This is a genomic window from Pseudomonas marginalis, assembly GCF_900105325.1.
Lineage (GTDB): Bacteria > Pseudomonadota > Gammaproteobacteria > Pseudomonadales > Pseudomonadaceae > Aquipseudomonas > Aquipseudomonas marginalis.
Genome location: NZ_FNSU01000001.1, coordinates 848,355 through 961,368 on the forward strand (window position 1 = coordinate 848,355; position 113,014 = coordinate 961,368).

Annotated in this window: 110 protein-coding genes and 2 pseudogenes (2 of these 112 only partly in view); 50 read left to right on the forward strand and 62 right to left on the reverse strand. The window is 61.2% G+C overall.

The features are described from left to right. From BLW22_RS04125 to BLW22_RS04150, 6 genes are all read right to left on the reverse strand, one after another. On the reverse strand, positions 1-1,012 hold the 5' end (the start) of the coding sequence (locus tag BLW22_RS04125; RefSeq protein WP_074844275.1) for a penicillin acylase family protein. The gene continues 1,430 nt to the left of window position 1, outside the view; 1,012 of the gene's 2,442 nt are visible here — the first part of the coding sequence; the start codon lies at positions 1,010-1,012; the stop codon falls past the left edge of the window. 142 nt (positions 1,013-1,154) lie between these two features. Beyond that, on the reverse strand, positions 1,155-1,799 hold the full coding sequence (locus BLW22_RS04130; protein WP_074844276.1) for a glutathione S-transferase N-terminal domain-containing protein: 645 nt from the start codon (positions 1,797-1,799) through the stop codon (positions 1,155-1,157). Between the two features lie 171 nt (positions 1,800-1,970). Continuing rightward, on the reverse strand, positions 1,971-2,171 hold the full coding sequence (locus BLW22_RS04135) for an SEC-C metal-binding domain-containing protein (RefSeq protein WP_003189235.1): 201 nt from the start codon (positions 2,169-2,171) through the stop codon (positions 1,971-1,973). Beyond that, positions 2,168-2,650: an LEA/WHy family protein gene (locus tag BLW22_RS04140; RefSeq protein WP_065926435.1), complete on the reverse strand. Its 483-nt coding sequence runs from the start codon at positions 2,648-2,650 to the stop codon at positions 2,168-2,170. The genes BLW22_RS04135 and BLW22_RS04140 overlap by 4 nt, the downstream gene beginning before the upstream one ends. A gap of 19 nt (positions 2,651-2,669) precedes the next feature. After that, positions 2,670-3,140: a YchJ family protein gene (locus BLW22_RS04145; protein ID WP_074844278.1), complete on the reverse strand. Its 471-nt coding sequence runs from the start codon at positions 3,138-3,140 to the stop codon at positions 2,670-2,672. Between the two features lie 4 nt (positions 3,141-3,144). Further along, positions 3,145-3,642, reverse strand: coding sequence for a DUF6231 family protein (locus BLW22_RS04150; protein WP_065926433.1), 498 nt, complete (start codon positions 3,640-3,642; stop codon positions 3,145-3,147). A 191-nt stretch (positions 3,643-3,833) separates the two neighbouring features. Here BLW22_RS04150 and BLW22_RS04155 point away from each other — a divergent pair, with 191 nt between their 5' ends. Beyond that, positions 3,834-4,529 carry a PA1041 family peptidoglycan-binding anchor lipoprotein gene (locus BLW22_RS04155; protein ID WP_027604443.1) on the forward strand — a complete coding sequence of 232 codons (696 nt, stop codon included), beginning with the start codon at positions 3,834-3,836 and terminating at the stop codon, positions 4,527-4,529. A 155-nt stretch (positions 4,530-4,684) separates the two neighbouring features. Beyond that, positions 4,685-5,443, forward strand: a complete 759-nt coding sequence (locus tag BLW22_RS04160) for a collagen-like triple helix repeat-containing protein (RefSeq protein ID WP_065926432.1) — start codon at positions 4,685-4,687, stop codon at positions 5,441-5,443. Positions 5,444-5,530: 87 nt separating this feature from the next. Here BLW22_RS04160 and BLW22_RS04165 read toward each other — a convergent pair whose 3' ends face one another. Further along, on the reverse strand, positions 5,531-5,995 hold the full coding sequence (locus BLW22_RS04165; RefSeq protein WP_065926431.1) for a CopD family protein: 465 nt from the start codon (positions 5,993-5,995) through the stop codon (positions 5,531-5,533). Positions 5,996-6,094: 99 nt separating this feature from the next. On the opposite strand from BLW22_RS04165, the gene dinG reads away from it, so the two are divergent. The 5 genes from dinG (at position 6,095) to pdxH (ending at position 13,848) form a co-directional block, all read left to right on the forward strand. Beyond that, the gene (dinG, locus tag BLW22_RS04170; RefSeq protein WP_027604440.1) at positions 6,095-8,239 is read left to right on the forward strand and encodes an ATP-dependent DNA helicase DinG; all 2,145 of its coding nucleotides are present in this window, start codon (positions 6,095-6,097) and stop codon (positions 8,237-8,239) included. Between the two features lie 98 nt (positions 8,240-8,337). Then, the gene (locus BLW22_RS04175; RefSeq protein WP_065926430.1) at positions 8,338-10,635 is read left to right on the forward strand and encodes a beta-galactosidase; all 2,298 of its coding nucleotides are present in this window, start codon (positions 8,338-8,340) and stop codon (positions 10,633-10,635) included. 82 nt (positions 10,636-10,717) lie between these two features. After that, complete coding sequence (locus BLW22_RS04180) at positions 10,718-11,863, forward strand: serine hydrolase domain-containing protein (protein WP_065926429.1); 1,146 nt, start codon at positions 10,718-10,720, stop codon at positions 11,861-11,863. Between the two features lie 143 nt (positions 11,864-12,006). Further along, on the forward strand, positions 12,007-13,173 hold the full coding sequence (locus BLW22_RS04185; protein WP_074844279.1) for an OmpA family protein: 1,167 nt from the start codon (positions 12,007-12,009) through the stop codon (positions 13,171-13,173). Between the two features lie 27 nt (positions 13,174-13,200). Then, on the forward strand, positions 13,201-13,848 hold the full coding sequence (gene pdxH, locus BLW22_RS04190) for a pyridoxamine 5'-phosphate oxidase (RefSeq protein ID WP_027604436.1): 648 nt from the start codon (positions 13,201-13,203) through the stop codon (positions 13,846-13,848). Between the two features lie 36 nt (positions 13,849-13,884). On the opposite strand, the gene BLW22_RS04195 is transcribed toward pdxH, so the two are convergent. After that, the gene (locus tag BLW22_RS04195; RefSeq protein ID WP_065947319.1) at positions 13,885-14,145 is read right to left on the reverse strand and encodes a hypothetical protein; all 261 of its coding nucleotides are present in this window, start codon (positions 14,143-14,145) and stop codon (positions 13,885-13,887) included. Between the two features lie 157 nt (positions 14,146-14,302). On the opposite strand from BLW22_RS04195, the gene BLW22_RS04200 reads away from it, so the two are divergent. Further along, positions 14,303-14,767, forward strand: coding sequence for an outer membrane lipoprotein (locus BLW22_RS04200; RefSeq protein ID WP_003189251.1), 465 nt, complete (start codon positions 14,303-14,305; stop codon positions 14,765-14,767). A 76-nt stretch (positions 14,768-14,843) separates the two neighbouring features. Here the strand turns inward: BLW22_RS04200 and nhaA are convergent, their stop codons facing one another. After that, positions 14,844-16,019 (reverse strand): Na+/H+ antiporter NhaA, encoded by a 1,176-nt coding sequence (nhaA, locus tag BLW22_RS04205; RefSeq protein WP_065926426.1) that lies wholly within the window; start codon positions 16,017-16,019, stop codon positions 14,844-14,846. A gap of 216 nt (positions 16,020-16,235) precedes the next feature. Between nhaA and BLW22_RS04210 the strand changes: the two genes are divergently transcribed. Next, positions 16,236-17,330 carry a PLP-dependent cysteine synthase family protein gene (locus tag BLW22_RS04210; RefSeq protein WP_074844280.1) on the forward strand — a complete coding sequence of 365 codons (1,095 nt, stop codon included), beginning with the start codon at positions 16,236-16,238 and terminating at the stop codon, positions 17,328-17,330. Between the two features lie 61 nt (positions 17,331-17,391). On the opposite strand, the gene BLW22_RS04215 is transcribed toward BLW22_RS04210, so the two are convergent. From BLW22_RS04215 to BLW22_RS04225, 3 genes are all read right to left on the reverse strand, one after another. Then, entirely contained in the window at positions 17,392-19,005 is a 1,614-nt protein-coding gene (locus tag BLW22_RS04215; RefSeq protein ID WP_074844286.1) for an NAD(P)/FAD-dependent oxidoreductase, read from the reverse strand. 106 nt (positions 19,006-19,111) lie between these two features. After that, positions 19,112-19,783, reverse strand: a complete 672-nt coding sequence (locus BLW22_RS04220; protein ID WP_065926423.1) for a COG3650 family protein — start codon at positions 19,781-19,783, stop codon at positions 19,112-19,114. 96 nt (positions 19,784-19,879) lie between these two features. Next, positions 19,880-20,479 carry a short chain dehydrogenase gene (locus BLW22_RS04225; RefSeq protein WP_065947320.1) on the reverse strand — a complete coding sequence of 200 codons (600 nt, stop codon included), beginning with the start codon at positions 20,477-20,479 and terminating at the stop codon, positions 19,880-19,882. 218 nt (positions 20,480-20,697) lie between these two features. On the opposite strand from BLW22_RS04225, the gene BLW22_RS04230 reads away from it, so the two are divergent. Then, the gene (locus BLW22_RS04230; RefSeq protein WP_065947321.1) at positions 20,698-21,606 is read left to right on the forward strand and encodes a LysR family transcriptional regulator; all 909 of its coding nucleotides are present in this window, start codon (positions 20,698-20,700) and stop codon (positions 21,604-21,606) included. On the opposite strand, the gene BLW22_RS04235 is transcribed toward BLW22_RS04230, so the two are convergent. The 9 genes from BLW22_RS04235 to BLW22_RS04275 form a co-directional block, all read right to left on the reverse strand. Then, complete coding sequence (locus BLW22_RS04235) at positions 21,603-22,088, reverse strand: DoxX family protein (protein ID WP_074844290.1); 486 nt, start codon at positions 22,086-22,088, stop codon at positions 21,603-21,605. The genes BLW22_RS04230 and BLW22_RS04235 overlap by 4 nt on opposite strands. After that, positions 22,085-22,861 carry an HvfC/BufC N-terminal domain-containing protein gene (locus BLW22_RS04240; protein WP_065947323.1) on the reverse strand — a complete coding sequence of 259 codons (777 nt, stop codon included), beginning with the start codon at positions 22,859-22,861 and terminating at the stop codon, positions 22,085-22,087. The genes BLW22_RS04235 and BLW22_RS04240 overlap by 4 nt, the downstream gene beginning before the upstream one ends. Then, positions 22,858-23,736 carry an MNIO family bufferin maturase gene (gene bufB, locus BLW22_RS04245; protein WP_065947324.1) on the reverse strand — a complete coding sequence of 293 codons (879 nt, stop codon included), beginning with the start codon at positions 23,734-23,736 and terminating at the stop codon, positions 22,858-22,860. The genes BLW22_RS04240 and bufB overlap by 4 nt, the downstream gene beginning before the upstream one ends. 22 nt (positions 23,737-23,758) lie before the next feature. Continuing rightward, entirely contained in the window at positions 23,759-24,055 is a 297-nt protein-coding gene (locus BLW22_RS04250) for a BufA1 family periplasmic bufferin-type metallophore (RefSeq protein ID WP_027604425.1), read from the reverse strand. Between the two features lie 175 nt (positions 24,056-24,230). Next, a complete protein-coding gene (locus BLW22_RS04255) occupies positions 24,231-24,932 on the reverse strand; it encodes an ABC transporter ATP-binding protein (protein ID WP_074844291.1) in 702 nt (233 codons plus the stop codon). Position 24,933: 1 nt separating this feature from the next. Further along, positions 24,934-25,701, reverse strand: a complete 768-nt coding sequence (gene livG / locus BLW22_RS04260) for a high-affinity branched-chain amino acid ABC transporter ATP-binding protein LivG (protein WP_027604424.1) — start codon at positions 25,699-25,701, stop codon at positions 24,934-24,936. After that, entirely contained in the window at positions 25,698-26,951 is a 1,254-nt protein-coding gene (locus BLW22_RS04265) for a high-affinity branched-chain amino acid ABC transporter permease LivM (protein ID WP_027604423.1), read from the reverse strand. The genes livG and BLW22_RS04265 overlap by 4 nt, the downstream gene beginning before the upstream one ends. After that, positions 26,948-27,871: a high-affinity branched-chain amino acid ABC transporter permease LivH gene (livH, locus tag BLW22_RS04270; RefSeq protein WP_003172375.1), complete on the reverse strand. Its 924-nt coding sequence runs from the start codon at positions 27,869-27,871 to the stop codon at positions 26,948-26,950. The genes BLW22_RS04265 and livH overlap by 4 nt, the downstream gene beginning before the upstream one ends. A 229-nt stretch (positions 27,872-28,100) precedes the next feature. Next, positions 28,101-29,228 carry a branched-chain amino acid ABC transporter substrate-binding protein gene (locus BLW22_RS04275; RefSeq protein WP_027604422.1) on the reverse strand — a complete coding sequence of 376 codons (1,128 nt, stop codon included), beginning with the start codon at positions 29,226-29,228 and terminating at the stop codon, positions 28,101-28,103. Positions 29,229-29,570: 342 nt separating this feature from the next. On the opposite strand from BLW22_RS04275, the gene BLW22_RS04280 reads away from it, so the two are divergent. Further along, positions 29,571-29,873 carry a DUF2288 domain-containing protein gene (locus BLW22_RS04280; RefSeq protein ID WP_065926417.1) on the forward strand — a complete coding sequence of 101 codons (303 nt, stop codon included), beginning with the start codon at positions 29,571-29,573 and terminating at the stop codon, positions 29,871-29,873. Between the two features lie 246 nt (positions 29,874-30,119). Here the strand turns inward: BLW22_RS04280 and BLW22_RS04285 are convergent, their stop codons facing one another. The 3 genes from BLW22_RS04285 to BLW22_RS04295 form a co-directional block, all read right to left on the reverse strand. Then, a complete protein-coding gene (locus tag BLW22_RS04285; protein WP_074844292.1) occupies positions 30,120-32,297 on the reverse strand; it encodes a hypothetical protein in 2,178 nt (725 codons plus the stop codon). 202 nt (positions 32,298-32,499) lie between these two features. Continuing rightward, the gene (locus BLW22_RS04290) at positions 32,500-34,764 is read right to left on the reverse strand and encodes a putative bifunctional diguanylate cyclase/phosphodiesterase (RefSeq protein ID WP_065926415.1); all 2,265 of its coding nucleotides are present in this window, start codon (positions 34,762-34,764) and stop codon (positions 32,500-32,502) included. Positions 34,765-34,902: 138 nt separating this feature from the next. Beyond that, positions 34,903-35,268, reverse strand: coding sequence for a YkgJ family cysteine cluster protein (locus BLW22_RS04295; RefSeq protein ID WP_027604417.1), 366 nt, complete (start codon positions 35,266-35,268; stop codon positions 34,903-34,905). A gap of 251 nt (positions 35,269-35,519) precedes the next feature. Between BLW22_RS04295 and BLW22_RS04305 the strand changes: the two genes are divergently transcribed. Beyond that, positions 35,520-36,866, forward strand: coding sequence for a spinster family MFS transporter (locus tag BLW22_RS04305; protein WP_065947325.1), 1,347 nt, complete (start codon positions 35,520-35,522; stop codon positions 36,864-36,866). Positions 36,867-37,047: 181 nt separating this feature from the next. On the opposite strand, the gene rapA is transcribed toward BLW22_RS04305, so the two are convergent. Further along, positions 37,048-39,894 carry an RNA polymerase-associated protein RapA gene (gene rapA / locus BLW22_RS04310; protein WP_065926413.1) on the reverse strand — a complete coding sequence of 949 codons (2,847 nt, stop codon included), beginning with the start codon at positions 39,892-39,894 and terminating at the stop codon, positions 37,048-37,050. 218 nt (positions 39,895-40,112) lie between these two features. On the opposite strand from rapA, the gene BLW22_RS04315 reads away from it, so the two are divergent. Beyond that, positions 40,113-40,454, forward strand: coding sequence for an aspartate-semialdehyde dehydrogenase (locus tag BLW22_RS04315; protein WP_065926412.1), 342 nt, complete (start codon positions 40,113-40,115; stop codon positions 40,452-40,454). Here BLW22_RS04315 and BLW22_RS04320 read toward each other — a convergent pair. The 3 genes and pseudogenes from BLW22_RS04320 to BLW22_RS04330 form a co-directional block, all read right to left on the reverse strand. Next, positions 40,451-41,631: pseudogene (locus BLW22_RS04320) on the reverse strand (aminotransferase class V-fold PLP-dependent enzyme). The gene BLW22_RS04315 and the pseudogene BLW22_RS04320 overlap by 4 nt on opposite strands. Then, positions 41,628-42,098, reverse strand: a complete 471-nt coding sequence (locus BLW22_RS04325) for a RidA family protein (RefSeq protein WP_074844295.1) — start codon at positions 42,096-42,098, stop codon at positions 41,628-41,630. The pseudogene BLW22_RS04320 and the gene BLW22_RS04325 overlap by 4 nt, the downstream one beginning before the upstream one ends. Positions 42,099-42,189: 91 nt before the next feature. Further along, a complete protein-coding gene (locus BLW22_RS04330; RefSeq protein WP_074844297.1) occupies positions 42,190-43,062 on the reverse strand; it encodes a LysR substrate-binding domain-containing protein in 873 nt (290 codons plus the stop codon). A 100-nt stretch (positions 43,063-43,162) separates the two neighbouring features. Here BLW22_RS04330 and BLW22_RS34255 point away from each other — a divergent pair, with 100 nt between their 5' ends. Next, on the forward strand, positions 43,163-43,357 hold the full coding sequence (locus tag BLW22_RS34255) for a hypothetical protein (RefSeq protein ID WP_131697188.1): 195 nt from the start codon (positions 43,163-43,165) through the stop codon (positions 43,355-43,357). A 143-nt stretch (positions 43,358-43,500) separates the two neighbouring features. Next, positions 43,501-43,617, forward strand: coding sequence for a cytochrome c oxidase subunit CcoM (gene ccoM / locus BLW22_RS35655; RefSeq protein ID WP_017530457.1), 117 nt, complete (start codon positions 43,501-43,503; stop codon positions 43,615-43,617). A 136-nt stretch (positions 43,618-43,753) separates the two neighbouring features. Here the strand turns inward: ccoM and BLW22_RS04335 are convergent, their stop codons facing one another. Further along, positions 43,754-45,229 (reverse strand): inorganic phosphate transporter, encoded by a 1,476-nt coding sequence (locus BLW22_RS04335; RefSeq protein WP_065928286.1) that lies wholly within the window; start codon positions 45,227-45,229, stop codon positions 43,754-43,756. A 312-nt stretch (positions 45,230-45,541) separates the two neighbouring features. After that, a complete protein-coding gene (locus BLW22_RS04340; protein ID WP_003172389.1) occupies positions 45,542-45,742 on the reverse strand; it encodes a hypothetical protein in 201 nt (66 codons plus the stop codon). A 558-nt stretch (positions 45,743-46,300) separates the two neighbouring features. On the opposite strand from BLW22_RS04340, the gene pcaR reads away from it, so the two are divergent. From pcaR to pcaC, 11 genes are all read left to right on the forward strand, one after another. Then, positions 46,301-47,143 carry a pca regulon transcriptional regulator PcaR gene (gene pcaR / locus BLW22_RS04345; RefSeq protein ID WP_025855315.1) on the forward strand — a complete coding sequence of 281 codons (843 nt, stop codon included), beginning with the start codon at positions 46,301-46,303 and terminating at the stop codon, positions 47,141-47,143. A gap of 145 nt (positions 47,144-47,288) precedes the next feature. Further along, the gene (locus BLW22_RS04350; RefSeq protein WP_074844308.1) at positions 47,289-48,629 is read left to right on the forward strand and encodes a 4-hydroxybenzoate transporter PcaK; all 1,341 of its coding nucleotides are present in this window, start codon (positions 47,289-47,291) and stop codon (positions 48,627-48,629) included. A gap of 146 nt (positions 48,630-48,775) precedes the next feature. Beyond that, a complete protein-coding gene (locus BLW22_RS04355; RefSeq protein ID WP_074844309.1) occupies positions 48,776-49,633 on the forward strand; it encodes a CoA transferase subunit A in 858 nt (285 codons plus the stop codon). Then, a complete protein-coding gene (locus BLW22_RS04360; RefSeq protein ID WP_174244790.1) occupies positions 49,630-50,412 on the forward strand; it encodes a CoA-transferase subunit beta in 783 nt (260 codons plus the stop codon). The genes BLW22_RS04355 and BLW22_RS04360 overlap by 4 nt, the downstream gene beginning before the upstream one ends. Beyond that, positions 50,409-51,611, forward strand: a complete 1,203-nt coding sequence (gene pcaF, locus BLW22_RS04365; RefSeq protein WP_174562732.1) for a 3-oxoadipyl-CoA thiolase — start codon at positions 50,409-50,411, stop codon at positions 51,609-51,611. The genes BLW22_RS04360 and pcaF overlap by 4 nt, the downstream gene beginning before the upstream one ends. Positions 51,612-51,628: 17 nt before the next feature. Beyond that, on the forward strand, positions 51,629-52,333 hold the full coding sequence (pcaH, locus tag BLW22_RS04370) for a protocatechuate 3,4-dioxygenase subunit beta (RefSeq protein ID WP_027604405.1): 705 nt from the start codon (positions 51,629-51,631) through the stop codon (positions 52,331-52,333). 1 nt (position 52,334) lies between these two features. Next, positions 52,335-52,901: a protocatechuate 3,4-dioxygenase subunit alpha gene (pcaG, locus tag BLW22_RS04375; RefSeq protein WP_065928280.1), complete on the forward strand. Its 567-nt coding sequence runs from the start codon at positions 52,335-52,337 to the stop codon at positions 52,899-52,901. A gap of 154 nt (positions 52,902-53,055) precedes the next feature. Then, positions 53,056-54,351 (forward strand): MFS family transporter, encoded by a 1,296-nt coding sequence (locus BLW22_RS04380; RefSeq protein WP_065938827.1) that lies wholly within the window; start codon positions 53,056-53,058, stop codon positions 54,349-54,351. Positions 54,352-54,361: 10 nt separating this feature from the next. Continuing rightward, positions 54,362-55,726: a 3-carboxy-cis,cis-muconate cycloisomerase gene (locus BLW22_RS04385; protein WP_074844314.1), complete on the forward strand. Its 1,365-nt coding sequence runs from the start codon at positions 54,362-54,364 to the stop codon at positions 55,724-55,726. Positions 55,727-55,736: 10 nt separating this feature from the next. Next, entirely contained in the window at positions 55,737-56,528 is a 792-nt protein-coding gene (gene pcaD / locus BLW22_RS04390) for a 3-oxoadipate enol-lactonase (RefSeq protein WP_074844317.1), read from the forward strand. A gap of 270 nt (positions 56,529-56,798) precedes the next feature. Beyond that, positions 56,799-57,197, forward strand: a complete 399-nt coding sequence (gene pcaC / locus BLW22_RS04395) for a 4-carboxymuconolactone decarboxylase (RefSeq protein ID WP_065928295.1) — start codon at positions 56,799-56,801, stop codon at positions 57,195-57,197. 5 nt (positions 57,198-57,202) lie between these two features. On the opposite strand, the gene BLW22_RS04400 is transcribed toward pcaC, so the two are convergent. From BLW22_RS04400 to BLW22_RS04420, 5 genes are all read right to left on the reverse strand, one after another. After that, entirely contained in the window at positions 57,203-58,768 is a 1,566-nt protein-coding gene (locus BLW22_RS04400) for a M91 family zinc metallopeptidase (protein ID WP_083381319.1), read from the reverse strand. Positions 58,769-58,887: 119 nt separating this feature from the next. Beyond that, positions 58,888-59,787, reverse strand: coding sequence for a polysaccharide deacetylase family protein (locus BLW22_RS04405; RefSeq protein ID WP_074844323.1), 900 nt, complete (start codon positions 59,785-59,787; stop codon positions 58,888-58,890). Positions 59,788-59,871: 84 nt separating this feature from the next. Next, a complete protein-coding gene (locus BLW22_RS04410; protein ID WP_065928275.1) occupies positions 59,872-61,122 on the reverse strand; it encodes an OprD family porin in 1,251 nt (416 codons plus the stop codon). Positions 61,123-61,270: 148 nt separating this feature from the next. Next, positions 61,271-62,884 carry a J domain-containing protein gene (locus BLW22_RS04415; RefSeq protein ID WP_065928274.1) on the reverse strand — a complete coding sequence of 538 codons (1,614 nt, stop codon included), beginning with the start codon at positions 62,882-62,884 and terminating at the stop codon, positions 61,271-61,273. Between the two features lie 10 nt (positions 62,885-62,894). Then, a complete protein-coding gene (locus BLW22_RS04420; RefSeq protein WP_074844328.1) occupies positions 62,895-64,592 on the reverse strand; it encodes a molecular chaperone HscC in 1,698 nt (565 codons plus the stop codon). A gap of 342 nt (positions 64,593-64,934) precedes the next feature. Here BLW22_RS04420 and BLW22_RS04425 point away from each other — a divergent pair, with 342 nt between their 5' ends. Next, positions 64,935-65,918, forward strand: a complete 984-nt coding sequence (locus BLW22_RS04425) for a hypothetical protein (protein WP_074844331.1) — start codon at positions 64,935-64,937, stop codon at positions 65,916-65,918. Positions 65,919-66,003: 85 nt separating this feature from the next. On the opposite strand, the gene adeC is transcribed toward BLW22_RS04425, so the two are convergent. The 3 genes from adeC to BLW22_RS04440 are packed head-to-tail and all read right to left on the reverse strand — an operon-like array spanning position 66,004 to position 71,771. Further along, positions 66,004-67,461, reverse strand: a complete 1,458-nt coding sequence (gene adeC / locus BLW22_RS04430) for an AdeC/AdeK/OprM family multidrug efflux complex outer membrane factor (protein ID WP_027604394.1) — start codon at positions 67,459-67,461, stop codon at positions 66,004-66,006. Further along, positions 67,458-70,619: an efflux RND transporter permease subunit gene (locus tag BLW22_RS04435; RefSeq protein WP_065928270.1), complete on the reverse strand. Its 3,162-nt coding sequence runs from the start codon at positions 70,617-70,619 to the stop codon at positions 67,458-67,460. Before BLW22_RS04435 ends, adeC begins: the two co-directional genes overlap by 4 nt. Positions 70,620-70,622: 3 nt before the next feature. Then, a complete protein-coding gene (locus tag BLW22_RS04440) occupies positions 70,623-71,771 on the reverse strand; it encodes an efflux RND transporter periplasmic adaptor subunit (RefSeq protein ID WP_065928269.1) in 1,149 nt (382 codons plus the stop codon). Between the two features lie 285 nt (positions 71,772-72,056). On the opposite strand from BLW22_RS04440, the gene BLW22_RS04445 reads away from it, so the two are divergent. Beyond that, a complete protein-coding gene (locus BLW22_RS04445) occupies positions 72,057-72,689 on the forward strand; it encodes a TetR family transcriptional regulator (RefSeq protein ID WP_027604391.1) in 633 nt (210 codons plus the stop codon). Between the two features lie 295 nt (positions 72,690-72,984). Here the strand turns inward: BLW22_RS04445 and BLW22_RS04450 are convergent, their stop codons facing one another. The 3 genes from BLW22_RS04450 to BLW22_RS04460 are packed head-to-tail and all read right to left on the reverse strand — an operon-like array spanning position 72,985 to position 75,575. Next, positions 72,985-74,040 (reverse strand): alkene reductase, encoded by a 1,056-nt coding sequence (locus BLW22_RS04450; protein ID WP_027604390.1) that lies wholly within the window; start codon positions 74,038-74,040, stop codon positions 72,985-72,987. Between the two features lie 28 nt (positions 74,041-74,068). Beyond that, positions 74,069-75,235: an MFS transporter gene (locus BLW22_RS04455; RefSeq protein WP_074844333.1), complete on the reverse strand. Its 1,167-nt coding sequence runs from the start codon at positions 75,233-75,235 to the stop codon at positions 74,069-74,071. Between the two features lie 13 nt (positions 75,236-75,248). Beyond that, positions 75,249-75,575, reverse strand: coding sequence for an ArsR/SmtB family transcription factor (locus tag BLW22_RS04460; RefSeq protein WP_027604388.1), 327 nt, complete (start codon positions 75,573-75,575; stop codon positions 75,249-75,251). A gap of 154 nt (positions 75,576-75,729) precedes the next feature. Between BLW22_RS04460 and BLW22_RS04465 the strand changes: the two genes are divergently transcribed. Then, a complete protein-coding gene (locus BLW22_RS04465; RefSeq protein WP_074844334.1) occupies positions 75,730-76,314 on the forward strand; it encodes an acyl carrier protein phosphodiesterase in 585 nt (194 codons plus the stop codon). Positions 76,315-76,364: 50 nt separating this feature from the next. On the opposite strand, the gene BLW22_RS04470 is transcribed toward BLW22_RS04465, so the two are convergent. Continuing rightward, positions 76,365-77,156, reverse strand: coding sequence for a lysophospholipid acyltransferase family protein (locus tag BLW22_RS04470; protein ID WP_065928266.1), 792 nt, complete (start codon positions 77,154-77,156; stop codon positions 76,365-76,367). Continuing rightward, on the reverse strand, positions 77,156-77,911 hold the full coding sequence (olsB, locus tag BLW22_RS04475) for an L-ornithine N(alpha)-acyltransferase (RefSeq protein WP_027604385.1): 756 nt from the start codon (positions 77,909-77,911) through the stop codon (positions 77,156-77,158). The genes BLW22_RS04470 and olsB overlap by 1 nt, the downstream gene beginning before the upstream one ends. Positions 77,912-78,095: 184 nt before the next feature. On the opposite strand from olsB, the gene BLW22_RS04480 reads away from it, so the two are divergent. The 4 genes from BLW22_RS04480 to BLW22_RS04495 all read left to right on the forward strand — a co-directional run bounded on the left by BLW22_RS04480 (position 78,096) and on the right by BLW22_RS04495 (position 81,320). After that, entirely contained in the window at positions 78,096-79,169 is a 1,074-nt protein-coding gene (locus BLW22_RS04480; protein ID WP_065928265.1) for a serine hydrolase domain-containing protein, read from the forward strand. Next, positions 79,166-79,480 carry an amidase gene (locus BLW22_RS04485; RefSeq protein ID WP_065928264.1) on the forward strand — a complete coding sequence of 105 codons (315 nt, stop codon included), beginning with the start codon at positions 79,166-79,168 and terminating at the stop codon, positions 79,478-79,480. The genes BLW22_RS04480 and BLW22_RS04485 overlap by 4 nt, the downstream gene beginning before the upstream one ends. A gap of 90 nt (positions 79,481-79,570) precedes the next feature. Continuing rightward, a complete protein-coding gene (locus BLW22_RS04490) occupies positions 79,571-80,161 on the forward strand; it encodes a YceI family protein (RefSeq protein ID WP_065947339.1) in 591 nt (196 codons plus the stop codon). Position 80,162: 1 nt separating this feature from the next. Beyond that, entirely contained in the window at positions 80,163-81,320 is a 1,158-nt protein-coding gene (locus BLW22_RS04495) for a phospholipase D-like domain-containing protein (RefSeq protein ID WP_074844357.1), read from the forward strand. An 83-nt stretch (positions 81,321-81,403) separates the two neighbouring features. Here the strand turns inward: BLW22_RS04495 and bglX are convergent, their stop codons facing one another. Beyond that, positions 81,404-83,695, reverse strand: coding sequence for a beta-glucosidase BglX (bglX, locus tag BLW22_RS04500; protein WP_074844359.1), 2,292 nt, complete (start codon positions 83,693-83,695; stop codon positions 81,404-81,406). 238 nt (positions 83,696-83,933) lie between these two features. Between bglX and BLW22_RS04505 the strand changes: the two genes are divergently transcribed. From BLW22_RS04505 to BLW22_RS04520, 4 genes are all read left to right on the forward strand, one after another. Beyond that, entirely contained in the window at positions 83,934-84,545 is a 612-nt protein-coding gene (locus BLW22_RS04505; RefSeq protein WP_065928260.1) for a LemA family protein, read from the forward strand. Between the two features lie 18 nt (positions 84,546-84,563). Continuing rightward, positions 84,564-85,292: a TPM domain-containing protein gene (locus tag BLW22_RS35575; protein ID WP_065928259.1), complete on the forward strand. Its 729-nt coding sequence runs from the start codon at positions 84,564-84,566 to the stop codon at positions 85,290-85,292. Between the two features lie 28 nt (positions 85,293-85,320). Next, positions 85,321-85,938: a TPM domain-containing protein gene (locus tag BLW22_RS04515; protein ID WP_027604377.1), complete on the forward strand. Its 618-nt coding sequence runs from the start codon at positions 85,321-85,323 to the stop codon at positions 85,936-85,938. 121 nt (positions 85,939-86,059) lie between these two features. After that, positions 86,060-87,277 carry a class I SAM-dependent methyltransferase gene (locus BLW22_RS04520; RefSeq protein WP_065928257.1) on the forward strand — a complete coding sequence of 406 codons (1,218 nt, stop codon included), beginning with the start codon at positions 86,060-86,062 and terminating at the stop codon, positions 87,275-87,277. A gap of 8 nt (positions 87,278-87,285) precedes the next feature. Here the strand turns inward: BLW22_RS04520 and BLW22_RS35205 are convergent. The 7 genes and pseudogenes from BLW22_RS35205 to BLW22_RS04550 all read right to left on the reverse strand — a co-directional run. Further along, a pseudogene (locus tag BLW22_RS35205) lies at positions 87,286-87,375 on the reverse strand (outer membrane lipoprotein carrier protein LolA); the annotation flags it as partial. Next, a complete protein-coding gene (locus BLW22_RS04525) occupies positions 87,356-88,270 on the reverse strand; it encodes a DMT family transporter (protein WP_074844361.1) in 915 nt (304 codons plus the stop codon). The gene BLW22_RS04525 and the pseudogene BLW22_RS35205, both read right to left, overlap by 20 nt. Before the next feature lie 102 nt (positions 88,271-88,372). Continuing rightward, the gene (locus BLW22_RS04530; protein ID WP_074844363.1) at positions 88,373-90,943 is read right to left on the reverse strand and encodes a TonB-dependent receptor; all 2,571 of its coding nucleotides are present in this window, start codon (positions 90,941-90,943) and stop codon (positions 88,373-88,375) included. A 127-nt stretch (positions 90,944-91,070) separates the two neighbouring features. Then, entirely contained in the window at positions 91,071-92,039 is a 969-nt protein-coding gene (locus BLW22_RS04535; RefSeq protein ID WP_065947344.1) for a FecR family protein, read from the reverse strand. After that, positions 92,036-92,575: an RNA polymerase sigma factor gene (locus BLW22_RS04540; protein ID WP_027604372.1), complete on the reverse strand. Its 540-nt coding sequence runs from the start codon at positions 92,573-92,575 to the stop codon at positions 92,036-92,038. Before BLW22_RS04540 ends, BLW22_RS04535 begins: the two co-directional genes overlap by 4 nt. Positions 92,576-92,712: 137 nt before the next feature. Beyond that, entirely contained in the window at positions 92,713-93,585 is an 873-nt protein-coding gene (locus tag BLW22_RS04545) for a dihydrodipicolinate synthase family protein (RefSeq protein WP_065928253.1), read from the reverse strand. A 28-nt stretch (positions 93,586-93,613) separates the two neighbouring features. Continuing rightward, the gene (locus tag BLW22_RS04550; protein WP_065928252.1) at positions 93,614-94,396 is read right to left on the reverse strand and encodes an aldolase; all 783 of its coding nucleotides are present in this window, start codon (positions 94,394-94,396) and stop codon (positions 93,614-93,616) included. Positions 94,397-94,554: 158 nt separating this feature from the next. On the opposite strand from BLW22_RS04550, the gene BLW22_RS04555 reads away from it, so the two are divergent. Then, positions 94,555-95,082, forward strand: coding sequence for a helix-turn-helix domain-containing protein (locus tag BLW22_RS04555; RefSeq protein ID WP_027604369.1), 528 nt, complete (start codon positions 94,555-94,557; stop codon positions 95,080-95,082). A 61-nt stretch (positions 95,083-95,143) separates the two neighbouring features. Here BLW22_RS04555 and BLW22_RS04560 read toward each other — a convergent pair whose 3' ends face one another. Further along, positions 95,144-96,160 carry a DUF4917 family protein gene (locus BLW22_RS04560; RefSeq protein ID WP_074844366.1) on the reverse strand — a complete coding sequence of 339 codons (1,017 nt, stop codon included), beginning with the start codon at positions 96,158-96,160 and terminating at the stop codon, positions 95,144-95,146. Between the two features lie 125 nt (positions 96,161-96,285). Between BLW22_RS04560 and yiaY the strand changes: the two genes are divergently transcribed. Beyond that, a complete protein-coding gene (gene yiaY / locus BLW22_RS04565; RefSeq protein WP_065928250.1) occupies positions 96,286-97,434 on the forward strand; it encodes an L-threonine dehydrogenase in 1,149 nt (382 codons plus the stop codon). On the opposite strand, the gene BLW22_RS04570 is transcribed toward yiaY, so the two are convergent. Beyond that, complete coding sequence (locus tag BLW22_RS04570; protein WP_074844369.1) at positions 97,401-98,588, reverse strand: MFS transporter; 1,188 nt, start codon at positions 98,586-98,588, stop codon at positions 97,401-97,403. The genes yiaY and BLW22_RS04570 overlap by 34 nt on opposite strands. 901 nt (positions 98,589-99,489) lie before the next feature. On the opposite strand from BLW22_RS04570, the gene BLW22_RS04575 reads away from it, so the two are divergent. The 5 genes from BLW22_RS04575 (at position 99,490) to BLW22_RS04595 (ending at position 104,684) form a co-directional block, all read left to right on the forward strand. Further along, entirely contained in the window at positions 99,490-100,164 is a 675-nt protein-coding gene (locus BLW22_RS04575) for an NAD(P)H-binding protein (protein WP_074844372.1), read from the forward strand. Continuing rightward, positions 100,164-101,093, forward strand: coding sequence for a LysR family transcriptional regulator (locus tag BLW22_RS04580; RefSeq protein ID WP_074844375.1), 930 nt, complete (start codon positions 100,164-100,166; stop codon positions 101,091-101,093). Before BLW22_RS04575 ends, BLW22_RS04580 begins: the two co-directional genes overlap by 1 nt. Positions 101,094-101,161: 68 nt before the next feature. Further along, a complete protein-coding gene (locus tag BLW22_RS04585) occupies positions 101,162-102,355 on the forward strand; it encodes a CaiB/BaiF CoA transferase family protein (protein ID WP_065928246.1) in 1,194 nt (397 codons plus the stop codon). Beyond that, the gene (locus BLW22_RS04590; RefSeq protein ID WP_065928245.1) at positions 102,352-103,293 is read left to right on the forward strand and encodes a hydroxymethylglutaryl-CoA lyase; all 942 of its coding nucleotides are present in this window, start codon (positions 102,352-102,354) and stop codon (positions 103,291-103,293) included. Before BLW22_RS04585 ends, BLW22_RS04590 begins: the two co-directional genes overlap by 4 nt. Positions 103,294-103,352: 59 nt before the next feature. Continuing rightward, positions 103,353-104,684 carry an MFS transporter gene (locus BLW22_RS04595; RefSeq protein ID WP_027604361.1) on the forward strand — a complete coding sequence of 444 codons (1,332 nt, stop codon included), beginning with the start codon at positions 103,353-103,355 and terminating at the stop codon, positions 104,682-104,684. Here BLW22_RS04595 and BLW22_RS04600 read toward each other — a convergent pair whose 3' ends face one another. Continuing rightward, complete coding sequence (locus BLW22_RS04600) at positions 104,685-105,173, reverse strand: DMT family transporter (RefSeq protein ID WP_074844378.1); 489 nt, start codon at positions 105,171-105,173, stop codon at positions 104,685-104,687. A gap of 77 nt (positions 105,174-105,250) precedes the next feature. On the opposite strand from BLW22_RS04600, the gene BLW22_RS04605 reads away from it, so the two are divergent. Next, positions 105,251-106,159, forward strand: a complete 909-nt coding sequence (locus BLW22_RS04605; RefSeq protein WP_235865554.1) for a LysR family transcriptional regulator — start codon at positions 105,251-105,253, stop codon at positions 106,157-106,159. A 7-nt stretch (positions 106,160-106,166) separates the two neighbouring features. Here BLW22_RS04605 and BLW22_RS04610 read toward each other — a convergent pair whose 3' ends face one another. After that, positions 106,167-106,451 (reverse strand): type II toxin-antitoxin system RelE/ParE family toxin, encoded by a 285-nt coding sequence (locus BLW22_RS04610; RefSeq protein ID WP_074844384.1) that lies wholly within the window; start codon positions 106,449-106,451, stop codon positions 106,167-106,169. Then, complete coding sequence (locus BLW22_RS04615) at positions 106,441-106,680, reverse strand: CopG family ribbon-helix-helix protein (protein WP_065928241.1); 240 nt, start codon at positions 106,678-106,680, stop codon at positions 106,441-106,443. The genes BLW22_RS04610 and BLW22_RS04615 overlap by 11 nt, the downstream gene beginning before the upstream one ends. 100 nt (positions 106,681-106,780) lie before the next feature. Here BLW22_RS04615 and fos point away from each other — a divergent pair, with 100 nt between their 5' ends. The 3 genes from fos (at position 106,781) to BLW22_RS04630 (ending at position 108,533) form a co-directional block, all read left to right on the forward strand. After that, positions 106,781-107,191, forward strand: a complete 411-nt coding sequence (gene fos, locus BLW22_RS04620; RefSeq protein ID WP_074844387.1) for a fosfomycin resistance glutathione transferase — start codon at positions 106,781-106,783, stop codon at positions 107,189-107,191. 54 nt (positions 107,192-107,245) lie between these two features. Next, positions 107,246-107,887, forward strand: coding sequence for a LysE family translocator (locus BLW22_RS04625; protein WP_027604357.1), 642 nt, complete (start codon positions 107,246-107,248; stop codon positions 107,885-107,887). Positions 107,888-108,005: 118 nt separating this feature from the next. Beyond that, a complete protein-coding gene (locus BLW22_RS04630) occupies positions 108,006-108,533 on the forward strand; it encodes a DUF4142 domain-containing protein (RefSeq protein ID WP_027604356.1) in 528 nt (175 codons plus the stop codon). A gap of 54 nt (positions 108,534-108,587) precedes the next feature. Here the strand turns inward: BLW22_RS04630 and BLW22_RS04635 are convergent, their stop codons facing one another. Further along, complete coding sequence (locus BLW22_RS04635) at positions 108,588-109,013, reverse strand: low affinity iron permease family protein (protein ID WP_027604355.1); 426 nt, start codon at positions 109,011-109,013, stop codon at positions 108,588-108,590. A gap of 175 nt (positions 109,014-109,188) precedes the next feature. Between BLW22_RS04635 and BLW22_RS04640 the strand changes: the two genes are divergently transcribed. Then, a complete protein-coding gene (locus tag BLW22_RS04640; protein ID WP_074844389.1) occupies positions 109,189-109,971 on the forward strand; it encodes a GNAT family N-acetyltransferase in 783 nt (260 codons plus the stop codon). On the opposite strand, the gene BLW22_RS04645 is transcribed toward BLW22_RS04640, so the two are convergent. The 5 genes from BLW22_RS04645 to BLW22_RS04665 form a co-directional block, all read right to left on the reverse strand. Continuing rightward, positions 109,972-110,472 carry a methylated-DNA--[protein]-cysteine S-methyltransferase gene (locus tag BLW22_RS04645; protein WP_065928237.1) on the reverse strand — a complete coding sequence of 167 codons (501 nt, stop codon included), beginning with the start codon at positions 110,470-110,472 and terminating at the stop codon, positions 109,972-109,974. It abuts the gene before it with no gap. A 93-nt stretch (positions 110,473-110,565) separates the two neighbouring features. Further along, a complete protein-coding gene (locus tag BLW22_RS04650; RefSeq protein ID WP_065928236.1) occupies positions 110,566-110,907 on the reverse strand; it encodes a hypothetical protein in 342 nt (113 codons plus the stop codon). An 88-nt stretch (positions 110,908-110,995) separates the two neighbouring features. Further along, entirely contained in the window at positions 110,996-111,406 is a 411-nt protein-coding gene (locus BLW22_RS04655; RefSeq protein WP_074844392.1) for a type II toxin-antitoxin system HicB family antitoxin, read from the reverse strand. Positions 111,407-111,428: 22 nt separating this feature from the next. Next, on the reverse strand, positions 111,429-111,611 hold the full coding sequence (locus BLW22_RS04660; RefSeq protein WP_003189411.1) for a type II toxin-antitoxin system HicA family toxin: 183 nt from the start codon (positions 111,609-111,611) through the stop codon (positions 111,429-111,431). A gap of 164 nt (positions 111,612-111,775) precedes the next feature. Further along, entirely contained in the window at positions 111,776-112,672 is an 897-nt protein-coding gene (locus BLW22_RS04665; protein WP_065928235.1) for a LysR family transcriptional regulator, read from the reverse strand. A gap of 95 nt (positions 112,673-112,767) precedes the next feature. On the opposite strand from BLW22_RS04665, the gene BLW22_RS04670 reads away from it, so the two are divergent. Further along, positions 112,768-113,014: the beginning of an MFS transporter gene (locus BLW22_RS04670; protein WP_074844395.1), read on the forward strand. It continues 917 nt past the right edge of the window; only the first 247 of its 1,164 coding nucleotides appear in the window; its start codon is at positions 112,768-112,770; its stop codon lies off the right edge, out of view.

Consider the following 113,014-nt stretch of genomic DNA (forward strand, 5'->3'; position numbering starts at 1 on the left):
ACAGGTCCTGGGTATCGCCCTTGACCGTGCTCATGCTCCACGCCACGTTGCCGTTGAAACCGGACAACAGGGTCGGCAGGCCGGCAATCGAGGCGCCGACGGCCTGGTATTTCGGTGCGCGAATCTGCACGTAGTTCCACGGCGACGGTGCTTGCGGCTGGGCGGCGAGGTCGCCTGCCAGCAGGCTCTTGCCGCTGCGACTGCGTTGCGGGCCGATGGCCCAGTTGCTCGACGTGGTAACCGCCAGCGAGTTGAGGCTGCTCAATTGCTGGCTGACCGTGTCCAGCCCGGCCAGGCCGGTGATCTGGCTGAGGTTCACGCCCTTGAGTTTCTCGGCTTCGGCCAGGGGGATCGGCTCATCCGGCGCACTCGGTGTCAGCCAGGCGAGTTTGTCCACGCCGACCTTTTGCGCCAGCAGCAACGACGCCAGCTCTTCCTGCAGGTTGGCCGACTCGCTGAAATTCAGCAGGCAGAACAGCAGCGCCGAATCCTCCGGCTTCCAGTACTCAGGCTTGTAGCCGGTCTGGGCCAGATCCGGCGGCAGCTTGTCGCGGTAGCGGAACAGGTAGGCGTTGACGCCACGGGCATACACTTCGAAGAAGCGCTTGAGGCGCGGCGACGAGGCGTTATACAGCTCGCCGGCGCTTTTCTTCAGGTTGACCGCGCGCATGAAGCGGTCCACATCCAGCACCTCAGGGCCGGACATTTCAGCCAGGCGGCCCTGGGCCAGCAGGCGCAGGGTGACCATCTGGGTGATGCGGTCACTGGCGTGCACATAACCCAGGCTGAACAGTGCGTCGTGGAAGGTATTGCTTTCGATCAGCGGCATGCCTTGGGCGTTGCGGCGTATCGAAACATTCTGTGCGAGGCCCTTGATCGGCTGCACGCCGGCCACTGGCGGCAGGGTGTCCTGGGTGCTCTGGAGCTGGCAACCGGCCAGGCTTAATGCACTGGCCACTGCCGCGGCAACGCCGAACCGGGGAAGAAAATGTGAGAGGGCTGGCGAGGCCATGGCAAAGCTCCTGCGGGGGGTAGCGTCAGTAAAGGCGCTACGTTAGTGAGCGCGGTGAAACGACGCAAGCAGGAGTTTGGGTAAACCGTTAGATCTTGAGTCGCATCGCCTCTCTCACCTGTTGACCGCGTACGACTTCAGGTCAGGATTTAGGCGGATTGACCTTTTGGACTAATTCATACGCCCGAACCGTCGCTGGCCGTTCCTTGATGCTATTGAACCAGCGCTGAACGTGTGGGAAATCTTCCAGGCGCTGGCTCTGCCACTTGTGGGAAACGATCCACGGATAGATCGCCATATCGGCAATGCTGTAGTCCTCACCCGCCACGAACGCACGGTCCGCCAAACGGCGGTCCAGCACACTGTATAGACGGGCGGTTTCATCTACGTAGCGCTTGATCGCGTAGGGGATTTTCTCCGGGGCAAACTGGCTGAAATGATGGTTCTGGCCCGCCATCGGCCCGAGACCGCCCATTTGCCAGAACAACCATTGCAGCGCTTCCTGGCGACTGCGCAGGTTTTTTGGAATGAACTGGCCGGTTTTTTCCGCGAGGTACAGTAGGATCGCGCCGGATTCAAACAGCGAAATCGGCGCGCCGCCGTCGCTCGGGTTCTGATCGACGATGGCCGGGATGCGGTTGTTGGGGGCAATCTTCAGGAAGTCTGGCTTGAACTGGTCGCCCTGGCCAATGTTGATCGGGTGCACTTTGTAGGGCAGGCCGGCTTCTTCCAGGAACAGCGATACTTTGTGACCGTTGGGGGTGGTCCAGTAATACAGGTCGATCATGAAGCTCTCCAAAAGTGGTGATGCTTGAGCGAATGCCTGTAGGTATAGGTAAAGGTGGGAGGGGGAAAATTCAATCAAACATTTGCGCCTACCCTTAGACGCTTTCGATTTGGAATGCGATGCAGCTGTGGAAGGGAGCGAACTCCCTCACACAGGGGCCTTCAGAGCGATTTACGCCCCGTGGCACTTCTTGAATTTTTTCTCACTGCCGCACGGGCAAGGATCGTTGCGACCAACGTCCTTCAATGCATTGCGCACCGGCTCCTGGTGAGCGTGGCCGCAGTTCGGGCCGTGGACATGGCCGTGGTCGTGATCATGGTGATCATGATCGTGGTTGCAGTCAGGACCATGGACATGGGGTTGCTGAGTCATCGATGTCGCTCCGGAATAAAATCGCCGGGGATTATCTCGCCATTGTGGTTCACCTGCACGTCATAACCGATGAATAATCCGGTTTTCAGTTCACCCTCCAGACGATACGGCACAGGCTGGTCGGGTTTTTTCAGCATCTGCACCACATCGCGGATCTGCGGCCAGAGGTTGGTGCGCACCGACACCTTGAAAAATGCATGGCCCTTGGGCGGTACCGTCAGCCATTCATTGGACTCGCCTTCGGTGAGCACAAAATCATCCAGGGTGACCTTGTAGATCAGCCCACGCACGGTCAGGTCCGAGTCGTCGCGGTTATCCACGCGAAAGTACAGCTTGAATTTCTGCTCCAGCAGCTTGGCCCGCACCACTTCGACTTTCACCAGGGAAACGTGCGGCGGGGGCGAATCGTCTTCGAACCAGGAGGCGCAACCGGTCATGCCGAAGGTTAACGCCAGCATCAAGCTGCAGATCCGAAGCATGGCGTGAGTCCTGTGGTGGTTAGAGATAGCTGGAACAACACTTCTTGAATTTTTGCCCACTGCCGCAAAGGCACGCATCGTTGCGTCCGGTTTTCACTTCCACCGTGGGGTCGATGAAGTACCAGCGCCCTTCATTCTGTACGAAAGAAGACTGCTCGCGGTGGCTATGTTCGCCAGTGCTGTCATGCCAGCGTGCGGTGAAGGTCACGAAGGCGTGTTCCGGCTGGCCGCCGAACACCTCGGAACTTTCAACTTCCAGGCCGAGCCAGGTGCTCTGGGCGCTCCAGGCGGCGATGGCCTCACGGTCCAGGCCGGCCTGTTGCGCGGGCAACGTGGTTGCGACCAGATAATCCACCAGGCCCAGCACATAGGCGCTGTAGCGTGAACGCATCAGGGCGCTGGCGCAGGGGACCGGGTGCCCGGCGTGATAATGACCGCAGCAGGCATCCAGCAGGTTGCCACTGCCGCAGGGGCAAATGGATGTACTCATCGGGTTACCACCAATACTTTCCGAAGTTTTCCGGGTTGGCCCAGAAACGGGCGTTGAGCCAGTCCGGCACCTGTTTATAGTCAAGCAGATCGTAGGTAAACAGCGTCAGCACCTGCTCGTCGCGCTGGAAACGCTCGCCGGCTTGGAGGGCCAGGGAGAAAAAGTCGGTTTCCTTCCAGCCGCAGGCGCCCAGGTCCACCAGCACCGCAATGCGGCTGGCGTTGAGGTTGCGGATGCCGCCGAGCAAGGTCAGGCCTTGGGGTTTTGGCAGGTACTCGAGGCAATCGACCACCAGCGCCAGGTCAAAACGCTGGGCCGCCAGCGCTTGCGGCAATGGCCCTGGCGCGGCGCAGAACACCTGGGTGTCAGGGTGCGCGTCCTTAAAGGCGTCCAGCGCCGGGAACTGGCTGGCACCCAACAGCAACAGGCGTTTGGGCTGGTGCAGATCGAGCAAGGCGGCCAGCGCTTGCTGGGGAGTACGGGCAGAAATACCAGCGGTCATCAGAGATCCTCACATCAGGACCATAGAGACTAGCGCGGCTGAGCGTGCGGGCCTAGAGCGGGTGGCTGCGAAAAGTCCTACGTGGGCGGCGATCCCCAATGAATACGGGGGCTTGGCGTAGTGGCGCAGTTGAAAAGAGCGGTCTTTACTCCACCCATCGGCCCCCGCCGATCCCCTCAGGAGAAAGTCAGATGAGCATCATGCGGACAGCTCTACCCTTGGTTCTGCTAACCGGAGTATTGACAGGTTGCGCAGGCTTGCAAAAAACCGATTGGCCTACCTGTGCCGCTGTTGGCGGTGTGACCGGTGCGGCGATCGGTGCGACTGAAAGCTCGGCCTACGCAGGCTATGGCGCGTTGCTGGTCGGCGGTATGGCCGGCGCCTATTGCTGGGTGCACGGCGATGGCGACGAAGATGGCGATGGCGTGCCGGACAGCCGCGACAAGTGCCCGGGCACCCCGAAAGGTGTGCAGGTCGACGCCAATGGTTGCCCTCCGGCGCCGCCAGCGGCGGTGGTCGAGGAGGTGGTCGTGGTCAAGGAAGAAACCATCGTGATCCGCGATGTGCACTTCCAGTTCGACTCGGCCAAGTTGACGGCAGCGGATAAAACCAAACTCGACACCATTGCCACGCGCCTGAAACAGGAAGCCCCGAGCGCCCAGCTACGGGTCAGTGGTCACACCGACAGCGTCGGTAAAGACGCCTACAACCAGAAACTCTCGGAAAAACGTGCCCATTCGGTCACCGATTACCTGATCGGCGCCGGGGTGCCCCGCAGTGCCTTTGTGTCTGTCACCGGGGCGGGCGAAAGCCATCCGGTCGCCGACAACAAGACCGCTGAAGGCCGCGCCCTGAACCGCCGTACGGAAATCCAGATCAACCGCTGACAGCCCTTGCCCCTGTGGGATCCACAGGGGCATTGCCGGCCACCCTCGCTTGAACCGCTCCCTCTCAAGTTTTTTGAACCTTCACTGGCAAATCGCCTGTAGAAGTCGTTACTGTGCGTCCAAAGAAAAATTTGAAAACACTCAGGAGCCCCATGATGCGTAAGGTTTTTCTGTTGGCCCTGTTGGTCAGCCCCGTTGCCCTGGCCCAGAGCGTCAGTGTCGAAACGAACTCATTGATGCGCCTTCCCTCCAGCACCAGTGTGTTGCAACTGGAGCGCCTGGACGTGGCGGACTACGGCACGTTGCTGATTCCGGCCACCATCAGCCAGGTCACGGTGGATGAACTGCACCTGGGCCGCGACGCACGCATCGCGATTGTTCCTGGCAATACCGCGCTGCAATTGCAGGTGCGGCATGCGCACCTTGAGCATGGCAGCCAGATCACCTCGCGCGGTGCCCCCGGTACCCATGAAAAACCGGCCAAGGCCGGGCGTGACCTGACCTTGCGCATCAACGCGCTGACGGCTGAAGAACTCTCGGTGGATGCCCGTGGCGGCGCCGGTGCCCAAGGGTATGCCGGGCTGGATGGCGCCAATGGCGTGGATCCTGGGTGTACCTGGGGCTCGGCGGGGCGCGGTTTCAATGGCGATAACGGCGGCGATGGCCTGCCGGGTGGGGCGGGTGCACAGGTTCGCGTGGAATTGCCGAAGGACTTCCCGGCGGAACACATCAAGGTCTGGGTGGATGGCGGTGCTGGCGGTTTGGCCGGTACGGCCGGCAAGCCGGGCAAAGGCGGGGAGTCCAAAGGCTGCCTGGTGTACCGCGCCGATGGTGGCGAGAAGGGCCGCCCAGGGTTGGAAGGGCAGCCGGGGCCAGCTGGGCCTGCGGGTACCGTGACTATTCAGCGGCTCTAAGTTCTAAAGAGCTGCAAGCTGCAAGCTGCAAGCTGCAAGCTGCAAGCTGCAAGCTGCAAGCTTCAAGCTTGCAGCTTGTGGCTGTACTCAAAACATCGGCCGAGCCGATGCAATCGCCACCACCACCAACCCCACGATCAGGTTGATCCCCACCAGCTTGCGAATCTGCCCCAGTGCAGCCGCACCCGCCGGCCAATCCTCAGCCGTCACCGCCGCCTTCAGCTGCGGAAACTTCAGCGCCTGGATGCGGATAAACAACGCCGTCATCACCAGATACAAACCCATCATCACCTGCACATAGCGCGGTGCGCTTTCAAACCCGCTGAACCGTAGGTGCAGCAGGCCGACGCCGCTGATCGGCAAAACCAGCACTGCCACCCATACCCACACGAAAAAACGTTGAAACACATTGGCCCACAGCTTGAGTCGGGCAGGGCCCTCAAGGGCCGCCATAGCGGCGGGGCGCAGGATCATCCAGGCGAAAAACATGCCGCCGACCCAGATCAGGGCGGCCAATACATGCAGGGTGTAAACGAGGCTAAACGCGGTCATTGTGGTACTCCGTTCTGCGCGGGATTAATTAGCGGGGTATGATAGCTGCCGATCCGAACCACTGAAAATTTATCCAGCGTTTTTTGCGCCCGACTATCCATGATCAGCACTGAACTCAAAACCACGATCCAGGGCGCCTACACGCGTTTTCTCGAAGCCAAGAGCTTGAAACCGCGCTACGGCCAACGCCTGATGATCGCCGAAGTGGCCAAGGTCCTCGGGGATATCGACACCGATGACGAAGGCCGCCGCGAAGGTGAGCCCGCCGTCGTGGCCGTCGAAGCCGGCACCGGTACCGGCAAGACCGTGGCCTATAGCCTGGCTGCGATCCCGACCGCGAAGGCCGCCGGCAAGCGCCTGGTGATCGCCACTGCCACTGTCGCCCTGCAGGAGCAGATCGTCTACAAAGACCTGCCCGACCTGATGCGCAACAGCGGCCTGAACTTCACCTTCGCCCTGGCCAAGGGCCGTGGCCGCTACATGTGCCTGTCCAAGCTCGACGTGCTGCTGCAGGAAGGCCACGCGCAAACCGCCACGGCGTCGCTGTTCGAGGAAGAAGGCTTCAAGATCGAAGTGGATGAGGTCAGCCAGAAGCTGTTTACCAGCATGATCGAGAAACTGGCCGGCAATAAATGGGACGGCGACCGCGACAGCTGGCCCACCGCCCTCGAAGATGCCGACTGGGCACGCCTGACCACCGACCACAGCCAGTGCACCAACCGCCATTGCCCCAACTTTGGCCAGTGCGCCTTCTACAAGGCCCGCGAAGGCATGGGCAAGGTCGACGTGATCGTTACCAACCACGATATGGTCCTGGCCGACCTGGCCCTGGGCGGCGGTGCCGTGTTGCCGGACCCGCGTGACACCCTTTACGTGTTCGACGAAGGCCATCACCTGCCCGACAAGGCTATCGGCCACTTCGCCCACTACACGCGCCTGCGCTCCACCGCCGATTGGCTGGAAACCACCGCGAAGAATCTCACCAAATTGCTCGCCCAGCACCCGCTGCCCGGCGATTTGGGCAAGCTGATCGAACAGGTGCCGGAGCTGGCGCGGGAGATCAAGACCCAGCAACAGTTCATGTTCAGCGCCTGCGAACAGGTGGCCGACTTCAAGCCCGGCGAAGATGTGGAAGGCCGTGAGCGCCCGCGCCACCGTTTTGTCGGTGGGATGATCCCCGAGCATATGCGCGAAATGGGCATCGAGCTGAAGAAAGGCTTTTCCCGTCTTACCGACCTGTTCACCCGCCTGACTGACTTGCTCAAGGAAGGCATGGACGGTGAGGTCAACATCGGCATCGCCAGCAACCAGGCCGAGGAATGGTATCCGCTGTTCGGCAGCCTGTTGTCCCGTTCCCAGGGCAACTGGGAGCTGTGGACGGCCTTTACCGTCGAAGACCCCGAAGACAACCCGCCCATGGCCCGCTGGCTGACCCTGTCGGAAAGCGGTGCGTTGTTTGATATCGAGGTCAACGCCAGCCCGATCCTTGCCGCCGAGATGCTACGCCGCAACCTGTGGAACGTGGCGTACGGCTGCCTGGTGACCTCCGCCACGCTGACCGCCCTGGGCACCTTCGACCGCTTCCGCATGCGCGCGGGCTTGCCGAAAAAGGCCGTCACGGCGGTGGTGCCAAGCCCGTTCCATCATGCCGACGCCGGTGTGCTGCGGGTGCCCGATCTCAAGGCCGATCCACGGGATGCGCCGGCGCACACCGCTGCGATCATCCGCGACCTGCCCTCCCTGGTGGAAGGTTCGCGCGGCACCCTGGTGTTGTTCTCGTCGCGCAAACAGATGCAGGACGTGTTCGACGGCCTCGACCGCGACTGGCGCAAGCAGGTGTTTATCCAGGGCAACCTGTCCAAGCAGGAAACCCTGAACAAGCACAAGGCGCGTGTCGATGGCGGGGATTCCAGCGTGCTGTTCGGCCTGGCGAGTTTCGCCGAAGGCGTGGACTTGCCCGGCGCCTACTGCGAACACGTGGTGATCGCCAAGATCCCGTTCTCGGTGCCGGATGATCCGGTCGAGGCCGCATTGGCCGAATGGATCGAAGCGCGGGGCGGTAACCCGTTCATGGAGATCTCGGTGCCGGATGCTTCCTTGAAGCTGGTGCAGGCCTGCGGTCGCTTGCTGCGTACCGAGGAAGACCGGGGCACCATCACCTTGCTCGACCGCCGCCTGGTGACCCAGCGCTACGGCAAGGCGATCCTGAATGCGTTGCCGCCCTTCCGGCGCGAAATTTCTTAAGCCATCGTGGGCGAATTCGCCCACTTCGTGGTCTATCTCACTGCTATCGATTTATGTCATCAGGCTATTTACCGGCCGTTTGGGAGAACCTTGTTCGTATGATTCGCACGCTGCCCGCCCTTTTTGCCCTGCTGTTCACTGCGCCGTTGATGGCCGCGCCCGCGGGGCAACAGACATTGTTCAACTTCGTCCGGCCTGCCGATGTGGTCAAGGTGGCGACCCAGGACGCCAGCCTGCCGCAATACAACGCCGAACAAACCCCCGAAGGCGAGGTGTTGCGTCGCATCACCTTCAACCCGGCCGCCGAGCCGAGCCTGGTGCTCAGCCCACAGGCCGGTGCCTGGGATTGGTCGCAGTCCGGCGCCATGAGCCTGCGTATCCAGAGTGCCATGGACTGGGCGCTGACCCTCTACGTCAAGGTGCAGAGCAGCGATGGCAAGACCCTGGTCAGCCGCATCGACCTGCCGGCCGGCCCCGCCCAGACCTTGCTGGTCCCGCTGCAAGCCAACTCGCCGTTGAGCCAGGGCATGAAGGCCGGCCCGCCGATGCCGATCAGCGTGGATGGCCAGCGCGTGTTGCTGGCCAGCAGCGCCGGCGAGATCGACCGTAGCCAGGTGGTCTCGGTGACCCTGTCGATGATCAAGCCCAACGCCGCGCAAAGCATCCTGCTGGAACGCTTTGGTGTGCAGGACAGCGAGCCGGTGCTGAAGGCGGCCTACAGCGAACTGGTGGATACCTATGGCCAGTCCACCCGCGCGCGCTGGCCGGAAAAGATCAGCAGCGACGAACAGCTCAAGGCGGCCGCGGCAAAGGAGCAAACCCAACTGCAGGGCTGGCTGGCCGCGCGTGATAAATCCGCATTGGACACGTTCGGCGGCTGGAACAAAGGGCCGGCGTTCAAGGCCAGTGGCTTTTTCCGCACCGAAAAGCGTGACGGTCGCTGGTACCTGGTGACTCCGGAAGGCCATCCGTTCTATTCCCTGGGTGTCAATACCGTGGCCCCGGACAACAGCCAGACCTACGTGGCCGGTCGTGAGTGGATGTTCGCGGCGCTGCCAAAGGCCGGTGAACCCTTCGACAAGTACTACGGCAGCGGCGATAACCGCACCGGCAATGGTGCGGGTGAAGGTCGTGGCTTTGCTGCCGGGCGTTGGTACGATTTCTACGGCGCCAACCTGCAGCGTACTTATGGCGGCGAAGGATTTGACCAGAAACGCTGGGTGACCCATACCCTTGATCGCCTGCAAGCCTGGGGTTTCAATACCGTCGGCAACTGGAGCGACGGCGCGTTGGCCACTGCCGATCGTGTGCCGTACACCTTGCCGCTGTCGATCGTCGGCGACTACGCCAGTATCAGCACCGGCACCGACTGGTGGGGCGGCATGCCCGATCCGTTCGATCCGCGTTTCGCCATGGCGACCGAGCGCGCGGTGGCCATTGCCGCCCGCGACCACCGCGACGACCCCTGGCTGATCGGCTTCTTTGCCGATAACGAACTGGCCTGGGCCGGCCCCGGCGATGATCCGAAATCCCGCTACGCCCTGGCCTACGGCACCTTGCGCATGACCACCGACGTACCGGCCAAGCGCGCGTTCCTCAAGCAATTGCGTGACAAGTATCGCAACGAGCAAGGCCTGTCGAAAGCCTGGGGCATCGAGTTGGCGGGGTGGGAGCTGATGGAAGACCCGGGCTTCGAACCGCCGATGCCCAACCCTGAGCACCCGGAAATCGAAGCTGACTTCAAATACTTCCAGAAGACCTTCGCCGATGCCTACTTCAAGACCATCTCCGACTCGCTGAAATGGCACGCACCCAACCAACTGCTGCTGGGCGGGCGTTATGCGGTGAGTACGCCTGAAGCCGTGGCGTCGTGCGCGCAGTATTGCGATGTGCTGAGCTTCAACATGTACACGCTCAAACCCCAGGACGGCTATGACTTTGCCGCGCTGCGCGCCCTGGACAAACCGGTGTTGATCACTGAATTCAACTTCGGCTCTGCGGACCGTGGCCCGTTCTGGGGCGGCGTGACCCAGTTGCCTAGGGAAGAAGAGCGTGGCGTGGCATATGCCAACTTCCTCAAGCAAGCCATGGCCGAGCCTTCCATTGTCGGCGTGCACTGGTTCCAGTACCTGGACCAGCCGGTGACCGGCCGTTTGCTGGACGGTGAAAACGGCCACTTCGGCCTGGTGGGCATCACTGACGTACCGTTCCAGGGGTTCGTCGACAGTGTGCGTAGAAGCAACCTGGCGGCGGTGGATCAACTGGGCAAGGAAGCGGAAAAGGCCAAGGCCGCCAGCACGGTTCATGAAAGCGAAGGCAGCAAACCTGGACGTGAGGGCAAAGGCCCGGGACAGGGCGCCGGACACGCCGGTGGGCATTCGGGAAATGGTCATTGATTCATTGTTGACGGGTTCACAAATCCCACAATGGCTGGAACAATGTCGGCCACTTTTTACGGTGTTTTCCTAGGGGGCTTAGGTGCAGGTTCAGGGTCATTACGAGCTCCAGTTCGAAGCGGTGCGTGAAGCGTTCGCCGCGTTGTTCGATGACCCGCAGGAGCGTGGCGCCGGGCTCTGCATCCAGGTCGGCGGCGAAACCGTCGTTGACCTGTGGGCCGGTACCGCCGACAAGGACGGTACCGAGGCCTGGCACAGCGACACCCTCGTCAACCTGTTTTCCTGCACCAAGACCTTCACCGCTGTCACGGCCCTGCAACTGGTGGCCGAGGGCAAGTTGCAATTGGACGCGCCAGTGGCCAGGTACTGGCCTGAGTTCGCTGCTGCCGGTAAGGAAAACATTACGCTGCGCCAATTGCTCTGCCATCAGGCGGGGTTGCCGGCAATCCGCGAGATGCTGCCCACCGAAGCCTTGTACGACTGGCAATTGATGGTCGACACCCTGGCAGCCGAAGCCCCGTGGTGGACGCCGGGCCAGGGCCATGGCTACGAGGCGATCACCTACGGCTGGCTGGTCGGCGAATTGCTGCGCCGCGCCGATGGGCGTGGGCCGGGTGAGTCCATTGTGGCGCGGGTGGCACGGCCGCTGGGGCTGGACTTCCACGTGGGCCTGGCCGACGAAGAGTTTTATCGTGTTGCACATATAGCGCGCAGCAAAGGCAATATGGGCGATGAAGCCGCGCAGCGTTTACTGCAAGTAATGATGCGCGAGCCCACCGCCATGACGACGCGGGCATTTGCCAACCCGCCGTCTATTCTCACCAGTACTAATAAACCTGAATGGCGACGCATGCAGCAGCCGGCGGCAAATGGTCACGGTAATGCGCGTAGTCTGGCGGGTTTTTATAGTGGTTTGTTGGACGGTAGTTTGTTGGAAGCCGACATGCTCGAAGAATTGACCCGTGAACACAGTATCGGGCCGGATAAAACATTATTGACACAAACCCGCTTCGGGCTGGGCTGCATGTTGGATCAACCACAGTTGCCCAATGCTACATTTGGCCTTGGCGCCCGTGCGTTCGGGCATCCAGGCGCCGGCGGCTCGGTGGGTTTTGCCGATCCTGAGCATGATGTAGCGTTTGGTTTCGTGACTAATACATTGGGGCCTTATGTACTTATGGACCCACGGGCACAGAAGTTGGTCGGAATATTGGCCGGTTGTCTGTAAACCCCTTGCTGTTTCACATTTTTTTGTTACAAAGGCAACTATAAGAAGGCGCTGAACGAAATGATGTAACTTTAATGTTCTGTAAGCGTCTGTTTAACGGGTCATCGAGACCCCCGTTTCTTTTCTCATTTTGTGGATATCTCATGTTATCGAACAAGTCCTTGGCACTGGCGCTTTGCCTCACTATTACCGGTTGCGCACAAACTCCACAAAATGATGCCGAGGGTGGGCATTGGTGGTCATTTGGATCGGATAAGGCCACGACCAAGGACGCAGTGACCCAAACCGACGCCAAGCCGGACGCCAAGCCCGCTGCCGGCGCCAAGCCTGCCGCACCTGTAGCCGCTGCTGCTGCTGCGCCTGTCGCCTCCGCGCCAGCGCCGGCCGCCAAGGCTGACACCGGTTCCAGCTGGTGGCCGTTCTCCTCCAAGAGCGCCGACGAGAAGGCCGCTGATGCCAAGGCTGACCTGAAAGCCGACCTCAAGGCCGCGACCCCGGCTCCAGACGCCGCGCCTGCCGTCGCCAAGACCGACAGCGAAACTCACTGGTGGTGGCCGTTCGAAAGCAAACCCAAGCCATTGGCCAAGGTCGACGTGACCAATGTGCCGATGCCTGACCCGAAAATCACCCAGGCCTGGTTGGACGACTATGAGCCGCGCCTGCGCGCCGCCATCAAGGACAGCAACCTGCAGCTGGAACGTCGCGATAACGTACTCGTGGTGATTGCTCCGGTAGACGGCTCCTACAACCCGAAACGCCCGGCGATGCTGCTGCCGGTTACCCTGGGGCCGTTCACTCGCGTCGCCAAGGCGGTGGAAGCCGATCCAAAAACTGCCGTGCTGGTGCTGGGTCACGTGGATGCCACCGGTACCGCGCCTGCCAGCCAGGCGTTGACCAAGGAACGTGCGCAGTCCATCGCCTCGATCTTCAGCCTCAGCGGCCTGAAACAGGACCGCCTGATGCTGCGTGGCATGGGTGACCTGATGCCACGTGCCGCCAACGACAGCACCCAGGGCCGCGCGCTGAACCGCCGCATGGAAATCATGTTCACCCAGCGCACGACCATGCTGGCGCTGTTGAGCAAGTATCAATCGGGCAAGACCCCGCCTGTAGCCGAAATGGTTGCGGTGCAGAACGTTCCAGCCCCGGCCCCGGCCGCCAAGGCTCCGGCTAAAAAGGCACCCGCAGCTAAAAAGGCTGCTGCCAAGCCAGCGGCTAAAAAAGCCCCGGCCAAGCCCGCTGCGAAGAAACCGGCCCCGGCCAAAGCCAAGGCTGCTGCACCGGCTGCGAATGACCAGGCGAAAAACTGATCCGCTGAACCACAAGGATAAAGCCGCATGACCCAGGCACTGGCCGATATGCGCCGTGACTACACACGGGACGGTTTGAGCGAGGCCCAAGCCCCGAACGAGCCGTTTGCGTTGTTCCACCAGTGGTTTGCCGATGCGGTGAAAACCGAGCAGCCACCGGTGGAAGCCAATGCCATGACCCTGGCTACGGTCGACCAGGACGGTCGCCCGCACTGCCGCATCCTGCTGCTCAAGGGCCTGGATGCGCAGGGCTTTACCTTCTTCACCAACTATCAGAGCGCCAAGGGCGAACAGCTCGCGGCGCGGCCGTTTGCGGCCATGACGTTCTTCTGGCCGACCCTGGAGCGCCAGGTGCGTATTGAAGGAAGGGTGGTCAAGGTCACCCCTGAGGAGTCCGACGCTTATTATCAGGTCCGCCCCCTGGGCAGTCGTTTAGGCGCCTGGGCTTCCCCGCAGAGCCAGGTCATTCGTGACCGTGAAGAACTGCAGGACCTGCTCAAGGCCACCGAACAGCGTTTCAGCGATACCCAGCCCGACTGCCCCGAGCATTGGGGTGGCTATCGCCTGCTGCCGGAGCGCATCGAGTTCTGGCAAGGCCGCGCCAGCCGCCTGCATGACCGCCTGAACTACCGCCTGCAAGGGACCGAATGGACCCGCGAGCGCCTGGCGCCCTGAGCGGCACCTTTCGTCACCCCACTGGAATGATGTCGATCACACCGAAGTCTCTGTTGAAGAGGTTTCGGCTGTGTACTGTTGTGCGGCGTTCGTCAGCCACTGCGGCAACTCGCTTCGCTTGATCTTCGAGATCCGCGCCTGCTCCAGTTGTTGCAGCATAAAGGCACGCTTGTGCAGATCGTCTCCCGCCAGGGACAGTGCCAGGTCGCGGTCTATCCAGCGTCGGATACGCAGGTACAACCAACCATGGAAGTATAGGCCGGCGACGGTAGTGACTACAATGATGAAATAGTCCATGAAGTTCCTGGTTACGATGAGAGTGCTACCGTTGGTCGGTATTTTGGCTACGGGCAGTCTGTACTGAGGCTGAATGAAAGCAATTTCCTGCCGGGCTTGTCGTGACAGGCGTCAAGCTGCAGCGTCTAATGAATACCTGTCCTTTGGAGTTGATGCTATGCGTAAGTCCGTTTTACTGGTTGCCTGCTTTACCACGCTGTCGTTGCTGCTGGGTGGCTGCGCCTCGAGTCTGACCGGCGACTCGTACTCCCGTGACGAAGCGCGTCGTGTACAAACCGTTCGCATGGGCACCATTGAATCCCTGCGTCCGGTAAAAATCGAAGGCACCAAGACCCCAATTGGCGGCGCTGCCGGCGCGGTCATCGGTGGTGTGGGCGGCAGCGCCATCGGCGGTGGCCGTGGCAGTATCGTGACTGCCGTGATCGGCGCCGTTGCCGGCGGCCTGCTGGGCTCGGCCACCGAAGAAGGCCTGACCCGCACCCAGGGCGTGGAAATCACCGTTCGCGAAGACGACGGCAGCATGCGTGCCTACGTGCAAGCCGTGCAGGAAAATGAAATCTTCCGCATCGGTGATCGCGTCCGCATCATGACCGTTGATGGCACCAGCCGCGTTACTCGCTGACCGGTAAGCAGCAGGCAAAAGAAAACCCCAACCGGGTGACCGGTTGGGGTTTTTTATGGGCTGCGTTTCAGTCGGCTCAGGCTTTTTTGCGACTCGCCATCGCCGTCACCACGTACCCGATACACGCCGCAAGTATCGATCCGGTCAGAATCCCCATTCGATCCTCCCCGGCAAACTCGCTGGCACCCGGCACAAACGCCAGGGAGCCGACGAACAGGCTCATGGTGAAGCCGATGCCGCACAGGATCGCCACGCCGAAGACCTGGCCCCAGTTGGCGCCGCTGGGCAGTGCTGCGAGGCCGGTCTTGATGGCCAGCCAGGTGAGGCCGAACACGCCGACGGTCTTGCCGATCAGCAGGCCGGCGGCAATGCCCATCGGCACGTGGTGGGTGAAGCTTTCCAGGCTGACCCCGGTGAGTGACACCCCGGCGTTGGCGAAGGCGAACAGCGGCAGGATGCCGTAGGCCACCCATGGATGCAGGGCGTGTTCCAGTGTAAGCAGCGGCGAGGGCTCGGCATTCCTGGTGCGCATAGGGATGCAGAACGCCAGGGTCACGCCGGCCAGGGTGGCGTGCACGCCGCTCTTGAGTACGCACACCCACAGGATCAGGCCGATGATCAGGTAGGGCCCGAGCTTGATCACGCCCAGGCGGTTCATTGCAATCAAGGCAACCAGGCAGGCGCCCGCGCCGGCCAGGGCCGCACCGGACAGGTCGGCGGAATAGAACACTGCAATAACAATGATCGCGCCCAGGTCGTCGATGATGGCCAGGGTCATCAGGAACAGCTTCAACGACACCGGCACCCGCTTGCCCAGCAGTGCCAGGACGCCCAACGCGAAGGCGATGTCGGTGGCCATCGGGATTGCCCAGCCGGAGAGGGCGGCGGGGTAGTCCTTGTTGATTGCCCAGTAGATCAGCGCCGGCACGACCATGCCGCCGATGGCGGCTGCGCCTGGCAGCACCACTTGCGAAGGCTTGGACAGGTGGCCGTCAAGCAGCTCGCGCTTGACCTCTAGGCCGATCAGCAGGAAGAACAGGGCCATCAGGCCATCGTTGATCCACAGCAGTGCGGGCTTGGCGATTTGCAGCGCGCCAATCTGGGCCACCACCGGCACGTCGAGAAACGCGCCATACAGGTGCGACAACGGAGAGTTGTTGATGATCAGCGCCAAGGCGGCAGCGGCGATCAACAACAGGCCGCTGGCGGCTTCCAGCTGGAAGAAACGGGTAAAAGTGCTACGCAGAGGCAAGGGATGCTCTCCAATCCAGGTTCAATAGGTGGGTACCCTAACCCGTACCGTTAGTTGTTAAAACAAAAGTTATATTCTTATTTGTTATAAGAGATGGTGTAGGGTGGCGTAGCGCCAAAGCCTAGCAATTGTGTGTCCAATTGAGTCGTCACTGTATCTGTGTGCAGTGTAGGAAACATCCTAAGATCGGTGCTGAAATCCTTAGAGTTCTTCCTTATGAGCGACCACCGTCCCTGGGCCCGCGAAGCCATTCGCATCATCGAAGCGGACTTCCAGCGCAGTGCTGACACGCATCTGATTCCGTTACCGCTGCCGGGCCTGCCGGGCATCGAGTTGTACTTCAAGGATGAATCCAGCCACCCCACCGGCAGCCTGAAACATCGGCTGGCCCGTTCGCTGTTCCTGTACGCGCTGTGCAATGGCTGGCTCAAGCCAGGCGCGCCGGTGATTGAAGCATCCAGCGGCTCGACGGCGATTTCCGAAGCGTATTTTGCCCGGCTGCTCGGGCTGCCGTTCATTGCGGTGATGCCCGCCACGACGTCCCAGGAAAAGATCGCGCAGATTGCCTTCTACGGCGGCAAAAGCCATCTGGTACAGGATCCCACGCAGATCTACGCCGAGTCCGAACGCCTGGCCCAGGAAAGCGGCGGTCATTTCATGGATCAGTTCACTTATGCCGAGCGTGCCACCGACTGGCGGGCGAACAACAACATCGCCGAGTCGATCTTCCAGCAGATGCGCTTTGAGCGGCACCCGGAACCGAGCTGGTTGATTTCCAGCCCCGGTACCGGCGGCACCACCGCCACCCTGGGTCGTTATGTGCGTTATCGCCAGCACTGTACCCGCGTGTTGTGTGCCGATGCCGAGCGCTCGGTGTTTTTCGATTTCTACCAGAGCGGTGACGCCAGCCTGCGCCTGGACTGTGGTTCGCGGATCGAAGGCATTGGCCGGCCACGGGTCGAGGCGTCGTTTTTGCCCAAGGTGATTGATGCGATGGTCAAGGTGCCGGATGCGCTGTCGCTGGCGGCCATGCATTACCTGGCTGAGCGCCTGGGGCGGCGAGTCGGCGGTTCCAGCGGGACCAACCTGATTGGCGCATTAATGGCGGCGCAGCAGATGAAAGCGATGGGGGAATCAGGTTCGATCGTGGCGATCTTGTGTGATGGGGGCGAGCGGTATGCAACGACCTATTACGACCAGGCGTGGTTGGCGGGGCAGGGCTATGCGCTCGAGGGGTTGATCGCGGCCGTGGCGGCCAGTGTGGAGCAGGGCGAGCCATTACCCGCCAGCATCCTGCGCGCAAATATCTGATCCGATGCAAACCAAATGTGGGAGGGGGCAAGCCGCCTCCCACATTTAATTTGCGCTGTTCTCAGGCCTCGATGCCGAGCATATCCCGCGCCAACGCCTCGGCAATCCGAATCCCGTCGACACCGGCCGACAGAATCCCACCCGCATACCCAGCGCCTTCACCGGCCGGGAACAGACCTTTCACGTTCAGGCTCTGCATCGATTCGTCACGGGTAATCCGCAGCGGCGACGAGGTGCGCGTCTCGATACCGGTCAACATGGCATCGTGCAGCGAGTAGCCCTTGATCTGCTTCTCGAACGCCGGCAGTGCTTCGCGGATCGCTTCGATGGCGAAGTCCGGCAAGGCCAGGGCCAGGTCACCCAGGGCCACCCCTGGCTTGTAGGACGGTTCCACACTGCCGATCGCCGTGGACGGCTTGCCAGCGATAAAGTCGCCGACCAACTGTGCCGGAGCCTCGTAGTTGCTGCCGCCGAGGATGTAGGCGTGGGACTCCAGGCGCTCCTGCAACTCGATACCCGCCAGCGGGCCGCCTGGGTAATCCACTTCCGGCGTGATGCCGACGACGATGCCGGAGTTGGCATTGCGCTCGTTACGCGAGTACTGGCTCATGCCGTTGGTCACCACACGGTTCGGCTCGGAGGTCGCTGCCACCACGGTGCCACCCGGGCACATGCAGAAGCTGTAGACCGAACGGCCGTTCTTGGCGTGGTGCACCAGCTTGTAGTCGGCGGCGCCCAGCTTCGGGTGCCCGGCATATTTGCCCAGGCGCGCGGCGTCGATCAGCGATTGCGGGTGTTCGATCCGGAACCCCACCGAGAACGGTTTGGCTTCCATGTAGACGCCACGGCCGTGGAGCATGCGGAAGGTGTCGCGGGCGCTGTGGCCGAGGGCCAGGATCACATGCCTGGAGAGGATCTGCTCACCACCGTCGATGACCACGCCATTCAACTGGCCGTCTTCGATCAGCACGTCGGTCACCCGTTGCTCGAAACGCACTTCACCGCCCAGGGCGATGATCTGCTCGCGCATGTTTTCCACCACGCCGGTCAGGCGGAAGGTACCGATGTGGGGTTTGCTGACGTAGAGGATTTCTTCCGGCGCGCCGGCCTTGACGAACTCGTGCAGGACTTTGCGGCCGTGGAATTTCGGGTCCTTGATCTGACTGTAGAGCTTGCCGTCGGAGAAGGTCCCGGCGCCGCCTTCACCGAACTGCACGTTGGACTCGGGGTTGAGCACGCTTTTGCGCCACAGGCCCCAGGTGTCCTTGGTGCGCTGGCGTACTTCCTTGCCGCGTTCGAGGATGATCGGCTTGAAGCCCATCTGCGCCAGCAACAGTCCGGCGAAGATACCGCACGGGCCAAAACCGACGACCACAGGCCGTTCGACCAAGCCTTCCGGGGCCTGGCCCACGACCTTGTAGCTGACGTCCGGCGCGGGGTTGACGTTGCGGTCATCGGCGAACTTGAGCAGCAGGGCGGCCTCACCCTTCACATTGAGGTCGATGGTGTAGATGAAGCACAGCTCCGACGACTTCTTGCGCGCGTCGTAGCTGCGTTTGAACAGGGTGAAATCGAGCAGGTCATCACTGGCGATGCCCAGGCGCTGCACAATGGCAGGCCGCAGGTCTTCTTCGGGATGGTCGATGGGCAGCTTGAGTTCGGTGATTCGTAACATGACGGGATCCGGTAGGCGGCGGACAAAGAGGCCGGCTGTTTTGCAAACCGGCGATTATAAGCCCCAATGGCGGTTTTCCGTCAGGTTAAAACAGCGCAGGGCCGAATCAGTCGTCCCGGGAACCACCAAACGCGGCGCAACCGCGCTGTACCTGGCCGTTGACGCGCAACTCCGCCGTCATGTGTTGCAGGCTGCCGCTGACACTGTCGATGCAGCGCTGGGGCGCGACCCACAGTTCGATGTGCTGGTTGTTGGCTTCGGTCATCAGGTTGAAGCGGCCGTCGCCGATCTGCTCTTCGACATAAGGCACCGCCAGTGGCGGCTGGCCTTCACGCTCGAGCACCATGCCCTTGGCGGTGACGTTCATGGCCCAGGCTGGCTTGTGGCCGTTGGCCCGCAGGGTCATGCGCTTGAAGTCCGGGTCGGTGCAGGCAGAGGTCGAGCGCTCTACGCGATAGAGTTGTTGCAGGTCGACGCTGCCCTGGGTGCCGCTGGCGACGCCCGAGAACTTGCCACGCAAATCGGCAAACAATGCCCCTTGCTGGCCGGCCAGGGACGCCGCTTCCTGCAGGATGCTGGTGCCACTGGTGTCGTTGACGACATAGTTGCGTTTATCGTCGCACGGCTGGAACAGCAGCTTGCTACCTACCGCCGTGAGTTCGCCCTGCATGCGGGTCAACCCGGCGGTAGACGGCTTGGTCGGCTCGTTTTCGAACATCTGGCAAGCGGCGAACACAGGAAGCAAGGCAAACAGGGCGAGGGTACGGGCGGCACGCATGATCGGGTCTCCAGACAAGTGCCGCCACGTTACGCAGGCTGGCGTTGCATCACAACCCCGCAGCCCTGCTTCAGGCAATTCTTACAATGGTTACATTCAGCCAACAATAAATGTCTGGCCGGTCTGTAAGCCTTCCACGCTTTTTGCATAGGCCAATCCCACATCGGCCCCCGGAACCGGTTTATAGCCACGGAAGTACGGTGCGTAGCTGCCCATGGCCTCCACCAGCACGGTCGGGCTCACGGAGTTGATGCGTAGCCCCCGTGGCAATTCGATTGCCGCGGCTTTGATGAACGCGTCGAGTGCGCCATTGACCAGCGCAGCCGAAGCGCCAGTACGGATCGGGTCACGGTTGAGAATGCCACTGGTGAAGGTGAACGACGCGCCGTCGTTGGCATACTCGCGGCCGATCAACAGTAGGTTGACCTGGCCCATCAGCTTGTCACGCAGGCCCAGTTCAAAGTCGCTTTCGCCCATATCCCCCAGCGCCACGAAATTCACGTTGCCTGCAGTGCAGACAAGTGCATCGAATTTGCCGGTCTGCTCGAACAGGTTGCGGATCGAGGTGCTGTCGCTGATATCCACCTGGAAGTCGCCGCTGCTGCGGCCAATGCTGATCACTTCGTGACGCTGGGCCAGTTCGGCCTTGACTGCCGAGCCGACGGTGCCACTGGCGCCAATCAATAGGATTTTCATGGTGCTGTTCCTCTGGGTTTCTCAGGAACTGTAGGAGCGGGCTTGCCCGCGAAAAACGCAAAAGCGCCGCTGTGTACCAGGCTGAGCGCGTTATCGTTGACGATTTTCGCGAGCAAGCTCGCTCCTACAGTAGGGGGGTAGGCATCAAGTCTAGGGTGGCTTTTCAGACGGATAAACGTGCTAATAGGCAACCTTTGGTTTTCAAATGGAAACAGTCCATGAGCGAGATGGATGACCTGGCGGCCTTTGCCGTACTGATTGAAGCCGGCAGTTTTACCGTGGCGGCCGAGCAACTGGGTTGCAGTAAGGGCCAGCTGTCCAAGCGCATCAGCCATTTGGAGGCACAGTTCAGCGTGGTCTTGCTGCACCGCACCACACGCAGGCTCAGCCTGACCGCCGCCGGTGCGGCGCTGTTGCCCCAGGCGCAAGCGCTGGTGGTGCAGGTGGATCGCGCCCGACAGGCATTGGCGCGTCTCAAGGACGATTTGGCCGGGCCTGTGCGTATGACGGTTCCGGTTTCATTAGGGGAAACCTTCTTCGATGGTTTGTTGCTGGAGTTTTCCAAGCAGTATCCACAGGTGCAGATCGAGCTGGAGCTCAACAACAGCTACCGAGACCTGGCGCGAGACGGCTTTGACCTGGGGGTGCGCTCGGGGGCGATTGAAAACGAGCGTCTGGTGGCCAGGCCGCTGCTGGCCTGGCACGAGATGACCTGTGCCAGTCCCGCTTACCTGGAGCAACATGGCGAGCCACTGACCCCTGGGGATCTTGCGGCGCACACCTGTTTACTCAACAGCCACTACAGCGGTCGCGAGGAATGGCTGTATCACCAGCAGCACGAGTTGTTGCGGGTGAGGGTGAGCGGCACCTTTGCCTCCAACCATTACAACTTGCTGAAGAAGGCTGCCCTGGTCGGTGCCGGTATCGCCCGCTTGCCGTCCTACGTGCTGCCGACGGAATTGGCTGACGGCCGATTGTGTTGGCTACTGCGTGATTACCAGACGCGGAGTATGCCGATGTACCTGGTCCATCCTTATCAAGGCGGCCTGCCGAGACGTACCCAAGTATTGGCCGACTACCTGGTGGACTGGTTCAAGCGCAGCGGCGAGGCACTGGATCGGCTTTAACGGTAGCGGCGCGCAATCAGGTGGTCGATGGACAGGCTGCCCGGGCCTTTGGCGACCAACAGCAACAGCAGCGCCATCCAGGTGCCGTGGGTGGGGTAGGCGTCCGGGTACACGAACAACTGAATGACCAGGGTCATGCCGATCAAGGCCAGGGCTGAGAAGCGCGTGGCCAGGCCCACCAGGATCAGCACCGGGAAAAAGTGCTCGGCAAACGCCGCCATGTGCGCGGCGACTTCCGGCGACAGCAACGGCACGCGGTATTCACTGCGAAACAGCGGCAATGTCGAGGCGGCGAGTTTGGGGGTACCGAATTCGAACGTGCCGTTGATCAGGTCAATGGCAAGGCCTTCGACCTTGGTTTGCCCGGACTTCCAGAACACTGCCGCAATGGAGAAGCGCGCAATAAACGCGATCAGGCTGTAAGGGATTTTCTCGAAAAGCGCGATGGCCTGCTTGATCAGACACGAAGCGGAAGTGTTCATGGTGATACCTGTTGTTCTGGGAGCAGATGAGTGAGTGCGTCGTGGTTGATCAGCAGCGTGAGGCATTGGTGCAGGTCGAACTCGGCGCTGGCCTCGAGGGCATTGGCGACGGCCATTTCCAGTGCCGAGCCTTGTTTCAGGCTATTGATAAAGGCGACCGAGCCGCCGTCGATGGCGAAGACCTTGACGCTCAACCCTTGGCGCAACACCAGCGCGCCTTGGGCATGCCAGGGATCGAGAGTGACCAGGGCGCCCTCGGTCTGGTGGGCCGCCCATACCGCAACCACTGCGTAGGCGGAGTTCAATGTGCCAACGCACGGGTGCAGTTGCAGATGCAGCGCCCCCGGCTTCGTGTGGGCTTGCAGTTGCTGCAGAACGGCTTGCGGATCCACCACGGCTGTATCAGCTGCGTGATAAGCGCGAACCCGCAAGCGTTCCAACCGGGCGACATCGGCCAGGTAGGGCACGCTGGCGGCCGGTTCAAAACCTTGGATAAAGTCGGCGAATGTGCCGCCGTACTCGCTGATCAGCGGGCTGGCGGGCGGGGATGCCTGGACGAAAATGCCGGCCATGGCGCGGAAAAATTCATCGCCGACCAATTGCGCCGTTACGGGAAAAGCCGTTGCCAGCACATTGATCAACGAACTGTGAACATTGTTGCGATACACCGCAAAACGACTGGCCGGGTCGGCCCCGTTGCTGCTGAACAGGCCGTCGGGGCAAGGTTGGCCGGGCGCCAGCAAGGCGCTGGAAAAGGCGTCGTGAAGGCTCATGGGTGGACCTGCGATAAGTACCGTTCAGCCTGCTGGGCTTCTGCGCATAGCACGCTGAAGGCCGGTACTTGGTTGTCGCGCTCGATCAGGGTTGCGACCGGGCCCGTCAGCGCGAGCACGTGTTCGTACAGCAGCCACACCGCGTTATCGATGGGCGCGCCGTGGTCATCGATCAGCAGGCGATCGCCCAGGCTGTCGGTGTCTTCGGCGAAGCCGGCCAGATGAATCTCACCCACGGCGCGCAATGGTAGGGCGTGGATGTAGGCCAGAGGGTCGCGCTGGTGGTTGATGCACGACACGTAGACGTTGTTCACGTCCAGCAGCAGGCCGCAGCCGGTGCGGCGGATGATCTCGCTGATGAAGTCGGTCTCGTCCAGGGTCGAGCGCTGGAACTGCAGGTAGGTCGATGGGGTCTCCAGCAGCATCGGCCGCTTGAGGGTGCTCTGTACCTGGTCGACGTGCTCGCACACTCGACTCAAGGTGGTGGCGTCATAAGCCAGGGGCAGCAGGTCGTTGAGGAACACCGGGCCGTGGCTGGACCAGGCCAGGTGTTCCGAAAATGAGTGGGGTTGGTAGCGTTCGATCAGTGCGGCCAAGCGTCCCAGGTGCTCACGGTTGAGCGGGCCTTCGCCACCGATGGACAGGCCCACGCCGTGCAACGACAGGGGGTAACGTTCGCGAATCAACCCCAGGTAGTGATGAAACGGGCCGCCGGCCACCATGTAGTTTTCGGCGTGCACTTCAAAAAAACCGATGTCGGGCGAAGTATCGAGCACTTCATTGAAGTGCTCGTGCTTCAGCCCCAGCCCGGTCCGATAGGGGAGCCCGGGCATCTGAATCGGTGAGACTGCGGGTAGGAGTGAAAGCGTCATCATCCGTACTCAGGCCAGGCAGGGGTCAGGACTTGGCGGTGAAGGCGGCTTCCTGGCCGAAGCCGGTCGGCGAGGTGGAACTTGGGGTTTGGGTGCAGGTGCCGGCCGGGACCAGTTTCCAGGCGTTGGCCTGATCCTTGGTCTTCGAGGTGCCGGCGCAGGACGTGCCGGCACCGGCGGCGCAATCGTTCTTGCCGGCTTCAGCGACGCCGAAGCATTTCTGCATGTCGTCGGCAGCGTGGGCGGTGGTGGTCAGGGCGGACAGGCTCAAGGCCGAACTCAGGGCGAGGACGAGGCTAGCGGCGGACAGTTTGGTGGTCATGGTGGATCTCCAGCAGTAGGTTGAAGAGCAGGCTTGAATGCCTGCTTGCACCACTAGAGGCGGGAGGGGGATGTTCGTTACAAGGTCAGACGAAATAATTTCAAACAATGCAAAAAAATGTGGGAGGGAACTTGCTCCCTCCCACATGAGATCCGGCTTATCCAGCAACCGTCTCTTAGCCGCCCAGGTACGCCTCACGTACCTTCGGATCGGTCAGCAGCTGCTCGCCAGTGCCCTGCATCACCACCCGGCCGTTTTCCAGCACATAGGCACGGTCAGCGATCTTCAGCGCCTGGTTGGCGTTCTGCTCCACGAGGAACACCGTTACACCGTCCTTGCGCAGCTGTTCGATGATGTCGAAGATCTGCTGGATGATGATCGGTGCCAGGCCCAGGGAGGGTTCGTCCAACAGCAACAGCTTGGGCTTGCTCATCAGCGCCCGGCCGATGGCGAGCATTTGCTGCTCGCCGCCGGACATGGTGCCGCCGCGCTGGCTGAAGCGCTCCTTGAGGCGAGGGAACAGGTGCAGCACCTTGTCCATTTGCTCCTGGTAGTCGCCCTTGTCGGTGAAGAACCCGCCCATGGCCAGGTTTTCTTCCACGGTCAGGCGCGAGAATATCCGCCGGCCTTCCGGCACCACGGCAATGCTCTTGCGCATGATGTGCGACGACTGCTGGCCCACCAGCTCTTCACCCATGTAGCGGATGCTGCCGCTGTGGGCCTGCGGCGAGCCGCACAAGGTCATCAGCAAGGTCGACTTGCCGGCGCCGTTGGCGCCGATCAGCGTGACGATCTCACCCTGGCGCACTTCCACGTTGACGCTGTGCAGGGCCTGGATCTTGCCGTAGAAAGTGGAAACGTTTTCGAATTGCAGCATTTTACGCTTCCCCCAGATAGGCTTTGATCACTTCAGGATTGTCACGGATCTGCTCCGGCGTCCCGTCCGCCAGCGGCGTGCCCTGGTTGATCACCACGATATGGTCGGAAATGCTCATGACCAGTTTCATGTCGTGTTCGATCAACAGCACCGTGGCGTTGTTTTCCTCACGCAACACGCCGATCAGCGCCTTGAGGTCTTCGGTTTCCTTGGGGTTCAGGCCGGCGGCCGGTTCGTCGAGCATCAGGATCCGCGGGCGGGTCATCATGCAGCGGGCGATTTCCAGGCGACGTTGCTGACCATAGGCCAGGGTGCCGGCGGGGCGGTTGGCGAACTCGGTGAGGTTGACCTTGTCCAGCCAGTACGCAGCGTACTCCATGGCCTCGCGCTCGCTCTTGCGGAACGCCGGGGTCTTGAACAGGCCCGCAAAGAAGTTGGTGTTCAGGTGACGATGCTGGGCGATCAGCAGGTTCTCGACCGCCGTCATGTCCTTGAACAGCCGTACGTTCTGGAAGGTGCGCACCACGCCCTTGCGGGCGATCTCGTGACCGGCCAGGCCCTGGATCGGCTGGCCGTCCAGCAGGATGCTGCCGCCACTCGGCTTGTAGAAACCGGTGAGGCAGTTGAACACCGTGGTCTTGCCGGCGCCGTTGGGGCCGATCAGAGCAACCACCTGTTTCTCTTTCACGGTCAGGGCGACGCCGTTGACCGCCAGCAAGCCGCCGAAGCGCATGCTCAAGTTTTCGACTTTCAGGATCTCGCGGCTCATTTGCGCAGCTCCATGTGTGGACGTTGCATGGGCAGCAGGCCTTGAGGTCGCCAGATCATCATCAGCACCATCATGGCGCCGAACATCAACATGCGGTATTCGCTGAACTCACGCATCATTTCCGGCAGCAGGATCATCACGATCGCCGCCAGGATCACGCCCAGCTGCGAGCCCATGCCACCCAACACCACGATGGCGAGGATGATCGCCGACTCGATGAAGGTGAACGACTCCGGGGTCACCAGGCCTTGGCGAGCGGCGAAGAAGCTGCCGGCAAAACCGGCGAACGCGGCACCCAGGGTGAAGGCGGAGAGCTTGATGATGGTCGGGTTCAGGCCCAGGGCACGGCAGGCGATTTCATCTTCGCGCAACGCTTCCCAGGCACGGCCGATCGGCATGCGCAGCAAGCGGTTGATCACGAACAGTGCCGCCAGCGCCAGCAACAGCGCCACCAGGTACAGGAACACCACTTTGCTCACCGGGTTGTAGTCGATCCCGAAGTACTCGTGGAACGTCTGCATGCCTTCGGCAGCGGTGCGGTCGAACGACAGCCCGAAGAACGTCGGCTTGGGGATGCTGCTGATGCCGTTGGGGCCACCGGTGATGTCGGTCAGGTTACGCAGGAACAGACGGATGATTTCCCCGAAGCCCAGGGTCACGATGGCCAGGTAGTCACCACGCAGGCGCAATACCGGGAAGCCCAGCAGGAAGCCGAACGTGGCCGCCGCCATGCCGGCCAGCGGCAGGCAGATCCAGAAGCTCCAGCCCAGGTAGTGCGACAGCAGCGCGTAGGTGTAGGCACCCACGGCGTAGAAGCCCACATAACCCAGGTCGAGCAGGCCGGCCAGGCCCACCACGATGTTCAGGCCCAGGCCCAGCAACACGTAGATCAGGATCAGGGTGGCAATGTCGACCGCACCGCGCGAGCCGAAGAATGGCCAGATCAACGCGGCCACGATCAGGCCGATGATGATGTAGCGCTGAGTGCGTGGCAGGGTCAGGAATTGGCTGACCTTGGGCGAGACCAGCGGGCCACGGTTGCGCTTGAACAGGGCGCCGACCTGCTGGGTGAACAGCACGCGCAGGAACATCAGCACCGAACACAGGGCGATGATGGTCAGCGTCACGGGGCCGGTGCCATGCACTTCCAGGTTGATGCCGACAATGCTCAGCTTGAGACCGAGTACCGGGAAGGCCACCGCCCACACCAGCAAGGCGCTGAAAAACGCCGATTTAAGATATCTGCTCATACTTTCTCAACCTCCGGACGGCCCAGGATGCCGGTCGGACGGAACAACAGCACCAGGACCAACAGGCCGAACGCGACGACGTCCTTGTATTGGTCGCCGAAAATATCGGCACCAAACGCTTCGGCCACCCCCAGCACCAGGCCGCCGAGCATCGCGCCCGGGATACTGCCGATGCCGCCCAATACCGCTGCGGTAAAGGCCTTGAGGCCTACCAGGAAACCGGCGTTGGGGTTGATCACGCCGTACTGCATGCTCAGCAGTACCGCCGCGACGGCTGCCAGCGCGGCACCGATCACGAAGGTCAGGGCGATGATGTTGTTGGTATTGATGCCCAACAGGTTGGCCATCTTGATGTCTTCGGCGCAGGCCCGGCAGGCGCGCCCCAGACGGGAGCGGGAGATGAACAGGGTAAGGCCCAGCATGGCCACCAGGGTGACGACGAAGACCAGGATCTGCATGTAGGAAATCAGCACTTCTTCCGCACCGCCCGGACCGAAGGAGAAGCTCCCCGGGATCAGGTTGGGGATGGATTTATCCTTGGAATCCTGGGACAGCAATACGGTGTTCTGCAGGAAAATCGACATGCCGATGGCGGAAATCAGCGGGATCAAACGGTTGCTGCCACGCAAGGGACGGTAGGCAACGCGCTCGATACTGTAGCCATAGGCACTGGTTACGACGATCGACGCCAGGAACGCGGCGGTCATCAACAGCGGCAGGGAGTGGATACCCATCATGGCCAGCCCGGCGAGGGCAATGAAAGCCACGTAGGAACCAATCATGTATACCTCGCCATGGGCGAAGTTGATCATTCCAATGATGCCGTAAACCATTGTGTAGCCAATGGCTATCAAGGCATAGGTGCTGCCAATGGTCAGCCCATTAACCAGCTGTTGGAAAAAATGATAGATCTCAGGCATTACAGCGCTCCTAAAAACCCGATACGCATTTCACTGGTGGAGTCATGTTCCGGCCCCGTGCTGTGTTCTGTGAGCACATTTGCACAAAGCGTTTGCCAGCGAACCGCTGGTGACGGTTTTAAGATTTTCAGGTGAGCCAGCGCCCGGATCGCGGGTGACAGGCCCATAAACCTCGTAAAACAAAGCCCACTGCTCTCACAGTGGGCTTGTTGGACCAGTAACGCCTGGCTTACTGAGGGGAAACTTCGGTTTTTGGTTTGCCGAAGTGCCATTCGTAGACCACGAACTTGAAGTCCTTCAGGTCGCCCTTGGCGTCGAAGCTCAGCTCGCCGGTAGGGGTCTTGAAGGTGCCCGCGTGGATGGCTTCGGCCACTTTTGCGGTGTCTTCGCTCTTGGCGGCCTTGATGCCGCCGGCGATGACTTCAATGGCCGAGTAGGCCGGGAACACGAACGGACCGGTTGGGTCCTGCTTGTTCTTGGCGAACTCTTCAACGATGGCCTTGTTGGCCGGGTCGGTATCGAAGGATTTAGGCAAGGTCACCAGCAGGCCTTCGGAAGCGCCCTGGGCGATTTGCGAAATGGAGTCGTTGCCGACACCTTCCGGACCCATGAACTTGGCGTTCAGGCCTTTTTCCTTGGCTTGGCGCAGGATCAGGCCCAGCTCCGGGTGGTAGCCGCCGTAGTAGACGAAGTCGACGTTGGCTTGCTTGAGCTTCTGGATGATCGAGGAGAAGTCTTTGTCGCCGGCGTTCAGGCCTTCGAAGACGGCAACCTTGGTGCCTTTCTTCTCTAGGGTCTGTTTGACGGCGGTGGCGATGCCTTCGCCGTATTGCTGCTTGTCATGCAGGACGGCAACGATTTTCGGCTTCACGTGGTCGGCGATGTAGTTGCCGGCTGCCGGGCCCTGGGCGCTGTCCAGGCCGATGGTGCGGAAGATCAGCTTGTAGCCACGGGCGGTGATTTCCGGGCTGGTGGCTGCCGGGGTAATCATGATCACGCCTTCGTCTTCATAAATGTCGGACGCTGGCTGAGTGGAGCTGGAGCAGAGGTGACCGACCACGAACTTGACGCCGTCGTTGACCACTTTGTTGGCTACGGCCACGGCTTGTTTAGGATCGCAGGCGTCGTCGTATTCCTTGGCTTCGAGCATCTTGCCGTCGACGCCGCCCTTGGCGTTGATGTCGGCGATGGCCTGCTTGGCACCCATGAATTGCATGTCGCCGTATTGCGTTACAGGACCAGTCTTTGGACCGGCGATGCCGATCTTGATGGTGTCGGCTGCGAACGAATGGCCGGCAACCCCAGCCAGGACCATAGCGGCAAACAGTTTGGAAATCTGCTTAGTAGCCTTATTCATAGTGCTCCACTCTTACTGTTGTATTTTTTATAGTTCTGGCGGCCTTGTGAGCTGCTGAACCGGATCGGATATCTCGGATATCCCCCCGGCAACCGCCTGGCAACTGTACCGGTACAGTGTAGAGCGCCGGTTGATCGCTTGAAAAGCTGGCTGCCGGGGGCAAACCCCGGGGGTGTCGCTTAAATGAAAGAAAAAGACAGAATTGCGGCGGGGGTAATGCCTGACTCTCGCGCATTCCTTGGCTTTCCTGACCCTTTCAATCGATAACGCATTTGCAACTGGGTTTTTCTGCCTGAAGCGTGACGTTATGATTGCGCCGATTTTTTCTTCAGGTGAACTCCCATGACGCAAGAACCTAGCACCCTCTATGCCAAGCTGCTCGGTGAAACCGCCGAAATCTCCTGGAAAGAGCTTGAACCGTTCTTTGCCAAAGGTGCCCTATTGTGGGTCGACCCAAGCCTGGATTTGATCGAAGCCGCCGAGGGAATGGCCGAGGACAATCGCGACAAAGTCGCTGCCTGGCTGGCCGCGGGCAGCCTTGGCGAAGTGTCTGCACCGCGGGCATTGGACCTGGTGGAGCGCGATCCGAGCTTATGGGCGGTGGTGGTTTCCCCGTGGATTCTGATCCAGGAAAGGGCAGGGTAAGAAAAGCCTGCACGAAAAAGGTGCGTGTTTTTCGCGCGAAGAAGTGTGTAGTGGAGTAACCGCTGTCAGCGTGATGGCATCTTGCCGTGGAGAAAGGTCACAGCCAAGGGTGACGTGCACGTCACGGGAACAGTTTCAGGCCGCGCCGAAAGCCTGGGGAATTGTTTCCGGGTGTGCCAATGAGGTGGAATCTGGTCGTCACTGAAAGCGCCATCGCGGGCCTGCCCGCGATGGCATCCCCTCAAGTCAGCCGGTCTTGCCGGTATGGTTGTTCAACGAGATAACCTTGGTCTTGCCGATCCTGTGACGATAAATCTCGCGCAGGTACTTGATCGCCTTCTTCACACAATCCCGTGACAGGCGAATGTCATTGATCGACACGAACTTCTCTTTGTCGTTGATCAACTCGCGGTACTTCTTCTCATACATCGGCTTGATCGCGTACCAGTTGGTATCGAGGATCTTCGCCGGGTTTTCAAACTCGTTGAGCAGCTCGTCGATGCGGTCTTCGTCGAAGTCCTCGTGGATGATGAAATCCAGGATCGAGTTATCCAGGGTGTCGTCGAAGCGGTACGGGTTACGCGCAAAGCAACGCTTGATGAAAGCCACGATCAGCGTCAGGAAGTCATCCGACAGGCACGGGCTCTTGGCGATCAGGGTGGTCAGCGACAGGTTGGCCGACGCGCCGATCACCAGGGCATAGCGCTTGAGGGTGGTGTTGGGGAACAGGCTGTTGAGGTGCGTCTTGAGCCGGTTCAGGTCCATGTAGGACAGCTTGTAGTCCTTGGGCAGCGAGACGATCGACACCACCGACGAGCAGTTCTTGAAGAAGTGCAGGTCATGCAGCGCCGCCGCATCGTAGCCGGAGTTCTTGTATTGCTCCAGGGACGCCTTGTAGCGCTTGGACTCGATCGGCAACAGGCTGATGCCTTCGATGGCCTGGGTGACCTTGTTGAAATGCGGCAGGTCGATGGAGCGGAAGAACAGGTCGTCGATGTTCAGGCGCTGGGGCTCTTTCTCGAAGACTTTGAACTTGTCATTGGACGGCGCCGGGGTTTCCGGTACGACGGATTCGGCGTAGGCAATCGCCACCGGCCCGGCCAGGCTCATGAACAGATCATTTGCGTCCAGGCGGATGGTTTCGCCGATGTCGATGCCGGCGCGACGGAAGTAGTTCTGGTCGTAGTCGGTGGTCACGGCCTGGGCGGTGAGGATGTTGAAGATCTGCTGGGAAATGTACTGGTTGGCGTGTTTTTCCATGGCATTGACGTCAATGTTCTGGATATTGCCGTCATCGCTCTCTTCGGCGTAACGCATGATGTCGTTGGAGATCAGCATCATCGCGTTCCACGGCCGGATACGCCCCTTTACGCTGGCTTCGCTGCTGTCTTCATTGTCGAAGTTGTACGAGAAGTCCCATTCTTCCGACAGGTACTTGCACAGCAGTCGCCCGGCGTTGATGTGCAGCGCCTCGGACATTTCGCTGCGGTGGTCGGAGATGTTCGGCAGCACGCAAATACCGCTGGTGAAGATCGGCTCGAACACGAAGGCGTGACCGCTCTTGCTGTCGTGCTCGTCGGCGGGCTTGGTGTCGAACGTCTTGTTCATGTACGAATGCTGCTGCGCCAGGCCGAATTCCGAGGCCATGCCCGAACCGGTACCGCCGCCGGCGCTGAAGATCGAGAAGTACAGGCGCGACTGGTTGGCCTTGATGCCGCAGGAGTCGATCAGGTACGAGTGGATCATCTTCCAGTCGGGGCTGGAAAAGCGCTGGGTGTCTTTGTTGAGGATGATCTTGGCCAGGTACTGGCCGAGGATCGGCGCGTTACCGGCGCCACCGGCATGGACTTCGGAAAGGTCCATGATTTTCATCTTGCTGTAGTCGCGCAGGAAGCCGCTTTTTTCGCCCTTGCGCGAGAAACGGATACGCCCGGCGATGTCCTTGTCCAGGTCGCCGAGCATCACCAGCGGTTCCACCAGGAACACCGGCTTGCTGGCCTTGCCGCCGCCCAGGCGCAGGTTGTTGCGAATCCACTGGGCCGGGCTGTAACCCTTATCCAAGGATTTGTCTTCGGTGCTGAATTCGTTGAGGTAGAACTTGCGCGCGTTGTACACCAGCTCCGCCACGTCCAGCGCGATGTTCGAACCGCAGCGGCCCAGGCCGATCAGGCACACCGAGGGGAATTCCTGCTCGTTGTGCTGCTCGCTGTCGCCTTCCAGGTGAGGCGGGCGCGGGAACACCATGTCGCGCAGGCCGTCGAGGTTATCGAGGATGCGGTCGGTATTGGTTTCGGTGAAGTACAGGTATTGCTGGGTAGCCAGCGGGCGGGCGGTGCTCAATGACTTTGAACCTGAGGGCTTGTCCGCAGGAGCTGGGAGCAACACATCGGATACCACGGTGGCTGGGTTATTTTTAGAAGTCATTGTGCGCCATGTGCCTGGGAGGATGGCTGAAAAGTATCAAATGGCCATCACGGAATGGGAGTTCGCGACTTTACAGTGCGTCCTTGTCCGGAACGCTCAGGCTGACCCTGTGTGCTCAGGAAAAACCTGGCCGGACTCTGATGAATCGGCCGTTTGTCGGCGATCTTTAGGTAAATGATGGCGAAATGCCAAAGATTCGACGTCAGCGAATTGGCCTGACGATGGAGGTCGATCCGGAGCGGCCTGGGGAGGACTCTTTCGCCGGGCGAGTGTCCTTGGTGCCCGCCACGCTGAATGGGTAGAGCGGATTGCGTATGTCGATATCTTGCATTGCGCCAATTATTTCACTGGCGGCCACCGCCGGGCTCAACAGGTAGCCCTGGACGAAATCACAGCCGTGTTTGAGCAGCAGTTCGAACTGAGCCTGGGTTTCCACTCCCTCGGTCACTACCTGCAGGTGCAGGGTGTGAGCCATGCCGATAATCGCCTGGACGATCTCGATGTCGGCGGTCGACTTGGGAATGTCCTGGATAAACGAGCGATCGATCTTCAGGGTGTTGAGCGGCAGGCGCTTGAGGTAGGCGAGGGAGGAGTAGCCGGTGCCAAAGTCGTCGATGGCCAGCGACACGCCCAGCGCGCGGATTTGCCGCAGCAGGGCCAGGGTGCTGCTGATATTGCCCATCAAGGCATTTTCGGTCACTTCCAGCTCCAGGCGGTTGGCGCTGATCCCGCTGAAGCGCAGCGCATCTTCGATCTCATCCGCCAGCTCATCGCGGGCCAGGTTCAGGGCCGAGCAATTCACTGTCATGGTCAGTTCGGTATAGCCTCGGTCGGAGAGCAGGCTCAAGTCATGACAGGCCTGGCGCAAGACCCAGTGGTCGAGTTCGGCGATCAGCCCGTTGCTTTCGGCAATTCCGATAAACCGGTCTGGGGTCAGCAGCCCGTGTTGCGGATGCTGCCAGCGCACCAAGGCCTCCAGGCGTGTGACTTTGCCCAGCTTCATGTCAAAGATCGGTTGGTAGAACAGTACCAACTGGTTCTGGGCGCGCAGGGCGCTGCGTAGCTCTTCTTCCAATTGCAGTTCGAGGAAGGCACGGGTCTTCAGGTTGGAGCTGAAGAAGTTCAGGCCATTGCGTCCCATGTCCTTGGACTGGTACAGCGCCAGGTCGGCGTTTTTGAGCAGCTCTTCGCAGGTCAGGCCATCCTCGGGAAACAGGCTGATGCCGATGCTGGTGGTCATCACCATACGACGGCCGGCGAGTTCGACCGGGTCCTTCATCTTCTGCATGATGCGCTGGGCCAGGTGTCGCGCTTCGTCGCGGTGGTGAACGCTGATCAGGATGCAGAACTCATCGCCGCCAAACCGTGCGACCACGTCCGCATGGCTGCGCACGGAGCCTTTGATATGGCTGGCGAGAACACTGAGCAACTGATCCCCTGCGTCATGGCCTAGGCTGTCGTTGATGCGTTTGAAGTGATCAATATCGAGGAAAATAACCGCCATCATGCCGTTTGAAGCCGTTTTTTCGGCGATTTTTTCCGCGAAAATCTGATTGAAGCCGCGCCGATTAAGCAGGCCGGTCAGCGCATCGTAATGAGCCACCTGTTGCAGGGAGGCGCGGGCCTGGTCCAGTTCGCTGAGCAGCGCGTTGACCCGACGCAGGTCGCGCTCCTTGTGCTGCAGCTTCTTATCCGCCAGCGCGGCGCTGATGCTGCTGCCGATCACCAGCAGGGTTATCACGGCGACCGACAGGCCCAGTTGGATGGGGTTGTTATCCAGCGCTAATGAGAGGTCGGCCCCCGTGGGGACGATCAGTTGCATGGCGGCCATGCCGGTAAAGTGCATGCTGATAATGCCTGCGCCCAACATCAGGCTGGCGGCGTATTTGAGCAGTTGATGGAAGACGCCGGCACCGGTGCGCAGGTAGCTCGACAGCAACAATGCGGCCAGGCTGGCGCCAATGGCGATGCCCACCGAGGCGAGGAGCAGCCCCGGTTCGAAATACGCCCGGGCCTGGGAACGCATGGCCGACATGCCGACGTAATGCATCAGGGCGATGCCGATGCCCATCCACAGCGATGCCAGCAGGTATTGGTTAAACCGCAGTCTGGTGTGACCGAGGGTTTGCATGGCGAACAACGAGGCGATCAGGGCGATGACCAGCGAGGCGAACGTCATGAGCAGGTCGTAGTGAATCGCGATTGGGGCCTGGAAGGCCAGCATGCTGATGAAATGAGTGGACCAGATACCACCTGCCAGGCAACCGGCACCCAGCCAACGCCAATGGCGGCGAGCGGTAGGGTCTTCGACATGGCCAACCCGTTCGGCCATGTCCAGGGTGCCGAAACCCGCCGCACAGGCGACCAGATAGGCCAGCAGCACCAGAAAAGGGTTATGACTGCAATTGAGTAATAAGTGCCCGTTTGCCGGGAGGTCGGTAAAAAAGTGCAGACCTAGCCATTCCATAGCATGTCCCGTCATAGCGTCACGTCACAGCCTACGGCGATGACCTATGAGGTCGAGTATAGAAGCCTGGCGGGATTTTCCAGCGATAATGGCACTTTGCTCTGAATGATTTTGGCATGCCGTGCATAGCAATTAGTGCTAAGCACTGATGGGCAATTCCAACTCGAACGGGGCTTGTAACGGCGGCAGGCCGAACGCAGCACGGGCAGCGTCGCAATCGACATTCTGCTCGCCCTGGCTCCATGAAGCTTCGAATTCTCGGCAGGGGCTTGAGCGCTGCTCATAAATCGAGCAGCTCGTACCTTTGCCGACTTCGCCTTCAAGGCTGCAGCAGCGCGCGGGCTTCTGGTCGGTGCCGATCATTGCCACGCGGGTCGGGTTGATCTGCACCACCAGGTCATCAGGCACCGTCCCCCCCGAGGAGGCGCACTCACCCCAGAAGAAAGACACACGAAAGTGTGAACAGCAGGCACCGCAACTCAGACACGGACTGGCTTCGGACATGGGCGTCATCGATAAGAAAAGTAGAGTGGGGTACTACTGGAAGGCTCGCCATTCTAATCGGGTCATGGCCGTTGGGAAGGGGGGCAGGCACTTATATTTTTGTCGGCAAAGTCCCGTGTTGTCGGGTGAAATCATGCCCTATCAGCTTTACGAATCATTACAGACAACCACGGCTCGCCTGACTATGTTGCAGGTACCGGGCGGGATGCATCGGGCATCGCAGCTCTCATAACAATAAAAGAGACGGACCCATGCAGAACTCGACCCAAGCGGCGAATGCCTGGCGCATTCTGTTCCTGCTGTTCCTCGCCAACCTGTTCAACTTCTTCGACCGCACCATTCCGGCGATCATCATAGAACCGATCCGCATGGAATGGCACCTGAGCGACTTCCAGCTCGGCATCATCGGTACCGCCTTCACCATCGTTTATGCCATTGCCGGCCTGCCGCTGGGGCGTCTGGCCGATACCGGCTCGCGCAGCAAACTGATGGGCTGGGGCCTGTTCGCGTGGAGCGGGTTGACAGCGGTCAACGGCCTGGTTGGCAGTTTCTGGACGTTTTTGCTGGTGCGCATGGGCATCGGTATCGGTGAAGCCAGCTATGCGCCGGCTGCCAACTCGCTGATTGGCGACCTGTTCCCGGCGCACCGTCGCGCCCGGGCAATGGGGATTTTCATGCTGGGCCTGCCCTTGGGCCTGTTGCTGGCGTTCTTCACCATCGGCTGGATGGTCAAGGCGTTCGACAGCTGGCGCGCGCCGTTCTTTATCGCCGCCGTGCCGGGGCTGATCCTTGCGGTGTTCATGTTCTATATCAAGGAACCCAAGCGCGGCGCCGCCGAAGCCGTACAAGTCTCCCAGGAGCGTGTTGATCGCCCGATTCGCCGCGTGCTTGCCGTGCCGACCTTCCTGTGGCTGGTGCTGGCCGGGTTGTGCTTCAACTTCGCCACCTACGCGTGCAACTCGTTCTTGGTGCCGATGCTGCAACGCTATTTCCTCATGCCATTGCAGGACGCGGCGGTCGCCACCGGCGTCATCGTCGGGTTGACCGGCCTGGTGGGCCTGACCTTGGGGGGCTGGATTGCCGACAAGATCCATCAACGTGTTGCCAATGGCCGACTGCTGTTTGCGGCGTGCAGCCTGATCATCTCCACCGTCACTACAGCCTGGGCCCTGCATGCCGGGCGCATCGAGATCGGCGTGTTTGTGGCGCTGTTCAGTGTGGGCTGGTTGTTTGCGTATAACTTCTACACCTGTGTGTACACGGCGATCCAGGACGTGGTCGAGCCGCGCCTGCGGGCCACGGCGATGGCGTTGTTCTTTGCCGGCTTGTACTTACTGGGCGGAGGCATGGGGCCGATTGTGGTGGGCGGGTTGTCCGATCACTTTGCCCATGCGGCGATGTATGCGGCGGGGGCCGAGCAGATGACCGAGGCTTACAAGGCGGTGGGCTTGCATGACGCCATGTACCTGATTCCGGTGGCGTTGTTCTTGACCATGTTGTTCCTGTTCCAGGCGTCACGCAGTTTTGTGCGTGATGCCAAGCGGATGAAGGAGGGGTTGGTGGCTGTTGAGGTGCCGGCTGGGGCGGCGACGGCTTGAAATTGCGGTGACTCCATCGGGAGCAAGCCCCCTCCCACATTGATCGGTGACCGACATGACAACGCGGTCAACTGTGGGAGGGGGCTTGCCCCCGATGAGGCCCGCAACGCCAACGCTGTTCTCAAGTGAATAAAAAAGGCCCGCATTGCGCGGGCCTCTATTCAACAGGGCAGGGCGGTAATCAACCCGCTACCAACACCCGAATGGCTTCCAGTCGCAGCGCCGCCTTGTCGAGCATGGCCAGGCCTTGCTCGCGTTGGTTGCGCAGGGCGACCAGCTCGCTGTCACGTACGGTCGGGTTGACCGCTTGCAAGGCCGTCAGGCGCGCCAGTTCTTCGTCGGTGTCTGCCGCCAGGCGACGCTTGGCTTCGGCCACACGTTCGGCGTGACGCGGTGTGATCTTCTCTTCACCGGCGTTGATCCGCGGTGTGAGTTGATCGCGCTGGGCCTGCACGAACTTGTTGGCGCTGGCCCGTGGCACGCTTTCCAGCTGGTCGTTCAAGGTTTCGAACGAGACACGGCCAGACAGGTCGTTGCCATTGGCATCCAGCAGGCAGCGCAGCGCCGCCGGCGGCAGGTAGCGGCCCAGTTGCAGTGCGCGCGGCGCGACCACTTCGCTGACGTAGAGCAGTTCCAGCAACACGGTGCCTGGCTTGAGCGCCTTGTTCTTGATCAGCGCCACGGCGGTGTTGCCCATGGAGCCGGACAGCACCAGGTCCATGCCGCCCTGCACCATCGGGTGTTCCCAGGTGATGAACTGCATGTCTTCACGGGACAGCGCCTGGTTACGGTCGTAGGTGATGGTCACACCTTCGTCGTCGCCCAGGGGGAAGCTGGCGTCAAGCATCTTCTCGCTGGGCTTGAGGATCAGCGCGTTTTCCGAATGATCTTCGCTGTCGATGCCAAAGGCGTCGAACAGGGTTTCCATGTAGATCGGCAGGGCGAACTGGTCGTCTTGCTCGAGGATGTCCTCCACCAGCGCATCGCCTTCACCGGCACCGCCGGAGTTGAGTTCCAGCAGGCGGTCGCGGCCGGTGTGCAGTTCCTGCTCCAGGCGCTCGCGCTCGGCACGGGCCTCGTCGATCAGGGCTTGCCACTCGCTGTCGTCGGCGTTTTCCAGCAGCGGCAGCAGGCGCGGGCCGAACTGATGCTGCAAGGCGTTGCCTGTCGGGCAGGTGTTGAGGAACGCGTTCAAGGCTTCGTGGTACCACTGGAACAGGCGCTGTTGCGGGCTGGTTTCCAGGTAGGGCACGTGCAGTTCGATCACATGCTTCTGGCCGATCCGGTCCAGACGGCCGATCCGCTGTTCCAGCAGGTCGGGGTGGGACGGCAGGTCGAACAGCACCAGGTGGTGGGAGAACTGGAAGTTGCGGCCTTCACTGCCGATTTCCGAGCAGATCAGCACCTGGGCGCCGAATTCCTCATCGGCGAAGTAAGCAGCGGCGCGGTCACGCTCGAGGATGTTCATGCCCTCGTGGAATACCGTGGCCGGGATGCCGGAGCGCACGCGCAGGGCGTCTTCCAGGTCCATGGCGGTTTCGGCGTGGGCGCAGATCACCAGGACCTTGGTGCGCTTGAGCATTTTCAACTGGTCGATCAGCCATTCGACGCGCGGGTCGAAGCGCCACCAGCGGTTTTCTTCGTCGATGTCCGGTTGCGACTGGAAGCTGACTTCCGGGTACAGCTCGGCGTGTTCGCCCAGGGGCAACTCGAGGTATTCGTCCGGGTTTGGCAGCGGGTAGGCGTGCAGCTTACGCTCCGGGAAGCCCTGCACGGCGGCACGGGTGTTACGGAACAGCACGCGGCCGGTGCCGTGGCGGTCGAGCAGTTCACGCACCAGGCGCGCACTGGCTTCGGCGTCGCCATCATTGACGGCGGTCAGCAGCGCTTCGCCTTCGTTGCCGAGGAAACCCTGGATAGTCTTGTGCGCGGCAGGCGACAGGCGGCCCTTGTCGAGCAGCTCCTGCACGGCTTCGGCCACCGGGCGATAGTTCTCGCTTTCGGCACGGAAGGCGTGCAGGTCGTGGAAACGGTTCGGGTCCAGCAGGCGCAGGCGCGCGAAGTGGCTGTCCTGGCCCAGCTGTTCCGGAGTGGCGGTGAGCAGCAGCACGCCCGGGATGACCTCGGCCAGTTGTTCGACCAGGCTGTATTCCGGGCTGGCTTTGTCTTCATGCCAGACCAGGTGGTGGGCTTCGTCGACCACCATCAGGTCCCAGCCGGCGGCGAACAGTGCGTCCTGGGCCTTCTCATCGTCCACCAGCCACTCCAGCGCGACCAGGGCCAGCTGGGTGTCTTCGAACGGGTTGGCGGCATCGCTTTCGATAAAGCGTTCTTCATCGAACAGCGCCACTTGCAGGTTGAAGCGGCGGCGCATTTCCACCAGCCACTGGTGCTGCAGGTTTTCCGGTACCAGGATCAGTACGCGGTTGGCGCGGCCCGACAGCAGTTGGCGATGAATCACCAGGCCCGCTTCGATGGTCTTGCCCAGGCCCACTTCGTCCGCCAGCAAGACCCGTGGTGCGATACGGTCAGCGACTTCACGGGCGATATGCAATTGGTGGGCAATAGGTTGCGCACGCACGCCACCCAGGCCCCACAGCGAGGATTGCAATTGGCGGCTGGTGTGTTCGAGGGTGTGATAGCGCAGCGAGAACCAGGCCAGCGGGTCGATCTGCCCGGCGAACAGACGGTCGCTGGCCAGGCGGAACTGGATAAAGTTGGAGAGCTGGGTTTCCGGCAGGGTGACCTGCTCGTTCTGCCCATTGAGGCCGTGGTAGACCAGCAGGCCGTCGACGTCGTCGACTTCCTGCACGGTCATTTTCCAGCCTTCGAAATGGGTGATGGAGTCACCCGGCGAGAACCTCACACGGGTGAGGGGCGCATTCCGTAGCGCATACTGGCGGGTGTCGCCAGTGGCCGGATAGAGCACGGTCAACAAGCGGCCGTCCTGTGCCAGAACGGTGCCTAACCCCAGCTCTGCTTCGCTGTCACTAATCCAGCGTTGCCCCGGTTGATACTGCTGCGCCATGCTGCCTGACTCCCGCCGTGAAAAAGCCGACTATGTTAACGGAACAAGGCCCCACGCCCAAGGACTCTGACAAAAACTACTCCGTTTGGGCGGCCGGGTGAGCACGCAATCGACGGGTGGAGGGCACTTGTGAGTGTCGACTGGGTCACAGGTTGGCGAACCTGCGCTCAAGTCGTCGCGCGGCCCGCCGACAGCCTGCTGACAGGAGAACAACTATCATGCTTCCACCTATGCTGCCCGTCAGCGTCGTACCGGTTACGTCGCAACTCGACCCGGTCCGCCAGAAACCCGATATTCCGCCCGTGGTCCCTGTGCAAGCGGGCTCCAACGAAAGCACCATCGACCTGAAAAAGGGCGATGCCGAGCAGTCGACTTTTTTGCTGCGCGAGGAACAACGCCGCCAGCAGGAACAGCAGAAACGCCGGCGCGAAGCCGATGAGGACCCGGATCAGCACTTGGCGATCCCGGGCGACCTGCTCAATGCCGACAACACCGTACCGGTTGTGCCGCTGATCGAAGACGCGCCGCGCCAGGGCTTGTGGGTGGACGTCGAGGTTTAGCCCCGCAGTTCCCGCAGTGCTGTCATCAGCAATTCGATGTCGTGATCGTTGTTGAGCGGGCTGACGGAGATCCGCGCAATGCTGGTCAGGCCCCGGGCCTGCATATCCAACGGGGTGTAGGCCACACCGTTGGCGCCGATGTTGATCCGCTTCAATCCCAATTGCCGTTTGAGTTCGAAGGCGTCCCAGCCGGTGAGGTTGAAGGCGATCAAGCCCGATTGAAGCGTGCCCAGGTCATGCAGGGAAATACCTGGAATCCCGCGCAATGCTTCGCGGATTCGCCTGCTGGTGTGCGTGACCTTTTCCCACACACGCTCGATCCCCAGCTGATTCATCTCCTGCAGTGCATTGCCCAGGCCTGCCAACAGGGCAAAGGACACCTCGCTGGTCTCAAAGCGCCGGGCGTCGTTGCGCAGGTCGAAACCGTCGGCGCTCCAGGGGCGGAAAACACGTCGCGCTGGGCGGGGTTCAAGTGCGGGAGGAAATCCGGCCGCACATACAGCAGCGCCGTGCCCCGTGGCCCGCGCAGGTGCTTGCGCCCGGCCGCCTTGAGCACATCGCACTGCAACGCCTGCACATCCACCGGCACCTGGCCGACGGCTTGGCCGGCATCGATAAAGTAGGCGATGGCATGACGCCTGGCCACTTCGCCGATGGCCTGGGCGGGGTTGATCAGGCCGCCGTTGGCGGGGAGCCAGGTGAGGTCGATGAGCTTTACGCTTGAATCGAGCATGGCTTCCAACGCCACGGGGCACACCGCGCCGGTGGCATCGCAGGGGATGACGTCCACCCGCGCGCCGGCTTGCACCGCCAACTGCATGCTCGCCAGGTTGCCGCCCCATTCGTGGCGTCCTACCAGAATGCGGTCGCCCGGCTGCCACGGGCCCAAGGCCTGGAACGCCATGCTCCAGGCGGTCGAGCCGCTGCTGGCAAAGGCAATCGATGGGATGGGCGCGTTGAGCAACTGCGCGGCAGCGCGGCGAGCTTTCTCCACCAGCACGGCACCCTGTTCGCCGGCTTCCATCGGGCCGTCGCGGGCTTCGCGTTGCAGTTGGCCGATGATGGCATCGAGGGTCGCCTGGCTCGGCAAGGAGGCGCCGGCAGGGTTGAAGTGCACGGTGCCCGACTGGCAGCCGGGAGTGCCATCGCGCAGGTGTTGGACCTCAAGCGGGCTCACGGCTGCAACTCGAAAATCCCGTCAACCTCCACCGCCACGCCGGCCGGCAGGCTGCAAACACCCACTGCCGTACGCACATGCCGGCCCTTTTCGCCGAGGGCATTCACCAGCAGGTTGGACGCACCATTGGCCACGGCGCCCTGGCGCTGGAAGTCGCTGCTGCTGGCGATAAACACCCCCAGGCGCAGGACGCGCACCAGACGCGACAGGTCATCGCCCAGGGCATCGCTCAATTGCGCGAGCAAGCCCAGTGCAGCCAGTTCCGCGGCCTGGCCACCTTCTTCCTCGCTGAGGGATTCACCCAGGCGGCCCACGTAGGCAGGCTTGCCGTCTATCAGTGGGATTTGTCCGGAGATAAACAGCTGGTTCTGGCTGACCACATGGTTGATGTAGTTGGCAATCGGCTGGCTGGGTGATGGCAGCGTCAGGCCGAGGGCTTGCACGCGGTGGCGGAGGGAGTCGCTCATGGTGAATCCTCTGGGGTCAGGAGGTTTCAGCATGTGGGGCAGGGGGGAGTGTCGACAAACGGATAGATCTCATTCGACGTATCGAAATAACTCACGTGTCGCGGCAGATGTCCTTCAACCACTCGCTGAAACACCGCGCGGCGTCGCTGGCAGGGCCTTGCGCTGCAATCAACCAGTAGCCTATTTGACTGTGATAGGGCGGCCAATCGAAGGCTTCTACCAGGCTGCCATCATCCAGCCTGCGTTGTATCAAGCGATGACGGCCCATGGCAATGCCCTGGCCGGCCACTGCGGCTTCGACCACGATGTTGTAGTCGTGGAGCATGACGCGCGGGTGGTGCTTGAGGTCGACTTGATAATGCCCAGACCAGTCCGTCCACTCAAAAGGCCGGTGCGAAGTGGCCATCAACAGCGCACCGTTGTGCACTTGGCTGGCCTTGAACGCCGGGCTGCACACCGGTGAGATCACTTCCGGCATCAGTCGGGTGGCCTGCACGTCGGGCCAATCGCCTTTGCCGTAGCGAATAGCCAGGTCGACTTCAGCAGCGGCGACGTTGGCCAGTTGAATCGCCGGCAGCAACTCCACCTGAATATGCGGATAGCGGTTGAGAAAACCGGCCAGGCGCGGCGCCAACCACAGGGTGGCGAAAGACGCCAGCAGGCCGACACGTAACACCGTGGCGCTGGGTACCAGCCGTTGGGCGCGGGTTGCGACGGCGATGGCGTCAAGAGCTGGGCGGATTTCAGCGTAATACTGCTGGCCGTCTGCGGTCAGATCGATCGCGCGGGTGCGTCGGATAAACAGCGATTTACCCAGGTGCTGTTCGAGCTTTTGTACCTGATGGCTCAGGGCACTCTGGGTTACCGACAATTCCCGCGCTGCCTTGATAAAGCTCAAGTGCCGGGCCACGGCTTCAAAGGCGCGCAGGGCCAGCAGCGGCGGAAGATCCTTATGCAGTGCCACCTGAATGGGCCTCCTTGAGTGGTTGGAAAGTGCCGATTTTGGGCGTCGGTCGGCCTTTTGTCGCCGGTTGATTTGCCGTCGGGCGCAGGAGTCCGCATTATTGAGCCTTACTCGCCACGACGTAAGCCAAGCCATGAGTGATGACGACAAGCTGATCGACCTGAACGCCGAACGTGCCAAGCGCGTGCATGACCTGAATGACAAGCGCCTGAATGAAGTGCGCCAGGCGTTTGAACAGGCGATGCCTTTAGGCAAAGCCAAGAAAAAATCAAAGAACAAACCCAAAAAGCGTTAAAACGGCCTGCATCTATTGATGCAGGTCAGTTATTACCCTTCTTTACGCCCCGTCGCGGGCGACATTGATCCCCGTCAATTTTTCAATCCGCCTTCTCCATTAACTTAGCCCTATCGCAACAAGGCAAGTGCAGGAGGCCGGTCATGTTTATCGATAATGTGGTATTCGCCGGAGTGCTGACTGTAAGCCTCATGGTGCTGTTTTTTGTAGGGTTTGGATTTTTTATCTGGAAAGACGCGAACAAGCGTAAAAAACCTTAGGTCTTTCCGGGTTACATGAGCACGCAAGGCATTTTGGGCGACTTCGGTCGCCCTTTTTTTTGGGTGTTCATTTCAGGTCCATAAAAAAAGGTGCGGTCCTCACAGAGGCCGCACCTTTTTTGTCAGCGCCTGGCTATCAGTTGCCCAGTGCCTTGGAGGCCAGCCAGAACAAGCCGGCCGAGAGGCCTACGGTCGCAGGCAGGGTCAACACCCAAGCCATCAGGATGGTCTTGACCGTGCCACCTTGCAGGCCGCTCTTGTTGGCGACCATGGTGCCCGCCACGCCGGAAGACAGTACGTGGGTAGTGGAGACCGGCAGGGCGAAGATATTGGCAAAGCCAATCATCGTGGCGGTGGTGATCTGTGCCGACATGCCCTGGGCATAGGTCATGCCCTGCTTGCCGATCTTCTCACCGATCGTCAGTACCACACGCTTCCAGCCCACCATGGTGCCCAGGCCCAGGGCCAGTGCGACCGCGAGGATCACCCAGAACGGCGCGTACTCGGTGGTGGCGGTCAGGTCTTTGCGTAGCTTGTCGAGGTCGGACTTCTCACGCGCATCAAGGCCTGGCAGCTTGCCAACTTTCTTTGCGGTGTCGTCCAGGCACAGCAGGTAGCGGCGAACTTCGATACGTTGATCGGCGTTCAGGGAGTGGTAGTCGGAGACACCTTTCAAGGTGCTGACGAGCGCATTGATGGTGGGCTCGGTCTGCTGCGGGTTGCACTGAAACTTGCCTGGCAGATCGTCTTTCACGCTTTTGCCCAGTGCCAGGAATTCGCCGAGCGTGGCGTTGTTACGCTGGTAGAACTGGCTCAAATGCACGGTAGCGTCGCGAGTGCGCTCGATCTGGTAGGTGGTGCTGCCCAGGTCGAGTACGAACTGCGCCGGCACGATACCGATCAGCACCAGCATGATGAGGCCGATGCCCTTCTGGCCATCGTTGGAACCGTGCACAAAACTCACGGCCATGGCCGAAATCACCAGGACCAGGCGGTTCCAGAACGGCGGGTGCTTCTTGTCGTCGAGCTTGCGGCGCTGGTCCGGGGTCTTGTGCATCTTCGACAACGGGCGCCACCATTTCAGGCCGATCAGCACCAGGGCTGCGACCAGGAAGCCGGCCATCGGCGAGAACACCAGGGACGCGCCGATATCGACGGCCTTCTGCCAGTTCACACCGTCAGCCAGGGGGATGTCGTTGATCAGGGCATTGGCCAGGCCGACACCGAGGATCGAACCGATCAGGGTGTGGGAGCTGGAGGCGGGGATACCGAAGTACCAGGTGCCCAGGTTCCAGGTGATCGCCGCGGCTAACAACGAGAAGACCATCGCCAAGCCATGGCCGGTGTTCACATTGATCAGCAACTCCACGGGCAGCAGGTGCACGATGGCGTAGGCGACACCGACACCACCGAGCAACACGCCGAGGAAGTTGAACACCCCGGAGAAGAACACGGCCAGATGCGGCGGCATGGCTTTGGTATAGATGACTGTGGCCACCGCGTTAGCGGTGTCATGAAAGCCATTGATGAACTCGAAGGCGAGGACAAAGGCCAGGGCGAGCAACAGGCTCACGAGAACCCAAGCATCCAGTCCGCTGAATAAATCGATCATGAAGGTTTTCTGACCCGGTCGTAAGGGGGCGCGATTATGCCAGAAAACCTCGGTAATCGATGCACTAGCTGCTCATCGGTATCAATCTTCATCGAATCGCCATGGGCGAAAGCTGGCGATCCCAGGGTTTTCGGGGCTTTGGCAAGTCTTTGATTTATAAAGCACAGGGCTGAAAGGACAGGGTTTTGTCACCAAATCGTCATGCCTGAAACATTTGTATGAAATTTTACAGACGATGGTGGGATTCAGGTCGGCTGGAGGATGGCTAAATGGCATCGCTGCAGGCAGGGCCCTGGACTCGCTCCGAAGCGCTTATGGCTCTTCGGCCTTGAGTTCCTGTTCAATCTTTTGGATTTCCTGGGCAAATGCCTGGTCGAGCAGGCTGGCTCGCTTGCGCCATGGTTTGCGTTCAGGTTCAGGCTGGGCGGCATAGGTGGTGACTTCCCCGCCGTAAACGTCCTTGTAACGTTGCTCCTGGCGCTCAAGTTCCGCGCGCAGTTCATCTTTCGTCACGTTGTTACCTAATTGAGTTGGGTGTAAGTACATGGCAGTGTTTGGCCTGAATGTCGCCCTCGGGTTGTTCCAACTTGAACCCACGAAGTGTTCAAGTTTGAATGAAAACGGGAGGCCACTGTTGAGCGGTCATTCCAGGCAGGTAGTTGCGATCGTCCATGCACGACCTGTGCATGGTTTGGCGAGTTCCAGCCTCAATATGAAACCGGGCTCTCCTCCGCACAGGATGCATTATAGCGGCGCATTTGAATAACACTATCGGCATAAAGTTAAAAAGCGTCAACTTTGTGTGAGTGTTTTGTTACGTCGACGCGTCAGTATTTGCTGAAATTCTGGCGTCATAAACTCAACAAGGAAACAAGCTATTAAATTAACGGCTTAACATCGCCGGGGACGTGGTTGATAGATCGCCCTCAGGCGTAGCGCTAAATTGCGATAATCGCATGATTGTCCGATAATCGCCCAATGTTGCGGGGCCTGCCTTGTGCATCACGGCCGGCCCGGCTTGTAATAGCAGCCCAATCCCCTGCGGTTGACAATAAGAGAAAGGAACCTGGCATGAACGATCAATTGCGCAACTCTTTCGCGTCAGTGGCGCCGCCGATCGTTGCCTCGCCGGCCAAGCGTATCCAGGCGTTTACCGGTGACCCCGACTTCATGACCTCCCTGGCTCGCGGCCTGGCCGTGGTGCAGGCGTTCCAGGAGCGCAAGCGCCACCTGACCATCGCCCAGATCAGCCACCGCACCGAGATCCCCCGCGCCGCCGTACGCCGTTGCCTGCATACCTTGATCAAGCTCGGCTACGCCACCACCGATGGGCGCACCTATTCATTGCTGCCCAAAGTCCTGACCCTGGGGCATGCCTACCTGTCCTCCACGCCATTGGCGGTATCGGCCCAGCCTTATCTGGACCGTATGAGCGAGCAACTGCACGAAGCCTGCAACATGGCCACCCTCGAAGGCGACGACATCCTCTACATCGCCCGTTCAGCCACCACCCAGCGCCTGATTTCCGTGGACCTGTCGGTGGGCGGACGGTTGCCGGCCTATTGCACCTCCATGGGCCGCATCCTGCTCGCGGCATTGGATGACGCCTCGCTGCAGGACTACCTCGACCATGCCGACCTGCAAACCAAGACCAGCCGCACCCTGACTACCCCTGAAGCCTTGTTCGAATGCCTGCAACAAGTGCGTCAGCAGGGCTGGTGCATTGTCGACCAGGAACTGGAACAGGGCCTGCGCTCCATCGCCGTGCCGGTGTATGACGCGTCCGGCCAGGTGCTGGCGGCGCTCAATGTCAGTACTCACGCTGGACGGGTCAGCCGCAGCGAGCTGGAGCAGCGTTTCCTGCCGAGCATGCTCAGTGCCAGCCGTGAGTTGAGTGCGCAGTTGTTTGCCTAAGGTGTTCGGTGACCGCACAGATCCCCGCTTGATCAATTGACGATGTTTCCCCCGGCTTATTACTGTGCGGCAGCGCTCTTGAGGGCGCCCCAATAATAATGACGGCCCCAGGCCGTTGGCCCGCCATCGGTGTGGAATAAGAATAATGAATCAGCCTTCTGTCGGTACCACCCTGGACGTGCAGTCCTTTATCAACACCCAGCCACTGTCCCGTTACCAGTGGCGCGTGGTGATCCTGTGTTTCCTCATTGTTTTCCTCGATGGCCTCGACACCGCCGCCATGGGCTTTATCGCGCCCGCGCTGTCACAGGACTGGGGCATCGACCGCGCCAGCCTTGGCCCGGTGATGAGCGCTGCGTTGATCGGCATGGTATTCGGCGCCCTGGGTTCCGGACCGCTGGCTGACCGTTTCGGGCGCAAGGTTGTACTGGTGGGCGCGGTGCTGGTGTTTGGTGCGTTCAGCCTGGCCTCGGCCTACAGCAGCAACGTGGACCAATTGCTGGTGCTGCGTTTTCTCACCGGGCTGGGCCTGGGTGCCGGCATGCCGAACGCGACGACCCTGCTCTCCGAATACACCCCTGAACGCCACAAGTCGCTATTGGTGACCAGCATGTTCTGTGGTTTCAACCTGGGCATGGCCGGTGGCGGGTTTATCTCGGCCAAGCTGATCCCGGCGTTCGGCTGGCACGCCTTGTTGATGATCGGCGGCATCCTGCCGTTGATCCTGGTGGTGGTGCTGATGCTGTGGCTGCCGGAGTCGGCGCGTTTCCTGGTGGTGCGCAACCGAGGCACCGACAAGGTGCGCAAAACGCTGTCGCCCATCGAACCCTCTATTGTTGCCCAGGCCACCGCCTTCAGCGTGCCCGAACAAAAAACCGTCAAGGCGCGCAACGTGTTCGCGGTGATTTTCTCGGGCACCTACAGCGTCGGCACCTTGCTGCTGTGGCTGACGTACTTCATGGGCCTGGTGATCGTGTACCTGCTGACCAGTTGGCTGCCGACCCTGATGCGCGACAGCGGCGCCAGCATGGAGCAGGCTGCGTTTATCGGCGCGCTGTTCCAGTTTGGTGGCGTATTGAGTGCCGTCGGCGTGGGATGGGCGATGGACCGGTTCAATCCCCACAAGGTCATCGGCACTTTCTACCTGCTGGCCGGGGTGTTTGCCTACGCGGTCGGGCAGAGCCTGGGCAATATCACCCTATTGGCCACCTTGGTGCTGGTCGCCGGGATGTGCGTCAACGGTGCGCAATCGGCGATGCCGTCCCTGGCCGCGCGCTTCTACCCAACCCAAGGCCGCGCCACCGGCGTGTCGTGGATGCTCGGCATCGGCCGTTTCGGCGCGATCCTCGGCGCGTGGATGGGCGCCACCTTGCTCGGCCTGGGCTGGAACTTCGAGCAGGTGCTCACCGCCCTGGTCATTCCGGCCGCTTTGGCCACAACAGCCGTGGTCATCAAAGGCATGGTCAGCCATGCGGATGCGACCTGAGATCAATCGATAGCCTGCCAACAATCCGTTCGATAATCGAACGCTGAGTCGATTATCGGATTGTTTGGCCGATTTCCCCGGCTTAATCTTCAAGCACTTCGGCGCCACCTCAGCGCCTTTTCGATCCACACCGGGAGCCCAACCCCATGGCTGAAATTCTTGCGCTGCGTGACGCGGTGAAGCAATTCGTGAACGACGGCGACACTGTCGCACTGGAAGGCTTCACCCATCTGATCCCTACGGCAGCGGGTCATGAAATCATTCGTCAGGGCAAGAAAGACCTGACGCTGGTGCGTATGACGCCTGACCTGATCTACGACCAGTTGATCGGTGCCGGGTGTGCGCGCAAGCTGATTTTCTCCTGGGGCGGTAACCCGGGTGTAGGTTCCCTGCATCGCCTGCGTGACGCGGTCGAGAAGCAATGGCCGCAACCGTTGGAAATCGAAGAACACAGCCACGCCGACCTGGCCAATGCCTACGTCGCCGGCGCATCGGGCCTGCCGTTCGCGGTGCTGCGCGCCTACGCGGGTTCCGACTTGCCCAAGGTCAACCCGCTGATCAAAAGCGTGACCTGCCCGTTCACCGGTGAAGTGCTGGCTGCGGTGCCGTCGGTACGCCCGGACATCACCGTGATCCACGCGCAAAAGGCCGACCGCAAGGGCAATGTGCTGCTCTGGGGCATTCTCGGTGTGCAGAAGGAAGCGGCGCTGGCGGCCAAGCGTTGCATCGTCACCGTCGAGGAGATCGTCGATGACTTGAACGCACCGATGAACAGCTGTGTATTGCCGACCTGGGCTCTGACCGCCGTTTGCCACGTACCCGGCGGCGCGCATCCGTCCTACGCCCACGGCTACAACGAGCGTGACAATCGCTTCTACCAGGCGTGGGACCCCATCGCCCGCGACCGTGGGACCTTTACCGCCTGGATCGACGAATACATCCACGGCACTGCCGATTTCAGTGAATTCCAGGCCAAGCTGGCCACCGCGCAGGAGGCCAAGTGATGGCTTACTCGACCAACGAAATGATGACCGTCGCCGCTGCGCGCCGCCTCAAGAACGGCTCCGTGTGCTTCGTTGGCATCGGCCTGCCCTCGAAAGCGGCCAACCTGGCGCGCCTGACCTCGTCGCCCGACGTGGTGCTGATCTACGAGTCCGGCCCGATTGGCGCCAAGCCTTCGGTACTGCCGCTGTCCATCGGTGATGGCGAGTTGGCGGAAACCGCTGACACCGTGGTGCCCACCGGTGAAATCTTCCGCTACTGGTTGCAAGGCGGGCGCATTGACGTCGGCTTTCTCGGCGCGGCCCAGGTCGACCGCTTCGGCAACATCAACACCACCGTGGTCGGTGACTATCACCAGCCCAAAGTACGCCTGCCGGGTGCCGGTGGCGCGCCGGAGATCGCCGGTTCTGCCAAGAGCGTGTTGATCATCCTCAAGCAGTCGTCCCGTTCGTTCGTGGACAAGCTGGACTTCATCACCTCCGTCGGTCACGGCGAAGGCGGCGATTCACGCAAACGCCTGGGCCTGCCGGGCGCCGGTCCTGTCGGAATTATTACCGACCTGTGCATCATGGAGCCGGAAGAGGGCACCCATGAGTTCGTCGTCACCGCGCTGCACCCCGGCGTGACCCGCGAGCAAGTGGTGGCCGCGACCGGTTGGGCGGTTCGCTTTGCCGACCACGTGAGCGCCACTGCCGAACCGACCGAGGTCGAGCTGACCGCCCTGCGTGACCTCGAAGCCCGCACGGCCGCCGCCCACGGCCAAGCACCCGGAGAAGCCTGATGCGTGACGTATTTATCTGCGATGCCATCCGCACGCCCATCGGCCGTTTCGGCGGTGGCCTGGCCACGGTGCGTGCCGACGACTTGGCCGCGCTGCCGATCAAGGCGTTGATGGAACGCAACCCGTCGGTGGACTGGAGTGCGGTGGACGAGGTGTTCCTGGGCTGCGCCAACCAGGCCGGCGAAGACAACCGTAACGTTGCACGCATGGCGCTGTTGTTGGCGGGCCTGCCGGAGACTATTCCCGGCGTGACCCTCAACCGTTTGTGCGCCTCGGGCATGGACGCCATCGGCACCGCGTTTCGCGCCATCGCCAGTGGCGAAATGGAGCTGACGATTGCCGGGGGCGTCGAGTCGATGTCCCGCGCACCGTTCGTGATGGGCAAGGCCGACGCGGCGTTTTCACGCAACATGAAGCTGGAAGACACCACCATCGGCTGGCGCTTTATCAACCCGCTGATGAAGGACCAATACGGCGTGGATGCGATGCCGCAGACCGCCGATAACGTGGCCGACGATTACAAGGTGTCTCGTGCTGATCAGGACGCTTTTGCCCTGCGCAGCCAGCAACGTACGGCTGCCGCCCAGGCTGCCGGTTACTTTGCTGAAGAAATCGTGCCGGTGCGTGTCGCCCATAAAAAAGGCGAAACCGTGGTGGAGCATGATGAGCACCCACGCGACACCACCCTTGAAGCCCTGACCAAACTCAAGCCAGTCAACGGCCCCGACAAGACCGTCACCGCCGGCAATGCTTCGGGTGTGAACGATGGTGCGGCGGCGCTGATTCTGGCGTCCGCCGAAGCGGTCAAGAAACACGGCCTCACCGCCCGTGCCCGTGTGTTGGGCATGGCCAGTGCCGGTGTCGCCCCGCGTGTGATGGGCATCGGCCCGGTGCCAGCGGTGCGCAAGCTGGTGGAGCGCCTGGGTTTGGCGGTTACCGACTTTGACGTGATCGAACTCAACGAAGCCTTTGCCAGCCAAGGCCTGGCAGTGCTGCGCGAGCTGGGCATCGCCGACGACGCACCCCAGGTCAACCCGAACGGTGGCGCCATCGCACTGGGCCACCCCTTGGGCATGAGCGGTGCGCGGCTGGTACTGACGGCCCTGCATCAGTTGGAAAAAACCGGCGGCCGTAAAGGCCTGGCGACCATGTGCGTGGGCGTCGGCCAAGGCCTGGCCCTGGCGATTGAACGCATCTAATAAGAGAGGACTGCTCCATGAGTGACAAGCCCGGTTACCGGCGCCCGCAAGCGGGCACTCAGCCTGATTACCTGCACCCGGCCTACCAGTCGACGAACCTGCGTTCGCCGTCCCAGCCGTTGGTGTTCCTGCCTCATTCCTTGTCGGAAATCACCGGCCCGACCATCGGCGCCGAGCGAGTCAGCGAAAAGGACAACGACCTCACCGCCCAACACGACGGCGAACCGTTGGGCGAACGCATCATCATTCATGGCCGCGTGCTGGATGAAAACGGCCTGCCGGTGCCGGGCATCCTCGTGGAGATCTGGCAGGCCAACGCCGCCGGTCGCTACAACCACAAACGTGACCTGCACGATGCGCCGCTGGACCCGAACTTCACCGGCACCGGGCGCACCGTCACCGACGCCGATGGCTGGTACCAGTTCCAGACCATCAAGCCCGGCGCCTACCCGTGGGGCAACCACCACAACGCGTGGCGTCCGGCGCATATTCACTTTTCGCTGTTCGGCCCGAGCGTACTGACGCGCCTGGTGACGCAGATGTATTTCCCCGGCGACCCGCTGCTGGAATACGACCCGATCTACAACTGCGTACCGGATACCAGCGCCAAGGAACGCCTGATCGCCCGTTTCGATCTGGAAAAGACCATTCCTTCCTATGCCCTCGGCTACCGCTGGGACATCGTCCTGCGCGGCCGCGACGCCACGCCGATGGAGAAATGAGATGACACTCAACGCGACCACGTCCCACACCGTCGGGCCGTACTACCACATCGGCCTGACCTGGCTGAACCGCGAAGATTTGACCGTCGCCGCCACCCTCGGCGAGCGCGTGGCGATCAGCGGGCAAGTGGTGGACGGCAACGGTGATGTTGTCAACGACGCCATGCTCGAAGTCTGGCAGGCCAATGCCGCCGGCAAGTACGACCACCCTGAAGATGAGCAGGACAAGGCGCTGGACCCGAACTTCGAAGGCTTTGGCCGGGTGCCGGTGGATGCCGAAGGGCGCTTCCGCTTTACCACGATCAAGCCGGGCAGCGTGCCGGGCCTGCAAGGCACGACCCAGGCGCCGCACCTGGTGGTGCTGGTGTTTGCCCGTGGGCTGGTGAAGCACCTGCTGACGCGGATTTATTTCGAGGGCGAGGCGTTGAACGGGGACGACCCGTTGCTGGCCTGTGTGCCTGCCGAGCGGCGCGGCACGTTGATTGCCAAGCGGGATGCGGCGGGTGTACATCAGTGGAATGTGATTTTGCAGGGCACAGATAAGGAGACGGTGTTCTTCGATTATTGATCGGTAGCAGCGGTAAGTTTCAAGCTGCAAGCTACAAGGAAGAGCAGTGACCGCGTCGGTTTTTCTCTTGCAGCTTATAGCTTGCTGCTTGCAACTACCTCCGGTTGTTGCAAAGTATGTCTAGGCTATAACCGTTCCCACTGAGTGAAAAACCATGACAACAACCACCAGTCACTACACCGGAGAAGAGCGCAGCAAACGGATCTTTGCGATTGTCGGTGCCTCCTCCGGCAACCTGGTCGAATGGTTCGACTTCTACGTCTATGCCTTCTGCGCCATTTACTTCGCCCCGGCGTTTTTTCCGTCGGATGACCCCACGGTCCAACTGCTCAACACCGCTGGCGTGTTCGCTGCCGGCTTCCTGATGCGCCCCATCGGCGGCTGGCTGTTCGGCCGGGTCGCCGACAAGCACGGACGCAAGAATTCGATGATGATCTCGGTGCTGATGATGTGCGCCGGTTCCCTGGTCATCGCCTTTTTGCCCACCTACAAAGACATCGGCGCCTGGGCCCCGGCCCTGCTGCTGGTGGCGCGGCTGTTCCAGGGCCTGTCGGTGGGGGGCGAATATGGCACCACCGCCACCTACATGAGTGAAGTCGCGCTCAAGGGCCAGCGTGGGTTTTTTGCCTCGTTCCAGTACGTGACCCTGATCGGTGGCCAACTGTTGGCGGTGCTGGTGGTGGTGATCCTGCAACAGATCCTCACTGAGGAAGAACTGCGGGCCTGGGGTTGGCGGATTCCGTTCGTGATCGGTGCGATTGCCGCGGTGATTTCCCTGCTGCTGCGCCGCACCCTCAAGGAAACCACCAGCAAGGAAACCCGCGAGGACAAGGACGCCGGCAGTATCGCCGCGCTGTTCCGTGACCATAAGGCGGCATTCATCACCGTGCTCGGCTACACCGCAGGCGGTTCGCTGATTTTCTACACCTTTACCACCTACATGCAGAAGTACCTGGTGAACACCGCCGGGATGCACGCCAAGACCGCCAGTTACATCATGACCGGCGCGCTGTTCCTGTACATGTGCATGCAGCCGCTGTTCGGCATGCTGGCCGACAAGATCGGCCGGCGTAATTCGATGCTGTGGTTCGGCGCGTTGGGCACACTGTGCACGGTGCCGATCCTGCTCAGCTTGAAAACCGTCAGCAGTCCGTTCCTGGCGTTTGTGCTGATCACCCTGGCCCTGGCGATTGTCAGCTTCTACACCTCGATCAGCGGCCTGGTGAAGGCGGAAATGTTCCCGCCACAAGTGCGCGCCCTGGGCGTGGGCCTGGCCTATGCGGTGGCCAACGCAATCTTCGGCGGTTCGGCGGAATACGTGGCCCTGGGCCTCAAATCCATGGGCATGGAAAACACCTTCTATTGGTATGTCACCGGCATGATGGCGGTGGCCTTCCTGTTCAGCTTGCGTTTGCCGAAACAGGCGGCGTACCTGCATCACGATTTGTAAGGGATGAGTTATGACACTGCGCACGAGCAATCAACTGTTCGACGCTTACTTCACCGCTGACAGCATGGCCGAGGTGTTCTGCGACCAGGGACGCCTGCAGGGCATGCTCGATTTCGAAGCCGCGCTCGCCCGGGCGCAGGCCCAGGTCGGGTTGATCCCGCAGGCGGCCGTGGCGCCGATTGCCCAGGCCTGCCTGGCGTCGCTGTACGACGTGGATGCCCTCGGTGTGGCGATTGCCACGGCGGGGAATTCGGCGATTCCGCTGGTGAAGGCGCTGGGCAAGTTGATTGCCAGCGGGGATGCCGGGGCCGAACGCTATGTGCACCTGGGCGCGACCAGCCAGGACGTGATGGACACCGGGCTGGTGCTGCAACTGCGCCGGGCCCTGGGGTTGATCGAAACGGACCTGGCGCGTCTGGGCGACGTGCTGGCCGCCCAGGCCCAGCGTTATGCGACGACACCGTTGGCCGGGCGTACCTGGTTACAACACGCGACGCCGGTCACCCTGGGGATGAAGCATGCCGGTTGGCTGGGCGCGGTGACGCGCAGTCGCCAGCGTTTGAAAGAACTGCAACCGCGTTTGCTGGTGCTGCAATTCGGCGGCGCGTCCGGGACGTTGGCGGCACTCGGTGAACACGCCATGCCGGTGGCCGAGGCGCTGGCGTCGGAGTTGCAACTGAGCTTGCCTGAACAACCCTGGCACACCCAACGGGATCGTCTGGTGGAGTTCGCCTCCGTCCTGGGCCTGATCGCCGGCAGCCTCGGCAAACTGGGTCGCGATATCAGCCTGCTGATGCAAACCGAAGCGGCCGAAGTGTTCGAGCCGTCGGCGCCCGGCAAGGGCGGTTCGTCGACCATGCCGCACAAACGCAACCCGGTGGGCGCCGCTGTGCTGATCAGCACCGCCACGCGCGTGCCCGGCCTGGTGGCGACGATGTTCAGCGCCATGCCCCAGGAACATGAACGCAGCCTGGGCCTGTGGCACGCCGAATGGGAGACCTTGCCGGAGATTTGCCGCCTGGTGTCCGGGGCCCTGAAACAAGCGCTGCTGGTGAGCGAAGGGTTGGAAGTCGACCCCGGACGCATGGCCCACAACCTCGACCTGACCCAAGGGCTGGTGCTGGCCGAAGCCGTCAGCATCGTGCTGGCTCAACGCCTGGGCCGGGAAACCGCGCACCACCTGCTGGAGCAATGCTGCAAACGCGCCGTCGCAGAAGGGCGCCACTTGCGCGCGGTGCTGGCGGACGAACCGCAGGTCACCGCCGAGTTGTCCGCCCCTGAGTTGGACCGCCTGCTCGACCCGGCCCACTACCTGGGCCAGGCGCACACCTGGGTCACTCGCGCTGTCACCGAACACTTTGCATTGACCGCCTAAGGAGAACGCTGTGGCTTTCGTACAACTCGCCGAGGGCGAACTGCATTACCAACTCGATGGCCCCCTGGACGCACCGGTGCTGGTGCTGTCCAACTCGCTGGGTACCGACCTGCATATGTGGGACATCCAGATCCCGGCGTTTACCGAGCATTTCCGGGTGTTGCGTTTCGACACCCGTGGCCACGGCAAATCCCTGGTGACCGAGGGACCGTACAGCATCGAGCAGTTGGGCCTCGACGTGATCGCACTGCTGGATGCGCTGGATATTCAGCGTGCACATTTTTGCGGGCTGTCCATGGGTGGCTTGATCGGCCAATGGCTGGGGATTAATGCCGGTGAGCGCGTGCAGCGCCTGGTGGTGTGCAACACCGCCGCCAAAATCGGCACGCCGGAGATCTGGAACCCACGGATCGAGATGGTCCAGCGTGATGGCGCGGCGGCCATGGTGGCCTTGCGCGATGCGTCGATTGCGCGTTGGTTCACCGCCGATTTTGCGGCAGCCAACCCGCACCAGGCCAAGCAGATCACCGACATGCTTGCCGCGACTTCGCCCCCAGGTTACGCGGCCAACTGCGCCGCCGTGCGTGATGCCGATTTCCGTGAGCAGTTGTCGAAGATCAAGGCGCCAACCCTGGTGATTGCCGGCACTGAAGATGCCGTCACGCCACCGGCCGGTGGTCACTTTATCCAGCACCATGTGCAGGGCGCCGAGTACGCCGAGTTCTACGCGGCGCACCTGTCCAATGTGCAGGCCGGTGCTGCGTTCAGTGATCGGGTTATCAAATTCCTGCTGGCCCGCTGAGGCCGCTGTTGTGGCAACTGGCTTGTTGTGGCAAGTGAGCTTCCTGTGGTGAGCGCGCTTCCTGTGGTGAGCGGGCTTGCCCCGCGTTGGGGCGCGAAGCGGCCCCAAATCAGGCGCCACGGTCTGTCTGAAATAATTCGGCGTCCGTATTGGGGCTGCTTCGCAGCCCAACGCGGGGCAAGCCCGCTCACCACAACAAGCGCGCTCACCACAAGGAGCCCGCTCGCCACAGGTCATCGAGTTGAAATCTTATTGAACCAGGAGTTTTTTGTGGACGAGAAACAACGTTATGCCGACGGCCTGCAGGTGCGCCGCGAAGTGCTGGGCGATGCCCATGTCGACCGCAGCCTCAACGCGCTGACCGAGTTCAACAGCGAGTTCCAGGACATGATCACCCGCCACGCCTGGGGTGACATCTGGACCCGCCCCGGGCTGCCTCGCCATACCCGCAGCCTGATCACCATCGCCATGCTGATCGGCATGAACCGCAGCGAAGAACTCAAGCTGCACCTGCGCGCCGCCGCCAGCAACGGCGTTACCCGTGCCGAGATCAAGGAAGTGCTGATGCAGAGCGCGATCTATTGCGGGATCCCGGCGGCGAATGCAACGTTCCACCTGGCTGAATCAGTGTGGGACGAACTGGGGGTTGAGTCCCGCCCGCCGAAGTAACAGGCTCAGGCCCGCTTTGTCGTGTAGACCCTCTTGCGCAATGGAAGCCCCATCTCTTCTTTCAGGCCGTTTTCGGTAAATTCCCGTGGATTGGTGGTGGTTTTCGCGGTGCTGGGGTCGCCGTCGAAATCAACCGGGGGGACTGCCGTTTGCAGACCGATCGCCTGCCGCTCTATGTTGGGTTCGCGTTCCTGGTGAGTGTCGGGTGTTGCAGTTTCTCCCTTTAGATTTTGACCTGTGGCACCCGCGAATGCGTGTCCCCTCTCATGAGCGAGGCTGGTGATCGGGGGAGATCTGTCGTCATACATATACATCGGGTTGTAATTGATCGTGCCCAGGTCAGCCGTTTCTCCCGGTTCACCCTCCACGATGTAACCCAACTGTGAATCGGTCAGTGATTCGACGTCGCCGCCTGCTTGAAGATACCGTTGAATGGCTTGGGTGTTGAAGCCGTAGGTCATGTCATCACGGGTGTCCAGCTCGCGCAGGGTGACTGGCGCGTTGTTGCGTGCCGCCAATTCGTCCTCTTTCTTCAACGACTGCTGGCCTATGGGCGACATTCTCAATAGCTCCAGATCGTCTTCGACCCGCTGTCTGAACTCGGCGGAACCCTCGACCAGATAGGCTGTTTTGCCGGCGTCACTGGGCGTTACATCAAACCTGCGTGAGCTGAGCGAGCGGATCACATTATCCGAAGGTTTGGCGTAGATAACCGTGTTGTCATGGTGAGACCTCACGTTGTTATGACCTCTGCCGGTGTAAATGACCGAGCTGCCAAGACTGACCATCAGGTTGTCACCACCGCCACCGTGCATCACGGTGTGGCCATTTTTGGCGATCATGAAGTCATGACCACGACCTCCATCCATATGCACGATTCGACCGACAGGTCCTTCCAGGGCCTGCAGACGGTCATTACCATTGCCGCCATAAAGCGCACTGCTACCACTGCCCGCGACCAGCGTGTCGTTGCCTTCTCCGCCCGATGCGACTCCACGGCCCTTGCCCATTTCGATAAAGTCGTCGCCCGCGCCGCCCTTGATTTGGGTGGTACCACCACCGCCACGGGCGTAGTCGTCACCGTCTCCGAGGTCGATCCTGATGGGCGTCGTCACGTCTGGAGCCACCACCACACAGTCGTTGCCGCCGTGGGTCTTGATATACAGGGGCTGGACCATGCCCAGCTCGGGGCGATTGAGCAGCTCAAGGGTGTAGGCTTTATCGTTGACGGTAGCGAGCAGCTTTCCATCGGAGGTACGGGTGATGTTCACCCGGTCTGCACGGTTGCCGGTTTCCAATACGATTTGACTGAATATTGTGCCGACGTCGCCGTTTTGTGCGGCGCTGAATTCAACCTCCTGGGAGATTTTTACGTGTTTGTCCTGAAACAGGACCTCGCTGTTTACGTAGCTTTTGTGTCCCAGGGCGACTTCGGGAGACGGCCGGGAGGAGGGAGTCAGGGCATCGGAGTCAGGGCGTTTGTATTTGATGTGGACGGGGGGTTCTGGCGTTGCCGGTGATGGGCTGTTGGTGTAGTTCGTCAGCACGGGCATGGACGCAGAGATAGTCATGGTTGGACTCGATCGTGGTTGGCGGGCGTTCCTTTGAGTGGCGGGAGGGGAAATGCTGTTCCAAGGAAAAAGCAGTCAAACGCTGTCTTGATATTGCATGCCTTAAGGGCGGCCTGGAGTTAATGAGAGTCGGCGTCCCACACCCAATTCCACACGCCCGGCAGATGCACTGCTTCATTCACGTCTTTGACCGTACGCACCAATGCCGCGCGTTGCAGGGCGGCCGTATCGGTGTAGAACGGTTCGGCTGCGGTCTTCATGCCATTGACTCGTGCGCTGTCCAGCAGGATCTGCAGGTATTCCTGCATGTGCCGGGCGGTATAGCGGTTGATGTCGTGGAAGGTCACCACCACCGGAATCACACCGTCCACCGTCGGTAGCTCCCCCAGCGCGATGCGCTCGCGCACCACCGACAGTTGTCGATACAGGTTGGCGCGGCGCCTTGGGCTGCCATTGAAGCCCCAGATCTTGCCGTCATTGGCGCTCAGGTCGGTCAGCAGGACCTGCATGCCATGGCGCTGGTAGGCGGCGAAGGTGCGCCGGTCGTAGTTCCAGAACGGCGGGCGGACCAGCACGGGCGGCGCGCCGGTGATCGAGGCGATATCGCTCGCGCCCTGACTGAGGGTGCGTTCCAGCTCGGCATCATTCAGCCAGCGGTGGTTGGTATGAAAGGTCGTGGCAGTGTGAAAAGCCAGCACATGCCCGCCGGCGTATTCACGCTCCATCGTCTTGCGCCCCCGCGAGCTGCCGCCGGAACGCGACGATTCGGTCTGCAGGAAGAACACCGCCTTGATCCCCGGCAGCACCGGGTTGTGCGCCAGGTCGGCGATCACTGAACGGCTGGGGTTGTCGTAGCCCGAGGCGCTGGGGCCGTCATCGAAGGTCAGCAAAAAACGGATCGGCGCCTGGGCTTGCAGGCGTTGCTCGGTCTGCGCGGTCAGGGCAATGGGCGCGCCGATACAGCCGCTGAGGCTCAAGGCCAGGGCAAGCACGGCGGATGCGATGGCAAAGGATTTCATGGTGTGCGCAGGCTCGGATAAGAGGCCGCTGCTGGGCGGATCAGCAGCGGCAGGCGCGCACGATACAGTAAGTGCGGCGCCGGATTACAGCAGACTTATCGGGTAACTGACTATCAACCGGTTTTCATCGAACTCATTGTTGCTGTAGTCGCGGCGCATGCTCGAATTGCGCCAGCGCACCATAAGGTTTTTCACCACGCCGCTCTGTACGGTGTAGCCCAATTCGCTTTCGCGACCCCATTCCTTGCCGTCGGTGATGGTGCCGGTGTGCACGTTGCTGCCGCTGATATAGCGGTTCATCAGGGTCAGGCCCGGTACGCCGAGGGCGGCGAAGTTGTAGTCGTGGCGCACCTGCCAGGATTTTTCCTCGGCGTTGTCGTAACTCGAGTTGTAGCTGTCGTTGGCCAGGGTGCCGCCGCTGGTGCCGTTGACGCGCATCCACGCGCTGTTGCCGGTGAGTTTTTGCAGGCCGACGTAAAAGGTGTTGCCGCCATACTTGGCCGAGAACAGACCGGACCAGGTTTTGTTGTCCAGGTCGCCGGCGCGGGCGCTGCCGTCGTCCTTGCCGTAGAAGAACCCGAGGTTGGCGCCCAGGGTCCAGTCGCCCAGGGGCTGGCTGTGGATCAGGTTGACGAACTGCTGGCTGTAGATGTCCTTGAGCTGGGCGTTCCACACGCCGACCTGGGTGCGTTTGTCGTTGAAGGCGTACTCGCCGCCCTGGAAGTTGAAGCGGTCCGAGGTGAACGCGGTTTTGCCGACCATCGACATGTCCGACATGCTGCTGTCGTCGCGCGGGCTGTTGGCGCGGAACTGGCCGCCGTACAGGGTCAGGCCGTCGATTTCCTTCGAGGTGATCTGCCCGCCGCGCAGGGTTTGCGGCAGGGAGCGGCCATCGTCGGCACGCAGGATCGGCAGCACCGGCATCCATTCGCCGACCTTCACTTCGGTCTTGGAAATACGCGCCTTGAACGCCACGCCGAGACGGCCGAATTCATCTGCAGGGCGGCCATCGTGGTCCAGCGGCAGCAATTGGGTGCCACCGGTACCGCGCCCGCCATCGAGCTTCAACGAGTACAGCCCGAGCACATCCACACCGAAACCGACGGTGCCTTGGGTAAAGCCGGACTTGGCGTCGAGGATGAAACTCTGTGTCCACTCCTGCGCGCCACCCTGGGTTTTGGTGGGGTTGGTGAAATTGCGGTTGAAGAAGAAATTACGCAGGTTGAGGTTGGCGCTGGCGTCCTCCAGAAAACCGTGTTCTTCGGCGACGACGGGCATGGCAAGACTGGCGATAGCGGTGGCCAGCAGGAGCCGGCGCGGGTGAAAGGTGCTCATGGTGGTGGACCTGTTGTTATTGGGTTTATGCAGGTGGCGGCCATGGTGCGGGGCGGTGCGGGGGCGGTTCAATCGGGGCAGGGCGGGTTGTGGGCGATGATCGAACGCAAGTTGCCGGGCGCACAGGCCCGGCCCCGGCATTGCGGGGTTATCGCTTGGGCAGGTCGAAGTGGGTCCAGGGCACAGTCGGCAGGTAGTGTTGCGCAGCTACGATCAGCGCCACCATCACCACCAGGAACACCCCTTGCAGAGGGCTCCAGAAGGCCCAGTGCAGGCCGTTCAGCCAGGGGTAGCCTTCGGCGAACTTCTGGCTCATATGACCGATGCGTTTTTTGTGCAGCAGGTTGATCAGCAGCGCGCCGGCATAGGTCACCGCACCCAGTACACCGAGCATCAAGCCGCAGGCCACCAGCATGATCGCCTGCGGTACGCCGTGGCGAATCACCAGCCAGTAGTCGTTGGGGTTGATTCGCTTGGGGATCAGGTACTGGCTCAGCCACACATCCAGCACCCGATAGGTTGAACTCATCCCGGCCCACATTTGGGTGACGCGAAAGCCAACGGCCGCCGGCACGAACGCCATCAGCATGAAAATGACCAGCGACATCCCGTCCATTCTGTCTGGCTTATCGTGGGCGATGCTCAGGCCAAGCCCCAGGGCGAAGACGGCCCATAGCCGGATAAACACCTGGGTGTAGATCGGCCGGGGCACGAATTTGCGCCAAAAGAACAGGTCTGTTTGAGGCAGGCGCTCGACCAGTTGCGGATAGCGCCAGGTCAGTGTTTGCGCCAGGTGCTGGCAGGCGTTCCACTCGTTCTCGCCAAACCCATCGATCAGGCGTTTGTGTTGCGTGGCGGACATCGGCGTCAGCAGCAGGCGTGCGGCCAGGGCATCGGCTGATGTGCGCCGCGTGTCCTGGGCCTTGTCCTGCAAGTTGGCGTAGAAACTTTCCTGCTCGCAACGCGACACCAATTCGCGCCACATCCACGCCGGTTCCGGGTAGACGCCTTTCTGGTCGTCCCAGCCGAATGCCTGGCACACCCGCTCGAACAGCGGCACGCTCCACTGGGTGTCATGCAGCAGGTGCAGGACGATGCGCTGCCACTGCTGTTGCAGGTCGAACACCCGCAGCCAGGGTTGGTCGTTGTACTGCGTGAGCTGGGTGATGAACTCGCGCTCGGCCTTTTGCTCCAGCAGTTCCTGCAGGGTGCGGCGGTAGTCTTGCAGCAGCTCGCCGGTCAGCGCTTCGTATTGCCAGGACGTCATCGCCACCTGCTGCCAGGGGGTCAGCCATTCCAGGTGTTGCGCGGCCCAAGCGGCGATGGCGCTGCGTTCGCCCGGTGCTTCGAAACAATGGCGCAACAGGCCGGCCTGGAACGCATCGGTGCAGCCCTGTTGCCGAGCCTGGGCCCAGCGCTCGTCGAGGTTACGCGCGTTAAGGCCGTCGAGCAGTGCCTGGGCCGGGTCCGGTGTGGGGGCGTCGAAGGGCGCCGGGCTGACGGGGCTGATGTCCAGCAGTTCGGCCAGGTCATTCAGGTTGGCGTAGGCCGCTTCGGCCACGGGCGCCTGGACGGGTTCTGCCTCTTCGTTATCCGCTCGCCAGCGTGCTTCATTCAGCGCGTGTTCATAGGCCTCGCGCAGGCGTTGGAAGCCTTGGGCGTCGTCGTCCGGGCGGCAGTTTTTCAGCAGACGCGCATAGCTGCGCTTGATGGTGCGCTCGTCGGCGTCCTCCGGCAGTTGCAGTACGGTCCAGCAATCCATCGGTGTGCCCTCAGCGCCAGAACCCGTTGTCGAGTTGCTCAAGTTGACGGCTCAGTTCGCTGCGGGCGTCGCGGATGCGGCGTTCGTCCTGGGTGTCGAGTACCTGCTGGAACTGCGCCGCCCAATGGCCGAACTGTTCGCGCAGCTCGCCGAGGTTTTCCTGGTAGAGCCGTTCGAGGCGGGCGACGAGCACGGTATTGACCTGCTGGTCGCGTGGGTGGACCTTCAATTGCGCCAGGGCCTGCAGGCGTTGCTGGATCTCCTGCGGGTTGAGCACGCCGGGGTTGTTCTCGATCACCAGCGAATGCTGCTCGCCGGTCAGCGGGATATTCACCTGGGCTTCCAGCAGGCCGTTGTTGTCGTAGGTGAAACGCACGTCCAGGGAGACTTCACCGGCCTTGCGCTTGGGCACCGGAATATCCAGTTGGCCCAGCTCGATGTTGTCTTTGACCAGGCGGCTTTCGCCCTGGTAGATCTTCAGCAGTACGTGGGCCTGGTCGTCGTGCAGGGTGACCACGCTTTTGACCCGGCTGACCGGCACGCTGCTGTTGCGTTCGATCAACGGCAGGTAATGGCCGCTTTCGATATGGCCGCCGTATTGGTTGGAGGTTTCGATGCCCAGGGTGTAGGGGCAGACGTCGGTCAGCACCACTTCTTCGAGGGCCGCGGAACGGGCCTTGAGGGCGGCCTGGATCGCCGCACCGTGGGCGACCACCTGGTCGGGATCGAGGCTGATGGAGGGAAAGCGCCCGAACAGGCCGGCGGCGAGTTTGCGCACCAGCGGCATGCGTGTGGTACCGCCCACCAGCAGGATTTCATCCAGGTCGCCGACCCGAATCCGTGCATCGCGCAGGGCGCGTTCGATCGGCGCGCGCAGGCGTTCCAGCAGCGGCGTGTAGAGCTTGGCCAGTTCCTGTTGGGTGATGGTTTTCAGCCATTGCTGGCCGTCGACACGCAGGGCGAACTCGGCGCTGTCGTCCTGGCCCAGGGCTTTGCGTACGCGCTCGGCTTCGCGGCGCAGGGCTTGCAGCACCGTGCTGGTGGGCGGGAAACCCGTGGCGTTACGTTGGCTGTCGACAAAGTGTTCGAGCAACAGGGTGTCGAAGTCTTCGCCACCGAGAAAGTTGTCGCCGGCGCTGGCACGCACTTCCATTACCCCATCGAACAGCTCGATGATCGACACGTCGAAGGTGCCGCCGCCAAGGTCGAAGACCAGGAATGAGGTTTCTTTATCCCGCTGATGCAGGCCGTAGGCCAAGGCCGCGGCGGTCGGTTCGTTGATCAGTTTCTCAACGCTGAGCCCCGCCAGTTCACCGGCGATGCGTGTGGCCTTGCGTTGGCCGTCGCTGAAATAGGCGGGCACGCTGATCACCGCGTCGGTGACGGTTTGACCGTAGGTACGCTCGATGTCCTCCTTGAGGCTCTTGAGCACCAGGGCAGAGAGTTCTTCGGGGCGGAACGAGCGGTCGCCCAGGCGCACTTCGGTGGCGCTGCCCATGTAGCGCTTGAACAGCGAGGTGGTCAGGTGCGGGTGGGTGTGCAGGCGCTCCTTGGCGGCCTGGCCTACCAGGACACGGCCTTGGTCATCCAGCCCGACCACGCTGGGGGTCAGCAACTGGCCCAGGGCATTGGGCACCATTTCGGCGGCATCGCCGCGCCAGACGGCTGCGAGACTGTTGGTGGTCCCCAGGTCGATTCCTACGATCATTACGACAAGCTCCCTCTGTGGTCTGTAAGAATCTGTTACCAATTTTACCCTGAAAGCTTGAGCGGAAAGCAAGGCGGGAGACTGTTCTTACAAGCGGGCTTATTGTAGTTGGCAGGCTTGTTGTGGTGAGCGGGCTTGCCCCGCGCTGGGGCGCGAAGCGGCCCCAAATCCTGCCAATGCGTTCTGCCTGAAAGAACGTGGCGCCTGCATCAGGGCCGCTTCGCGCCCCAGCGCGGGGCAAGCCCGCTCACCACGGAGAGTGTCCAACCTGTCAGCCTTATGCTTAACCGCTTCTGCGTCTACTGTCAGGGTTGACAGTAGATGACCCGTTTTTGAAAGCCTATGTTCAAGGCGGTGGCAGTATTTTTGCTGGTGCTCAAGGGAGAAGTGCTCATGAGCTTTGGAACAGAAATGGGTGAGTTTTTAACCTCGTCGAATACGTTCAACGCGGACCTGATCTTTGGGAATAAAAAGAAGATTCCGATTACATTCGACACATTCGAGTTGATCTATATCGAGGGTTCTCAGTTTTTCATTCGTTTAGGGTTTGAGGGTAATCCGGGGTCCAGAAATGAACTGACTCTTGAGGCTAAAGAGTTGAAAGCAGGCCAGACCTATCCGATCCGGCCGCAAGACCCTGGAATCAGGACAACCTTTGCCTTCGGAGCACGCATCGAGTATTTCCCGGCGGAATATTCGGGGTTCCTGACCGTTGACCGTCTTGAATACAAGGACGGCCATCTGGCGCTGAGCATGCAGTTCTCCATCTACTTCGAGCCACAGGGCAAGGGCGATATGGAAGTCGTTTGCCATGCCCTTCAAATCACCTGCGCGTTAGCAAACCACCGCGCAACGGGTAAGTTTGTACCCAAGCACCGAGCGCAAGTGAAGGTTCCAGTTTTTTGTGAGATCGACGCCAGTGTCGATGGTAGTTATGACCCCATCGACCTGGGTGATGTATTTTTCGTGATCTACTCAGACTCGAGTTATTTTATTCAGTGCTTGCCCCGTCATGGAGGTGATCGTGCGTCCCTTGAGTTTGCAGGGAGTGCCTTGAAAACCTTTACTGATTATCCAATCACAGCGCCTGGGGGGGCGCCAGAAAGTGTTGATACGCTTCTTATTATGCGGCCTGAATTCTCATACGGGTTTTCTGATCCGACGGGTACATTCCGCGTAAGGCGCACTGAAGATTCAGAGGAAGGGTTCTGGTTTATCGCTGAGTTTAATTTCTCACTCACTGCCCGCAATGCCGATGGAAGAGAAATCGAATATAAAATTACGAGCCTTAGGTTTCAGGTGCAAGTCAGTGAATTGAGAACTTAACCTTGGCACCCAGCCTTTAAAATATCGCGGGCCATAAAAAACCGCCTCCTGATAAGGGAGGCGGTTTTTGTTTATTGCGGCGCTATCAGAACAACTTCAACGCCGGTGCTTCTTCTTTCAACGGCTCGTTCTTCGCGGTCTGCTCGTTCCAGCCGCCGCCGAGGGCCTTGTACAGGTTGACCTCGCTGGTCAGCTGCGCCAGGCGGTCGGTGATCAGCGATTGCTGGGCACTGAACAGTTGGCGCTGGGCGTCGAGGAAGGTCAGGTTGCTGTCGACACCGATGCGGTAGCGACGCTCGGCCAGGCGGTAGTAATCCTGGTTGGCCGCGACGAAGCCACGCTGGGCCTCCAACTGCTGCTTGTAGGTCTCACGCGCGGCGAGGCCGTCGGAGACTTCCTGGAAGCCGGTCTGGATCGCCTTCTCGTAGTTCGCCACGTTGATCTCTTTCTGGATCTTCGAATAGTCCAGGCTGGCGCGCAGGCTGCCGGCGTTGAAGATCGGGATGTTGATCTGCGGGGCGAACGACCAGGTGCCCGAACCGCCTTTGAACAGGCCGCCCAGGGTAGGGCTGGCGGTACCGGCGCTGGCGGTCAGGCTGATGCTCGGGAAGAACGCTGCACGGGCCGCACCGATGTTGGCGTTCGCGGCCTTGAGGTTGTACTCGGCCTGCACGATGTCTGGACGACGTTGCAGCAGGTCGGAGGGCAACCCGGCTGGTACGTCGCTGAGCAGGTCATCCGACAGCGGCTTGCTGGCGATATTCGCCGGCAGGCCGGTGCCCAGCAGCAGGGTCAGGTTGTTTTCGTCCTGGGCCACCTGGCGGGTGTAGCGTGCCAGTGCCACGCGGGCATTTTCCACCGAGGTGCGCGCCTGGCTGAGGTCGAGGGCCGAAGCCACGCCGACTTCATTGCTGCGCGAGGTCAGCTTGAAGCTCTGCTCGTACGCGCCGAGGGTGTCCTGGGTCAGCTTGAGCAGTTCCTTGTCGGCCTGCCAGGTCAGGTAGGCATTCGCCACGCTGGCCACCAGGCTGATCTGGGTGCTGCGCCGTGCTTCTTCAGTGGCGAAGTACTTTTGCAGCGCTTCTTCACTCAGGCTGCGCACACGACCGAACAGGTCCAGTTCATATGAACTGATCCCGAGGCCGGCCGAGTACTGGCTGGTGATGGTCGATTCGCCGGTCTGTGACAGCTTGGCCGGGGTGCGCGAACGGCTGCCGCTGCCCGTGGCCGATACGGCCGGGAACAGGTCGGCACGCTGGATCTGGTACTGCGCCGCATACGCGTCGATGTTCAGCGCCGCGACACGCAGGTCACGGTTGTTCACCAGCGCGGTCTGGATCAGCTGTTGCAGGGCAGGGTCATGGAAAAACTGCTTCCAGCCCTGCTCGGCAGCGGCCTGGCCCGGCGCCTGGGCCGACGAATACGCCGGCCCCTGTGGGAACTGAGCTGCCACCGGCGCTTCAGGGCGCTGGTAGTCAGGGATCAGCGAGCAGCCACTGAGCACGAATGCGGTGACGGCTAAGGAAAGTAGCGACTTGCTCATTGGCCAGCCTCTTGAGGAGTTTGCTTAGGTTCAGTCTTGTTACGTTCGCCCATGGCGGACACGCTCGCGAAGAACAGTGGCACCCAGAAGATCGCCAGCACCGTGGCCGTGATCATACCGCCAATTACACCGGTACCGATTGCGTGCTGGCTGCCTGAGCCGGCGCCCGAGGAGATCGCCAGCGGCAACACGCCGAGGACGAACGCCATGGAGGTCATGATGATTGGCCGCAGGCGCATCCGCGAGGCCTCGATGGCCGCCTCGACGATGCCTTTGCCTTGCTCGTGGAGTTCCTTGGCGAACTCCACGATCAGGATGGCGTTCTTCGCCGCCAGGCCCACCGTCACCAGCAAGCCCACCTGGAAGAACACGTCGTTGGACAAGCCGCGCATGCTGGTGGCGATCAACGCACCCACCACGCCCAGTGGAACCACCAGGATCACTGCGATCGGGATCGACCAGCTTTCGTACAGCGCCGCGAGGCACAGGAACACCACCAGCAGCGACAGCGCATACAGTGCCGGCGCCTGGGAGCCGGACAGGCGTTCTTCATACGACAGGCCCGTCCAGGCGTAGCCCACACCCGCCGGCAGCTCCTTGGCGATGCGTTCGACTTCGGCCATGGCGTCACCGGTACTGTAGCCCGGTGCCGGGGTACCGAGGATTTCCATCGCCGCTACACCGTTATAACGCGAGAGCTTCGGCGAGCCATAGATCCACTTGCCCGAGGCGATGGCCGACAACGGCACCATCTTCCCGGAGTCGCTGCGCACGTACCATTTGTTCAGGTCTTCCGGGGACATCCGGCTGGCGGCTTCACCCTGCACGTAGACTTTCTTCACCCGACCACGGTCGATGAAGTCGTTGACGTAGCTGCCACCCAAGGCAATCGCCAGGGTCTGGTTGATGTTGGACAGCGTGATGCCCTGGGCGCTGGCCTTCTCGTCGTCGACGGTGAGCTCGTATTGCGGCTCATCGTTCACGCCGTTGGGGCGCACACCGGCCAGGATCTTGCTCTGGGCAGCCATGCCCAGGAACTGGTTACGCGCCGCCATCAGCTTTTCATGACCGACACCGCCCTGGTCTTGCAGGAACACGTCGAAACCGGTGGCGTTACCGAGTTCCAGTACAGACGGCGGCACAATGGCAAACACCATGGCGTCCTGGAAGGTCTGCATGAAGTAACCCTGGGCACGCTTGGCAATCTCGAACACCGAGGTGGACGAGTCGCGCTCATCCCACGGCTTGAGCATCACGAAGGCCAGGCCCGAACTCTGGCCACGACCGGCGAAGTTGAAGCCGTTCACGGTAAACACCGATTTCACGCCTTTGCCTTCGCCTGGTTCGCCTTCCTTGTCATTGAGCAGATAGGCGCGCATGTCGTCGATGACTTTTTGCGTGCGTTCAGCCGAAGAACCTACCGGGGTCTGCACCTGGGCAAAGATCACGCCCTGGTCTTCATCGGGCAGGAACGCAGCCGGGATGCGCATGAACAGCCAGATCATGCCGGCGATGATCAGGGCGTACACCAGGAACGCCGGGATCTTGTGCTTGATCATGTTACCCACGCCGCGCTCGTAGCTCAGTACGCCACGGTCGAAGGTGCGGTTGAACCAGCCGAAGAAACCACGCTTGGGTTGGCCGTGTTTTTCCGGGTCGATCGGCTTGAGCATGGTGGCGCACAGGGCCGGGGTGAAGATCAGGGCAACCAGTACCGACAACGCCATGGCCGAAACGATGGTGATGGAGAACTGTTTGTAGATCACACCGGTGGAGCCGCCGAAGAACGCCATCGGCAACAGTACCGCCGACAGTACCAGGGCAATACCCACCAGGGCGCCCTGGATCTGGCCCATGGACTTGACCGTCGCCTCTTTCGGCGACAGGTGCTCCTCGGCCATTACCCGCTCGACGTTTTCCACCACGACGATGGCGTCATCCACCAGCAGGCCGATGGCGAGGATCATGCCGAACATGGTCAATGTGTTGATGGTGAAACCGAACGCCGCGAGGATCCCGAAGGTACCCAGCAGTACCACCGGTACGGTCATGGTGGTGATGATGGTGGCGCGGAAGTTCTGCAGGAACAGGAACATCACCAGGAACACCAGCACGATCGCTTCGATCAGGGTGTGCACCACACCGGAGATCGATTCGGTCACGACCGGGGTGGTGTCATACGGCACCACCGCCTTCATGCCAGGCGGGAAGAACGGTTCCAGGGACGCCACGGTGGCACGGATGGCCTTGGCGGTGTCCAGGGCGTTGGCGCCCGACGCGAGCTTGATCGCCATGCCGGAAGCCGGGTTGCCGTTGAACTGCGCGCTGATGCTGTAGTTCTGGCCGCCGAGTTCGATACGCGCCACGTCACGCAGGCGAACCTGGGAACCGTCGGCATTGACCTTCATCAGGATGTTGCCGAACTGCTCAGCCGTCTGCAGGCGGGTCTTGCCGATGATGGTGGCGTTCAGCTGGTTGCCGGGCAGGGCAGGCAGGCCGCCCAATTGACCGGTGGCCACCTGGACGTTCTGTGCCGAGATGGCCGTGCTGACATCCACCGGCGTGAGCTGGAAGTTGTTCAGCTTGGCCGGGTCCAGCCAGATACGCATGGCGTACTGCGAACCGAACACCTGGAAGTCACCCACACCTGCGGTCCGGGAAATCGGGTCCTGGATGTTGGAAACGATGTAGTTGGACAAGTCATCCTTGGTCATGCTGCCGTCTTCCGACACCAGGCCGATCACCATCAGGAAGTTCTTTACCGACTTGGTTACGCGGATACCCTGTTGCTGCACTTCCTGCGGCAGCAGTGGGGTCGCCAGGTTCAGCTTGTTCTGCACCTGCACCTGGGCGATGTCCGGGTTGGTACCCTGGTTGAACGTCGCGGTGATGGTCATGCTGCCGTCGGAGTTACTGTCCGAGGCCACATAACGCAGGTTGTCGATACCGTTGAGCTGTTGCTCGATGACCTGCACCACGGTGTCCTGCACGGTTTGTGCGGACGCGCCTGGGTAGGTTACCTGGATGTCGATGGCGGTTGGCGCGATGGCCGGGTATTGGTTGATGGGCAACTTCAGGATCGACAGTGCCCCGACCAGCATGATCACCAGGGCAATTACCCAGGCGAAAATGGGACGGTCGATAAAAAATTTCGACATGGATTACTCCCCTTGGCCAGGCGCGGCAGCAGGAGCAGCGGCGGAACCGGCGGGCTTGGCGTTGTCAGCCTCCTTGACCTTGACCTCCACACCCGGCTTGACGTACTGCAGGCCTTCGGTGATCACGCGGTCACCGGCGTTCAGGCCTTTCTCCACCAGCCAATAGGCGCCGGCGGTGCGGTTGGCCACCAGTACACGCTGCTCGACCTTGTTGTCGGCGTTGACCACCAGCGCCGTCGGGATGCCCTTGAGGTCGCGGGTCACGCCTTGCTGTGGCGCGAGGATCGCCTTGCTGTTCACGCCGGCTTGCAGTTGGGCGTGTACGAACATGCCCGGCAGCAGGGTGTGGTCAGGGTTGGGGAACACTGCGCGCAGGGTCACGGAGCCGGTGGTCTGGTCGACCGAGACTTCGGAGAATTCCAGCTTGCCGTCCTGGCCGTAGTCGCTGCCGTCTTCCAGGGTCAGCTTGACCTTGGCGGCATTGGCGCCGGCTTTTTCCAGTTGGCCGCTTTCCAGGTCGCGGCGCAGTTTCAGCATTTCAGCCGAAGACTGCGTGACGTCGACGTAGATCGGGTCCAGTTGCTGGATTACCGCCATGGCATCGGTCTGGCCATTGCTGACCAGCGCGCCTTCGGTCACCGAAGAACGACCGATACGCCCGGAGATCGGCGCGAACACCTTGGTGTAGCGCACGTTGATCTGGGCGGTTTGCACGTTTGCTTCCGCAGTCATGCGGTTGGCCACGGCGGTGTCGTATTCCTGGCGGCTGACGGCTTGCTCATCGACCAACTGCTTGTAGCGGTCGGAGATGGACTTGGTCTGGGTCAGGCTGGCTTGTGCGCTTTTCAGCGTGGCTTCATAGACCGACGGATCGATCTGATAGAGCTGCTGGCCTTCCTTCACATCCGCGCCTTCCTTGAACAGGCGCTTGAGGATGATGCCGTTGACCTGCGGGCGAACTTCCGCGATGCGGTAGGCGGTGGTGCGGCCTGGCAGCTCGGACGTCAGGGTATAGGCTTGCGGTTGAATGGTGACCACGCCGACCTGAGGGGCTTGAGCGGGCGGAGCCGCTTCTTCCTTTTTACATCCGCTGAGCAGCGATGCCAGGGCGACGGCAGTGACCAGAGCGGTAACAGCTGGCTTAAGTTGCATGAAGATCCTCGGGTCAGGCGCGCAGGGTGCGCACAAGAAGTGTGGAAGGGTAAAAAACAAGCTGTGAGTGGATAAGTAGCTTGCTACGCAATATACTTACGTTCATGGTTGTTTGTAAACTCTTGACAGGCTTCGCGGATTGTTGACAACGCAGGCCAAAAGTCTCGATTCCATTACGTTCGGCGCCCATGACGGTGTCGTCCCACAAATATTCGGATGATCGTTAACATCTATTAACACTGCGTTAACGATAGTCTCAGGTGTCCTGATTGAGGTTGTACTGCCATGGTTCGTCGCACTAAAGAGGAAGCTCAGGAAACGCGCAGCCAAATTCTCGAAGCCGCCGAGCAAGCCTTTTATGAGCGCGGCGTTGCACGGACGACGCTGGCGGATATCGCTGCGCTGGCCGGTGTCACGCGGGGCGCGATTTATTGGCACTTCAGTAATAAATCCGATCTGTTGCAGGCCCTGCTGGACACGCTGCATGAGCCACTGGACGAATTGGCCAGGGCCAGTGAAAGCGAGGACGAGGTTGACCCGTTGGGGTGCATGCGCAAGCTGCTGATTCATTTGTTTCATCAGGTGGCCCTGGACCCGAAAACCCGGCGCATCAATGAGATTTTGTTTCATAAGTGCGAATTCACCGATGAAATGTGCGACATGCGCCGTCAGCGCCAGACCCACAGCCTGGAATGCAACCTGCGCATCGGCCTGACACTGCGCAACGCGGTCCATCGCGGGCAACTTCCGGAAAACCTCGACACCACCCGTGGCGCAGTGTGCATCCATGCCTACATCAACGGGCTGATTGGCCAGTGGCTGCTGGTACCCGACAGCTTCCAGCTACATCAGGAAGCCGAACGCTGGGTGGATGCAGGGCTCGATATGCTGCGCCTGAGCCCCAGCCTGCGCAATTGAGACAAAATGCGTAATTGCATCAGGTTGTGTCAACAGTAAAGCCTAAGGACCGTCAATCGTCCTTCTGCCTGATGGGGGGGGTGACTTTATATACGGGCTGGCGGACGGTTGATACATAGCCGCCTAAGTATTTTGTAGGGATTTTGTTGCAAGGCTGTTAAGGAGTGTTTCCCAGGGCAACAATGTGGGAGGGGGCTTGCTCCCGATGGCAGTGGTTCAGTCAACACATACAGTGACTGACGCACCGCCATCGGGAGCAAGCCCCCTCCCACATTTGGTTTCGCGTGTCGGGCGATTACAGCGGCAGCGTCGGGTAATCGATGTAGCCCACCGGGCCCTGGCCGTAGAAGGTTTCCGGATGCGCTTCGTTCAGTGGCGCATCGGCTTTCAGGCGTGCTGGCAGGTCCGGGTTGGCAATGAACGGCACACCCCAGGCCACGGCGTCCGCTTTGCCTTCGGCCAGCCAGGCATTGGCACTGTCCTTGGTGAAACGTTCGTTGGCGATGTACACGCCGCCAAAGGCTTTTTTCAATTGAGGACCGAGGCTGTCCGCACCTGCCTTTTCACGGGAGCAGATGAAGGCGATACCACGCTTGCCCAGCTCGCTGGCGACGTAGGTGAAGGTCTCCTTCAGGTTGTCGTCGCCCATGTCGTGGGCATCGGCGCGCGGTGCCAAATGCACACCCACACGGCCAGGGCCCCAGACCTCGATGGCCGCATCGGTCACTTCCAACAGCAGGCGTGCACGGTTTTCCAGGGAGCCACCATAGTTGTCGGTGCGCTTATTGGTGCTGCTTTGCAGGAACTGGTCGAGCAGGTAGCCGTTGGCGCCGTGGATCTCCACGCCATCAAAGCCTGCGGCCTTGGCGTTCTCGGCACCGGTGCGGTAAGCGTCGACGATGTCGGCGATTTCAGCGGTTTCCAGGGCGCGCGGCGTCGGGTAGTCGGCCAATGGGCGCACCAGGCTGACGTGGCCTTTAGCCTGGATCGCGCTCGGCGCCACCGGGGTTTCGCCGTTCAGGTAGGACGCGTGGGAAATGCGGCCGACGTGCCACAGTTGCAGGAAGATCTTGCCCCCTGCGCCATGCACGGCCTTGGTGATATTGGCCCAGCCGCGCACCTGGTCGTTGGACCAGATGCCCGGCGTGTCCGGGTAGCCCACGCCCAGCGGTGTCACCGAAGTGGCTTCGCTGAGGATCAGCCCGGCGGAAGCGCGTTGCACGTAGTACTCGGCCATCAGCGCGTTGGGTACGCGGCCGGCATCGGCACGGCAGCGGGTCAGCGGTGCCATGATGATGCGGTTCGACAGCTCCAGGTCGCCCAGTTTGATCGGATCGAAAATAGTCGTCATGGGAAAACACCCTTCTCTTTGAAGTTGATCAGTGGGTCGCAGGGGCCAGGTCGGCATCGCCGCCCTGACGGAAAGTAATCAGGGTTACCAGCAGCGCCAGGATCGCCAGGGCCGCTGCCGCCAGAGGCACGCTGCTCAGGCCGAAACCGTGGGCAATCACGCTGCCGCCCACCCAGGCGCCGAGGGCGTTGCCGATGTTGAAGGCGCCGATGTTCAGGGTGGACACCAGGTTCGGCGCGGCCTTGCCGAAGGTCACCACGTTGATCTGCAGCGCGGGTACGGCGGCAAATGAAGCGGTGGCCCAGAGGAACAGGGTGATCTCGGTCGGGATCACGGCGACGCTGGTCCAGGTCAGCGCGGTGGACACCACCGCCATACTGATAAACACGCCGATCAGGGTGGCTGCCAGGCGTTTGTCCGCCAGCTTGCCGCCGATGATATTGCCCACGGTGAGGCCCAGGCCGATCAGCAGCAGGGTCCAGGTCACGCCTTTGGGCGACACGCCGGTGACATCGCCGAGCAGCGGCGCAACATAGGTGAAGAGGGTGAACATGGACGCGGCGAACAGCGCGGTCATGCTCAGCGACAACCAGATGCCGGCACCCTTGAGGGCGGCCAGTTCGGCGCGCATGTCGAGTTTTTCTTCGTCACGCTTGGCCGGCAGGAAGCGGATCAGGCCGATCAACGCCACCACCCCAATCACCGTCACCGCCCAGAAGGTCGAGCGCCAGCCGGCTTCCTGGCCCAGCGCGGTGCCCAGTGGCACACCAAGCACGTTGGCCAGGGTCAAACCGGTGAACATCAGGGCCACGGCCGAAGCGCGCTTGTTGGCCGGCACCAGGTTGGCGGCGACCACCGAACCGATGCCGAAGAACGCGCCGTGGCACAACGCGGTGACCACACGGGCAAGCATCAGCACGTTGTAGTCACTGGCCAGGGCGCAGAGCAGATTGCCGATAATGAAGATGCCCATCAACGCTACCAGGGCCGCCTTGCGGGGCAACCTGGCGGTGGCCAGTGCCATGAACGGCGCACCGATGGCCACGCCCAGGGCATAGCCGGTGACCAGCCAGCCGGCGCCGGGAATCGACACGCCGAGGTCCGCCGCCACATCGGGCAGCAGGCCCATGATCACGAACTCGGTAGTGCCGATGGCGAAGGCGCTCAGGGCCAGGATGAGTAGCGAGAGGGGCATTATCGTTTCCTTGTTACAACGTCGCGCTGATTTCAGCGCTGAGTTCAGTGGTAAGCGCCGCGAGGAAGGCTTGGATCACTTCCTCATTGCGCTTGAAAAAGTGCCACTGCCCGGCCTTCTGGCTGCTGATCAATCCCGCCCGTTGCAAGGTGGCCAGGTGGGCCGACACGGTCGACTGGGACAAGCCGCAGCGCTGGTCGATCTGCCCGGCACAGATGCCGTATTCGTGGTTGTGCACTTGCTCGGGGAACTGCACTTTCGGGTCTTTCAGCCAGGTGAGGATGTCTCGTCGTACTGGGTGCGCCAGGGCTTTTATTATTTCGTCGAGGTCGATGGACATGGCAGGTGCTCGGTGTCGTAAAGCGTTATATCGCGATGAGGCGAACTTTAAATCGTTATATCCCGATATACCAATATGAATTTGCTCTGAGCTCAGGCTGAATCGGTATATCGGGTTATAACGATACGTTGGCGCCAGTGCTAGACTGCGCGGCATGAATTATCTCGCACATCTGCACCTGGGCGGCCAACTTCCTGCGCAACTGCTGGGCAGCCTGTACGGCGACTTTGTCAAAGGCCGCCTGCTGGGCCAGTTCAGCCCGCCAATCGAAGCGGCGATCCAGTTGCATCGCTCGATCGACCGCTTCACCGACAGCCACCCGTTGGTGGGCAAGGCGTTGTCGCGCTTCAGCCTGACCCGCCGGCGCTATGCCGGGATTGTCCTTGATGTGTTCTTCGATCACTGCCTGGCGCGGGATTGGGCGCTGTACGCCGACCAGCCCCTGGAGCACTTCACCTCGCAGGTGTACCGCGTGCTGGCGGCCGAACCACAGTTGCCGGGGCGGCTGGCGCAGATAGCGCCGTATATGGCGGCGGATGACTGGTTGGGGTCGTACCGCGAGTTTGCGGTGATGGAGCCGGTGTTGCGCGGGATTTCGCGGCGGCTGACGCAGCCTGAGACATTGGGGTATGCGATGCAGGAGTTGCGGGTGTTGTATGAGCCGCTGAGTGAGGACTTCCGGATCTTCTACCCCGAACTGCAAGCCTTCGCGCATAACCACCTGACAACACAAAGCTAAAATGTGGGAGGGGCGGTGCGACCCTCCCACATTTGAACTGTGTTCACATCTCAGGCTGCAAAAGCCGGTCGAGCATGCACTTGTTCAGTCTCCGGCACCGGCCCAAACAACGCCTTCTGCACCGCCTGCTGCGCCTGGAACGCCAGCGCCGCACGCTCCTGCCCGGCGCAGGCAATCGGCTTGAGCACATGGATTTCCACATCGCCCTGGTCATTGCCGAACAGGCGCATCAGGTGCGAGAGCAAATCGTCATCGCCAATGAACGGTGCCAGCGGGTCGACCTGCCCATTGCGCAGATAACGGATGGCCACCGGTTGCAGCGACACATCCGCGTCAATCGCACTGGCCAGCAAGCGCCCGTGGAAGGTGCGCAGGCTGCGGCCGTCGGTGGTGGTGCCTTCGGGGAACATCAGCAGCGGGTGCTGTTGTTCCAGGTGGCGGGTCATCTGCTTGCGGATCAACTGGCTGTCGCCCGAACCGCGACGGATAAACAAGCTACCGGCCTTGGCCGCCAACCAGCCGGCCACCGGCCAGGTGCGCACTTCGGCCTTGGACAAAAACGACATCGGCGCCACTGCGCCCAGCAACGGAATATCGGTCCAGGACACGTGGTTGCTCACCCACAGCATGGGCTGGGTCGGCAACTCGCCGTGCACTGTCACGCGAAAGGGCAGGGCGTTGGTCAGCCGCGCCATGAAAAACCGCGACCAGCGTTGGCGCCGCACCATCGAGTTGGCCACGCCCAAGCGTTCGAACACGCCAAACACACTGGCCATGCTCAAGCCCAGCGCCACTACCACCAGCACCCGGGCGATGCGCCCGTACACGCGCAGGCGGCTCATCACATGGCCGCCTTGAAGTGGCGCGCATAGCGCGGGCATAGCTCATCGCGCTTAAGCAGGATGAACACGTCGGCGACCTGGAAATCCTCATCCCAGCACGGTTCGCCGCAGATCTTCGCACCCAGGCGCATATAGGCCTTGAGCAGTGGCGGCATCTCGGCGATTACGTTGGTCGGCAGGTCCAGCGCCGGCAGCGGTTTTTTCGGTTCGGCGCGCAGGTGTTCGTTGCACAGGTAGCGTTCGCGCAGGCGCTGCATGATCGCGTGGGCCTGGATGCCGCCGTCGTGCATCGGGATGCTCGCGCAGCCCATCAGGTAGCTGTAGCCGCCCTGGTTGAGCACTTCGGCCAACTCGCCCCACAACACGGCGATGGTGCCGCCGTTGCGGTAGGCCGGGTCGACGCAGGTGCGGCCGATTTCCAGGATCGGGCCCTGCAGATGCAGCAGGCCATGCAGGCTGAATTCTTCTTCGCTGTAGAACCGGCCCAGGGTGCTGGCGGCCTGGTGGTCGAGCAAACGGGTGGTGGCGACGAGTCGACCGCTGTTCAAGTCCCGCACGCCGATGTGGCTGCAGTGAACATCATAGTCATCCATGTCCAGGCCGTGTTCCGCGCCTTTCAGCTTGGCGTTGAACTCGCCGCTGAAGACGTTGAAACGCAGGGCCTGGGCTTCCTGCAAAGCCTTGGCGCCAACCAGGCGTTCGGCTTGCAGACGGCGTTCATTGCCGGTGTCGCTGATGCGGGCGATCTGAGTCATGGCGAATCTCCGAGTGCCAGCCACGTTTCGGCCGGTCGACTTTGTTGTCCAAAGTCAGGCTATGTAGCCCCGGTGTCATCTCCATGAAGTTATGGTGACGCTTGGATGACAGGGTCTCTGTAGCAAATCTGTCATTGCCCTCGGCTAGGCTCGCGGGCTTGAATGCTCCCTTGAGTGTGTGTCCATGGTCAGAGGCCTGCTGTGCGTTTCCCTGCTGTTCGTCACCGTTACCGCCTGCGCTGAAACCTGGCCCGACAAGGAGTGGGCCAAGGGCCCGCCACTCGCAGGGCCCGCCGTCGAAGCCCTTGACGCCTATGCATTCCCGCCCCGTGACGACACTGCCCGCCAAGGCATTCGCACCGACGCGCTGCTGGTGATCCGCGACGGTGTGGTCATCTATGAACGCTACGCCGCACCGACCACGGCCAGCACGCCACACTTGACCTGGTCCATCAGCAAAAGCCTGATGGCCACGGTGCTCGGCGTGGCCTACGGCGAAAACCGTTTCAAACTGACCGACCCCGCAGCACGCTTTTATCCGCCGATGAAACAACACCCCAAGGTGACCATGGCCGACCTGCTGCACTGGGCCTCGGGCCTGGACTGGCAGGAAGACTATGAATACGCGCCGCTGAAGTCCTCGGTGGTGGCGATGCTTTACACCCGTGGTCGCGCCGATATGGCCGAGTTCGCCGCCAGCACTGAGTCCTTCAGCGCACCGGGCCAGGCCTTTCGTTATTCCAGCGGCGACAGCAATATCCTGTCCGCCGCGCTCAAGGGCATGCTCGGGCACAAGGCGTACATGAGTTACCCCTGGGACGCGCTGTTCAAGCCGCTGGGCATTCACAACGCCACCTGGGAAACCGATGCCGACGAAACCTTTGTCGCCTCGTCCTATGCGTTCCTCACCGCGCGTGACCTGGCGCGTGTCGGCCTGCTGATGGCCCGCGACGGGCGCTGGGGGGATCAACAATTGCTGCCCAAGGACTGGGTCGTGTTCAACCGCCAACCCTTCGACAAATACACCGCCGGCCAGGACGAAGCGGTCCCCGGTGGCCAATGGTGGCTCAACCAAGGCGCCCCGAGGCCCTGGCCCGACGCCCCCGCCGATACCTTCGCCGCCCTCGGTCATTGGGGACAGGCGCTGTACGTGATGCCCGACGAACACCTGGTGATCGTGCGCTATGGCGATGACCGCGACGGCAGCTACCGCCACAACGAACTGCTCAAGCGCGTGCTTGCGGCGGTGCAACCATGATGCGTCGTCGGCCGTTTACCAGCCTTTTTCTGGTGCTGTTGCTCGCCCTGTCAGGCTGGGTTTGGCACGAGCGCGTCAACCTGCAAGCCTTCCCCGATATCATCGCGGCGTATACCGCTAAGGAGTACTGCTCGTGCCGCTATGTGGCGAACAATCCGGCCGAGTATTGCCGGGGGTATGTGAAGCAGTACGTGCCCACCAGTGGGTTCAGCGATAACCCGGAACGCAGTGAAGTGACGGCGAGTGGCTTGGGGCGTACGCACAGCGCGCGGTGGTTGGGGGATCGACAGGGCTGTCGTCTGAATCCCTGACACAGCGCCAGCCACCCCGCACATTGGATTTGCGCCGTTCGTGACATTGCGCTTAAGGTTCGTGCAGGTTTTTCGCCCCACGAGTCCTTAATGTTCAACGCGTCTGTTATCAAACCCCTGGCCTTCGCCCTGCTGGCCGCTGCCGTGGTGCCCGCCCATGCTGACTGGTACCTGGACAACGAGTCCTCGCGCCTGTCGTTCGTTACCACCAAAAACACCGAGATCGCTGAAGTCCATCGCTTCCTGGTGCTGCACGGCAAGGTCGACAGCAAGGGCGCGGCGCAATTGGAAGTAGAGCTGGAGTCGGTCAACAGCGGCATCCCGCTGCGCGACGAGCGCATGCGCAACCAGCTGTTCGAGATCAAGACCTTCCCCGAGGCGCTGATCAGCGCACAGATCAACCTGCAACCCATCAATGACCTGGCTCCTGGCGCGCAACTGGAACTGCGCTTGCCCCTGAGCGTCACCCTGCATGGCAAGACCCAGACCTACAGCGCCGAGTTGTTGGCCACGCGCCTGGATGACCGGCGTTTCCAGGTGGTGACCCTGGAACCGGTGGTTTTGCATGCCGAGGATTTCGACCTGGCGCCGGGGGTGGCGATGTTGCGCAAAGCGGCCGGGCTCAAGTCGATCAGTTTGTCGGTGCCGGTGGGTGCGGTGCTGATCTTTACGGCGCGTTGACGTGAGCGGCGCAGTGTTCCCGTGGCGCAGCGCCAACCGTTTCGAGTTGTTGATCGACGGCCCGCAATTTTTTCCGCAGATGCTGGTGGGCATTGCCCGGGCCGAGCGGCAAGTGGAGTTGGAATTGTATCTGGTGGAGGCTGGAGCCTGCGCCGAAGCGATGGTGCAGGCGCTGGTGCTGGCCGCCGAGCGCGGCGTGCGGGTGCGTTGTCTGTTTGATGACTACGGTAGCCTGGCATTTACCCTGGGGCTGCGTAAGCGCCTGACCGACGCCGGTGTGGAGCTGCGTTTCTACAATCGCCTCAGCTGGCGCCGCTGGATGCGCAACCTGTACCGCGACCACCGCAAGCTGTTGCTGATCGATCAGGAAATCGCCGTGGTCGGCGGCACGGGCGTCACCGATGAGTTCTGGACGCCGGGGCAAGACACCGCTGAGTGGCATGAGGTGATGGTGCAGATCCGCGGCCCGCTGGTGCTGGACTGGCAGGCGCTGTTCGAACGGCAATGGCACGCCAATGTCGCGCGCCGGGCGTGGAAGCCCGCCACCCATTTCGGTTTGCCGCGTTTGCCCAAGGTGCCGGCGACGGGGCCAGGCCTGGGCCGAGTGGCCTATGCAGACGCCCGACAGCACCGCGATATCCTGCAATCGCTGATCCGCGCGCTGAACAGCAGCCAGCAACGTATCTGGTTTGCCACGCCGTATTTCCTGCCCACCTGGGGCGTGCGCCGTGCATTGCGTCGGGCCGCAGGGCGTGGGGTGGATGTGCGACTGCTGCTCACCGGCCCGCGCACCGATCACCCGTCCGTGCGCTACGCCGGGCACCGTTATTACCCGCGCTTGCTGCGCGCAGGCGTGCAGATCTTTGAATACCAGCCGTGCTTTTTGCACCTGAAGATGGCGCTGGTGGACGATTGGGTGAGTATCGGCTCGTGCAACTTCGATCACTGGAATCTGCGCTTCAACCTGGAAGCCAACCTGGAAGCGTTGGACCCTGGGCTGACGCAGGCGGTGGCGGCGAGCTTTAGCGCGGATTTTGCCCAGAGCCTGGTGGTCAGCCTGGAAGCGTGGAAGGCGCGGCCGTTGTGGCGACGGGTGAAGCAGCGGGTGTGGGGATGGATTGATCGGTTGGTGGTGAACCTTCTTGACAGAAGGAGCTAGGAACAGCGGCAAGCTGCAAGCTGCAAGTTAAAAGCAGAACTGCTCTTCCTTGCCGCTTGTAGCTTGCAACTTGAAGCTGCCTCCTATAGCAATTCGAACGTCTGCTGCTGTACGTCCTGGGAGTCCAGCCCGATCTGCACATTGAACTCACCCGGTTCGGCGGCGAACTTGAGCTGGGTGTTGTAGAACTTCAAGTCGTCCTCGGTGATGGTGAAGTGCAGCGTGCGCTCTTCGCCAGCCTTGAGCATGACCTTCTGGAAGTTCTTCAGCTCCTTGATCGGACGGATCATCGAACCCGCCACGTCCTGGATATACAACTGCACCACGGTTTCGCCATCGACCTTGCCGGTGTTCTGCACCGTGACGCTGGCGTCGAGCTTGCCGGTCTTGTTCAGGGTGGTGGACGACAGCGCCATGTCCGACAGGCTGAACGTGGTGTAGCTCAGGCCATAGCCAAACGGGAACAGCGGCCCGGTGGTGTCATCGAAGTACTGTGAGGTGTAGTTGCCCGGCTTGCCTGGGGTGAATGGCCGGCCGATGGTCAGGTGGTTGTAGTAGGTCGGAATCTGCCCCACGGAGCGTGGGAAGGTGATCGGCAGCTTGCCCGATGGGTTGTAGTCACCGAACAGCACGTCGGCGATGGCGTTGCCGCCTTCGGTACCGGCGAACCAGGTTTCCAGGATCGCGTCGGCTTGTTGTTTCTCTTCCAGGATCGACAGCGGGCGGCCGTTCATCAGTACCAGCACCAGCGGTTTGCCGGTGGCTTTCAGGGCCTTGATCAGGTCGCGCTGGCTTTGCGGGATATTCAGGTCGGTGCGGCTGGAGGATTCGTGGGACATGCCACGGGATTCACCCACGGCGGCCACCACCACGTCGGCATCCTTGGCGGCCTTGACCGCTTCATCGATCATCACCTGGGCCGGGCGGGTGTCATCCACCACTTCCGGGGCATCGAAGTTGAGGAAGTTGAGGTAGTCGACCACCGCCTTGTCGTTGGTGATGTTGGCGCCACGGGCGTAGATGATCTTGCCTTTTTCGCCGATAACCGCGTTCATGCCGTCAAGCAGCGTGACCGATTGTTCCGGCTTGCCGGCCGCCGCCCAACTGCCCATCATGTCGATCGGCGCCTTGGCCAGTGGGCCCACGAGCGCGATGGTCGCGGACTTTTTCAGCGGCAGGGCGTCGTTCTGGTTCTTCAGCAGCACCAGGCTGCGGCGCGCCACATCACGGGCCTCGGCACGGTGCAGACGGCTTTCGGCGTAAGTGTCGGCCGGGTCATCCTCGGCCTTGCCGATGCGCAGGTACGGGTCTTTGAACAGGCCCATGTCGTACTTGGCGCCGAGCACTTCACGCACGGCGTTGTCGATGTCGCTCTGTTCGATCTCGCCGGACTTGAGCAGCCCCGGCAATTCCTTGCCGTACAACGAGTCGTTCATGCTCATGTCGATGCCGGCCTTGATCGCCAGCTTGGCGGCTTCGCGCCCGTCCTTGGCCACGCCGTGCTTGATCAGCTCGAATATCGCGCCGTGGTCGCTGACGGCCAGGCCCTTGAAGCCCCAGTCCTTGCGCAAGAGGTCGTTCATCAGCCAGGTGTTGGCGGTGGCGGGCACGCCATTGATCGAGTTCAGCGCCACCATCACGCCGCCGGAACCGGCCTTGATCGCCGCGTGGTACGGCGGCAGGTAGTCCTGGTACATCTTGACCGGGCTCATGTCGACCACGTTGTAGTCACGCCCGCCTTCCACTGCGCCGTAGAGGGCGAAGTGCTTGACGCTGGCCATGATGCTGTCGGCATTCGCGGGGCTGGCGCCCTGGAAGGCCTTGACCATCACCTCGGCAATGCGCGAGACCAGATAGGTGTCTTCACCGAAACCTTCGGACGTGCGACCCCAGCGCGGGTCGCGGGAGATATCGACCATCGGTGCAAAGGTGATGTCGAGGCTGTCGGCGGCGGCTTCGTGGGCGGCGATGCGTCCGGAGCGGCCGATGGCGTCCATGTCCCAGCTGGAGGCCAGGGCCAGGCTGATCGGGAAGATCGTGCGGTGGCCGTGGATCACGTCATAGGCGAAGAACATCGGGATCTTCAAGCGGCTGCGCATGGCCGCGTCCTGCATCGGACGGTTTTCCGGGCGGGTGATGGAATTGAACGTGCCACCGATGCGGCCAGCGGCGATTTCCTTGCGGATCAGCTCACGGGGCATTTCCGGGCCGATGCTGATCAGGCGCAACTGGCCGATCTTTTCGTCCAGGGTCATCTGCTTGAGCAGGTCGCTGACGAAAGCGTCCTTGTCCTTAAGCGCAGCAGGCTTTGTTTCTGCCCAGACGGGGTGGGTGGCCAGCGTGGCAACAAGGCCGAGCAAACACAGCTTCTTCATGAATATCCTTTTTCGGCTCACTGCACAGCGCTTGGGCTGATCGGCCAAAATGTGGGGAGCGTCTATTGTTGTTCGGGTGTTGTTCAGATAAATGCAGCACACTCTGAACTCTTTATCGCGCTGGGCATCTTTGTAGCTGATTGGCTCGATGCATTCCAGTGGTGGCGGATTATGCCCCAAGCGTGTGGTTTTTAGGGTTAGTCGTCATATTCCATCCAGTTTGGGCAGGAGAAACACCATGCAAGCAGCACAACATTCCCGCTGGGGCCTCAAGGCCGCGGCTTTGCTATTGATCAGCACAGTATTGAGCGGCTGCGGCATCAATAACATCCCGACCCTGGACGAACAGGCCAAGGCGGCCTGGGGCCAGGTGCAGAACCAGTACCAGCGCCGCGCCGACCTGATCCCCAACCTGGTGGAAGTGGTCAAGGGTTACGCCGCCCATGAGCAAGACACCCTGACCGCCGTGATCGAGGCGCGTGCCAAGGCCACCTCGATCCAGGTGGATGCCAGCACCCTGGACAACCCGGAAAAACTCAAGCAGTTCCAGCAGGCCCAAGACGGTTTGAGCGGTGCCCTCAGCCGCTTGATGGTGGTGTCCGAGCGCTACCCGGACCTGAAGGCCAACCAGAACTTCCTGGCCCTGCAATCCCAGCTCGAGGGCACCGAAAATCGCATCGCCGTGGCCCGTCGTGATTTCATCCAGGCCGTGCAGGCGTACAACACCGAGATCCGCACCTTCCCTGGTCGCCTGTGGCACAGCGTGATGTACAGCGACCTGCCGATCCGCGCCACCTTTGAAGCCACCAGTGCCGATGCCGATAAAGCGCCGCAAGTGAAGTTCAAATAAGGCTGCACTGAGGTGTCGATGCGTTTATTACGGATAGGCCTGGCGCTATGGATGCTGGCCTGCGTGGGTGTGGCCCAGGCGGCGCTGACGTTCCCGGCGTTGAGCGGACGGGTGGTGGACACCGCCCAGATGATCGACCCGGCCACGCGCGAGCACATCACCCAGCAGTTGCAGGCGCTGGAGCAGAGCCGTGGCGACCAGATCGTGGTGGTCACGGTGCCCGACCTGCAGGGCGTGCCCATCGAGGACTACGGTTACCAGCTGGGTCGCCAGTGGGGCATCGGCCAGAAGGGCAAGGACAACGGCGCGTTGCTGATCGTCGCCCGTGACGAGCGCACGTTGCGCATCGAAGTCGGCTATGGCCTTGAAGGCGTGCTCACCGATGCGCAGTCCTGGGTGATCATCAACCAGGTGATTGCCCCCAAGTTCAAGGCCGGCAATTTCAGCCAGGGCATCAGCGACGGCGTGGCGGCGATGGTGCAGGTGGTCGGCGGTGAACCGCTGGCGGTGCCGGCGCATGTGGCGGATGCCAACTTTGCCAAGGATAATCCCGGCTTTTCCATCGGCCTGTTCATCCTGCTGATCGGCGTGTTGTGGCTGTGCAATCGCATGGGCCTGCCGGTGGGCGCGATCCTTTTGGCGATCCTCAGCAGCAGTGGACGCGGCGGCGGTGGCGGGGGAGGTGGCGGCGGTTTCCGAGGCGGCGGTGGTGGCTTCGGCGGCGGCGGCGCGTCGGGCGGCTGGTAATGACAATAACTAGAGAGCAACTACAACCATGGCATTACTGACTGAACACGAGCAGCGCCAAGTCGCCGAAGCGATTGCCCGGGTCGAAAAAACCACCGACGCCGAACTGGTCACCGTGCTGGCGGCCCGCGCCGACGATTACGCCTACATCCCCCTGCTGTGGGCCAGCCTGATCGCCTTGGTGGTACCGGGCGTGGTGCATTACCTGTCGGGCTACCTGACCATGTACACCTTGCTGTTGGCGCAGTGGGCGACGTTCATCGTGTTGTGCCTGCTGTTTCGCCTGCCCAAGGTGACCACCCGCCTGATCCCGCGCTCGGTACGCCATTGGCGCGCCTCCAACCTCGCGCGCCGGCAGTTCCTGGAGCAGAACCTGCACCACACCCTGGGCAGTACCGGGGTGCTGATTTTTGTCAGCGAAGCGGAGCGTTATGTGGAAATCCTGGTGGACGAAGGTATCTCCAAGCGCCTGGATAACAGCAGTTGGGATGCCATCGTCAAGGCGTTTACGCAGCAGGTGAAACAGGGGCAGACGCTGGCTGGGTTTATTGCCTGTATCGAGGCGTGTGGCGAGTTGTTGAAGGTGCATGTACCGGTGACACACGCCCGGAATGAACTGCCAAATCGCCTGGTCGTACTCGAATAGAACATCCAGCACCGGAGATCAAATGTGGGAGGGGGCAGTACCGTTGATCAAATAACCCCGTGCCCTGAACCCCCATCCCCCCTAAAATGCCCGGCATTCCCTGCCCGAGGCGTTTTTGTTCATGTCCGTTACCGCTCAACCTGCCAGCCCCGCGCCGGATCATCACGCCCAGTTCATCGAACTGTTGAGCACAAGCCTTGCGCAGAACGCCTTTATCAAGCTGGTGCTGGCCAAATACGTCGGCGACGAAGCCGAGTTGCAGCGGCTGATCATCAAGGCGGTGACCGTCAAGGAGCAGCCGTGCCTGTCCTTCGTCTACCGCTACAAGACCCGCGACATCACCAAGAACTTGGCGCTGGCCGACGGCGTGGCGGCGATTGCCGCGTTGCTGCCGGGCTCGTTCAAGAACGCGCACCTGCTGTCGCTGACCGACGAAGCCCAATTGGAATACAGCAAGAAGAACAAAAGCTCGCTGTTCAGGAGCAAGACTCAGCAACTGCGCGAGGCGCCATCGGCTGAGCATAACCGTGAGAAGCATCGCTTCCTCGACCTGAGCCGGCCATTCCTCGCCGACCTGGGCGTGACCGACGCCAAGCAGGCGCTGATCCCGTCGATGTCGCGCAAGTGGAAGCAGATCAACAAATTCATCGAAGTGTTCAGCCATGCGCTGACCTCCTCACCGCTGAGGCTGGACCAACCGGTGCGCGTCGCCGATTTCGGTTCGGGCAAGGGCTACCTCACGTTTGCGATCCACGACTACCTGCGCAACACCCTCAAGGCCGAAGGCGAAGTCACCGGCGTCGAGTTGCGCGAAGACATGGTGACCCTGTGCAACACCGCCGCGGCCCGACTGGAGCACCCCGGGCTGGTGTTCAAATGTGGTGATGTGCGCAGCGTGGCGCCCAGCGAACTGGACGTGATGATCGCCCTGCATGCCTGTGACGTCGCCACCGATTACGCGATCCACACCGGCATTCGTTCCGGCGCATCGATCATCATGTGCTCGCCGTGCTGCCATAAGCAGATTCGCCTGCAGATCCAGAGCCCGGCGCTGCTCAAGCCGATGCTGCAATATGGCCTGCACCTGGGCCAGCAGGCGGAAATGGTCACCGACAGCTTGCGTGCGTTGTTCCTCGAAGCCTGCGGCTACGAGACCAAGGTGTTCGAGTTCATCTCCCTGGAGCACACCAACAAGAACAAGATGATCCTGGCGGTCAAGCGTGCGGAGCCGGTGGACAACGCGCAGTTGCTGGAGAGAATCCAGGAGTTGAAGGCGTTCTATCACATCTGCGAACACTGCTTGGAAACCCTGCTGCGCGCGGATGGCTACCTGATCTGACCGCCGCCCACTGTAGGAGCGAGCTTGCTCGCGAAAAGCCTGAGAGCACCGCAGGCTTTCAGGTTTCCCGCGTTATCGTTAGCGACCTTCGCGAGCAAGCTCGCTCCTACAGGGAGCTGGTGCCGGCTGCACCGCGGTCTTGCGCCCGAGCATCACCGTGACGATGACCCCACAGGCAAACACCCAGGTAATCGGCTCGATATGTTCACCAAAGAACAGCGCCGAAAACGCGATGGTGAAGAAGATCTGCAACAGCTGAGTCTGGCTGACCCGCGCAATGCCGCCCATGGCCAACCCCGCGTACCAGGCGAAGAAGCCCAGGAACTGCGAGAACAGCGACACATAACCAAAGGCCCACCAGGCGCGCATCGAGACCGCGCCTTGGTGCTGCGCCGCCAGGTACCACACCGGGCCGATCAACACCGGCGTGGACAGCACCAGCGCCCAGCAGATCACCTGCCAGCCGCCCATCTCCTTGGCCAACCGGCCGCCTTCGGCATAGCCCAGGCCACCCACGGCTATCGCGCCGAGCATCAATAAATCGCCGGCCTGGATACTGCCGGCGCCGGTGATCAATGCATAACTCAACACCAACCCGCTGCCGAGCGCCGCGCAGGCCCAGAAGGCTTTGGACGGCCGCTCATGGGACAGCCACGCCGCATACAGCGCCACGCACAGCGGTTGCAGGCCATTGACCAGTGCGCCATGGGAGGCCGGCAAGGTTTGCATGGCCCACGCCGACAGCACCGGGAAGCCCAGAATCACCCCCGCAATGACCAGGCACAAACCCCGTACCTGGCGCCAGGTCGGCCAGCGCTCGCGGCGCCACAGCAACAGCGCCGCCGCCGGGACCGCCGCGAACAAGGCACGGCCCAGGCCGTTGAGCAACGGGTGGATCTCCTGCACCACGATACGGGTGAAGGGCAGGGTCAGGCTGAAGATGATGACACCCAGCAGGCCGAGGGCCATGCCGGTGTTTTCGCGCGAGCTCATGGGCGGGATCCGAAATCCAGAGGGCTTCAAGGGAAGCCCATCTAGCCACAACCCCCGCCGATTGAGGGCCTACAGCTGGGTGCGGATTTATCCGTACAGTTTTCAGAAGAAGCGCGTGATGCTGATCTTGGCGTTGCGGCCTTCGCTGTAGACACCTTCCCCGCTGAGCGCCGGCTGGTAGCTGCGGTTGAACAGGTTGTCGACAGTGAAGTTGACCTCGGTGCCCTTTAGGCCGGCCTGCTGCGGTTTCCAGTTGGCGAACAGGCCTTGGGTGTCATAGCTGGCGTTCTCAGTCTGGTCGTAGATAAAGTCACCAATGGTCGAATTCAAGCCGCCAGCGTAGATGTCTGTAGGCACGCGGTCGGTCTTGCGCACGAACTGGCCCTGCCAGCCCACCTGTGCATCCCAGCTCGGGATCTTGGTGCCCAGCACCACCACCCATTTGGCCGGTGGAATGTCCCGCGCCCACACGTGTCGGTCGGTTGCCCACGGGTTGGTATAGGGGTTATCGCGTTTGCCCGTAGCCCAGGAGTAAGTCAGGGAGCCGAACACGTACGTTGAGTCGTAGTAGCTTTCCAGCTCCACGCCCTTGATGGTCATGCCGCCCACATTGCGATAGTTGGTCCTGGAGGCCGTGTCGTTGCACACCGTATCGATATTGCCCGGCACCGTCATTTGCCGTTCACAGCCGATGCCGGTGGCCTTCATGATCTCGTCTTCGATGCGGTTGTGAAACAGCGTGGTGCGCAACTGCAGGTCATCGCCGTGGGTTAAGACGCCGGAGAAGTGAGTCACGTTGCCCGCCGTAATCGCAGTGATGCGCTCTGGGTCGAGGTTGAGGCTTGTGGCGCTGCGGGTGCTGGCGGCGCCCTGGACTTCGTACTGTTCATCGATGACCGGCGCACGCCATGTGCGATTCCAGCTGGCGAAGAAGGCCACATCCGGGGTCAGGTTCCAGAACGCGGCCAGGCGCGGCGACCAGCCGGTGTAGGTGCGGTCGCTGTAGTCATGGCCGACGCTCGGGTCCGGGTTGCTGTAGTACGGCGCATCGTTGGCTTCGCCGCGATTGCGCACGTGGTCATAGCGCAGGGACGGGGTGATGGTCAGATCGCCGAGGGTCACGGCGTCCTGGAGGTAAAACGAGTGGGTATCGGCCTTGCCGTGGGGCATGAAATACGGCTGGAAATGCCCGTAGTTGTATCTTGCGGTGTTGTAGGTAGCGCCCGGCATCCAGCTTTCGGTTTCTCGATTGTGCTTGCGAATCTGCACGCCGGCGGTCACCGCATGTTCCAGTGGGCCGGTGGTCAGCAGACTGATATTACGCAGTTCAAGGAGGCGATCGGAGTATGAAGTTTCCATCTTGCGCCCACCGGTGCTCAGGCCAATGACTGCGTTTTCGCCCCGCTCGTCGGTCTGGTCGGTCTTGGACGCCGAGTAGCTAAGCTTCAGGTCAATCAGCGGGTTGTCCAGCGGCTGGTATTCGTACTTGCCCGACCAGGTGGTGTCCACCGTTTCGCGGTCGGCCAGAAAACGTTTCAGTGCGCCTTCGTAGCCATATCGGTTGATGGCCGATTGGTTCGGCGGCGACGGGTAGGATTTCGCTGAGAAGGGCGCCATGCGCTCACTTTTTGCACTGGAGTAGGACAGGCCCATGCTGTGCTCATCCGTAAAATACGCGTTGAATTTGAACAGCTTGCCTTCTACGTCCTGGGCACTGTTGGGCAGGCGCTTGGGGTTGATCGGGTATTCATTGCGCGGGTCGGGCGGTGTGCCGGCGAGCTTCAAGTCGCCGCCGTCGCGCTGTGTGAGGTAGATCAGGCCATTCATGCGACCGTCGTTGGTGCGGCCATACACGGCGCCGCTGTACACCTGTTCATGGGTGTTGCTGGAGTAACCGTATTTGGTCATGGCCCCGGTGTTACGCCCGTCCTTGAGCAGGTCGGGCGCATCCTTGGTGACCATGTTGACCGTGCCACCGAAACCGCCGTTGCCGGTGAAGGGCGAGTAAGGACCTTTCTCCACCTCAATGCTTTTGATCAGTTCAGGCTCGATGAAAACCGTGCCTTGCTGGTAGCGCTCAAAGCCACTTTTGGTCGCGCCATCCACGGTCATCGGCACATCTTCGGCGTCGCCCATGCCGCGAATATTCATGGTCTGCCCCCCCGGCTTGGGAGAGCCGCCCATGAATACCCCCGGCAGCGTCTGCAGCAGCGAAGGAATGTTGTCGGGCTGGTAGCGATCAATATCCGCCTGGCTCAGGGTGGAGCGGCCGACGGTGCTGGAGTCGACCTGATTGCCGGTGCCGATCACGCTCAGGGCGTCCAGCTGGATCGCGCCGCTCTGGGTGGTCTTGGCCTCTTCGGGCTTTACCACGTACGTGCTGCCGACCTTGATCAGGGTGAACGCGCCGTTTTTCAGCAGGCTGCGAATCGCAACTTCCGGTGTGAAGTCACCGTTGAGTGCAGGTGCCTGCACGTTCTTGAGCAGCTCCTCATCGAACAACAGCTGGATCTTCGCCTGCTGCGCTACTTGGCTCAGGGACGTGGCCAGCGCCTGGGCGGGCAGTTGCAAGGTGAATGACTCGGCCTGGGCGCTGAGGCTGAACGTCAGGCAGGTGGCGATGAGGGTCGGTCGAAGATACAGGTGCGAAGCGTGGCAAGGCGCGCGAAACATGGAATCCCCCGGAGCGGCCAAATGGCCAAAAAGGTGTGCTGATCAGATGCAGACCGGAGGAAGACGGGGCAGGCAAAAAAATCCACACCTGCGAATGCAAAATATTCTCAAATAAGATTTTCGCAGGTTATTTGCTCGGTTCAATCCGCACGATGCCATCGGCCGAGACCACGGTTTTCACCGGCAACAGGGCGGGCAGGGCGTTGAGCAGGGCATCCGGATCATTCACGTCCAGATTGCCCGAGACTTTCAGGTGCGCCACCGCGTTGCTGACCTGCAACGGTGCCTGCGGGCGATACAGGCCCAGTTCATCGATCAGGCTGGCCAGTTCACGGTTGCGGAATGACAAGTGCCCGCTGCGCCAATCGGCCACTTCTTCGGCCGTGAGGGTTTGCTGTTGCAAGGTGCCCTTGGCGTAGCTGTAGATGGCGCGTTGCTGGGCGCCGAGCAGGGAAACGGGGCTTTTGGCGGATGGCTCGAAAGCGACCTGGCCGTGGGCGACGCTGACCACCAGTTGCTGCTGGCTGCGGCGCACATCGAAGCCGGTGCCGACCACCCGCACATTTGCTTCGCCGGCTTGAACGAACAACGGCCGCTCTTTGTCGGCCGCCACTTCGATATACACCTGGCCCTTGTCCAGGTGCACGATGCGCTGGTGGGCGCTGAAGTCCACGCGCAGGCGGGTGTTGGCATTCACCGACAGGGTGCTGCCATCGGGCAGGTTCAGGGTGCGCACGCCCTTGGCATGGGCCGCCACCTGGCTGTGATACAACTCGCGGGGCGCACCGATGTGGGGGGCCAATACGGCGCATAGCACGGCGGCGGCTACGGCCAGGGCCGGGCGCAATACCGATGCTTTGCGCTTGGGCAGCGCCACGGGGTTGTTCAGTTGCTGCAACTGGGCCAGGTCGGCCCACAGTTGCTCGAATTCGGCATAGGCGCGGGCATGGGCGGGCGTGGCCTGCCAGGCGGCAAAGGCCTTGCGGTCGGCACGGCCTGTGTCGTTACGGTTGCGCGCAAACCAACTGGCGGCTTGGGCATCGATGGCGTCACTGGCTTCGATATCCAGGCCGTCGGTGTCGCTCAGGCGGTTCATTCTGGCTGCTCCGTGCCGGGGTCGTTTTGAAGGCGTCGCTTGCAATGCAGCAGGGCAAAAGCGATGTGCTTTTCCACCATGCTCGTCGAAATACCCATGCGCTCGGCGATCTGCGCCTGGCTCAGGCCTTCGAAGCGGTGCAGCATAAGGGCTTCTCGCCGGCGGGGCGAGAGTTCGGCGAGGACTTCTTTCAACTGTTCCAGGCGTTGCAAGCGCTGGGCGGCGGCCATGGGGTCGTTTTGCTCGTCGGTGATCGGTTCCGCGTCCCTGTCGGCCTGATCTGGGTGGACGGTCTGCCGTACCTTCTGTTTGCGCCAGTGATCACGCAGCAGGTTGCGTGCCATCTGGAACAAAAATGCCCGTGGCTGTTCGACCTTGGCCCGGTCGCGGTAGTCCAGCCACTGGGTAAAGACGTCCTGGGTCATGTCCGCCGCGTCGCTGGCGTTGTCCGTGCGTCTGCGCAGGAAATACAGAATATCTGCATAGAACCCGCGAAAGGCATCGGCCGACACCGGGTCGGGCTTGGGACGAGACATGGATATCCTTCTTGACGAAGCACGACGTGGAAAAGTCGCGAATGATATCGAGAACTATTGTCATTTGTCTCTATTTTAGACGGGCCCGGATTAAAATATAGGGAGGAGGCAAACCCCTCCCACATAAGGTCGCAGTTTTACCGCAGCAAGGTCTTCAGTTGTTCGATCCCTGCTTCACCCAATGGAAACACCGGCAAGCGAGGCTCGCCCGCCTCCAACCCGGTCAGGCGCAGCCCGGCCTTGATCGTCGCCGGCAACCCGCCCTTGAGGATGAACTCCAGCAACGGCAACTGCTGATAAAACAGCTCGCGCGCCTTGTCCAGGTCATTGGCCAGTACTGCCGCATACAATGCCAGGTTCAGGTGCGGGATCAGGTTGGGCGCCGCCGTGCACCAACCCTTGGCTCCGGCCGCAAAGGCTTCCAGGGCCAGCGGGTTGCAGCCGTTGTAGAACGGCACGTCGCTGTGGCGCCGCAGTTGATGCATGCGTTGAACGTCCCCGGTGCTCTCCTTGACCATCGTCACATTTGCCACCTGCTTGACGATACGCAGGATCAGATCCACCGACATGTCCGTACCGCTGGTGGCCGGGTTGTTGTAGAGCATGATCGGCACGCCGATGCTGTCGCCGATCGCGGCGTAGTGGGCGAGGATTTCCGCCTCGCTGAGCTTCCAATACGAGGCCGGCAGCACCATCACCACATCCGCGCCATTGGCTTCGGCGTAGCGGGCGCGGCGCACGGCCTTGGCGGTGGTCAGGTCGGAGACGCTGACCACCGTGGGCACGCGCCGGGCGATTTTTGCCAGGCTGTAGGCGCTGACTTCGTCCCACTCGGCATCGCTCAAATACGCACCTTCACCGGTGCTGCCCAGGGGCGCGATGGCGTGCACGCCGCTGTCGATCAAACGGTCGATGGAACGACCGAGGGCGTCGAGGTCGATGCGCTGGCCGTCAGCGCTGAACGGGGTGATGGTGTAGCCGATGATGCCGTGAATAGTTGGGCTGGACATGGAAAGTCTCCGGTAGAAAAAGGGCGGGTCAGTTCAGGCAATCGGCGTGCTGGCGCAGGTTCTGCCGCACGTAGTAATTGAACGCGGCGCCGTGGCGCTTGGGGCGGGAAATCCAGGCATGGGCTTCGCGCCCCAGTTGCGGCAGGATCGGCTTGATCGCACCGGCTGCCATGGCGAGCAACTGCAACTTGGCCGCGCGTTCGATCAACTGCGCGATCACGCAGGCTTCCTCGACACTCGCCCCGGTCGACAACTGGCCGTGGTGCGACAGCAGGATCGCGCGCTTGTCGCCCAGGGCCTCGGTGATGATTTCCCCCTCTTCATTGCCCACCGGCACACCCGGCCAGGCCTCCAGGAACGCGCAGTCTTCGTACAACGGGCAAAGGTCCATGTGGGACACCTGCAACGGCACTTCCAACATCGACAGCGCAGCGATATGGGTCGGGTGCGTATGAATAATGCAATTCACATCCGCTCGCCCGCGGTACACCCAGCTGTGAAAGCGGTTGGCCGGGTTGGGGATGCCGTGACCTTCCAGCACCTCAAGATCCTCGTTGACCAGCAACAGGTTGCTGGCCGTGATTTCATCAAAACCCAGGCCCAGTTGCTGGGTGTAGTAGGTGCCCTGTTCAGGCCCGCGCGCGGTGATCTGGCCGGCGAGGCCGGAGTCGTGGCCGTGTTCGAACAGGATTCGGCAAGTGAGCGCCAGCTTTTGCCGGACGGTCCACGTATTATCCGCCAGGGTGTTTTGCATCTGGACCAGCGCTTGCTTGACCAGTTGGTCTTTGGGGAGTGCTAATGTCTTGGCCATATCGGTGTCCTTTGGGTGGTTCAATGGACGTCGGATTTGCTGGTCTCCCTCTGCTCGCAAGGTCGTTGGGTGAGGCAAATGACACTAATGATGCTATATGACACAAAGTGTCATTGGCAAGCGCAGCTTATCGCTTCTGCATGGATTAACCGCAGCACATGTCTATCCGTTTGAAATTATTGAGGAAAAAACTTGGCGTAACCTTGGAGGCCCTGGCTGAAAAATCCGGGATGACCAAGAGTTACCTGTCCAAGGTCGAGCGCGGGCTCAACACGCCGTCGATTGCCGCTGCGTTGAAACTGGCCAAGGCGTTGAACGTGAAGGTCGAAGAGCTGTTCAGCGAAGACCGCGTCAGCCTCGACAGCTACAGCCTGGTGCGCAGCCATGAGCGGCCCGACACCGCGCCGGGTTACGCAGTACTGGCCCATCAGGTCAGTGAGCGCAGCTTGTTGCCGTTCATCATCTACCCGCCGGCGCAATTCTCCGACAAAACCTTCAAGGAGCACCTTGGAGAGGAGTTCTTGTTCGTGCATGAAGGGGCGGTAGAAGTGGATTTCATGAACGAGCGGGTGATTCTGGAGCGCGGCGATGCGCTGCATTTCAATGCCCAGAAGCCGCATCGGCTGCGTTCGGTAGGGCCTGTGCAGGCGCAGCTATTGGTGGTTGTACACAGCTCGCAAGAATGACCGCGCTGACGGTTTGAAATGCGATCGGTATGGGCGGGAACAAGTCCCTCCCACCGGTGGCTCAACGTTCGACAGGTACCGACAGGGCCGGATCACCCAACGGATGCGTGCGCGCGGCAAAAAACTTCAACTGCGCGCCACTGCCATCAAACAACTGCGAATACCGCCGCTTCTGCTGGCGAATAAACCCGTCGCTGCGGCCCGATACCGAGATCGCCAGGGTCGCGGGGCGGGCCTGGCGAATTGCATCCACCACGTGTTGGTCCTGCGGCCCCAGGTCATGGCCAAAGATGCACAGCGCGCCCTCGTGGCTCAGCAACTGTTCATAGCAGAACGACAGGTAATCCGAGCTGCGGATGGTCTTGAGCTTCTCTTGCACCGTGCCTTCGTTGATAAACAGCGGCACATCGTCCAGGGTCTTGATCGTGTTGTTGATCGCAAAGCTGCTGAGCAAGGTGCTGTCGGTGCTCGGCAATTTGCGTGCGGTGCCGTCAAGGTTGCGCACCAGGTGCAGGCCGCCGTGCAGGTAGAGGATGCGCGTGGTATCGGTGTGGGTGTTGCGCAGGTCGAAGCTCGAGTCGGCGCTGCGGAACAGGTCGTCGATGCCCGGCGTGTGCAGGATCGCCCAATAGTTGAGCAGGTCGTAATTGGTGGTGAACACGCTGGTGTAGTTCGCCAGTTCGCGGTTGATCGTCGCCAGCGTCGACGGCTGCACCAGCCGCCACGGAATGTGCACGGCGTGGATGGTATTGATCAGCGCTTCCTTGATCGCGTAGTAGCGATTACGCGGTGCCGCCGAGCTGACCGCCAGGGCCTTGTTGACTCGGCTGGTGGTTTTCAATGCCCCCAGGGTCTGCTCGAAGCTGCGGGTCTGCAGGGCGTCGAACACGCTGAGCTCGGATGGGCCGAGGGGTTTTTCTTCGACGGTGCGTGCGTTTTCGAACAGCGAGTCGTAGGCAAAGTCTTCCCAAATCGTGCGGCTCGCGCCATTGCCGATCAGAATCCCACTGAAGACGGTGCTGCTGCGCAGGGTGCTCCAGTCTTCAAGGTGGGCGTCAATATCCTGGAAATCCTTCATTGCTGTGGGTCTACTCGAAATCGGCTGGATGGCGACTTTATCACGAGCCGGCGTTGATCCTGGTCAAGATGCCGCAGGCAAGTGAGGTTGATGCTGTAGGCATACACGTCATCCGAGGATTCGCCATGAGCAGCACCTTCTTCATTCCCGCCGTCAACATCATGGGCACCGACTGCCTCGACGAAGCCATGAACGCCATTCGCAACTACGGTTTTCGCAAAGCGCTGATCGTCACCGACGCAGGCCTGGCCAAGGCGGGCGTGGCCAGCATGATCGCCGAGAAGTTGGCGATGCAGGACATCGATTCGGTGGTCTACGACGGCGCCAAGCCCAACCCCAATGTGGAAAACGTCGAGAAAGGCCTGGCGTTGCTGCAGCAGAGCGCCTGCGATTTCGTAGTGTCCCTGGGCGGCGGTTCGCCCCATGACTGTGCCAAGGGCATCGCCCTGTGCGCCACCAACGGCGGGCATATCAGCGACTACGAAGGCGTCGACCAATCCAGCAAGCCGCAGATGCCCTTGGTGGCGATCAACACCACCGCCGGCACCGCCAGCGAGATGACGCGTTTCTGCATCATCACCGACGAAACCCGCCACGTGAAAATGGCTATCGTCGACCGCAACGTCACGCCACTGCTGTCGGTCAACGACCCGAGTCTGATGGTCGGCATGCCCAAGGGCCTCACCGCCGCCACCGGCATGGACGCCCTGACCCACGCCATCGAAGCCTACGTGTCCACGGCGGCCACTCCGATCACTGACGCCTGCGCGATCAAGGCCATCGAACTGATCAGCGCCAACCTGCGCCTGGCCGTACGCGACGGCAGCGACAAGGCCGCGCGGGAAAACATGGCCTATGCCCAGTTCCTCGCAGGCATGGCGTTCAACAATGCGTCCCTGGGTTTCGTGCATGCCATGGCCCACCAACTCGGCGGTCTCTACGACCTGCCTCACGGCGTGTGCAACGCGGTGCTGCTGCCCCATGTGCAAAGCTTCAACGCCAGCGTCAGTGCCAAGCGCTTGAGCGATGTCGGCCGCGCGCTGGGCGCGGACACCCAGGGTATTACTGTGGAAGAGGGGGCTCAGGCGGCCATCGCGGCTATTCGAGCGTTGTCCCAGGACGTTGAAATCCCCGCCGGCCTGCGCGAACTGGGGGCCAAGTTGCAGGACATTCCGCTGCTGGCTACCAATGCATTGAAGGACGCGTGCGGGCTGACCAACCCACGGCGCGCCGATCAGCGTCAGATTGAGGAGATCTTTCGCAGCGCGTTCTGATCTGTCCGGCAACTGGCGGCACATATAAATGCGCCGCCAGCCAACGCCACGCACAAGAGCGCCAATGGCCATGCCTGCTGACTCACCAGCAGGCTTGCTACGCCGCCGATCAACGCCGCCATCAACTGATGCATGAAGCCGCTCAAGGCGATGGCATAGGAACCGCCGACCGGCGACTGATCATTAGCCAGTGACAAACTGATGGGGTAACTCATCGATTGCCCAAATATCGCCAGGCAATAGGGCAGCCACAACAACAGCGCGATCCCGCTGGCAAACACACTGCCCAACAGCATCAGCGCCGCTCCCGTTAACGCCAGCCCCACGCCCCAGCTCATCATCGTCAACCGCCCCATCCGCGCGACGAAGCGGTTGACCATCAACGCCCCCGCCAGATAGGCCCCGCTGATCGGCCACCCCAGCCAGCCGTACTGCGCCGCGCTCCACTCGAAACGCCCTTGCAGTATCAGCGGTGCACAGGTGTTGAAGGCAATGATCACCCCATAGCCCAGCCCACCGGCCAATGCTGCGTGTAGAAAGGGGGGATGACGCACAATCGTGGTGTAGATCCGCCAGGCTGAGTCTGGCGAATCAGCCTTCTTCGCTGACGGAAACACCACGCTTTGCAACACAGCAATCAACGTGACAGCACTTATTGCCAACCCATAGAAAATGGCCTTCCAGCCGAAGGCCACCTGCAACAGCGACCCCATGAACTGGCCGATACCTAGCGCGATCACAAACGTCATCCCCAGCCACGACAACCCCCTGGCCAAAAGCGCCCCGCTGAAACTGTCCCGCACCAACACCCTGGCCATGACCGCGACTCCACCCGCCCCCAAACCCTGAATCAGCCGTAATGACAAAAAAGATTCGACGTTAAATGCCGATGGAATCGCCGCGCTTGCCGAGGCATATATCGCCAGCGCCGCCAACAGGACCGGCTTTCTGCCAAAACGCTCCCCCAGGCTGCCCCAGAGCAACATCGGCAGCGCCATGCCCATCAGGTACACCGCCAGGGCCAGTGCGACGTAGTCCTCGGCGGCGAGCAGGGACTGGGCGATGACCGGCACAGCGGGCAAATAGCTGCTAATGCCGACTTGGGCGAGGAAGGCGGCGCAGCAAGCGAGGGCGAGACGGGTGGTGTTTTTCAAGGGGCGGCGTCCTGCGCCTTAAGTTCTGCGTACGTCATCGTAAATGGCTTCCTCTGTATAGATACGAACAATGATTAAAACTTATGCTCACTGAGATGTAAGAGTGCGTATGTGGCGGTTGGGTATAGTTGATGCGCAATTTATTTTGCGTCTTTGTGTTCCTGTATTAAGTCTTTCAACTTTGAATAAAGCAATGATCTCCAAATGCTGACAGGTCGTGGCAGTTATCCAGATAAAGGAAGAGTCCGTAACCCGCTTTCAAATAGAGCAGGCTATCAATGTCTGCTAATCCCTTATGCTGTATGCGCCGTCTGCGAAGTAAGCGAAATTTTTACGTTTTTTGCCTAAGTCTTCGATCCGGCACATGTCATTGTGAGGCGCTATTTTTACTTCTATTTCATCTGCGCACGAGGCTTTAACAGGCCGAGATATGACGTCGTGCAGAAGTGATAGGGTTTTCGCTCATGTTTATCGATAAGTTGGTTGTTGTCTTGAGCTTTTACATTGAGTTCGCAAATTCGACCTGACTGTGATGTCGGCCTGATCTATTGGTTTCTTGTAGTTTGTTGACTGGGTTTTTGATTGCATATTTCTCACTTGCTTTACCTGTCCTTGGGTAAGGCAGGAACAGTAAATGGAAGTTTTTGATAGGGTAAGTCAGATATTTCCCATGCGGGCTACTCTGGATGGACATTTTGTTGTGAGTAAGTTCCTACATTTTGTAAGTTCCAATGGACATCCAGCCGATGGGTGAATGAAAGCAGTGGGGGGCGTTCGCGTTTTGTTGAGGTCGTATCCCGCAGGATTGAGTAAGGTGTCCACTTACCGGCCGGATGTGACGATGGCCTTCAAGGACCTGTCTCTTGGGTAGTCGAAACCAAATGGATGAAGGGAGTACTTGATGAGAGTTCTGTTATTCGGTGCCACCGGCATGGTCGGCCAGGGCGTCCTGCGCGAGTGCCTGCTGGCCGATGACGTACAGGAAGTCGTCGCCGTCGGCCGCACGCCCCTGACCCGGGAACACGGCAAGTTGCATCAGGTGTTGCACAGCGACATGCTGGATTTCCAACCCCTGGAAAACCTGCTGCAAGGGTTTGACGCGTGTTTCTTCTGCCTCGGCGTCTCCTCGGCGGGCCTGAATGAAACCAAGTACACCCACCTCACTTATGACCTGACCCTCGTCGCCGCCAGCACCCTGGCGCGGCTTAATCCGCAAATGACGTTCATCTACGTGTCCGGCGCCGGTACCGACAGCTCCGAGGCGGGCAAGTCGATGTGGGCGCGGGTCAAGGGCAAGACCGAGAATGCCCTGCTGCGCCTGCCGTTCAAGGCGGTGTACCTGTTCCGGCCGGGGATCATTCAGCCGCTGCACGGTGTGCGCTCGAAGACGCCGTTGTATCAAGCCTTCTATTCCGTGCTCGGGCCAGTGCTGTCGTTGGTGCGTCGGGTCAAGCCGGGCTGGGTGGTGAGCACGGAGACTGTCGGCCGGGCGATGCTCGCGGCGGTGCGCCATGGCGCGCCGCAATCGGTTGTGGAACAGGCCGAGATCAATCGCCTGGCGTCCGAGCGCGCCTGATGTTGCACAAGAGCCTGGTGCGTCGCCTTGACTTGATCACCCTGCAGTTGTTCGTCGCGGTGTTCGAAGAGGGCACCCTGACCCGCGCCGCCGCCCGCGAAGCCATCGCCGTGTCGGCAGCCAGCAAGCGTTTGATGGAGCTGGAGCAGGTGCTGGGGGTGAGCCTGTTCGTGCGACGGGCCAAGGGCATGGACCTCACCGCCGCCGGCGAAACCCTGCTGCATCATGCTCGGCAGATGCTGTTCAACGTGGAAAAAATGGGCCTGGAGCTTGGCGAGCACAGCCACGGCGTGCGCGGTTACGTGCGGATGCTGGCCAATCTCTCGGCGATTATTCAGTTTCTTCCGGAAGACTTGCGGGATTTTTCCGAGCTGCATCCCGAAGTGAAAACCGACCTCGAAGAGCGCCCCAGCAATGGCGTGGTGCAAGGCGTGCTGGATGGGGTGGCGGACCTGGGGATCTGCTCCAGTGATACCGACACCAAGGGCCTGCCCAGCGTGACCTATCGCCACGACAAACTGGTGGTGTTGATGCCGGCGGATCACCCCTTGGCGCCGCGCAAAAGCCTGGCCTTCGCCGAGACCCTGGACAGTGACTACGTGGGCCTGCACGCCGCCAGCTCGATCAACATGCGCACCCACGCCGCCGCGCGCGAGGCCGGCAAGACACTGCGCCTGCGTATTCATGTGCCGGGCTTTGATGCTATGTGCCGGATGGTCCAGGCGAACATGGGCATCGGCATCCTGCCGCTGAAGGCCTATGAGTTGTTTGGCCGTGCCCTGGGCCTGCATGCCGTGCCACTGACCGATGCCTGGTCGGACCGCAGTTTGATCCTGGTGGTGCGCGATGAGGCGCAGTTGTCACCCGTGAGCCGGCTGCTGTTCGATTACCTGAGCGTTCGCATTCAGCGAACGCTCCTTGCCAACTGACGGTTGGATTTTTCCTGTCCCTGTCCTCTAGCCTTGGCTGCACATTCCAAGAATAAGAGGTACACCCCATGACGGCTCCCTTGAGCGGTATCAAGGTGATCGAGATCGGCACGCTGATTGCCGCGCCGTTCGCCGCCCGGCTGATGGCCGAGTTCGGTGCCGAGGTGATCAAGATCGAAGCCCTGGGGCAGGGCGATCCACTTCGTAAATGGCGAAAGCTGCATGAAGGCACCTCGCTGTGGTGGTACCTGCAATCGCGCAACAAGAAATCCCTGGCGCTGGACCTCAAGTCCGCTGAAGGCCTGGACCTGATCAAGCAACTGCTCGGCGACGCCGATGTGCTGATCGAAAACCTGCGCCCCGGTGGCCTGGAAAAACTCGGCCTGGGCTGGGACGTACTGCACGCGCTCAACCCCAAGCTGACCCTGGTGCGTATCTCCGGCTACGGCCAGACCGGCCCGTACCGCGACCGCCCTGGTTTCGGTGCCATCGGCGAAGCCATGGGCGGGATTCGCTACACCACCGGCAACCCCGATTCGCCCCCGGCTCGGGTCGGCGTCAGCCTCGGCGACTCCCTGGCGTCGTTGCATGGCGTGATCGGCGCGCTGATGGCGTTGTTGCGGGTCAAGACCGGCCAGGGCGACGGGCAGATTGTCGATGTGTCCCTGGCGGAAAGCGTGTTCAACCTGATGGAAAGCCTGGTGCCCGAATACGACATGCTCGGCCACGTGCGTGAGCGCAGCGGCGGTGCCTTGCCCGGTATCGCACCTTCGAATACCTACCTGACCGCCGACGGTGCCTATGTGGTGATCGCCGGTAACAGCGACCCGATCTACAAGCGCCTGATGACCACCATCGGCCGTGCCGACCTGGCCGAAGCCGCCGAATTCGCCCACAACGATGGTCGTGCGGCGAAAAGCGCTTTGCTCGATGCCGCCATCACCCACTGGACCAGCAGCCTGCCTATCGAGCAGGTGCTCAGCGCCCTGGAAGCCGCCGAAGTGCCGGCCGGGCGCATCTACTCCGTGGCCGATATCGTCAGCGACCCGCACTACCAGGCGCGCGACATGTTGCTCAATGCCGAGCTGCCGGGCGGTGTGTCGGTGAAGATGCCCGGCATCGTGCCCAAGCTCTCGGAAACCCCCGGCGCCGTGAACTGGCAGGGCCCGAGCCTGGGCCAGCACACTGATGACATTCTCGGCAGCCTGGGCCTTACGGTTGCCGACATTCAACGCCTGAAAACCTCGGGAGTGGTGCAATGATCACTGACTATTGCGACCCGCTGATCGTGCAGGAAGTGTCCCCGCGCGATGGCCTGCAAATCGAACCGACCTGGGTTGAAACCGCTGACAAGATCGCCCTGATCGACCAGCTTTCCCTGGCCGGGTTTTCGCGGATCGAAGCCGGTTCTTTCGTGTCGCCCAAGGCCATCCCTGCATTGCGCGATGGCGAACACGTGTTCCAGGGCATCGAGCGTAAAGCCGGTGTGATCTACGTTGCGCTGATCCCTAACCTCAAGGGCGCCCAGCGCGCCGTCGAGTCGCGCGCCGATGAACTGAATCTGGTGATGTCGGCCAGCCAGACCCACAACCTGGCGAATATGCGCATGCGGTGCGAGGCGTCGTTGGCGGCATTCGGCGAGATCGTCAGCTTTGCCGCCGGGCACCCGGTACGCCTCAACGGCAGCATCGCCACCACCTTTGGCTGCCCGTTCGAAGGCAGGATCGATGAAGACCGCGTACTGCAACTGGTCGACGCCTATCTGCAACTGGGCATCCAGGGCATCAGCCTTGCCGACACCACCGGCATGGCCAACCCGCGCCAGGTGGAACGCCTGGTCAAGCGCGTGTTGCAACGCGTGCCCGCCAGCGACCTGACCCTGCATTTTCATAACACCCGCGGCCTGGGCCTGTGCAATGTGCTGGCCGCCTACGAAGCCGGGGCACGGCGTTTTGACGCGGCGTTGGGTGGCCTGGGTGGGTGCCCGTTTGCGCCGGGGGCGTCGGGCAATATCTGCACCGAGGACCTGGTCAACCTGTGTGAAGAGGTCGGCATTCACACCGGAGTCGACCTGCCGCACCTGCTGAGCCTGTCCCGCCGCTTGCCGGCCTTGCTGGGCCATGAATTACCCGGCCAGGTGGCCAAGGCCGGGCGCAATTGCGACCTGCATCCGCCGCCGGACTACATCGCCGCCTTGTAACGCCATACCAGACAACAAAAACAATCGGACGCCTGTGAGCAGTCCGCTGGAGAGAAACCATGAGCACTAATACGTTGGAGGCCGGCGCGCGCCCGGCCGCTGAAATCGATGCCGAAAAAGCCCTGGTCAGCAAGGTCGCCTGGCGCCTGATGCCGCTGATCATGGTGTGTTACCTGTTCGCGTTTTTTGACCGCATCAACATCAGCTTTGCCAAGTTCCAGCTGCAGGCCGACCTCAGCCTGAGCGACACCGCCTACGGCCTGGGCGCCGGGTTGTTCGTGGTGGGGTATGTGATCTTTGAAGTGCCGAGCAACATGATGCTGTACAAGGTCGGCGCGCGGCGCTGGATCGCGCGGATCATGATGTCGTGGGGCCTGGCCACGGCGGCCATGGTGTTTGTCACCGCCGAATGGCAGTTCTATGGCCTGCGTTTCATCATCGGTGCGATGGAGGCGGGCTTCGCGCCCGGTGTGCTGTATTACCTGACGTTGTGGTTCCCGCAGCACTTCCGCGGGCGCATTACCTCGATGCTGTTCCTGGCGTCCGCCTTTGCCGGCCTGGTAGGTGCGCCGTTCTCCGGCCTGGTGCTGGAACACCTCGACGGCGTGCTGCAGATGCGCGGCTGGCACTGGCTGTTCCTGCTCGGCGGCTTGCCCTGCATCGGCTTGGGCTTGCTGGTGCTGACCTTGCTCAAGGACCGTATCGAAGACGCGCACTGGCTGACGCCGGCGGAGAAGACTTTGCTGTCGAGCCGTATTGCCCGGCATGAGCCGAACACACATGGCGGCTCACTGCTGTCGGCGATCCGCATTCCCGGCTTCCTGATGCTCGGGTTTATCTACTTCCTGATCCAGGTGGCGTCTTACGGCCTCAACTTCTGGGCGCCGCAGCTGATCCGCAGCGCCGGCACCCAAAGCCCGGTGATGATCGGCCTGCTCACCGCGATTCCCTATGTGTGCGGCGCGATCAGCATGGTGGTGATCGGGCGGCTGTCGGACGCGACCGGCGAGCGCCGCAAGTTTGTCTGCGGCTTGGTGGTGCTGGGCGCGGTAGGCTTCTTCAGTGCCGGGATCTTTGCCGACCACACCACCTTCCTGATCATCGCCCTGGGCATGTTGGGCGCCGGCATCATCGCGTCGATCCCGACCTTCTGGACCCTGCCGCCCAAGTTGCTGGCCGGTGCCGGCGCAGGCGCGGCGGGCGGGATTGCGGTGATCAATACCCTCGGGCAGTTCGGCGGCATTGTCAGCCCGGTGATGGTGGGGCGGATCAAGGACCTTACCGGCAGCACCACCCCGGCACTCTATGTGATCGGCGTGTGCGCGTTGTTGGCGGCGGCCCTGCTGCTGTGGGGCCTGCCGCAAAAGCTGCGCACCCTCGACAAGGCCTGATCAGCCGGCGTTTGTCAGCGCTCGGGCCGGTGTGGCGCTGAACTGAATCAACGCCACGCCGCCCATCAACAACAACGCGCCAAGGATTCGGGGCGTTGTCAGTGAGCGCTCGGCCAAGCCAAACAGGCCGAAGTGATCCAGCAGCAGCGACGCGAGAATTTGCCCGGCCATGGCCAGGGCGATAAATCCCGACGCGCCCAGCTTGGGCAGCAGCGTCAACGCCAGCGCGATAAAGCACACGCCAAACGCGCCCCCGGCCCACATCCACAGCGGCGCCTTGGTGATAAATGCGAGGCCGGGCAGCGGCAGGCGCAGCGCCACGATCACCGGCAGCAGCACGAGGATGCTCACCAGCAGCGACGCCAGGGTGACCCACAACGGATGCCCAAGGCCGCGTCCGAGGTTGGCATTGATCGCACTTTGAAACGGCACTACCGCCCCGGCGATCACCGCCAATAACAAAAAACCGGCCCAATGCAAAGTCGTCATGGCGAATCTCCCAGAGGTTTTGCTGGACTCTAGGCTATTCGTCACGCAAATTTAAATTCCAAGTTTTTATACAGAACATGCAGCTGATGAATGATCTGCGCCGCATCGACCTTAACCTGTTGGTGGTCCTTGACGCCTTGCTCAGTGAGCAACACGTCACCCGCGCCGCCGAGCGTTTGCACCTCAGCCAGCCGGCAGTGAGCCACGCGCTGGCGCGCTTGCGCGATTTATTGGGTGACCCGTTGCTGGTACGCCAGGGCGGCATGTTAGTGCCCACGGCCCGTGCCCTGGAGTTGGCGGTGCCATTGGCTGAAGCCCTGGCCCAGGTGCAGGCGCTGCTGGCGCCGAATCGCTTTGACCCGGCATCGGCCAAGCGCCGGTTTCGCGTGGCGATGTCGGACTACAGTGCGGCGATTTTCCTGCCGGGTCTGGTCCGCGTCCTGCGGCGTGAGGCGCCCGGTATCGACCTGCAAATCATCCAGGCCAGCCGCGAAGGCATGGTCGACGGTGTGCTCAATGGTGATCTGGACCTGGCTGCCGGTGTCTTCCCCGACATGCCCGCCGAGCTGCGCACTGCGCCGTTGTTCGAAGAGCATTACACCTGCCTGCTGGACCGCAACAGCCTGCCGCACAACGGTGCGCTCGACCTGCCCACCTACCTGTCGCGCCCCCACGTACTGCTGGAAATGCGCGGCAGCGGCGCGCCGGAAATCGAACGGGCGCTGACGGCGATTCGTGAACGACGGCACGTGGCGATCAGCCTGCCGCACTGGGGCGTGGCGCCGCAATTGATTGAGGGCACGGACTTGATTCTCACCGTATCGTCGCGAGGCTTGCTGAATATTGATCACCCGCATCTGGTCGCCGTGGCGCCGCCGTTTCATATTCCGTCGTTTACCTTTGAACTGGCGTGGCATGCGCGACGAGGCGGGGATTCGGGGTTGCAGTGGTTGATTGGGCGAGTGCAGGGAGGGTTACAGGGCTGAATGGTTGCTACCAGGATGTCGGTGGCTGGCGACGTGTATGAAAAATTCGCATCACTTGTAATCGTCCATCTCGAATCCGGTAGGGAACGATGTAAGGCCATCGAGGCACTACCCACTCCCGCGTTCCTGGCACTCGACCTTCCTTTCCCACTGCAGGAAATTCAGCGACATGTCCTAGCCCAACCATGATGGCCTGGACGAACTCATGGGCGGCTTTGGGATTTTCCTGCGCAATGTACGCGGCTTCATCATCAAGGTTCTTGAGGGCTGTCCTCAGCCACTCAACCTGCATTGGTGCGCCATTTATCGGCGACGGCTTTTACTTCCGCAGCCGTTGCGAACTCGCCTGCGTCTGCTTCTTTCAATGCTTTTTGAATTTCTTCGATTTGCCACGCTTCGCGCGTCAAATATTCGCGTAATGCATCGACTGCGAGAAAGGATTTGCTGCGCCCGGTCGCCTTGGCGAGACTGGCAAGCGTGGCGGCGATGTCTTCGGGTATGCGTAGGGACATAACAGACATGGGGAGCCTCGATGTAGTGATATGTAGTGCAACATACTACATTGTCATCTCTTCACGATTTACCCCCGTTCGTCAGGGGGATCCGATAAGGAAAATGCTCATGCTCTCAGGCCTCAATCACTTGACCCTGTCGGTCACCGATTTGCAGCGCAGCGTCGGGTTTTACCATGAGTTGCTGCAACTCAAGCTCGACGCCACCTGGGACTCCGGCGCCTATTTGTCATTGCCGGGCCTATGGCTATGCCTGTCGCTTGATCCGCTGCGCGAGTCGAAGCCAGGGGCCGATTACACCCACTATGCGTTTACAGTCGCAACGAGTGAGTTCGCTGCGCTGGTCTCGCGTCTGCGCGCCGCCAAGGTGCAAGAGTGGCGCGACAATCGCAGCGAAGGTGCCTCGTTCTATTTCCTCGATCCCGACGGCCATAAGCTCGAAGCCCATGTCGGCGACCTGGCTTCGCGTCTGTTGGCTTGCCGCGACAATCCCTATGCGGGAATGAGGTTTTACCCATAGCGCAGGAACGTGCAGAATCCGTCCACCTTCCCATGCTTTGTCAGAGTCGCGCCCATGACCCCCTCCTTGCTGCTCGCCGTCCTCGCTTCGGGTTTTATCTACGGTATTACGCCTGGCCCCGGCGTATTGGCGGTGTTTGGCATCGGCGCCGCCCGGGGGCGTCGTGCCGGGGCGGGGTTTCTGTGCGGGCACTTGCTCGGCGATGTGCTGTGGTGCAGTACGGCGCTGATCGCGATTGTGGGCGCGCGGGAAGTCGGCAGCAGCGCGTTCGATGTGCTCGGCGTGCTCAGTGGGCTGTACCTGTTCTGGCTCGGCTGGCGCGCGATTCGTACCCAGCGTCGCAGCAGTGAAGCCCCCCAGGGCGCGGCGCGGCATCCGTTCTGGCACGGCATCCTGTTCGGCTTGACCAACCCCAAGGCGTATCCGGTGGCCGTGGCGACATTTACTGCATTGCTGTCCAGCCGCGCCGAATTGCTGACCTGGTCGATGCTGCCGGCGTTGATCTTCCTGAGCTTCGTCGGTGGCCTGTTGGCCTACGCGATCCTGATCGGCGTGGTCGGTGCCCAGCGGGTGCGCACCGTGTATCAGCGCCATGAAATCCTCATCACCAGGCTCTGCGGCGTGATGTTTATCGGCTTCGCCATCAATGCCCTGGCCCATGCGCTGCCAGGCCTGTTCGGCAGCAAACCCGCCTGACGGGCCACGACCGTTCGTCGCACGGGTAAGTTTTTTCTAAACCTTTGCCGCCCGGAAAATTCGAATTCAGGGCGAGGTGTCTTTCCCCGCACCTATTTTTGCCCTGGAGGAACCCATCATGAGCCGCATGGCTATCCGGTTACGCACCGCCAGTTTCGCGATGCTGCTGGGCCTCGGCGCCAGCAATGCTTTCGCCCAGTCGCCTGCTGAATTCATCGAGCAGGCTTCGGCCAAAGGCATGGCCGATATCGAAACCAGTCGCATGGCCCACGCCAAGACCTCGTCCCAGGAAATCAAGGACTACACCATCGAGGTGATCAACGAGCGCACCCTGGCCAACCAGCATTTGGCGGCGATCGCCAAGAAGCTCGACCTGCCAGTGGCCCCACGGGAGAAGATCGTCGACAAGGCCGAAACCCTGATGCCCGAACTCAAGGACGGCGACTCCTTCGACGCGGCCTACACCGCGCAGCAAGTGAAGGAAAACGAAGACGCCATTGCCCTGTTCAAGCGCGAAGGGGCGGCCTCGGACGTGCCGGAAATCAAGGCACTGGTGGATGAGACGCTGCCCAAGCTGGAAGAACGTCTGCAAAAGGCCCGAGCCCTGGCCTCGACCTACGGTAAGGGCCATCAAGGCGACGGTTGAGCCCTTCGCTTGATATGAAAAACGGCGGTTGGATCATGTCCAACCGCCGTTTTTTTACGCCTGGTTCAGGTCGGTTTTGTTCGGGGCCGCGTCATCGGCCGCGTGGCCGCAACTGCTGTTCAGGCTTACGGTGCCGGTGTTGCCGATGCTGCGGTATTCCTGGCGCAGTTTTTCCAGCTCCTTGCGGTCCAGGCCATCCAGGCTCAGCACGGCGTTCTGCGCATCCTTGGAGACCCGCAGCAGTTCATCGATCTTGATGTGCAGGATGTCGTTATCGCGGTTTTGCGTGTTCTGGATCAGGAACACCATCAGGAAGGTGATGATGGTGGTCGAAGTGTTGATGATCAACTGCCAGGTGTCGTTGTAGTGGAAGTACGGACCGCTCAAGCTCCACAGGAAAATCAACGCGACCGCCGCATAGAACGTCCGGGCACTGCCTGCCCAACGGGACAGGGATTGTGAGACTGCAGAGAATTTCATGACCGTTTTCCTTAAAGGTGAGTGATGAAAATACTGACCACAGGCACGCTCTGAAATTTCTTTTTACAACTTAGGGTGTGAACAACATTGTGCGTTTTCTGCAGGGTTCTTAGGAGTGAGCCTACGGCGCTCTGCAGCGATAGGCGCAAGACTGGGTTTTTATGCGGAAATTCCCATGCACGCTGATACCGCCTGCGACCTGCCTACGCTTTATCACCAGACCGAAGATCATTATTTCGCCGCGACGTGCTCGCAGCATCGCCACTACAACGCTTGTATCAACGCTTACTTTACCGGCGAATATTTCGACCCGTGGAACCTGCTGTTTATCCGAGTCGGCAGTGCCCCGATGGGGGGGGCTATGGCAGCGCCCCTGGACTTGCTTCGTCGTATCTTTCTGGATACGCGCGTCGTGATTCATGAGGAAAAGGTCGGTGCGGTAGCCGAGGCCCTCATCGGGCTGGGTTTTCAGCCTGCCGAAAAGACCACTGCGATGGTCCTCGATCTGTCGGGCTTTGTTTCATCTACGGATGACCGCTCGGTGCAGATCAGCTTGACTCGGAACCTGGCCCACTGGGCAGTTCCCCTTGGCAATGCGTTTTCGATGGCGCCCGAGGGTGTTGCACGTTATCAAGCCCGGCACCAGCGGGCTCTTGAAGCGGGCCAATCGCTTCACCACTTCATCCTTTCCACCGAGGGGCAGGTGAGGTGTTCGTTGACTTTATCCATGTGGAATGGGGAGGCACGGCTTAGCGATTTCGGCACGCTCGTGGATTTTCGCGCAAGAGGTTATGGCACACGATTGCTTCAAGCCGCCCTTCTTCACGCTGCAAGCCTGGGGGCCCGGCGCTGTTTTCTTGAAGCGACGATGGAGGGGATCTCGCTGTATCGCAAGCTGGGTTTCGAAGGCTTATTCGATTACCAGGCTTTTACTCGGGGGCCGGTTGCAATCGCCTGATCAGAAGCTCATTTTCACCTGGCTGCGGTCCTCAAGCGTCAACAGATACTGCTTGGCGTCGAGTCCTCCGGCAAACCCGGTCAAGGTGCCCGAGGCACCAATCACTCGATGGCACGGCGCAATGATCGAGATAGGATTGCGCCCATTGGCAGCGCCCACGGCACGTACGGCTTTCGGGTTGCCGATCTGCCGGGCGATCTGGCTGTAGCTGCGGGTTTCGCCAAAAGGAATAGTCAGCAGCGCCTGCCAGACCTGCTTCTGAAAGGCGGTACCGGTGAAATCCAGTTCCAGGTCGAATGTGTGGCGAGTCCCCGCAAAGTACTCCTTCAACTGGCGCTCGGTTTCCAACAGCACCGGGCTGTCGTTGGCTTCGTGCAATTGACCCAGGCGCACACGGTTGGCGCGCTCGACTTCCCACAGGATGGCACTGAGCTTGCCATCGCGCGCCACCAGGGTGAGCTCACCGACAGGGGAAGGCATGAGCTTGTATTCGTAAGGCATGAGCGGGCTCCTCGAGGGGCAGTTGTTAAACGCTACAGGCCTACGGTATTGCCATCCGCCGGACTGAACACTACGTTTCTTGCGGTGGAATTCTTACTGGCCCTGGACATTCCAGTAAACCCAGTTGGAATAGTACGGGTACCAGTAGAACCAGGAAATCCTGTAGAGCCCCATGATGACTGAGGCCTCCCCGATGGCGACCAGGGAAATCAGATTGAACAGCGTGACGATTGCAGCGAATACGGTCACGCCTCGGCTGGCATGGCGCCTGGCAAACCCTACGCCGTAGACGGACGCGGCGATTGATCCGAGCGCCAGCCCCAGCCCCAAGGGATACGGAAGCCGCACCAGCGCGACCAGCAGTGGCAACACCAGAACCCAGCCGAGCACTTGGCGCAGTACAGGTGTGGATGTGGGTTGTTTGGGTTCAATCATGGCAATAACCCTGGGGTCGCAAGCTCAATGAAGCGACATCATCACGCTATGGATGCAGTGCCGCATTCAGACTTTGCTCCCGTTGCAGCTACCGATCCTGTTGCAGCACCTTGAGCGCCGCCGACGCGAGGAAGCCGGAGCGGCTTTTTTCCTCCGGGTGGTGCAGTACATATTCATCGATGCGGTTGAGCAGGTAGCCCGGCAATGTGATGTTGAGTTTTTGCGCCTTGCCCAGGTACTTGGTGACATCGATGTCTACAATCGCCCAAGTGCAGCCGGCGTACTGAGGGTTGGCGGCATGCACGGTGACCTTCTGGGCGCTCGGGATCGGCGCGCCGTCTTCCGCGAGGATTTCGAAGTGCCCTTCGATGGCTTCGCGCGCCATGGCCATGGCGTCGTCCAGATCGTCACCGGCAGAGTAGCAACCGGGAATATCCGGGACTTCCACGCCCCAGGCGTGATCGTGGTCACCAGTTGAAATTGCGATGGGGTACAGCATGTTCGTTGTTCTCCAGGGACGATTAACTCAACAGAGCTTGTTTCAAAATGCTCTTGGCGGTCTTGTCCAACAGGTCTTTCTTTGGATGGGGGATCGTCACCAAGCCAGGCTTCGTCGGGTGCTTGAAGTGGTGATGACTGCCTCTGATGCGCACCAGGTACCAGCCGTCTGCGACGATGTGACCTATCAAGTATCGGCTATCCACAGCACCTCCTTGTGGTGTGTGTTGGTGGTGACTATAACCACTTAAAATAAATTATCAACACTCTACCTACCGGTCTTCGATGACCGGCATTTCGGCAGATGGTGAATGCAGTGTAAGAGCGAGTGGGATCGGCGCAGCGGGGAGATATTGCGGGGTTTTTCGGGTCATTGCCGGATGTGTAATGCCTCTTCGATAACGGCAAGAAACGCGTCAATCAACACACTGTGTCTTTCGGTCGGCGTCAACACCAACAACTGCGCACACGCATCCGCCTCCACCAAAGGCCGATAAGTCACGCCCTTGTTCATCAAACTCCGGGTACAGGCCGGTACCAGCGCCACCCCTTGCCCGGCGGCCACCAGTGCAATGATCGAAGTGATCTGCCGTCCGGTCGGCCCGGCATGCAGGGGCACGCCATGGTGGCGGTAAAGCTGCTCGATGGACTGGTTCAGCCCCGAGCCGTAATCGGCTGGAAACAGAATCAAAGGATAGGCACTGAGCTGCGCCAGGCTGATGTCGGCCAGGCTGGCCAACGGGCTGTCACTCGACACCGCTGCCACCAAGGGTTCCTCGCCCAACGACAGCGCTTGCACTGCGTCGTTTTGTGGCAACAGCCGGCTCAACCCAATATCCAGCCGTCCATCGGCCACTTGCGCACCGAGACTGCCGGAGGCGCATTCCACCAGGGTCAGTTGCACATCGGGAAAGCGTTGGGCGAAGGCCTGGATCGATTGGCTGAACAGGTCCGACAGGGCAATCGAGCTGACGTAGCCCAAGGCCAGTTGACCCGCTGTCCCTGCTGCCAACTTCCCGGCAATCACCTGAGCCAACTCCACCTGTTCCAACACGCCACGTGCATAGGGCAAGAACGAGCGTCCCTGTGCGGTGAGGGTCACGGTGCGGCTGGTGCGATCGAACAGCTTGAAACCCAACTCTGCCTCCAGCGCTGAAATATGCCGGGTCAAAGGCGGCTGGGCCAGGTGCAGGCGCAGGGCGGCGCGACCGAAGTGCAATTCTTCGGCGACGGTCAGAAAGTAACGCAGCTTGCGTAGGTCGAGCATCCTGATCCTTGGGTATCAATCGGTCGGAATTCGGTATTGGTTCAAGACCTGCCGGCCATTCTATAAAGACCTTTCAAAATAAAACGAGAGGTTTCATGAAACTGCGCCTGCATTGTGCCCGCCTTGCCCTGTTCCTGTGTGGCTGCGCGGCGTTTCTCAACCTCTATGCGACCCAAAGCATCCTCCAGACGTTCGCCGCGCACTTTCATATCAGTGCCAAGGAGGCGGGCTGGAGCATCACCGTCACCACCCTGGCGGTGGCGATCACGGCACCTTTCGTCAGTCGCCTGACCGGACGTTTTGCACAACGCACGGTGATCTCGGTGGCCGCTGTGCTGCTGG

Coding starts and splice junctions, on each gene's coding strand:
- BLW22_RS35575 (WP_065928259.1), top strand. CDS start 84,564: ATGCGTTTATTACGGATAGGCCTGGCGCTATGGATGCTGGCCTGCGTG.
- yiaY (WP_065928250.1), top strand. CDS start 96,286: ATGAGCAGCACCTTCTTCATTCCCGCCGTCAACATCATGGGCACCGAC.
- BLW22_RS04385 (WP_074844314.1), top strand. CDS start 54,362: ATGACACTGCGCACGAGCAATCAACTGTTCGACGCTTACTTCACCGCT.
- BLW22_RS04265 (WP_027604423.1), bottom strand. CDS start 26,951: ATGAGCAGATATCTTAAATCGGCGTTTTTCAGCGCCTTGCTGGTGTGG.
- BLW22_RS04230 (WP_065947321.1), top strand. CDS start 20,698: ATGAGCGAGATGGATGACCTGGCGGCCTTTGCCGTACTGATTGAAGCC.
- BLW22_RS04415 (WP_065928274.1), bottom strand. CDS start 62,884: ATGGATTGCTGGACCGTACTGCAACTGCCGGAGGACGCCGACGAGCGC.
- BLW22_RS04595 (WP_027604361.1), top strand. CDS start 103,353: ATGAGCACTAATACGTTGGAGGCCGGCGCGCGCCCGGCCGCTGAAATC.
- BLW22_RS04410 (WP_065928275.1), bottom strand. CDS start 61,122: ATGAGCACCTTTCACCCGCGCCGGCTCCTGCTGGCCACCGCTATCGCC.
- BLW22_RS04420 (WP_074844328.1), bottom strand. CDS start 64,592: ATGATCGTAGGAATCGACCTGGGGACCACCAACAGTCTCGCAGCCGTC.
- BLW22_RS04550 (WP_065928252.1), bottom strand. CDS start 94,396: ATGGCCAAGACATTAGCACTCCCCAAAGACCAACTGGTCAAGCAAGCG.
- fos (WP_074844387.1), top strand. CDS start 106,781: ATGCTCTCAGGCCTCAATCACTTGACCCTGTCGGTCACCGATTTGCAG.
- BLW22_RS04490 (WP_065947339.1), top strand. CDS start 79,571: ATGTTCAACGCGTCTGTTATCAAACCCCTGGCCTTCGCCCTGCTGGCC.
- BLW22_RS04135 (WP_003189235.1), bottom strand. CDS start 2,171: ATGACTCAGCAACCCCATGTCCATGGTCCTGACTGCAACCACGATCAT.
- BLW22_RS04460 (WP_027604388.1), bottom strand. CDS start 75,575: ATGTCCATCGACCTCGACGAAATAATAAAAGCCCTGGCGCACCCAGTA.
- BLW22_RS04515 (WP_027604377.1), top strand. CDS start 85,321: ATGGCATTACTGACTGAACACGAGCAGCGCCAAGTCGCCGAAGCGATT.
- BLW22_RS04255 (WP_074844291.1), bottom strand. CDS start 24,932: ATGCTGCAATTCGAAAACGTTTCCACTTTCTACGGCAAGATCCAGGCC.
- dinG (WP_027604440.1), top strand. CDS start 6,095: ATGATCAGCACTGAACTCAAAACCACGATCCAGGGCGCCTACACGCGT.
- BLW22_RS04605 (WP_235865554.1), top strand. CDS start 105,251: ATGCAGCTGATGAATGATCTGCGCCGCATCGACCTTAACCTGTTGGTG.
- BLW22_RS04325 (WP_074844295.1), bottom strand. CDS start 42,098: ATGAGCGACTCCCTCCGCCACCGCGTGCAAGCCCTCGGCCTGACGCTG.
- BLW22_RS04240 (WP_065947323.1), bottom strand. CDS start 22,861: ATGAGCCTTCACGACGCCTTTTCCAGCGCCTTGCTGGCGCCCGGCCAA.
- BLW22_RS04580 (WP_074844375.1), top strand. CDS start 100,164: ATGTTGCACAAGAGCCTGGTGCGTCGCCTTGACTTGATCACCCTGCAG.
- adeC (WP_027604394.1), bottom strand. CDS start 67,461: ATGAGCAAGTCGCTACTTTCCTTAGCCGTCACCGCATTCGTGCTCAGT.
- ccoM (WP_017530457.1), top strand. CDS start 43,501: ATGTTTATCGATAATGTGGTATTCGCCGGAGTGCTGACTGTAAGCCTC.
- BLW22_RS04225 (WP_065947320.1), bottom strand. CDS start 20,479: ATGAAAATCCTATTGATTGGCGCCAGTGGCACCGTCGGCTCGGCAGTC.
- BLW22_RS04590 (WP_065928245.1), top strand. CDS start 102,352: ATGATCACTGACTATTGCGACCCGCTGATCGTGCAGGAAGTGTCCCCG.
- BLW22_RS04130 (WP_074844276.1), bottom strand. CDS start 1,799: ATGATCGACCTGTATTACTGGACCACCCCCAACGGTCACAAAGTATCG.
- BLW22_RS04140 (WP_065926435.1), bottom strand. CDS start 2,650: ATGCTTCGGATCTGCAGCTTGATGCTGGCGTTAACCTTCGGCATGACC.
- BLW22_RS04645 (WP_065928237.1), bottom strand. CDS start 110,472: ATGCCTTACGAATACAAGCTCATGCCTTCCCCTGTCGGTGAGCTCACC.
- BLW22_RS04280 (WP_065926417.1), top strand. CDS start 29,571: ATGACGCAAGAACCTAGCACCCTCTATGCCAAGCTGCTCGGTGAAACC.
- BLW22_RS04485 (WP_065928264.1), top strand. CDS start 79,166: ATGATGCGTCGTCGGCCGTTTACCAGCCTTTTTCTGGTGCTGTTGCTC.
- BLW22_RS04250 (WP_027604425.1), bottom strand. CDS start 24,055: ATGACCACCAAACTGTCCGCCGCTAGCCTCGTCCTCGCCCTGAGTTCG.
- BLW22_RS04465 (WP_074844334.1), top strand. CDS start 75,730: ATGAATTATCTCGCACATCTGCACCTGGGCGGCCAACTTCCTGCGCAA.
- BLW22_RS04425 (WP_074844331.1), top strand. CDS start 64,935: ATGTTCAAGGCGGTGGCAGTATTTTTGCTGGTGCTCAAGGGAGAAGTG.
- BLW22_RS04440 (WP_065928269.1), bottom strand. CDS start 71,771: ATGCAACTTAAGCCAGCTGTTACCGCTCTGGTCACTGCCGTCGCCCTG.
- BLW22_RS04350 (WP_074844308.1), top strand. CDS start 47,289: ATGAATCAGCCTTCTGTCGGTACCACCCTGGACGTGCAGTCCTTTATC.
- BLW22_RS04615 (WP_065928241.1), bottom strand. CDS start 106,680: ATGTCTGTTATGTCCCTACGCATACCCGAAGACATCGCCGCCACGCTT.
- BLW22_RS04540 (WP_027604372.1), bottom strand. CDS start 92,575: ATGTCTCGTCCCAAGCCCGACCCGGTGTCGGCCGATGCCTTTCGCGGG.
- BLW22_RS04165 (WP_065926431.1), bottom strand. CDS start 5,995: ATGACCGCGTTTAGCCTCGTTTACACCCTGCATGTATTGGCCGCCCTG.
- BLW22_RS04290 (WP_065926415.1), bottom strand. CDS start 34,764: ATGGAATGGCTAGGTCTGCACTTTTTTACCGACCTCCCGGCAAACGGG.
- BLW22_RS04650 (WP_065928236.1), bottom strand. CDS start 110,907: ATGATTGAACCCAAACAACCCACATCCACACCTGTACTGCGCCAAGTG.
- BLW22_RS04530 (WP_074844363.1), bottom strand. CDS start 90,943: ATGTTTCGCGCGCCTTGCCACGCTTCGCACCTGTATCTTCGACCGACC.
- BLW22_RS04555 (WP_027604369.1), top strand. CDS start 94,555: ATGTCTATCCGTTTGAAATTATTGAGGAAAAAACTTGGCGTAACCTTG.
- BLW22_RS04285 (WP_074844292.1), bottom strand. CDS start 32,297: ATGACTTCTAAAAATAACCCAGCCACCGTGGTATCCGATGTGTTGCTC.
- BLW22_RS04455 (WP_074844333.1), bottom strand. CDS start 75,235: ATGCCCCTCTCGCTACTCATCCTGGCCCTGAGCGCCTTCGCCATCGGC.
- BLW22_RS04585 (WP_065928246.1), top strand. CDS start 101,162: ATGACGGCTCCCTTGAGCGGTATCAAGGTGATCGAGATCGGCACGCTG.
- pcaG (WP_065928280.1), top strand. CDS start 52,335: ATGACACTCAACGCGACCACGTCCCACACCGTCGGGCCGTACTACCAC.
- BLW22_RS04150 (WP_065926433.1), bottom strand. CDS start 3,642: ATGACCGCTGGTATTTCTGCCCGTACTCCCCAGCAAGCGCTGGCCGCC.
- BLW22_RS04155 (WP_027604443.1), top strand. CDS start 3,834: ATGAGCATCATGCGGACAGCTCTACCCTTGGTTCTGCTAACCGGAGTA.
- BLW22_RS04545 (WP_065928253.1), bottom strand. CDS start 93,585: ATGTCCAGCCCAACTATTCACGGCATCATCGGCTACACCATCACCCCG.
- BLW22_RS04200 (WP_003189251.1), top strand. CDS start 14,303: ATGCGTAAGTCCGTTTTACTGGTTGCCTGCTTTACCACGCTGTCGTTG.
- olsB (WP_027604385.1), bottom strand. CDS start 77,911: ATGACTCAGATCGCCCGCATCAGCGACACCGGCAATGAACGCCGTCTG.
- BLW22_RS04315 (WP_065926412.1), top strand. CDS start 40,113: ATGCTTCCACCTATGCTGCCCGTCAGCGTCGTACCGGTTACGTCGCAA.
- livG (WP_027604424.1), bottom strand. CDS start 25,701: ATGAGCCGCGAGATCCTGAAAGTCGAAAACTTGAGCATGCGCTTCGGC.
- BLW22_RS04295 (WP_027604417.1), bottom strand. CDS start 35,268: ATGTCCGAAGCCAGTCCGTGTCTGAGTTGCGGTGCCTGCTGTTCACAC.
- pdxH (WP_027604436.1), top strand. CDS start 13,201: ATGACCCAGGCACTGGCCGATATGCGCCGTGACTACACACGGGACGGT.
- BLW22_RS04220 (WP_065926423.1), bottom strand. CDS start 19,783: ATGCGTGCCGCCCGTACCCTCGCCCTGTTTGCCTTGCTTCCTGTGTTC.
- BLW22_RS04610 (WP_074844384.1), bottom strand. CDS start 106,451: ATGCAGGTTGAGTGGCTGAGGACAGCCCTCAAGAACCTTGATGATGAA.
- livH (WP_003172375.1), bottom strand. CDS start 27,871: ATGCCTGAGATCTATCATTTTTTCCAACAGCTGGTTAATGGGCTGACC.
- BLW22_RS04215 (WP_074844286.1), bottom strand. CDS start 19,005: ATGTTACGAATCACCGAACTCAAGCTGCCCATCGACCATCCCGAAGAA.
- BLW22_RS04640 (WP_074844389.1), top strand. CDS start 109,189: ATGCACGCTGATACCGCCTGCGACCTGCCTACGCTTTATCACCAGACC.
- BLW22_RS04480 (WP_065928265.1), top strand. CDS start 78,096: ATGGTCAGAGGCCTGCTGTGCGTTTCCCTGCTGTTCGTCACCGTTACC.
- BLW22_RS04625 (WP_027604357.1), top strand. CDS start 107,246: ATGACCCCCTCCTTGCTGCTCGCCGTCCTCGCTTCGGGTTTTATCTAC.
- BLW22_RS04405 (WP_074844323.1), bottom strand. CDS start 59,787: ATGAAATCCTTTGCCATCGCATCCGCCGTGCTTGCCCTGGCCTTGAGC.
- BLW22_RS04305 (WP_065947325.1), top strand. CDS start 35,520: ATGCAGAACTCGACCCAAGCGGCGAATGCCTGGCGCATTCTGTTCCTG.
- BLW22_RS04505 (WP_065928260.1), top strand. CDS start 83,934: ATGCAAGCAGCACAACATTCCCGCTGGGGCCTCAAGGCCGCGGCTTTG.
- BLW22_RS04160 (WP_065926432.1), top strand. CDS start 4,685: ATGCGTAAGGTTTTTCTGTTGGCCCTGTTGGTCAGCCCCGTTGCCCTG.
- BLW22_RS04450 (WP_027604390.1), bottom strand. CDS start 74,040: ATGACGACTATTTTCGATCCGATCAAACTGGGCGACCTGGAGCTGTCG.
- BLW22_RS04145 (WP_074844278.1), bottom strand. CDS start 3,140: ATGAGTACATCCATTTGCCCCTGCGGCAGTGGCAACCTGCTGGATGCC.
- BLW22_RS04655 (WP_074844392.1), bottom strand. CDS start 111,406: ATGCTGTACCCCATCGCAATTTCAACTGGTGACCACGATCACGCCTGG.
- BLW22_RS04355 (WP_074844309.1), top strand. CDS start 48,776: ATGGCTGAAATTCTTGCGCTGCGTGACGCGGTGAAGCAATTCGTGAAC.
- pcaR (WP_025855315.1), top strand. CDS start 46,301: ATGAACGATCAATTGCGCAACTCTTTCGCGTCAGTGGCGCCGCCGATC.
- bufB (WP_065947324.1), bottom strand. CDS start 23,736: ATGATGACGCTTTCACTCCTACCCGCAGTCTCACCGATTCAGATGCCC.
- BLW22_RS04665 (WP_065928235.1), bottom strand. CDS start 112,672: ATGCTCGACCTACGCAAGCTGCGTTACTTTCTGACCGTCGCCGAAGAA.
- BLW22_RS04575 (WP_074844372.1), top strand. CDS start 99,490: ATGAGAGTTCTGTTATTCGGTGCCACCGGCATGGTCGGCCAGGGCGTC.
- BLW22_RS04400 (WP_083381319.1), bottom strand. CDS start 58,768: ATGACTATCTCTGCGTCCATGCCCGTGCTGACGAACTACACCAACAGC.
- BLW22_RS04630 (WP_027604356.1), top strand. CDS start 108,006: ATGAGCCGCATGGCTATCCGGTTACGCACCGCCAGTTTCGCGATGCTG.
- BLW22_RS04445 (WP_027604391.1), top strand. CDS start 72,057: ATGGTTCGTCGCACTAAAGAGGAAGCTCAGGAAACGCGCAGCCAAATT.
- BLW22_RS04435 (WP_065928270.1), bottom strand. CDS start 70,619: ATGTCGAAATTTTTTATCGACCGTCCCATTTTCGCCTGGGTAATTGCC.
- BLW22_RS04275 (WP_027604422.1), bottom strand. CDS start 29,228: ATGAATAAGGCTACTAAGCAGATTTCCAAACTGTTTGCCGCTATGGTC.
- BLW22_RS04470 (WP_065928266.1), bottom strand. CDS start 77,156: ATGAGCCGCCTGCGCGTGTACGGGCGCATCGCCCGGGTGCTGGTGGTA.
- BLW22_RS04380 (WP_065938827.1), top strand. CDS start 53,056: ATGACAACAACCACCAGTCACTACACCGGAGAAGAGCGCAGCAAACGG.
- BLW22_RS04235 (WP_074844290.1), bottom strand. CDS start 22,088: ATGAACACTTCCGCTTCGTGTCTGATCAAGCAGGCCATCGCGCTTTTC.
- BLW22_RS04185 (WP_074844279.1), top strand. CDS start 12,007: ATGTTATCGAACAAGTCCTTGGCACTGGCGCTTTGCCTCACTATTACC.
- BLW22_RS04560 (WP_074844366.1), bottom strand. CDS start 96,160: ATGAAGGATTTCCAGGATATTGACGCCCACCTTGAAGACTGGAGCACC.
- pcaH (WP_027604405.1), top strand. CDS start 51,629: ATGAGTGACAAGCCCGGTTACCGGCGCCCGCAAGCGGGCACTCAGCCT.
- bglX (WP_074844359.1), bottom strand. CDS start 83,695: ATGAAGAAGCTGTGTTTGCTCGGCCTTGTTGCCACGCTGGCCACCCAC.
- BLW22_RS04195 (WP_065947319.1), bottom strand. CDS start 14,145: ATGGACTATTTCATCATTGTAGTCACTACCGTCGCCGGCCTATACTTC.
- BLW22_RS04600 (WP_074844378.1), bottom strand. CDS start 105,173: ATGACGACTTTGCATTGGGCCGGTTTTTTGTTATTGGCGGTGATCGCC.
- BLW22_RS04335 (WP_065928286.1), bottom strand. CDS start 45,229: ATGATCGATTTATTCAGCGGACTGGATGCTTGGGTTCTCGTGAGCCTG.
- BLW22_RS04525 (WP_074844361.1), bottom strand. CDS start 88,270: ATGAGCTCGCGCGAAAACACCGGCATGGCCCTCGGCCTGCTGGGTGTC.
- rapA (WP_065926413.1), bottom strand. CDS start 39,894: ATGGCGCAGCAGTATCAACCGGGGCAACGCTGGATTAGTGACAGCGAA.
- BLW22_RS04175 (WP_065926430.1), top strand. CDS start 8,338: ATGATTCGCACGCTGCCCGCCCTTTTTGCCCTGCTGTTCACTGCGCCG.
- BLW22_RS04210 (WP_074844280.1), top strand. CDS start 16,236: ATGAGCGACCACCGTCCCTGGGCCCGCGAAGCCATTCGCATCATCGAA.
- BLW22_RS04635 (WP_027604355.1), bottom strand. CDS start 109,013: ATGAAATTCTCTGCAGTCTCACAATCCCTGTCCCGTTGGGCAGGCAGT.
- BLW22_RS04520 (WP_065928257.1), top strand. CDS start 86,060: ATGTCCGTTACCGCTCAACCTGCCAGCCCCGCGCCGGATCATCACGCC.
- BLW22_RS04535 (WP_065947344.1), bottom strand. CDS start 92,039: ATGAACCGCCTGAGCGACACCGACGGCCTGGATATCGAAGCCAGTGAC.